The 115,343-nt window shown below is 54.0% G+C and carries 99 protein-coding genes, 1 tRNA gene and 1 pseudogene (2 of these 101 only partly in view); 42 read left to right on the top strand and 59 right to left on the bottom strand.

Annotation, left to right across the window (positions count from 1 at the left end; translation table 11 throughout):
* The 4 genes and pseudogenes from H5P30_RS17875 to H5P30_RS17860 form a co-directional block, all read right to left on the bottom strand.
* Positions 1-127 carry the 5' end (the start) of a sugar-binding domain-containing protein gene (locus tag H5P30_RS17875; RefSeq protein WP_185694278.1) on the bottom strand. Its footprint begins 797 nt before the window's first position, so 127 of the gene's 924 nt are visible here — the first part of the coding sequence; its start codon is at positions 125-127; the stop codon falls past the left edge of the window.
* Positions 128-659: 532 nt separating this feature from the next.
* A pseudogene (locus tag H5P30_RS17870) lies at positions 660-935 on the bottom strand (sulfatase-like hydrolase/transferase); the annotation flags it as partial.
* 113 nt (positions 936-1,048) lie between these two features.
* Complete coding sequence (locus tag H5P30_RS17865) at positions 1,049-1,711, bottom strand: alpha/beta hydrolase (RefSeq protein ID WP_185694276.1); 663 nt, start codon at positions 1,709-1,711, stop codon at positions 1,049-1,051.
* A gap of 107 nt (positions 1,712-1,818) precedes the next feature.
* A complete protein-coding gene (locus H5P30_RS17860; protein WP_185694275.1) occupies positions 1,819-3,861 on the bottom strand; it encodes a hypothetical protein in 2,043 nt (680 codons plus the stop codon).
* A gap of 219 nt (positions 3,862-4,080) precedes the next feature.
* On the opposite strand from H5P30_RS17860, the gene H5P30_RS17855 reads away from it, so the two are divergent.
* The 6 genes from H5P30_RS17855 (at position 4,081) to H5P30_RS17830 (ending at position 11,843) form a co-directional block, all read left to right on the top strand.
* The gene (locus H5P30_RS17855; protein ID WP_185694274.1) at positions 4,081-4,962 is read left to right on the top strand and encodes a hypothetical protein; all 882 of its coding nucleotides are present in this window, start codon (positions 4,081-4,083) and stop codon (positions 4,960-4,962) included.
* 90 nt (positions 4,963-5,052) lie between these two features.
* Positions 5,053-5,691 (top strand): hypothetical protein, encoded by a 639-nt coding sequence (locus H5P30_RS17850; RefSeq protein WP_185694273.1) that lies wholly within the window; start codon positions 5,053-5,055, stop codon positions 5,689-5,691.
* Between the two features lies 1 nt (position 5,692).
* Positions 5,693-6,859 (top strand): substrate-binding domain-containing protein, encoded by a 1,167-nt coding sequence (locus H5P30_RS17845; RefSeq protein WP_185694272.1) that lies wholly within the window; start codon positions 5,693-5,695, stop codon positions 6,857-6,859.
* 59 nt (positions 6,860-6,918) lie between these two features.
* The gene (locus H5P30_RS17840; protein WP_185694271.1) at positions 6,919-10,347 is read left to right on the top strand and encodes a LamG-like jellyroll fold domain-containing protein; all 3,429 of its coding nucleotides are present in this window, start codon (positions 6,919-6,921) and stop codon (positions 10,345-10,347) included.
* Between the two features lie 31 nt (positions 10,348-10,378).
* Entirely contained in the window at positions 10,379-10,984 is a 606-nt protein-coding gene (locus H5P30_RS17835) for a type II secretion system protein (RefSeq protein WP_185694270.1), read from the top strand.
* Positions 10,985-11,105: 121 nt separating this feature from the next.
* Positions 11,106-11,843, top strand: coding sequence for a DUF1961 family protein (locus H5P30_RS17830; protein ID WP_185694269.1), 738 nt, complete (start codon positions 11,106-11,108; stop codon positions 11,841-11,843).
* A 38-nt stretch (positions 11,844-11,881) separates the two neighbouring features.
* On the opposite strand, the gene H5P30_RS17825 is transcribed toward H5P30_RS17830, so the two are convergent.
* From H5P30_RS17825 to H5P30_RS17810, 4 genes are all read right to left on the bottom strand, one after another.
* Entirely contained in the window at positions 11,882-12,640 is a 759-nt protein-coding gene (locus H5P30_RS17825) for an HpcH/HpaI aldolase family protein (RefSeq protein WP_185694268.1), read from the bottom strand.
* Positions 12,641-12,799: 159 nt separating this feature from the next.
* A complete protein-coding gene (locus tag H5P30_RS17820; RefSeq protein WP_185694267.1) occupies positions 12,800-14,020 on the bottom strand; it encodes a methyltransferase domain-containing protein in 1,221 nt (406 codons plus the stop codon).
* Positions 14,021-14,171: 151 nt separating this feature from the next.
* Positions 14,172-15,029: a polyphosphate kinase 2 gene (gene ppk2 / locus H5P30_RS17815; RefSeq protein ID WP_185694266.1), complete on the bottom strand. Its 858-nt coding sequence runs from the start codon at positions 15,027-15,029 to the stop codon at positions 14,172-14,174.
* Positions 15,004-16,536: an O-antigen ligase family protein gene (locus H5P30_RS17810; protein WP_185694265.1), complete on the bottom strand. Its 1,533-nt coding sequence runs from the start codon at positions 16,534-16,536 to the stop codon at positions 15,004-15,006. The genes ppk2 and H5P30_RS17810 overlap by 26 nt, the downstream gene beginning before the upstream one ends.
* A 108-nt stretch (positions 16,537-16,644) precedes the next feature.
* Between H5P30_RS17810 and H5P30_RS17805 the strand changes: the two genes are divergently transcribed.
* The 3 genes from H5P30_RS17805 (at position 16,645) to H5P30_RS17795 (ending at position 20,819) form a co-directional block, all read left to right on the top strand.
* Positions 16,645-17,985, top strand: a complete 1,341-nt coding sequence (locus H5P30_RS17805; protein WP_185694264.1) for a response regulator — start codon at positions 16,645-16,647, stop codon at positions 17,983-17,985.
* A gap of 34 nt (positions 17,986-18,019) precedes the next feature.
* The gene (locus H5P30_RS17800) at positions 18,020-19,768 is read left to right on the top strand and encodes a GspE/PulE family protein (RefSeq protein ID WP_185694263.1); all 1,749 of its coding nucleotides are present in this window, start codon (positions 18,020-18,022) and stop codon (positions 19,766-19,768) included.
* Positions 19,769-19,868: 100 nt separating this feature from the next.
* Positions 19,869-20,819, top strand: a complete 951-nt coding sequence (locus H5P30_RS17795; protein ID WP_185694262.1) for a transposase — start codon at positions 19,869-19,871, stop codon at positions 20,817-20,819.
* Between the two features lie 7 nt (positions 20,820-20,826).
* Here the strand turns inward: H5P30_RS17795 and H5P30_RS17790 are convergent, their stop codons facing one another.
* From H5P30_RS17790 to H5P30_RS17735, 12 genes are all read right to left on the bottom strand, one after another.
* Positions 20,827-22,230: a tetratricopeptide repeat protein gene (locus tag H5P30_RS17790; protein ID WP_185694261.1), complete on the bottom strand. Its 1,404-nt coding sequence runs from the start codon at positions 22,228-22,230 to the stop codon at positions 20,827-20,829.
* Positions 22,197-22,856 carry an energy transducer TonB gene (locus H5P30_RS17785; protein WP_185694260.1) on the bottom strand — a complete coding sequence of 220 codons (660 nt, stop codon included), beginning with the start codon at positions 22,854-22,856 and terminating at the stop codon, positions 22,197-22,199. Before H5P30_RS17785 ends, H5P30_RS17790 begins: the two co-directional genes overlap by 34 nt.
* Positions 22,849-23,271: an ExbD/TolR family protein gene (locus H5P30_RS17780; protein WP_185694259.1), complete on the bottom strand. Its 423-nt coding sequence runs from the start codon at positions 23,269-23,271 to the stop codon at positions 22,849-22,851. Before H5P30_RS17780 ends, H5P30_RS17785 begins: the two co-directional genes overlap by 8 nt.
* A complete protein-coding gene (locus H5P30_RS17775; RefSeq protein ID WP_185694258.1) occupies positions 23,268-23,843 on the bottom strand; it encodes a MotA/TolQ/ExbB proton channel family protein in 576 nt (191 codons plus the stop codon). Before H5P30_RS17775 ends, H5P30_RS17780 begins: the two co-directional genes overlap by 4 nt.
* Complete coding sequence (locus H5P30_RS17770) at positions 23,840-25,144, bottom strand: MotA/TolQ/ExbB proton channel family protein (RefSeq protein WP_185694257.1); 1,305 nt, start codon at positions 25,142-25,144, stop codon at positions 23,840-23,842. The genes H5P30_RS17775 and H5P30_RS17770 overlap by 4 nt, the downstream gene beginning before the upstream one ends.
* 77 nt (positions 25,145-25,221) lie before the next feature.
* Complete coding sequence (locus H5P30_RS17765) at positions 25,222-25,983, bottom strand: DUF3450 family protein (RefSeq protein ID WP_185694256.1); 762 nt, start codon at positions 25,981-25,983, stop codon at positions 25,222-25,224.
* Positions 25,976-26,470, bottom strand: a complete 495-nt coding sequence (locus H5P30_RS17760; RefSeq protein ID WP_185694255.1) for a hypothetical protein — start codon at positions 26,468-26,470, stop codon at positions 25,976-25,978. Before H5P30_RS17760 ends, H5P30_RS17765 begins: the two co-directional genes overlap by 8 nt.
* Positions 26,467-27,498, bottom strand: coding sequence for a DcrB/PsbP domain-containing protein (locus tag H5P30_RS17755; RefSeq protein WP_185694254.1), 1,032 nt, complete (start codon positions 27,496-27,498; stop codon positions 26,467-26,469). The genes H5P30_RS17760 and H5P30_RS17755 overlap by 4 nt, the downstream gene beginning before the upstream one ends.
* 5 nt (positions 27,499-27,503) lie before the next feature.
* Complete coding sequence (gene mnmM, locus H5P30_RS17750; RefSeq protein WP_185694253.1) at positions 27,504-28,112, bottom strand: tRNA 5-(aminomethyl)-2-thiouridylate-methyltransferase MnmM; 609 nt, start codon at positions 28,110-28,112, stop codon at positions 27,504-27,506.
* 173 nt (positions 28,113-28,285) lie between these two features.
* Positions 28,286-28,993, bottom strand: a complete 708-nt coding sequence (locus H5P30_RS17745) for a Bax inhibitor-1/YccA family protein (protein ID WP_185694252.1) — start codon at positions 28,991-28,993, stop codon at positions 28,286-28,288.
* Positions 28,994-29,074: 81 nt separating this feature from the next.
* The gene (locus H5P30_RS17740) at positions 29,075-30,082 is read right to left on the bottom strand and encodes an ABC transporter ATP-binding protein (RefSeq protein ID WP_185694251.1); all 1,008 of its coding nucleotides are present in this window, start codon (positions 30,080-30,082) and stop codon (positions 29,075-29,077) included.
* Positions 30,082-31,071 (bottom strand): ABC transporter ATP-binding protein, encoded by a 990-nt coding sequence (locus tag H5P30_RS17735; RefSeq protein WP_185694250.1) that lies wholly within the window; start codon positions 31,069-31,071, stop codon positions 30,082-30,084. The genes H5P30_RS17740 and H5P30_RS17735 overlap by 1 nt, the downstream gene beginning before the upstream one ends.
* Before the next feature lie 262 nt (positions 31,072-31,333).
* On the opposite strand from H5P30_RS17735, the gene H5P30_RS17730 reads away from it, so the two are divergent.
* From H5P30_RS17730 to H5P30_RS17710, 5 genes are read left to right on the top strand one after another with little or no spacing between them, the layout of a single operon-like run.
* Positions 31,334-32,179, top strand: a complete 846-nt coding sequence (locus H5P30_RS17730) for a tetratricopeptide repeat protein (RefSeq protein WP_185694249.1) — start codon at positions 31,334-31,336, stop codon at positions 32,177-32,179.
* Positions 32,180-32,192: 13 nt separating this feature from the next.
* Positions 32,193-34,028, top strand: coding sequence for an extracellular solute-binding protein (locus tag H5P30_RS17725; protein ID WP_185694248.1), 1,836 nt, complete (start codon positions 32,193-32,195; stop codon positions 34,026-34,028).
* Between the two features lie 10 nt (positions 34,029-34,038).
* Positions 34,039-35,526: a carbohydrate ABC transporter permease gene (locus H5P30_RS17720; protein WP_185694247.1), complete on the top strand. Its 1,488-nt coding sequence runs from the start codon at positions 34,039-34,041 to the stop codon at positions 35,524-35,526.
* 28 nt (positions 35,527-35,554) lie between these two features.
* Positions 35,555-36,391: a carbohydrate ABC transporter permease gene (locus H5P30_RS17715; protein ID WP_185694246.1), complete on the top strand. Its 837-nt coding sequence runs from the start codon at positions 35,555-35,557 to the stop codon at positions 36,389-36,391.
* A gap of 30 nt (positions 36,392-36,421) precedes the next feature.
* The gene (locus tag H5P30_RS17710) at positions 36,422-37,537 is read left to right on the top strand and encodes an ABC transporter ATP-binding protein (RefSeq protein ID WP_185694245.1); all 1,116 of its coding nucleotides are present in this window, start codon (positions 36,422-36,424) and stop codon (positions 37,535-37,537) included.
* Positions 37,538-37,904: 367 nt separating this feature from the next.
* Here H5P30_RS17710 and purN read toward each other — a convergent pair whose 3' ends face one another.
* From purN to H5P30_RS17695, 3 genes are all read right to left on the bottom strand, one after another.
* A complete protein-coding gene (purN, locus tag H5P30_RS17705; RefSeq protein WP_185694244.1) occupies positions 37,905-38,507 on the bottom strand; it encodes a phosphoribosylglycinamide formyltransferase in 603 nt (200 codons plus the stop codon).
* 35 nt (positions 38,508-38,542) lie between these two features.
* Complete coding sequence (purD, locus tag H5P30_RS17700) at positions 38,543-39,856, bottom strand: phosphoribosylamine--glycine ligase (protein ID WP_185694243.1); 1,314 nt, start codon at positions 39,854-39,856, stop codon at positions 38,543-38,545.
* Positions 39,857-39,930: 74 nt separating this feature from the next.
* Positions 39,931-40,680 carry a sulfotransferase family protein gene (locus H5P30_RS17695; protein WP_185694242.1) on the bottom strand — a complete coding sequence of 250 codons (750 nt, stop codon included), beginning with the start codon at positions 40,678-40,680 and terminating at the stop codon, positions 39,931-39,933.
* A 211-nt stretch (positions 40,681-40,891) separates the two neighbouring features.
* Between H5P30_RS17695 and H5P30_RS17690 the strand changes: the two genes are divergently transcribed.
* The 3 genes from H5P30_RS17690 (at position 40,892) to H5P30_RS17680 (ending at position 45,982) form a co-directional block, all read left to right on the top strand.
* Positions 40,892-43,636 carry a 2-oxoglutarate dehydrogenase E1 component gene (locus H5P30_RS17690; protein WP_185694241.1) on the top strand — a complete coding sequence of 915 codons (2,745 nt, stop codon included), beginning with the start codon at positions 40,892-40,894 and terminating at the stop codon, positions 43,634-43,636.
* A 45-nt stretch (positions 43,637-43,681) separates the two neighbouring features.
* The gene (gene odhB / locus H5P30_RS17685; RefSeq protein WP_185694240.1) at positions 43,682-44,899 is read left to right on the top strand and encodes a 2-oxoglutarate dehydrogenase complex dihydrolipoyllysine-residue succinyltransferase; all 1,218 of its coding nucleotides are present in this window, start codon (positions 43,682-43,684) and stop codon (positions 44,897-44,899) included.
* A gap of 189 nt (positions 44,900-45,088) precedes the next feature.
* Positions 45,089-45,982 carry a carbon-nitrogen hydrolase gene (locus H5P30_RS17680; protein WP_185694239.1) on the top strand — a complete coding sequence of 298 codons (894 nt, stop codon included), beginning with the start codon at positions 45,089-45,091 and terminating at the stop codon, positions 45,980-45,982.
* A gap of 57 nt (positions 45,983-46,039) precedes the next feature.
* Here H5P30_RS17680 and H5P30_RS17675 read toward each other — a convergent pair whose 3' ends face one another.
* Positions 46,040-46,240 carry a hypothetical protein gene (locus H5P30_RS17675; protein WP_185694238.1) on the bottom strand — a complete coding sequence of 67 codons (201 nt, stop codon included), beginning with the start codon at positions 46,238-46,240 and terminating at the stop codon, positions 46,040-46,042.
* 22 nt (positions 46,241-46,262) lie between these two features.
* The gene (locus H5P30_RS17670; protein ID WP_185694237.1) at positions 46,263-46,478 is read right to left on the bottom strand and encodes an OsmC family protein; all 216 of its coding nucleotides are present in this window, start codon (positions 46,476-46,478) and stop codon (positions 46,263-46,265) included.
* 220 nt (positions 46,479-46,698) lie between these two features.
* Here H5P30_RS17670 and H5P30_RS17665 point away from each other — a divergent pair, with 220 nt between their 5' ends.
* From H5P30_RS17665 to H5P30_RS17635, 7 genes are all read left to right on the top strand, one after another.
* The gene (locus H5P30_RS17665; RefSeq protein ID WP_185694236.1) at positions 46,699-48,102 is read left to right on the top strand and encodes a PQQ-dependent sugar dehydrogenase; all 1,404 of its coding nucleotides are present in this window, start codon (positions 46,699-46,701) and stop codon (positions 48,100-48,102) included.
* A 183-nt stretch (positions 48,103-48,285) separates the two neighbouring features.
* Positions 48,286-48,486, top strand: coding sequence for a 30S ribosomal protein S21 (gene rpsU, locus H5P30_RS17660; protein ID WP_185694235.1), 201 nt, complete (start codon positions 48,286-48,288; stop codon positions 48,484-48,486).
* A gap of 18 nt (positions 48,487-48,504) precedes the next feature.
* A tRNA-Val gene (locus H5P30_RS17655) sits at positions 48,505-48,581 on the top strand.
* A 707-nt stretch (positions 48,582-49,288) separates the two neighbouring features.
* Positions 49,289-49,798 (top strand): 5-(carboxyamino)imidazole ribonucleotide mutase, encoded by a 510-nt coding sequence (purE, locus tag H5P30_RS17650; protein ID WP_185694234.1) that lies wholly within the window; start codon positions 49,289-49,291, stop codon positions 49,796-49,798.
* Positions 49,799-49,804: 6 nt separating this feature from the next.
* Positions 49,805-50,971, top strand: a complete 1,167-nt coding sequence (gene purK, locus H5P30_RS17645; protein WP_185694233.1) for a 5-(carboxyamino)imidazole ribonucleotide synthase — start codon at positions 49,805-49,807, stop codon at positions 50,969-50,971.
* Positions 50,972-51,024: 53 nt separating this feature from the next.
* The gene (hemG, locus tag H5P30_RS17640; RefSeq protein ID WP_343075451.1) at positions 51,025-52,419 is read left to right on the top strand and encodes a protoporphyrinogen oxidase; all 1,395 of its coding nucleotides are present in this window, start codon (positions 51,025-51,027) and stop codon (positions 52,417-52,419) included.
* Between the two features lie 143 nt (positions 52,420-52,562).
* Positions 52,563-53,465, top strand: coding sequence for a glutathione S-transferase family protein (locus tag H5P30_RS17635; RefSeq protein ID WP_185694231.1), 903 nt, complete (start codon positions 52,563-52,565; stop codon positions 53,463-53,465).
* A gap of 16 nt (positions 53,466-53,481) precedes the next feature.
* Here the strand turns inward: H5P30_RS17635 and H5P30_RS17630 are convergent, their stop codons facing one another.
* Positions 53,482-54,213 carry a class I SAM-dependent methyltransferase gene (locus H5P30_RS17630; protein WP_185694230.1) on the bottom strand — a complete coding sequence of 244 codons (732 nt, stop codon included), beginning with the start codon at positions 54,211-54,213 and terminating at the stop codon, positions 53,482-53,484.
* A 155-nt stretch (positions 54,214-54,368) separates the two neighbouring features.
* On the opposite strand from H5P30_RS17630, the gene H5P30_RS17625 reads away from it, so the two are divergent.
* A complete protein-coding gene (locus H5P30_RS17625) occupies positions 54,369-55,274 on the top strand; it encodes a transposase (RefSeq protein WP_246459921.1) in 906 nt (301 codons plus the stop codon).
* Between the two features lie 149 nt (positions 55,275-55,423).
* Positions 55,424-56,599 (top strand): tyrosine--tRNA ligase, encoded by a 1,176-nt coding sequence (gene tyrS, locus H5P30_RS17620; protein WP_185694228.1) that lies wholly within the window; start codon positions 55,424-55,426, stop codon positions 56,597-56,599.
* Positions 56,600-56,618: 19 nt separating this feature from the next.
* Here tyrS and H5P30_RS17615 read toward each other — a convergent pair whose 3' ends face one another.
* The 9 genes from H5P30_RS17615 to H5P30_RS17575 form a co-directional block, all read right to left on the bottom strand.
* Positions 56,619-58,622, bottom strand: coding sequence for a glycosyltransferase (locus H5P30_RS17615; RefSeq protein WP_185694227.1), 2,004 nt, complete (start codon positions 58,620-58,622; stop codon positions 56,619-56,621).
* Positions 58,619-60,169 carry a glycosyltransferase gene (locus H5P30_RS17610; protein WP_185694226.1) on the bottom strand — a complete coding sequence of 517 codons (1,551 nt, stop codon included), beginning with the start codon at positions 60,167-60,169 and terminating at the stop codon, positions 58,619-58,621. Before H5P30_RS17610 ends, H5P30_RS17615 begins: the two co-directional genes overlap by 4 nt.
* A 136-nt stretch (positions 60,170-60,305) precedes the next feature.
* Positions 60,306-61,400, bottom strand: a complete 1,095-nt coding sequence (gene aroB / locus H5P30_RS17605; protein ID WP_185694225.1) for a 3-dehydroquinate synthase — start codon at positions 61,398-61,400, stop codon at positions 60,306-60,308.
* 193 nt (positions 61,401-61,593) lie between these two features.
* Positions 61,594-62,529, bottom strand: coding sequence for a signal recognition particle-docking protein FtsY (ftsY, locus tag H5P30_RS17600; protein WP_185694224.1), 936 nt, complete (start codon positions 62,527-62,529; stop codon positions 61,594-61,596).
* An 18-nt stretch (positions 62,530-62,547) separates the two neighbouring features.
* Entirely contained in the window at positions 62,548-63,024 is a 477-nt protein-coding gene (gene nusB / locus H5P30_RS17595; protein ID WP_185694223.1) for a transcription antitermination factor NusB, read from the bottom strand.
* Between the two features lie 4 nt (positions 63,025-63,028).
* A complete protein-coding gene (ribH, locus tag H5P30_RS17590) occupies positions 63,029-63,493 on the bottom strand; it encodes a 6,7-dimethyl-8-ribityllumazine synthase (RefSeq protein ID WP_185694222.1) in 465 nt (154 codons plus the stop codon).
* On the bottom strand, positions 63,490-64,635 hold the full coding sequence (ribB, locus tag H5P30_RS17585; RefSeq protein WP_343075450.1) for a 3,4-dihydroxy-2-butanone-4-phosphate synthase: 1,146 nt from the start codon (positions 64,633-64,635) through the stop codon (positions 63,490-63,492). The genes ribH and ribB overlap by 4 nt, the downstream gene beginning before the upstream one ends.
* Before the next feature lie 5 nt (positions 64,636-64,640).
* Positions 64,641-65,060 (bottom strand): nucleoside-diphosphate kinase, encoded by a 420-nt coding sequence (gene ndk / locus H5P30_RS17580; protein WP_185694221.1) that lies wholly within the window; start codon positions 65,058-65,060, stop codon positions 64,641-64,643.
* Between the two features lie 76 nt (positions 65,061-65,136).
* Entirely contained in the window at positions 65,137-67,929 is a 2,793-nt protein-coding gene (locus H5P30_RS17575; RefSeq protein ID WP_185694220.1) for a M16 family metallopeptidase, read from the bottom strand.
* 205 nt (positions 67,930-68,134) lie between these two features.
* Between H5P30_RS17575 and H5P30_RS17570 the strand changes: the two genes are divergently transcribed.
* A complete protein-coding gene (locus H5P30_RS17570) occupies positions 68,135-69,040 on the top strand; it encodes a transposase (RefSeq protein ID WP_246459919.1) in 906 nt (301 codons plus the stop codon).
* Positions 69,041-69,050: 10 nt separating this feature from the next.
* On the opposite strand, the gene H5P30_RS17565 is transcribed toward H5P30_RS17570, so the two are convergent.
* From H5P30_RS17565 to H5P30_RS17530, 8 genes are all read right to left on the bottom strand, one after another.
* Entirely contained in the window at positions 69,051-70,289 is a 1,239-nt protein-coding gene (locus H5P30_RS17565) for a cytosine deaminase (protein ID WP_185694218.1), read from the bottom strand.
* 59 nt (positions 70,290-70,348) lie between these two features.
* Positions 70,349-70,987, bottom strand: a complete 639-nt coding sequence (locus H5P30_RS17560) for a TIGR04282 family arsenosugar biosynthesis glycosyltransferase (protein WP_185694217.1) — start codon at positions 70,985-70,987, stop codon at positions 70,349-70,351.
* Complete coding sequence (locus H5P30_RS17555; protein WP_185694216.1) at positions 70,984-71,754, bottom strand: phosphorylase family protein; 771 nt, start codon at positions 71,752-71,754, stop codon at positions 70,984-70,986. Before H5P30_RS17555 ends, H5P30_RS17560 begins: the two co-directional genes overlap by 4 nt.
* A 15-nt stretch (positions 71,755-71,769) precedes the next feature.
* Positions 71,770-74,055 (bottom strand): NAD(P)-binding domain-containing protein, encoded by a 2,286-nt coding sequence (locus H5P30_RS17550; RefSeq protein WP_185694215.1) that lies wholly within the window; start codon positions 74,053-74,055, stop codon positions 71,770-71,772.
* A gap of 37 nt (positions 74,056-74,092) precedes the next feature.
* Positions 74,093-75,139 carry a methyltransferase domain-containing protein gene (locus H5P30_RS17545; protein ID WP_185694214.1) on the bottom strand — a complete coding sequence of 349 codons (1,047 nt, stop codon included), beginning with the start codon at positions 75,137-75,139 and terminating at the stop codon, positions 74,093-74,095.
* 38 nt (positions 75,140-75,177) lie between these two features.
* The gene (gene arsS, locus H5P30_RS17540) at positions 75,178-76,179 is read right to left on the bottom strand and encodes an arsenosugar biosynthesis radical SAM (seleno)protein ArsS (RefSeq protein ID WP_185694213.1); all 1,002 of its coding nucleotides are present in this window, start codon (positions 76,177-76,179) and stop codon (positions 75,178-75,180) included.
* 108 nt (positions 76,180-76,287) lie between these two features.
* Positions 76,288-77,028 carry a DUF547 domain-containing protein gene (locus H5P30_RS17535; protein ID WP_185694212.1) on the bottom strand — a complete coding sequence of 247 codons (741 nt, stop codon included), beginning with the start codon at positions 77,026-77,028 and terminating at the stop codon, positions 76,288-76,290.
* Positions 77,029-77,048: 20 nt separating this feature from the next.
* Positions 77,049-77,657: a TetR/AcrR family transcriptional regulator gene (locus tag H5P30_RS17530; RefSeq protein ID WP_185694211.1), complete on the bottom strand. Its 609-nt coding sequence runs from the start codon at positions 77,655-77,657 to the stop codon at positions 77,049-77,051.
* 138 nt (positions 77,658-77,795) lie between these two features.
* Here H5P30_RS17530 and secG point away from each other — a divergent pair, with 138 nt between their 5' ends.
* The 5 genes from secG (at position 77,796) to H5P30_RS17505 (ending at position 81,849) form a co-directional block, all read left to right on the top strand.
* Positions 77,796-78,338 carry a preprotein translocase subunit SecG gene (gene secG, locus H5P30_RS17525; protein WP_185694210.1) on the top strand — a complete coding sequence of 181 codons (543 nt, stop codon included), beginning with the start codon at positions 77,796-77,798 and terminating at the stop codon, positions 78,336-78,338.
* A 74-nt stretch (positions 78,339-78,412) separates the two neighbouring features.
* The gene (locus H5P30_RS17520; RefSeq protein WP_185694209.1) at positions 78,413-79,252 is read left to right on the top strand and encodes an outer membrane lipoprotein-sorting protein; all 840 of its coding nucleotides are present in this window, start codon (positions 78,413-78,415) and stop codon (positions 79,250-79,252) included.
* Between the two features lie 64 nt (positions 79,253-79,316).
* Positions 79,317-80,033, top strand: coding sequence for a CopG family transcriptional regulator (locus H5P30_RS22770; protein WP_185694208.1), 717 nt, complete (start codon positions 79,317-79,319; stop codon positions 80,031-80,033).
* Positions 80,034-80,192: 159 nt separating this feature from the next.
* Positions 80,193-81,392, top strand: coding sequence for a pyridoxal phosphate-dependent aminotransferase (locus H5P30_RS17510; RefSeq protein ID WP_185694207.1), 1,200 nt, complete (start codon positions 80,193-80,195; stop codon positions 81,390-81,392).
* Positions 81,393-81,420: 28 nt separating this feature from the next.
* On the top strand, positions 81,421-81,849 hold the full coding sequence (locus H5P30_RS17505; protein ID WP_185694206.1) for a diacylglycerol kinase: 429 nt from the start codon (positions 81,421-81,423) through the stop codon (positions 81,847-81,849).
* Between the two features lie 185 nt (positions 81,850-82,034).
* Here the strand turns inward: H5P30_RS17505 and H5P30_RS17500 are convergent, their stop codons facing one another.
* From H5P30_RS17500 to H5P30_RS17475, 6 genes are all read right to left on the bottom strand, one after another.
* Positions 82,035-83,102, bottom strand: coding sequence for an aldose epimerase family protein (locus H5P30_RS17500; protein ID WP_185694205.1), 1,068 nt, complete (start codon positions 83,100-83,102; stop codon positions 82,035-82,037).
* 34 nt (positions 83,103-83,136) lie between these two features.
* The gene (gene cydB / locus H5P30_RS17495) at positions 83,137-84,162 is read right to left on the bottom strand and encodes a cytochrome d ubiquinol oxidase subunit II (protein ID WP_185694204.1); all 1,026 of its coding nucleotides are present in this window, start codon (positions 84,160-84,162) and stop codon (positions 83,137-83,139) included.
* Entirely contained in the window at positions 84,162-85,793 is a 1,632-nt protein-coding gene (locus tag H5P30_RS17490; RefSeq protein ID WP_185694203.1) for a cytochrome ubiquinol oxidase subunit I, read from the bottom strand. Before H5P30_RS17490 ends, cydB begins: the two co-directional genes overlap by 1 nt.
* Before the next feature lie 130 nt (positions 85,794-85,923).
* On the bottom strand, positions 85,924-86,139 hold the full coding sequence (locus tag H5P30_RS17485) for a hypothetical protein (RefSeq protein ID WP_185694202.1): 216 nt from the start codon (positions 86,137-86,139) through the stop codon (positions 85,924-85,926).
* A 137-nt stretch (positions 86,140-86,276) separates the two neighbouring features.
* Positions 86,277-87,635: a chloride channel protein gene (locus H5P30_RS17480; protein WP_185694201.1), complete on the bottom strand. Its 1,359-nt coding sequence runs from the start codon at positions 87,633-87,635 to the stop codon at positions 86,277-86,279.
* A complete protein-coding gene (locus H5P30_RS17475) occupies positions 87,632-88,201 on the bottom strand; it encodes an RsmD family RNA methyltransferase (RefSeq protein WP_185694200.1) in 570 nt (189 codons plus the stop codon). The genes H5P30_RS17480 and H5P30_RS17475 overlap by 4 nt, the downstream gene beginning before the upstream one ends.
* A 436-nt stretch (positions 88,202-88,637) precedes the next feature.
* Between H5P30_RS17475 and H5P30_RS17470 the strand changes: the two genes are divergently transcribed.
* From H5P30_RS17470 to H5P30_RS17460, 3 genes are all read left to right on the top strand, one after another.
* Positions 88,638-89,765 carry a glycosyltransferase gene (locus H5P30_RS17470; RefSeq protein ID WP_185694199.1) on the top strand — a complete coding sequence of 376 codons (1,128 nt, stop codon included), beginning with the start codon at positions 88,638-88,640 and terminating at the stop codon, positions 89,763-89,765.
* A gap of 114 nt (positions 89,766-89,879) precedes the next feature.
* Positions 89,880-90,668: a class I SAM-dependent methyltransferase gene (locus H5P30_RS22765; protein WP_185694198.1), complete on the top strand. Its 789-nt coding sequence runs from the start codon at positions 89,880-89,882 to the stop codon at positions 90,666-90,668.
* Positions 90,665-91,624, top strand: a complete 960-nt coding sequence (locus tag H5P30_RS17460) for a lysylphosphatidylglycerol synthase domain-containing protein (protein ID WP_185694197.1) — start codon at positions 90,665-90,667, stop codon at positions 91,622-91,624. The genes H5P30_RS22765 and H5P30_RS17460 overlap by 4 nt, the downstream gene beginning before the upstream one ends.
* A gap of 10 nt (positions 91,625-91,634) precedes the next feature.
* Here the strand turns inward: H5P30_RS17460 and H5P30_RS17455 are convergent, their stop codons facing one another.
* From H5P30_RS17455 to H5P30_RS17435, 5 genes are all read right to left on the bottom strand, one after another.
* Entirely contained in the window at positions 91,635-93,248 is a 1,614-nt protein-coding gene (locus H5P30_RS17455; protein ID WP_185694196.1) for an ArnT family glycosyltransferase, read from the bottom strand.
* On the bottom strand, positions 93,245-94,216 hold the full coding sequence (locus tag H5P30_RS17450; protein ID WP_185694195.1) for a glycosyltransferase family 2 protein: 972 nt from the start codon (positions 94,214-94,216) through the stop codon (positions 93,245-93,247). The genes H5P30_RS17455 and H5P30_RS17450 overlap by 4 nt, the downstream gene beginning before the upstream one ends.
* A 57-nt stretch (positions 94,217-94,273) precedes the next feature.
* On the bottom strand, positions 94,274-96,154 hold the full coding sequence (locus H5P30_RS17445; RefSeq protein ID WP_185694194.1) for a hypothetical protein: 1,881 nt from the start codon (positions 96,152-96,154) through the stop codon (positions 94,274-94,276).
* A 126-nt stretch (positions 96,155-96,280) separates the two neighbouring features.
* The gene (locus H5P30_RS22310) at positions 96,281-96,619 is read right to left on the bottom strand and encodes a prepilin-type N-terminal cleavage/methylation domain-containing protein (protein WP_185694193.1); all 339 of its coding nucleotides are present in this window, start codon (positions 96,617-96,619) and stop codon (positions 96,281-96,283) included.
* Between the two features lie 160 nt (positions 96,620-96,779).
* The gene (locus H5P30_RS17435) at positions 96,780-97,775 is read right to left on the bottom strand and encodes a formylglycine-generating enzyme family protein (protein WP_185694192.1); all 996 of its coding nucleotides are present in this window, start codon (positions 97,773-97,775) and stop codon (positions 96,780-96,782) included.
* A 212-nt stretch (positions 97,776-97,987) separates the two neighbouring features.
* Here H5P30_RS17435 and H5P30_RS17430 point away from each other — a divergent pair, with 212 nt between their 5' ends.
* From H5P30_RS17430 to H5P30_RS17420, 3 genes are all read left to right on the top strand, one after another.
* Positions 97,988-101,689 (top strand): hydantoinase B/oxoprolinase family protein, encoded by a 3,702-nt coding sequence (locus H5P30_RS17430; RefSeq protein WP_185694191.1) that lies wholly within the window; start codon positions 97,988-97,990, stop codon positions 101,687-101,689.
* A gap of 74 nt (positions 101,690-101,763) precedes the next feature.
* Entirely contained in the window at positions 101,764-102,759 is a 996-nt protein-coding gene (gene mgrA / locus H5P30_RS17425; RefSeq protein WP_185694190.1) for an L-glyceraldehyde 3-phosphate reductase, read from the top strand.
* Between the two features lie 111 nt (positions 102,760-102,870).
* A complete protein-coding gene (locus tag H5P30_RS17420) occupies positions 102,871-103,827 on the top strand; it encodes a transposase (RefSeq protein ID WP_185694189.1) in 957 nt (318 codons plus the stop codon).
* A 66-nt stretch (positions 103,828-103,893) separates the two neighbouring features.
* Here the strand turns inward: H5P30_RS17420 and H5P30_RS17415 are convergent, their stop codons facing one another.
* The 3 genes from H5P30_RS17415 to panD are packed head-to-tail and all read right to left on the bottom strand — an operon-like array spanning position 103,894 to position 107,867.
* Entirely contained in the window at positions 103,894-106,407 is a 2,514-nt protein-coding gene (locus H5P30_RS17415) for a DNA topoisomerase III (protein ID WP_185694188.1), read from the bottom strand.
* A gap of 21 nt (positions 106,408-106,428) precedes the next feature.
* Entirely contained in the window at positions 106,429-107,505 is a 1,077-nt protein-coding gene (locus H5P30_RS17410) for a pyridoxal-phosphate-dependent aminotransferase family protein (protein ID WP_185694187.1), read from the bottom strand.
* Positions 107,502-107,867 carry an aspartate 1-decarboxylase gene (panD, locus tag H5P30_RS17405; protein WP_185694186.1) on the bottom strand — a complete coding sequence of 122 codons (366 nt, stop codon included), beginning with the start codon at positions 107,865-107,867 and terminating at the stop codon, positions 107,502-107,504. Before panD ends, H5P30_RS17410 begins: the two co-directional genes overlap by 4 nt.
* Positions 107,868-107,932: 65 nt before the next feature.
* Between panD and H5P30_RS17400 the strand changes: the two genes are divergently transcribed.
* On the top strand, positions 107,933-108,922 hold the full coding sequence (locus tag H5P30_RS17400) for a metallophosphoesterase (protein WP_185694185.1): 990 nt from the start codon (positions 107,933-107,935) through the stop codon (positions 108,920-108,922).
* Positions 108,923-109,091: 169 nt separating this feature from the next.
* On the opposite strand, the gene H5P30_RS17395 is transcribed toward H5P30_RS17400, so the two are convergent.
* Both H5P30_RS17395 and H5P30_RS17390 read right to left on the bottom strand, forming a co-directional pair.
* Positions 109,092-109,856: a hypothetical protein gene (locus H5P30_RS17395; protein WP_185694184.1), complete on the bottom strand. Its 765-nt coding sequence runs from the start codon at positions 109,854-109,856 to the stop codon at positions 109,092-109,094.
* 8 nt (positions 109,857-109,864) lie between these two features.
* Positions 109,865-110,146, bottom strand: a complete 282-nt coding sequence (locus tag H5P30_RS17390; RefSeq protein WP_185694183.1) for a glutaredoxin family protein — start codon at positions 110,144-110,146, stop codon at positions 109,865-109,867.
* A gap of 190 nt (positions 110,147-110,336) precedes the next feature.
* Here H5P30_RS17390 and uvrA point away from each other — a divergent pair, with 190 nt between their 5' ends.
* The 3 genes from uvrA to H5P30_RS17375 all read left to right on the top strand — a co-directional run.
* Positions 110,337-113,177, top strand: coding sequence for an excinuclease ABC subunit UvrA (gene uvrA, locus H5P30_RS17385; RefSeq protein WP_185694182.1), 2,841 nt, complete (start codon positions 110,337-110,339; stop codon positions 113,175-113,177).
* A gap of 377 nt (positions 113,178-113,554) precedes the next feature.
* Positions 113,555-114,733, top strand: a complete 1,179-nt coding sequence (locus H5P30_RS17380; protein ID WP_185694181.1) for an efflux RND transporter periplasmic adaptor subunit — start codon at positions 113,555-113,557, stop codon at positions 114,731-114,733.
* On the top strand, positions 114,730-115,343 hold the beginning of the coding sequence (locus H5P30_RS17375) for an efflux RND transporter permease subunit (protein WP_185694180.1). 2,446 nt of this gene lie beyond the right edge of the window; the window shows 614 of its 3,060 coding nt (coding positions 1-614); its start codon is at positions 114,730-114,732; its stop codon lies beyond the right edge, outside the window. Before H5P30_RS17380 ends, H5P30_RS17375 begins: the two co-directional genes overlap by 4 nt.

Raw genomic sequence — 115,343 nt, 5'->3', positions numbered from 1 at the left:
GAACGGCGACTTGTTTCTCTGGAGTGAAGCCCGACGTGTAGACTGTCTCCTCCTTTTCGTGAGGGAAGTTCCAGATCCCGTGGAGGTCGAAAAATTCGCGGGGGAAGTTTCGTTGAGGATAGAGCATGGGGATTCGGTGGTGATGCTTGATTGGAAGAGAAAAACGCCCGGGAGAATTTTTCCCGATCTTTAGCAGAAAAAAGCTAAAGGCAGCCCCAAGGCTCTCGATTCATACATTGAGTATTGGAAAGTTTAGAAAATCATAAAGTTGAAAAAGTCCGGAGGGAATGGCGAATTGATAGACCGCTTCGGAGTATCGGTGATACTTAGTCGATTCTCTGAAAAAAAGAAGAGCCCGTTGAAGTGGTTACTGTAACAGTGATCCCTAACCCGAGTTTTAAGACGGGATTTCCTGGATCCGTGCGAAATGGAGAGTCGTAGAAGCGGGCTATATCTTGTCTCACGGCCGGGGATCGGGCAGGTAGGCTGGACAAATAGAAGGAGGGTCGACCTTGTGATCGGGCCGGAGAAGGTGTGGCCATTCGCTCTTTGTTGTGACCACCAAAACGGGTTTCCTCAGAACCCCACATCTTGCTTCCGTGGGTGACCGTAAAGTTGTGATAGAGGAAAAAGGGCTGGTCGGGCAGGGACCCTTTCTCTTAATCCTCGGCGCACTCTTTTCTTTCGTCGGCAATGTCTTCGGAGGGCTCGAAGTTGAAATCCAGTTTGTTCGCCCAATTGACGTAGTAACCGGCATCTCTCAGTTCATGGGTGAACATTCGTGGAGGTTTCTTGAGGTTGGAGCGGTGATGATGGGTGCCGATACTCCAGGCATACCGTCCGGAGACCATGGTCGAACGACTCGGGGAGCAAACCGGGGCGGTGCTGAAAGCATTGTCGAAGCGGCAGCCGGAGGCAGCGAGGCGGTCCATATTCGGGGTTTTCGCGTGGGGTCACCGTAGCAACCCAGGGCACGGCCGACATCTTCTCCGACGAGGAGGATGCAATTGGGAGAGGTTTTCATAGGAACAGGGTCGGGGTGCGTCAGTCACAATGGCGCGCCTAAGAAGGGAAGATAGCCTAGGGAGGCAAGGAATGCATGCATCTTTTGCACGGTGTCGGTATAATCTTCTCCCCCGTTGAAGAATCCGTGTTTCCGATTGGCGTAGAGATAAAGCTCGGAGCGAACTCCACAGGCTTCCATCTTGGCTTTCCAATAGCATGCGGTCTCGACGGGCATGACTTGATCCTCGGTTCCGAGAAAGACGATGTTCGGTGGAGCCTCTTCGTCGATGTGGTGAAGGGGAGAAATTTCTTCCCAGCGATCTTTCATCCGATCATGGCCGTATCCACCGGGGCCGTTATCGTAAACCGGGTTGAAGAGGATCAGGGCGTTGGGTTTACAGCTCACTGGCGGATCGGAGGGATCGTTCAGGGTCGGCAGGAGTGCACATGCGGCCGCGAGGTGCCCTCCGGCAGAGCCTCCTCCATAGAAAAAGACGATTCCCGCTGTCTTTGGGTCAGACTCGGCTTCAACTGGTGCCTTGTGCCAGATCTTCAGGTCGATCACGTCGACGCTTTTGAACGTTTCGGCGGTCCAGCCGTTTTTCTCCAAATGGGATTCAGTGCCATGGACGAGTGAGGGATTCATAAGGGAGAGGAGGAAGAGTATCCCTATCTGGGAAGGGGTGAAGGGGAATACGAATTTCATGGAGGGGGATTGGTGGGGTGCCCGTGAGGGAAGTGGAAACGTCTTCACGCAGGTATGGTCTCGCAGGAAACCGTGATCACGTTTTTCGGATGGCCTGCGTGAGCTCTCTAGGGGTGGTGCTTTCTCCATCCCGATCCCGAAGAGATGCTTTTTTGGGAGCTGAGATCGGAATGAATGGTCCAGGGTGCTTCCGGTGCGAAGGGGACCTTGAGGTGTCGGTAGGGGAAGCGTAGCGGTTGTTGCGGCGGGGGAGTTCCGAGGAATGGAAGATCCTGGACGGGGAGTCCGTCGGCCTTCCAAACGGGATTCGGACGGATGCGACCTTTGATGCTGGCGTATCGAACGTGATTGCCTCCCGGAGAGTAGCAGATCTCCAGTTCGGTTTCGGTACTGTGGTAGCGAACGGTGCGGGAATCGAAGTACCAACTGTCGAGGCAGTGGGAGTCGGTGACTCTTTCGTGAAAGCTTTCGAATGTCTCTTCGTCGCAGCGGCCGACACTGAAGACGAATCCATTGAGGGTCTGCTTGAGTTCCTCCTCCGTGAACTGCCGGGGAAGACCGTTATAATTCTCGAGGGAAAGGAGGAGGTAGTTTTCGATGCGATTCATTTTGATTCTCGCAGTTCCTTCCCAGTCCGAGGGATTCAGCGGGCGCACTGCGTAGCGAATCGGGCCGTCTTCTAGAAAGAGATGGGTCTCGGTTTCGATGATCCGGTCAATCGTGCCGAAATGTTCGGGAATGATGAGGCAGAAACGGAGTCTGCGGAGCGGGGTGGCGGAGAGGTTGAGGGTCGGCCGAGCGAGGACCAGGGCTTCGCGTTTGTCCTGTAAGGTATGAACGATCCCGTGGGTTTTCAGGCTTTCTCCGGGATCCTTGGGGTCCTCGTCATCGATAAGATAACGAGTGTAGGCCACGCGGACATCCTCCCGACGGGTGGCCGGTTGTTTCTTGCGATAGGTGAAATAGAAGACCTCGGACTGCAGCTGTGACCAGCACTCTCCCTCGGCGGTGCCAAGAGAAAAGTCTTTCTCCTGGTATTGGGTGATGTTGACTTCGCTACAATATTTCTCGCCATCGCCGCCTCGCTCGGCGGTCGCGTGAAACTGGAATGGATATTGGCGATCACGGGACCACCTCAATAGTTCTTTGGGAGGAGTGAGCTGGCAGGACGATACCCAGGCGAGGCGCCCGAGGGATTCAGGGGCGAACCCATGGGCGTGGAGTAGCTCAATCGGATCCTTCTGAAATTCCTCGATGGGGTTGGGCAGGACCATCTCGTCGAGAGCCAGCCAGAGGAGGAAACTCTGAGTGGAGAGGTGTGCCGTTGAATCAAAGTGGTAAGCGCGGGAGTAGGGGCCGCCCATGAGGCCGGTGGGACGATGGAAGGCCGCGAGGATCTCCGCCCAGATTCGCTCGCAGCACTGGGACGCCAATGTGCGGGCCTCTTCCGATTTTGCGTATTGGGAAATTACCGTCAGGTTGACCAGGGTGAATGGAGTGTAGGTCGGGCTGTTGTATTCGCTGATCAGGCCGCGTCTGGACAACATGCGGGCCAGTTGGTGCAGATTCCAGAGTCCGTGCTCAAATGCGTCGGAGTCCTCGAAGTATTCTCCTCCCAAGATCAGTCCGAGTGTCGCCTTGGCGGGCATGTTGTCGTTGAAACCGTGAAACTGAAGGTCGGCCGAGCGGTTTCCCATGTAGTCGCGGAGCCCGGCGGTGGCCCAGAATTCGATTTGTTGCTTCACCGATTCGTCGAGCTTCTTCCCGTGCACCGCCAGCATTTGCATCGAGTGGTTGGTCACAAATATGTCGAAGGGAGGGATCTTCTCCGGGTCGACCCCGGGCTGATCGGGGATGTTGTGGGAATGAAATCGGGTCTTTTCGAGAATCGCATTGCCCAGTCTAACGTCCTCCTCCGATCCGCAGAGGAGGCCCATCGTCATCCAGAATACGAACCGGGTGTAAGTCTTGGGGATTGGCTGGGGAGGATGGATCCACGCTCCCTCCGCGGAGACTCCGACGGGATGAATCCAGTTCCCTTCTGAATCGAACCACTTCCGACACGTCTCGCTGATGAGTCTATGGGTCGCGTCATAGCGTTCTGCACGGGTTTCGTAAGGGGCGGGGGAGAGTAGATCAGGAGGATTCATCGTTGTTGGGACTGGGAGACCGGATCCTTTTCAGCTGCTTTGAGCGCAGTGGGGGATCTTGCGCGGTCTCCGGGGAGTAAAGAAATTGTTTCGATTTCATAATTGACTTCCAGTTTAAAAGTCAATTGTAATTGACTTAGTTAATGGCTTGCGGGGTTTTCCCTTAGACTCCGTGGACTATTTTTTCTCACTCGATCCCCCCCTAGAAAAAGGTTACCCATGAAAAAGAAATTGTCTCTGGTTCGTTGTCTGGTCGTGGCTCCGGTTCTGCCAACGCTTACTGCTTCATCTCTACTTGCCGGAACGGTGTTCTCGGACGACTTTACCGGAGTGGATCCGGGGGCCCCGTCCGAGAAACAATCGACGGGCCTGAACGACTACGGCTATTTCTTCTACAATGGAAATGAAGGGGGTTACCCATGGACAGTGGGAACGGATAATAATTCACCTCTGAGTGGTGATGTCTTGAGAAATCAGGGGGCACAGGCAACCAATACTTACACATACAGGCAGTTCGGAGAAGTTTCGCTCACGAATGTCGGCGATTCGATTTCATTAACTCTGGATTATAATCCGAACGGTGCGACGAGCGGAAATCTTACCATCGCCTTGCTGAATAGCGAAACGACGATTACAGCGAACAGTTTTGGTGGAAGCTCACTGACACCAGATGGTGACGGCTATATGTTTCATCAGGTCATATCGGGATCAGACACGAGTCCGAATTATTACGATGTGGTGAATGACAGCTCGTATTTCAATGCGGCAAACATTATTCATACTCCTAGTGAGACGGCGACGATTGGTGGTCCTGCGGATGGAAAGACGTTTTCCCTCACGCTGACTAAGACAGTGTTGGGTGTCCAGATCGACGCTTCCATCGCAGGAACTACCTTCTCCAGCTTCGAAGATACCACCGGTGATATCTATACAAGTTTCAATACAATGCGCATCCGCAGTGCCAGCGGATTCAATTTTGATAACATTACCCTGTCTTCAGTTCCTGAACCTGCCGCCGGAGCTATGATTCTAGCGATGCTGGCGGGAGTGTTCTGTCTTCGACGTCGCAATTTTCTTCGTTCAAATAGAGTGACGGGGTAGTCGCTCCGTCCGGTCTATTTTTCTAACTCTCGTTGGTCGATTCCATCCTAGGAATTGCCCACTCTGAAAGGTCATGCGTGGATGTTTAAAATGGAAATAAAAAAGCAGCTTTTGATTTTCTTTCTTGCAGGTCTATTCCTTCAACTCTCTTCCGTTTTTGCGGAGAATTTTGAACTGAACACCAGCGCTCCGGCTGACGGAGAGCTTTCGGATCAGAGTGATCCCTGGGATGGAGAGCCGGACGAAGTAGACGCGTTAGGGAAGGTCGCGAAGGTTGGATCCATGTGGGGAAATGAGTACGTGGGCATTTTTGAGTTTTCGATTCCTTCCACCGATGCGGGGATGGGTGAATTGAAGTCAGCGAAACTCGTGCTCTACTCCCATTCGAAAGGTCCGTCTCCAGCGACTGTGGAACTCTTTGCCTATTGGACGGATTCCGCTGACGGAGTCGTGTCGGATGAGGACTGGAATGGAGGCGTTTCTCTGGGCGAAGTAATTGTCGAGGGGGAAACGGAGATTTCGGTTTTGAACCGAGTGCCGGCGATCGATGTGACCGATGCGGTTCGTCAGGGAATCGAGTCCGATCAGCGGTTTATTGGGTTTCGGCTGCGCAGCCCGGATAGCGTGAAGGGGGACAATCCTTCGGACAACAAGGGCATCATTTTCCGGACCGCAGAATTTGCAGAGAATTTTCCGGCCTACGCGCCTCAATTGATCCTACAGTTTTAGAATGAAATCTTCAGGAAATAAGCATGTCCAACTCGTGCAGCAACTGAGAGAGTTGGTGTACCATCGAAGCCCGGGAGACCGCTTGGAAAACGACCGTGAACTGGCCGCTCGTTTCGGTGTCAGCAACGTTACCCTGAGAACTGCCATGTTGGAGTTGGTGAGTGAGGGGATGATTTACAGGAAGGTGGGCTCGGGGACCTACGTGGCCCGTCAGCAGATTCAGCAACATATCGCGATCGTGGTATCACAGGAGCTCCTTCAATGCATGAGGACGCCCTATGCTCACCTGAGCACAATGTCGATATTGGATGAGCTGAATCATCATTCCACCCCCTACAAGCTCTACTTGATTCCGCGCACCTCCGACAGTGAAGACTGTCCGCTTTGGCCCCAGAAGGAGCATATCGACCAAAGTGGTTTGGGAGCGGCCATCGACGCCAATGAAGTAAAGGCTCTGGTGAGCATTTCGATTGGACGCCAGAACGGTTGGATGTCTCAGCTCGAAGAGCGGGGGGTTCCTGTGATTGGTTTGAGTGGCGACAATTCGTTCAAGCACCGCATTCATCCGACCAATGGACCGAGTCTGCGTGAGGCAGTTCGTTACCTGTCCCGGTTCGGGAGAAAGCGCATCGGATTGATCTATTGGTATAATTCCGACGATCCATATGAACCCAAGGAAGACCACACTCAAAAGGCATTTCTCGAGGAAATGGATATTGTCGGCCTTCCCGTCTATCCGGAATGGATCAAGAATGATGCGGATCCACAGCATTCGGCCTCTGGGTGGCAACTCTTCCGGGAAATTTGGTTCGCGGATCCAGAGAAGCAACCTGACGCCTTAATTTTCGGGGATGACCGTCTCTTCTGCAGTGCCTCGTCGGCGATTCTGGAGATGGGAGTTCAAGTGCCGAGGGATCTCCAGATTGTCACTCATTGGAACAAGGGGTCAGGATTGCTTTGCCCGTTTCCGGTGGCCCGGTATGTCTTTGATCCATCAAGGGTCGGAGCGATTGTCACGAGTCTCATTCAAAAGTGCCTCGAGAATCCGGATCTGCCAGCCCAGGACCGGGTCCTCTCCGCAGACTGGTTTACGGAGGGTCAGTATGACGAGTCCATGCGCAACAGCTTTATCGATCCGCATTTAGGTCTGAATCGACAGCGAGTGTAGTCCTCGTTTTACGACGCTTTTTCTTTCTCCCTGAACCCCACAACCCCTTCCCCACACTTATGTTCCGTTCCTTCCCTTTCTTGTTCTCTCTGCTCACGTTGACTCTGTCATCGCACCTCATTTTGAGGGCCGAAGTGGAGAATGGCTCTGATTCCTGGCTACAGGATCCTGCGTTGGTCCGCTATTATCCGTTTGAGGCTGGTTCAGGAGGTCGGGCCGAGCAGTTGGCCGGGGATGGGGTAGGAAGCTTGATGCTGGTGGGCAACTCGCCCTACGGAGAACCGGAAGACATTTATGTCCAGAAGTGGAAGGGACCGATTGTCGGGACCGAATGGCGCCCCGGCCGGAAGCCCGGAACGTTTTCCATTCGTCCCGGAGAACCTCGGGAGAGCGTCATTCACAGTTTGTTCTACGAGACGGATTCCGGGACAATGACTCTCGAGGCTTGGCTGCGCCCAGAGTCGAAAGGGACGGGTCCTTATGTCTGGGCTGGCGGAGCTTTTCACTCAGGTTATGTCTTGGGGCAATCCAGCGGAAACTTTTCCTGGCGCATAGCGACGACAGACGAGCCGAAGACCGTTTACGCGCCGATGCAGCCCAATCTCTGGTACCATTTGGTCGCCTCTTGGGATGCGGAACACCAGAAGCTTCTCCTCTACGTCAACGGTGAGTTGGCGGCCGAAGAGAAAATGGAGGCTGACTTTATTCCTCCGGAATTTGTGGCCGACCGTTTCAACGCCCCGGAGAGAGATAAAGGGGGACTGAGGATCGGCGGATTCCAGTCATCTCAGGTGGGCGCTGTTCCTTTCAATCTCGACGAGCTCGCGGTGTATTCCCGTCTCCTCTCTCCGGAAGAAGTGAGGGAGCGGTATGAAGCTGGAAAGCCGCAAGGATCGGTCGAAGAGCAATTGGCGGCTTTTGAAGTCGAACAGGCGAAGCAGGCGCTTCTCGAGGAGATTCAGATGGAGATTCCTGCGGATACCTACGGATACTTTCCCCGTGGTTCGGAAATTCCGGTGACTCTTGCGGTTCCGGCCAATCCATTTTGGACCGGTTCCCTGGAGGCTTCCTGGAGAATCGAGGACCTGATGGGGAACACCGTGAGTGAGGGGCAGCGCGAGTTGTCGATCCGTGAGGATGAAGGGGCGACCGACGACTTTATGGTAACTCTGCCCGAATGTGGTCTCTATTTCTTGCAGATCGTCCTGAACGACGAAACGGGCGAGGAGATCGATTCGGTCGAGTATCCGCTCGGAGCGATTGTTGAGCTTCCTCCTTTGGAAGAGCAGCCGGAGAGTTCTCCCTTGGCCTCTCATGAAATCGTAACGCGCGGTCCGGAGGCACCGGTCTTGGGCTTCGGGGCTTTGGAACGAATCATCCGTGGCCCCCGGCGGGTCGCCCCCGGGGAATATGATTTTTCCTCGATGGATGAGATTGTTGGGGAGATTCGCGGACGGGGGTTGGACCTGATGCTCTGCATTAACTCCGTGCCGAAGACCCTGGATGAAGATCCTGATTCCGAAGTCTTCAACCTCGTTGAATACAAGGACCTCATGACCCAATTGGTTCGTCGCTACAAGGATGACGTCCAATATTGGGAGATTGTGAACGAACCCAACTCGGGGCACCACGGCAAGACGTTGGGGACCAATAATCAGGACCGCGCGCAGAAGTATGTGGCGGTGCTGAAAGCGGCTTACGAGGTGGTGAAGCGGGAGGATCCGGAAGCTCAAGTCGTGGGCATCAGTGGGTGTCCGGGATTCGTCCCGTGGCTCGACGCCGTGATGGCTGCCGGTGGGGGGCCTTACTTCGATATCGTTACGATTCATAACTACCGGACTTCTCCGATTCAGAACAGTGCCCGAAAGCAGGAGGTCCTGAAGGTCCGTGAGATCCTCAACCAGTATGGCAAGGATGCGCCAATCTGGAATGGAGAGTTCGGAATCAAGCAGCCGGCTCCCGTCGACGGTCGCCCGATGACGGACGAGGATTTTTACGAAACCTATGAGGGTCGCTTGAATTCGACCTATGGCCACCAGTTTCTTTCCGGATTTATGCCAGTGGTGCCTCCGGAAGTCTCTGCGGCGTGGACGGTTCAGACGATCCTGCTCGATCTGGCGGATGGTTGTGAACGGGTGTTCCAATTGGCCGGCGCGGGCAATGTCTACCCGTTCCCAGTAGGGTATGGACGTCCAAGTGAGAAGGGGGTTGCCATGGCAGCTCTGGCGGAGGTTCTTCTTCCGATGGCTTCGGTGGAGCGAATCCCGACAGCCTCGATTCGGGACGCCGCCGTTCTCGTTACGACGCTCGACGGACGCCGAATTGCCGCGGTGTTCTCGGATGACGAACCAGAGCTCATGTTTCGGGCGAAGGGAGTGAAGGTCCTCAAAGGGATGGACATCCAGGGAAATCCCAAGGAGTGGCCAGTCGATGACGAAGGCGTCGTCCACATTGAAACGGGAATGAGCGCCCAATACATTTTTGATGTCCCCGAGGGATTTGCTCAGATCCCCATCGCTGAGGTTCTCGCCGATGGGGTCATGGAAGCGGGACGATTAGACGGGGTGGTCGCTCTCTACAATCCTGGGGAGAAGGAAAAAGTATATCGCCTGGATGTGGAACTGCCGGGTGGAGTCTCTCTCGAGTGTGAGGAGGAGGCCCGCGTGTCGGCGGGAGAGACGGTAGAGGTGCCGTTTATCTTGACGGCTGAGCAATTGAAACGGGGGATCCACGAGCTGTCGTTTGATGTGCTGGATGCGAAGGGAAGATTGTTGGCCAAAACCCAATACATGCTGACCGCAACGGATGCGACGATTACGATTCCAGCCTTCCGCGTTCCGGTTCCCCTGGTGGCGGATCCTGCGAATTGGAAGGACGTTCCAGCGGTTGTGGTCAATCAGGTCGACTACGTGCTCAGTGGGAAACCCGTTCCCGGCGTGCCTTGGGCCCCTCAGTGGAAAGGCGAGTGGGATCTTTCCTTCCAGTATCGTCTGGCCTGGAATGAAGAAGAAGGTTTGTGTCTGCTTCTGGAGGTAAGGGACGACCAACTACGCCCGGCTCCGGAGGAAGACGTTAAGAGGGCATTCCTCTACGACAATCTGGAACTGTTTGTCGATATCCGTCCTCCTTCGATGCGTCGTTCCGGATACTCTTCCGGCGTTGAGCAGATTATGGTTCAACCTGTGGTGGAGGAATCTGCCGGCGAAGCCACTGCCTTTTCGATGGTGGGCGATTCGTCCGCTCTGGAGATTCGTTTTGTTGGACGACTGACGGAAGAAGGCTACATCGTTGAGGGCCGAATCAAGCCGAAGGAGGATTCTCCCTGGACCCTCGAAGAGGGTAGCACCATCGCCCTCGACATTCTCATGGATGACGCCGATAAGGACCTTCGTAAGACCATTATGGGGATCGGTTACGGAGGCCTCGAAAACGCAAAAAATACCTCCAATTGGGGGTGGTTTGAGTTAGGTCCGCCCCCATCTCGATAGCCGTTCGTGATGCAACCCCCATACCCCGACAATGAAAACCCCCACCTCAAATTCGTATCGAGCGTTTACCCTGGTTGAACTGCTGACCGTTATGGCCATTCTGGGGGTGCTGGCCGCGATCCTTGTGCCTGTGGTCTCCAAGATCCGAGTCAATGCCGAGCGGACCGAATGTGCCTCCAATATTAGACAGATCGGGTTGGCGATCCATCAGTTTGCCTCGGAGAATGAGGGAAGGCTTCCTTACGTGTATGGAGGGAGTTTTGGGCCGAGCGAAATTGATGGTCAGGGCACCGGGGATCGAGGAAGGATCGCCCGCTTTCTCAAACCTTATGTGGGGGATGAGGTATTTGTTTGTGCGGACCCCGCCAATATTGAACATGCTCGCTTACCTTACCCGGCGTTTGGAACCGTTTTTACAATGCCTGAAAGTTCCAAGATCTTGAAGACGAGCTATCGAGACCCGCAGGCTGAGCGCATCAATAAATATGATCCGGTAAAGGAAAGACTCTTCTATTGTGCCTTCAGTCCACTAGACGAAAATACTGGAAGAGATGATTGGCCGCACGAGGCGAAAGTGAACGCTCTCTATCTCGATGGTCACATCGAAATTTATGAACCAACATACACGGGGAGATAGTGTTGGGAACTCAATCCGGAGTGTTCGATTTAAGGAGAGGATTCCGATAGGATTGATTTGAAAGCTCGTGCGGATCTCTTCACCCTTGGAGGGGTCAGTCCACGTCTTTATTTTTATGCCCATGAAGAATAACTCCGAAGAATTACAAAAGTGTTTCGACGAACTGGATCGAGCTGAATGGAATGAGCTCTTTCACGATAGTGGAAAGGAGAATTGGGAGGATAAATGGTTTCTCGACGGCGAAGTTGCGGGTGTCGAGAACACTCCCTATGGGATGAGTTTCTCGGCTGGGCCAAGGTTTGCCAACAATGCGCATCATGCGGTGCTTTGGACCCGGGAGCAATTTGAGGGTGACGTAAAAATTGAATACAATTTCACCCGAACGGATTTTGCCGAACGATGCGTGGCGATTCTCTACGTGCAGGCGACCGGCCCCGGTGAGAAAGAGGACATTGTCGGATGGAATGACCAGCGCAAGGTTCCGAACATGTCGATTTACTTCAACGGCATGCATACCTATCACATTAGCTATGCGGCCTTCGGGAATTCCTTTGAGACCGATGTGCAGTATATCCGCGCGCGCCGGTACATGCCTGGGTCGGAGTCTTTGGAGGGAACGGCTCTCCCGGGTGACTATGATTCAACCCACCTTTTCCAGCCCGGAGTTCCCCATCAGATCTCTGTCATCAAGCGGGGTGGAAGGGAATTGTTCATGAGAATCAGGAATCCGGAAACCACGGTCCACTTACGTTGGTATAACGAAGACTTGCCTGCGATCGAATCGGGGCGGATCGGAATCCGGCATATGGCGACCCGTTCCGGGCTCTATTCGGATTTTCGGGTTTGCGGACTCGCCTGAGAGCGGACTCGCCTGAGAGCGGCCTCGCCTACGCGAGGCTAGGCTTTCACGCCTTGGCTCAGCGATTGGCAGGCACTCATGAGAATGCCGACGTCGACCGCATAGCAGAGATAGTGGATGCCCATGTCCCGGTATTTGCGGGCAGTTTCGACGGACTCGACGAAAGTTCCCACGGGAATGTTCTTCGCGGCACACTTCTCGGCGACAGTTTGGAGCGCTGCGAGAACTTCGGGCGATTCCGTTTTTCCCGTCATCCCTAAGGACTGCGAGAGGTCGTAGACGCCGACGAAGATCATGTCGACTCCGGGAACCTCAAGAATCTCGTCGAGGTTGCTAAGCCCTTCGGTTCCTTCGACTTGAGCGATGACAGTGATGTCGGCTGCGTTTGCGAAATACTCCTGTTTCTCGGTCGAGCTGTGCCCGGCGGCTCGGACGTATCGGCAGACACCGCGGTGTCCGGAGGGCGCGAAGCGAGCGGCTTCCACGGCGGTCCGTGCATCGGCTGCGCAGTTTACGTGGGGGATTTGAACGACGCGGGCGCCGAGGTCGAGGCTTTGCCCGATCTGATCCGGACGTAGGCACCGGACCACTGCCGTCGTCTCCGAGCATTCACAGGCCCTAATGAGGTTTCCGAGGGTGGTGACGTCATTGGGGCCGTGTTCGAGGTCGAGAATGATGAAATCCATTCCGCCTACGCCCATGGCTTCGATCATGTTTGGATCGCTCGTTTTCGAAAAGGGGCCGAGGACGGCTTCGCTCTGCAGTCTCTGATGGAAGGGAATGGCGGGGGTTTTCATAAGGAAAAGAATAGATTGCCGGGCAGACGATTTGTCGGGCCGGTCAGTTGATATACATAAGTACTCTAGCCGAATCAGGCCGGAGAATCAAGCATCGGTCACGCAGTAAGCGGTTAGGAAATACTAGCGCCTTGGCAGGCGGTTGGGAATAGATCCCCCTTACTGACGCTGCAAGGTAACGACGTTCTCGATGTGGCGTGTTTGAGGGAAGAGGTCGAAGGGCTGAATTTCCAGGATCTCGTAGCCTGATTCTTCCAGGATCTTCAAATCGCGGGCCTGGGTCGAGGGATCACAGGAAACGTAGACAATCCGGGATGGGGCGAAATCAGACAATTGCCTTAGGAACGCTTCGTCGCAGCCGCGGCGGGGTGGATCGATGACGACACTGGTTTCGGCCCCGGGGAATTCGGCGACTTCGGCGAAAATCGCTTCGGCCTCACCGTTGCGGAATTCGGCGTTGCGGATGCTGTTGAGGGCAGCGTTGGAGTCTGCGAGGGTGACGGCCGCTGCTGAAACCTCAATTCCGATGACTTTCTCAAAGCGGTCCGCCGCTGTAAGGGAGAAAAGGCCGGCGCCGCAATAGGCGTCAATTAAGTAGCGTGAGCCGTCCGAAGCCTGCTCGGTGACGTAGTTGGCAAAGGTGGGAAGAATGAAGGGGTTGTTCTGAAAAAACTCTCCCGCTTTGAACTGGAACACGCGGTTCCCCACGCGCTCGGTAACGAGGGCTTTGGCGTCGGTGATGACACCTTCCATGGTTTCTCGGAGGAGGAGGGTCGCACCCTTCTTCTTTTTCCCTTTGGGGGGCGTCTTCTTTACCTGAGCTCGCAGCTCGGGAAGGGTCTCGTTGATCGCGGGAGTGGCGATCGGGCATTGGGGGACGTCGATGATGCGTTGCCTTTGGGCCACGCGCAGGAAACCGATAGGGAAATCCCCATCGTCCCTCCAGCGCTGATAGTGTGGGGTGATTTTGGAGCGGTAGCCGTATTCCTTGGGAGATCCGATCGGCATGAGAACTTCGTTCTCGATGCCTCCAATGCGTTCGAGGGCGTCCCGGACTTGTGCCTGCTTCCATTCCAATTGGGCGGGGTAGGAGAGTTGTTGGTACTGGCAGCCGCCACAGCTTCCGAAGAGAGGGCACTTGGGATCGACCCGATTGGGCGATGCCTCGAGGACTTCAATCAAATCGGCTTCGGAAAAATTGGGTCGATTTCGAAAGACGCGGGCCCGGATTTTCTCACCGGGCAGGGAAAAGGGAATCATGATCACCCAGCCATCCTGGCGGGCAACGCCCACACCTAAGTTCGTCAGGCTCTCGACGGAGAGTTCCAGCTCCTGATGGTACTCGAAGGGTTCGGGAATGAAGTTTTTTGGCGCGTCCACAACCGCCAATGATCGATGGGTTTTGGCGCGGGGGACAAGAGAATTCGAAGGGTGGGAATTTTCAACTGGCGAGAGTCTGTTCCAATAGTAGCACAGGCTGCCAGTCTGTGAAGGCGAATCCAATGCGCGCCCGGCATCCAGCCTGTGATACCTAGATCTGCGGAAGTTCGTCCGGATCTTCGGGGTGATGGAAAAAGTCGGCAGCGTTGCTGACAATCATCGGATCCGGGCGATGAGCGACTTCTTCGTTTTTCTGAGTGTAATCGATGCGGGAAAGAAGATCGTGGAAGCAGTTGATCCGGGCGCGCTTTTTGTCGTCAGATTTGATCACTGTCCAAGGCGCGATTGGCGTATCCGTATAGCGGAACATGTCTTCCTTGGCAGCGGTGTAGTCGCCCCATTTATCCTGGGACGCCCGATCAATCGGGCTCAATTTCCATTGCTTGAGAGGGTCGGTTTCTCGAGCTTGGAATCGAATTCGTTGCTCCTCGGGAGAGACGGAGAACCAATATTTGATGAGGATGATCCCGGAGCGAACGAGCATTTCCTCAAACTGAGGCACCGAGCGCATGAACTCGCGATACTCCGCTTCTGTGCAGAATCCCATCACGCGCTCTACTCCGGCGCGATTGTACCAAGAGCGGTCGAATAGAGTAATCTCTCCTGTGGTCGGCAGGTTCTGCACGTAGCGTTGGAAATACCATTGTCCGCGCTCCTGTTCGTTGGGTTTTTCCAAGGCGACGACCCGGGCACCGCGAGGATTCAGGTGCTCCATGAAGCGGCGAATGGTTCCCCCTTTGCCTGCGGCATCGCGTCCTTCAAAGATAATGACGATCTTCTTGCCATTGTCTTTGACCCATCGCTGCATCTTGAGGAGTTCGACTTGGAGAACCCGTTTGCGCGTCTCGTAGGCCTTGCGACCCATGCGCTCGGAGTAGGGAAAGGTCGAGTTTACAAAATGTTCCTTGGAGGAGGGGATTTCCTTACGGTGTCTCTTCGAGTCGCTCATGGTGTTTTTGGAAGTTTAGGCTTCTTTCCACTGCTAGCAGTAGGAAAGCGAAGAGAGCCAGCAAAACAGTACTCTGAAAGAGAAGATCGACAAAAGAATGTGCGAAAAGAAACAAGACCGTAACAAACATGAGGATCGATTCCTCCCGGAAGTGCAAAAAGCGCACGAGGAAGACACAGAGAAAGAAAAGGGGAGAAAGGGCGAGGATCGAGGCCCCCACAATTCCGAGCTCGACGGCCATTTGCAGCGGGTCGTTGTGGGCTTGCACCCAGTTGGTGCGGATGCGGCCCGATTTGCGGTGCTTGCGAACCAAAGCCGGGTATTTATCGATGTAGAGGCTGAAAGCGTGGCCGTAGGAATCGGCTCCATAGCCAAAAACTTTGACGTCTTCCAGCATACGCCATGAGGCTTCGTTCCCGATCGTGCGTCCGGACCGTTCCAATTCGTTGGGAATCCGCATAAACCGGCGGAAGTGATGTTCGAGATAGTCGGTGTTCTGGGCCGCGACGACGGAGCCCACCAGGACCGCGACGCATCCAGCGACAATGAGCCCGCCGACCCAGCTTCCTCGCCATTGGCCCCGGCGTAGCCAGATGCTTGACGCAAGAATGAAGTAAGTGCAGAGGACAGCCGTCCCAAAGATCCAGCCCGCCCGCGAGCCCGAGGCGACCGTCGCCCCGGTGTTCATCAGACCGAGAATGATGAATACCGGTCCGGGCGAACTCTTGGTACTGATGAGGTTTCGGTTTCGCTGGAAATAGAGCGCGAGACCGAAGCAAATGGCCATCGAAGTATAGAAAAAAGCCCCTCCGTGATTTCGGTAGAAAAAGGGCCCTGAAAAATCGCTGCCCTTCCAAGGATAAATCCAGAGCACTTTGTCCGGTTCCTGCATCTCCTGGATCAGGGCGACCACGGCGATGATGAAGGAGTTGACCGCAAAGGTAATGAGGATCGGCAGAAGGTCTCGCCGGTGGCGGAGAAGAATCCAACCGGAACAGATGATCAGCCATACCCCTCCGAAGCGAAGGAGGAAACTGGCCGGGTTGCCTCGTGCGGCGGAAGCGTAGATCGAAGAGGGCCAGTTGGGGATGGGATTTATGCCGACATTGGAGATCCACCACTTATTTCCCATGACGGTCATCGTCCACGCCGGATTTCCCCATTGCAGGCAGACGTAGCCAAAAAGGAGGAGACCGAACCAGAAGGGCGGGAACTTGAAAAGGCGAACAAGCGCTTTGCCCGTTGCTCCCCCTGCAGAGGTGCGCTCGCTTCGATTGGGAACCGGGGCGATCGCGACCAGAAAGGTGAGGGCGGCAATGCCAAAAAGGATGACTCGAGTCCAGAGGAGGACCCCACCGAACAGCCAGGAGGCGGCGACGAAATAGAATGCGATCAGAACGATCCCAGAAGTTCGGATCCAAGTCCGGGATGGGAGATTCTCATCGTTCCCCTCTAAAGGGGCACGGGCGTCTCCCCGTGGAGTGAATCTGGGCCGGAGGTTGGTCATTTCCTGATGCGAAACGAAAGAAGTTGTTCGCGCAAGGCCGTTTACACGTTTCCGGCAATAGAGGGTCGCGGATTGACGAGAGAGCGATTCGATGAAAAGTTAGCGGTAATGGACGCGAAAATCCTCATTCTCGAAGATGATCAGGCCTTTGCGGAGATGCTGGTTGAGACTTTGGAAGCTAATGACTTAGTGGCTGAGGTCTCTCTGGATCCCACGGAGGCGATCGATCGTGTGCGTGAAGGCGATTTTGACATCCTCGTTTCAGATTACTTGATGCCAAAGCTCGAGGGCACCGCTTTTATCCGTCGGGTCCGGGAGTTTAACAAAACGATTCCAGTGGTCATGATCTCTGCGTACATGGGGGAAGTCGAAATGAGGCAGGCGGCTCAAGTCGGGGTCACCCGGATTCTGAAAAAACCTTTCGAGATGGCTGAGCTGATCGGTGAGGTGCGGGCTCTATTGCAGGAAGGGCAGGGAGACTCGTCTTCAGGGGCTGAACGAGGCTCTCGGGCGAACGCAGAGATGGATTATCCGCAGCCCTTGCGATTTCTCCCGGCGGGAACGTTGGAGTCCCGGCGCTGGGTGCAGAATCTCTGGGAAGCTTTTGCGACGGGATCCCCCATCTTCATCTCTGGAGACCGGGGATTCGAGGTCGATCCGTTGGTGGCTGAGGTGGCGGGTTGGAATGACTCGGAGGGCGGTGTCGTTTCTTTTGATTTTGAGGCATCGGAGCTTCTGAGTTCTAAAGCTCGCTCGATCATCACCCGTTTCGCCGGGAAGGAGCCTTATTCCCGGGTGATTGTTGGGAAGGGCTTGGACGAATTGGACCGTTCGCAGCAGCGAATGTTGAATGAACTTCTGGGGAGGGAAGATAGTTATCTTCGGCAGGGAGGGAAGATTACCTTCATCTTCCCGGTTGATTCGGAACGCCTTTCACTCGCTGAAATGTCAATGGACGAGGGACTTCTTGAGACGATCTTTGGAAATCTGGTCCGGGTTCCGACTCTGCAGGGGCGCTATCGGGATATCGCTTCTTACTTAATCGGGCCTCTGGCGGATCCGGAGGCTCCTGTTCTCAATCTGTCCCCCAGGGCGGTGGCTTTCCTGCTGCGATATGATTGGCCTGGCAATTATGACGAGCTGGTTGAAGTTCGGTATCGTCTCGGGAAGCGATGGAAGAGTTCCACTTTGAGCGAGGAGCATGTGCGATCGGCATTAGAGAAACGTCTTACTGAACCTCTGGAGACGGTTCCGGCTCCTTCTTTGCAGGAAGTTCTGCGGGCTCGACAGAACGAGGTCCTCGACGGAATTTTGCAATCTGAGAAAAAAACACCGGGAGAGGTTCTTCGTTCCGTTGGCTGTTCTTCCGATGTAGTTCCCGCCAGTCAATTTCCTGCCGAACAGGATCTCTTATTCCCCGAGCTCCTCGATACGGTTGACGCCAGTTGAGAAGGATGGTTATTCTCACCTAAATCTTTGATTTATGGTTCTCGCTCGCACTCAGCTTCAAATCGTCCATAAGCTCCGTGAACTCGGGCACCTCGATGATATCCAAGTCGAGAGAATTGAATCGACCGACCAAAATCTCTCCGGGGAAGAAGTAGAGAGGCAGCTGATGGAGGAGTTTGCGGTTTCGCAGTTCAATCTCCTTCTCGCAAAGAGCCGTTGCTTTCACTATAATCCCTTCAACGCGAAACGCTTCGCGAAGGACGAGTATACATTCGAGAAACTGGATAAGGACTACTGCCAGGAGAAAGGCGTTCTTCCTCTTGGTATGATTGGCGATTTTTTTGCCGTTGTTCTCGATAATCCGTTTCAAGTTCAGCTGATTCAGGAAATCGAGCGGAAGACTCGATCGAAGGTTCATGTCCTTCTCGGCCTGACCGACGATATCAACGCGGCTCTGGAAGACGAGGGGACCGCTCAGGTGGCTGTCGGATTTGGCGACGTAGTCGACCAGCTCGGGATGGAATATGGCGCCGAGGAGGAGATCAACGAAGAGAGCCTCAGTGACGAGGAATCCGGTCCGATCATCCAGCTTGCCAGTCGGTTAATTGAGGACGCCTATTATTCAGGAGGCAGCGATATCCACGTCGAGCCCTTCGAGAATGAAACGCGTGTCCGCGTACGCGTGGACGGTATCTGCCAGACAAAACTAAACCTACCGCGGAAAGTTTCAGCAGCTCTGCTGGCGCGGATTAAGGTTATGGCTAACCTCGATATCGCTGAAAAGCGAGTCCCTCAGGACGGACGAATCGTCTACAAGCAGTTCAATAAGAAGGGGATAGATATCGATCTCCGCGTAGCAACCTGCCCGTTGAATCACGGAGAAGGCTGTGTCATGCGTATTCTCGACAAACAGAAGAGTACCTTACCTCTTACGGCCCTCGGGTTTTCCGAAGAGAATTTGGGAGAATACCGAGAACTCATCCGCCGTCCCTACGGAATGATTCTCCACTGTGGCCCTACGGGTTCCGGGAAATCCATGACGCTTTACTCCGCTCTCAACGAAATCAACGACCCGACGGTCAATATCCGTACAGCAGAGGATCCGATCGAGTACACGCTCCCAGGCCTGTGCCAGGTACAGATGAACCGAAAAATCGGGCTGACCTTCGCGGCCGCCCTCCGAGCCTTTTTGCGTCAGGATCCAGATATCATCCTAGTGGGGGAGATCCGAGATCAGGAAACTGCCAACATTGCCGTCGAAGCTGCACTCACGGGGCACATGCTCTTCAGCACCCTTCACACGAACGACGCTCCCAGCACAGTTGCACGACTCACCGAAATGGGAATTGAGCCCTTCATGATCTCAGCCTCCTTGGTCTGTGTCTGCGCTCAACGCCTTATGCGGCGGGTCTGTAAGAACTGCCGCCAGCCCTACGAACCGGAAGGAAATGAGAGAACCATCATTGAGGAGGCGATCAAATGGTCAGGCTCAATTTATCGAGCCAGTCCAAACGGATGCCCCGCTTGTGGAGGCTCAGGATACAAGGGCCGTATCGGTATTCACGAATTGATGTCCATCAGCGACGAGCTCGTAAAGGGAATCAACGAAGAACTCGAAACCGCGAGATTGAAGGATATTGCGGTCCGCAATGGAATGCGAACCTTGCACCAAGATAGCATGATCAAAGTTCGTGACGGAATTACATCGATGGAAGAAGCTCTCGCGACGGTCCCGCCAGACATGAAAGCTCTTCAGATCGATAGCAAAGCCCCTATTGCTTAATCTGGTCTCCAAAATTATAGCTCAGATTTGTTGGTAGTCATATTTGATATAACTGTTTTAAAAAGATTGACAAGGATGGCTGGATCTTCAGGGTGGGGGCATGGGTAAGCGCAAGGTGTCGAATCAATTGGCTTATTATCATCTGATGAGTCGGACCGTGAATGGGGAGGCTCTCTTCGGTGACCGGGAGAGGGAGGTTTTGCGGAAGATGATCTGGCAGGTGGCCGAGTTTTCCGGGGTTCGGGTGGTTACTTATGCGGTGATGAAGAACCATTTCCATATTTTGGTGGAGGTGCCACCGGCAGGGACTGAGGTTTCGGATGCGGAGTTGGTTCGTCGTTATCGGAAGTTGTATCCTAAGCCTACTCCTTGGAATCCGATGCCTGCGGAGGTGCTGGAGGGGCATTTGAAGGATAATTTTCTTGATGGGAGGGAGTTGCGGAAGGCTCTTATTCGGCGAATGCATGACGTTTCGGAGTTTATGCGGACTCTGAAGCTTCGGTTTACGCTTTGGTTCAACCGCTCACGTGATCGGTTTGGGCCGCTTTGGTCGGCTCGTTTTAAGAGTGTGCTGGTCGAAGGGGATCGGTGGGCTTTGCGGACGGTGGCGGCCTATATTGACCTGAACGCGGTTCGGGCCGGGCTGGTTTCGGATCCTAAGGATTATCGGTTTTGTGGGTATGCGGAGGCTCTTGGAGGCGGCCGACTGGCTCGGGCTGGGCTTTCTGTTGTAGATAAGGATCTGGCTGGGTATCGGCAGACTTTGTATGGGGCTGGCGATGGTGAGAAAGATGGGAAAGCCTCCATTTCTCACGAAGAAGCGGTGCGGGTTTTGCAGGAGGAGAAGGGGAAGTTGCCCCTTTCCGTGGTATTGCGGTGCCGGGTTCGCTATTTTTCGGACGGGATGGTGCTGGGATCGGAGGACTTTGTTAGAAAGGCCTTGGAAGATGAACCGGATGGAACGCGAAGGCGAAGGCCTCATCCTATGCAAGGGAGTGACTGGAAGGGGCTCTCCGTGGGAACTGGATTGCGGAAGGGGTTGTTTGGTTAAGAGTTCTTTAGCTTCCGCTGGAGAGTTGAAGTTCCTCGAGTCTCGCGAGGAAGGTTGCTACCCGGTTGTTGTATTGGATTTCCTGAAGCTCTCGAAGAAGTCGAATCGCTTCGTCATATCGTTCTTCGGTGACGAGAAGATTGGCTAGTCGGAGTTTCGCCTCATATTGAAATTCTTCGGTAGCGGCGGAGCGTCGATAGGCGAGAAGGGCTTCCTCGATTTGATCATTTTTTGAGAGATAGTCTCCCAATGCTAAGTGCAAGAGGCCATCCAGGGGAAATACTTCCGTGTAGGCTTGTGCGGTTTCGGCTATTTGGGGTGTCGGATTGACGTAGAGTCGCGAGGTCGCGATGGCTGCGTTGATGCGGTTCGATTGTTCGGAATTGAGGTCGCGGCCATAGTGGCTGCGGAGAAGACCGGAATAACGAATCGCTTCCTCCCAAAGTCGTTGCTGAAGGAGGATTTCGACGGGGCGAAAGGCTTCTTCGAAATCGATGTTGTTCGATGGTAGCTGGAGGACCCGTTCATAGGCCGAGAGGGCTTTCTGTGGGAGTCCCAAGCTCGTATAGACGCCTCCGAGAAGAAAGAGAGTGTCTGGAGTCGGTTCGGCGATGCGGACGGCCACTTCAAGTGCTGCAGCTGTCTGGGGGAGGTTCTCTTCCTCTAGATAGAAATTCGCCAGTAGACGCCAAAGCTGGGGATCTTCCGGATCCTCATCGAGGAGTTTTTGAACCATCTCTGCAGCTTCTTCTGACTGGTTGGATTGGATTAGGGAATGGACGAGGCCACGGCGGAGATCCCGGCTTTCCGGGCGGTATAAAATCGCATTTTCAAAGGCGCGAGCGGCGGGTGTCCAGTCGCCTTCCTGGAGATAGGCATATCCGAGAAGGCCGTAGCTCTGATCGTCGCCGCCCCCGAGTTGAATCACTTTGATCCAGTGAGGAATCGATTGGGAATAGTTGTTGGCCCTGACTTCCAATAGGGCCATGGAGCGATGAGCCCGGCGAAAATCCGGGAAGAGGGATAGCGCTCTTTGCAGGTTCTGACGGGCGGGATCAATTTGGTTCTGCTCCAGGAGGATGTTTCCGAGAATGAAGTACAGAGCGGGAGAAGTGGATTCGCTGAGTTTGGCGGCGACGATACTCCCGGCTTCCTGGGGATTCTCCTGAAGCAATGGCAGAACGGTTTCCCGGAGAAATGTTTGTTCCTCCGAGGTGAGTCGCGGTTCGACATCGCTAAGCACCCCATAGGATCCGACAAACCGTTCGCGAAATTCCGGGTTGTCCCAGGAGTATTCTTCCGGCTGGAGGTTCTGGGCCAGGCTCTTTCCGGTCAGGATGCAGAGCAGGAGAAGGGTGATTGTGGAGAAGTAGAATTTCATCGCGGTGAGGCGTCGATCAATAAGGGCCATTTTCCTTCGACCTCAACGGGTTGTCCATTGATTTCGGGTGGTTCAAATCGTGCGCGGGAAGCTGAGCGGCGGGCAGCGTCAATTAGTTCAGGATGGGTACTTTCGAGGACGTCTAGAATCTCGACGGATCCGTCCGTTAGGATTCGGATTGAAAAGACGACGCGGCCTCGGCCGAATCCACGCCGGGCCAAGCGGAGGGGAATGGAAACCGGAGGTACGCTGAGAACGCGAGGGCCTCCGTCGAGATCGGCAAAGGTAAACCGGCGAATCTCGTCTCCAGCGTTGAATCCCCCCGCGAGAGAGGAAATTGCAGGAGAGGCGATGAGATCAGCGTCGGGATTGACGGAAAGAGTAATGGGAAGTGCCTTTAGGGAAAGTTGCTCTGGGGCGGGTCGGAGGTCCGGTGCAGCGGCGGATGCCAGGGAAGACTGCTGGGACTCGACTGGCTCGGGAGGAGGCGGGGGAGGCACTTGAGCGGGAGTGATCTCCCGAACGTTCCACCGTTCCTCATCTGAATCCGGCGAGAGCATCCGGGATAGAGGGAGGAGGAGAAACAGCAAGAAGGTCAGAACTCCGGCCACGAGTGCCGGAATCAACCGGTCGCCTCGTTTGAGAGATTTACCCATCGGAGGCGCGCGTTGCGATATTGACCGATTCGGCACCGGCGAGGCTGATCTCGTCGATCACGGCGACGAGGTCCTCCGTGGAGGTCCTTCTGTCAGCCTGAATGATCACCGGCCGTGGGTCTCCCTGCAGGAGTCTCTTCACCGTAGATCGTAGAGCCCGGATGTCGAGAGGGGAGCCTCCATAGAAAACGGCGCCTTCGGCATCGACTGCGATGAGAAGCGCCTCGCGGGAAAGTTCTGAAGAACTCGCGGCCCGTGGGCGTTCGACGTCGATTCCGGTTTCGCGGACAAAGACGGTCGTGACGATGAAAAAGATGAGCAGAATGAAAACCACATCGATGAGTGGAGACACATTGATCGTTTCTTCGGCAAGGGCCCCTTCCGGTTCCTCGCTAATGGAGCGGCGGCGTCTCATGGCGTAGAAAACCGGGGTTGGGGTTTATTGGCGTCGGAGTTGCTTGGCCCGGTTGAGATCGATAGTGAGCCTTGCTCCAAGGCTTTGGCTTCCAGACCGAAATATCGAAGGGCGATACGGTCACGGCCTCTCCGAAGAAAGGAGAGGAGAACCATGCCGGGGATTGCGACGAGAAGGCCTGCCTGAGTGGTCACCAGTGCTTCCGAAACACCTCCGGCGACTTCGAAAGAGAGATTGGAGGCACCGGGTTCAGCCATGCCGGTGAAAGTGGTGGTCATCCCGGCCACAGTTCCAAGGAGTCCGAGAAGTGGACATACTCCGACAAGGATGGCGTAGAACCGAATTTTTCGATCGATGGGCTGGAGAATTCGTTCCCGGAGCGATTCGAATATGTACGGAATCGAGCGGTTTGTCTGGGAAAGGGAGGCAGGCACTCCCGGAACGTGCCTTCGAATTTGGAGGAAGAGGCGGGTCTCGGCGTAAAAGAGGCCAAAGGCCAAAAGCGCGAGCGGAAGCATCAGCGGTCCGCCGGCTTGCCAAATTTCCCAGGATTCCTCTATGAGTCGGTTCATCGTTCGCTCGAAGAGTCGGGAGCTGGTGCTCCTTCGAATTGGCGAGAGAATGCTTCGAGGTTGGCGACGGTTCCCTGCGAGCGGCGGGAGAGGTAGGCGTAGAGCAGAAAGGTCGGGATGGCGACAATGAGGCCAAATTTCGTGGTCAGGAGAGCTTCGGAGATTCCTCCAGAGAGGCTTTGAGGGTCGCCAGTGCCAAAGAGAGTAATCCGTTGGAAGGTCGTGATCATTCCGGTGACGGTGCCGAGAAGTCCGAGCAGAGGAGCCGTGGCGGCTATGACGGAGAGCGCGGCGAGGCCGCGAGTCAGGCGAAGGCGGATGGCGATGAGGCGGGCGTAGAGGAGATCCTCTCGCGATTCTGGGTCGGAATTCCGGGTGTTCCAGAGAGTTTCCCAGAAAGGACGAAGCAGGGGCGATTGGTGCTGGAGAAATTTCTCTTGCTGCGCTTCGTTCTTGGAGGACCAGACTTCGGGAAACTGTGAGCGCGCCCGGCGAATCGAGCTGCGGACTCTGCCCACGGAAATCCATTTCGTGATGGCGACGATCACGGTGATCAAGGCGGCCAGGAGAATGGGATAGATCCAGATCCCGGCCCGAAGGATTTCACCGAGGAGGTCGGGCGAATTTTGACGGAGCGCAAGTGCGGCTCCACCAGTTGCATCAATGGGAACCGTGCCAGAACCGCTTTCGATCACGGTGCGAATTCTTTGGGCCTCGTCTGCAGGAGAGGGGCTCAGCTTGGGAAATGTTGGGTCAGATGTATCGACGATGCCCGAAGCTTCCGGGCTGTAAAAATAGGTGAGCGGGCCGATGGACAATCCGGTGCCCGAGATTTTCTGGCCATCCGGAGAATAGATTGTGGTCGGAGCAGTTCCTCCACCGATCGATTGGTGGAGAGATTCGGTAAGTCTGATCAGAAGGTCCGTGGAGAGCTTTAATTTCTCAGGACCGGGGGCGCTATCTTTCCACTTTTCGTATTGGGTGTTGTGCTCCGGATCGAGTCGATTGTCGGGAGTGAGGGCCTGCTCTTCGATGAGTTCTTCGATTAGAGACTCAGCCGCGCTGCGGGTGGACGCGAGCTGATTGACCTGGCGTTCGAGATCGGCCAAGGCGACGTCATTGGAGTCCGCAGCTTCGCGAAGTTTTCGCAATTTCTGTTGAGACTCCTCTAGTTGCGAGCGTAGTTGGCGAATCTCTTGCTCGAGGGGGATTTGTTCTTCCTGAACTTTGAGCCGGAAGTTGCGCAGTTCGGAGAGTGCTTGTCGGGCCTCAGCGCGTCCCTGCGCGGAGATTTCGGCCAAGGATTCTGCCCCTTGTATTGTAGGAGCGGCAGCCAACAGAAGCGGTAGAATGAAGAATCGGAAAAAACGCCTTTTCATCATTGTCCGCTGAGAGAAATGGGAAGGTTGAGGAGGCTCGGCTCGGCGGTGCCTTTTTCCTGAAGGATGGCTCTGCGAATGGCTCCTGAATATTCCGGTGAGATTTGAGGGGTCCATTCTCCTCGATTGTCAATGAAATGGCCTCCGAATTGACCGTTCTCCGAAGCAAATAGAGCGGCTCCCAAGCCCACCGTAAGGAGATCGACGCGGTAGGCTTCGCCGGATTCAGGGTCGGTGACTTCCAGGGAACGAACATTGATTTGCGAATTTTCGGCTTGGACCTCTTGCAAGAAACGGAGGAGCCCAATAGGCGATGAGGTTTCCTCGATGGCTTGCTCTTCTTCTTTCCAGACAACAGACCAATTCGGGAGGTTCTCGATCAGAGTTAGGCTGGGGGCTGATAGTTTGTCGGCGATTCGCCGGAGGCCGCTGGAGAGTTCCTGCTCCTCCTCCAGCCGCTGCAGAAGTTCTTCCCTACGCTCCCGAGCCTCGGTTTTCTCCGACTGGATGGACTCGATGCGCCGCTGAGTTTCTTCCAATTCGGTTTGGAGGACCTGAATTTCGTTCTCCAGAATGCGCTTCTGTCGATCCCACTGTCTCGATTCGTTGGAAAGCTGCTCTTCGAGCTGAATGGCTTCGGTGAAACCGCTCATGCTTTCACTGCTGAGGCTGACGGGGGTGGCCTCCGACAGGTTTACGACGATCAACGCTGCGATCGTCCAGTGCTTAAAAAAACTCCGGAAAATCGGACGTTTATCCATGGTTCTCTTGAGTCTCTTCCTTGAGGTAGACGTTCAATCGGGAGGGATTGCCGTCGGGTTGATAAACGGTGTCCTCGTAAAGAATTACGTGGACTTTGTCCTCCCCGGTGGTCGGTTTCAGGAGAAAGCGGAAATTTGAGGCGTAGGAGACATCGGTGCGCGGTTCTGGAGTGAGGGTCCACGTTCCCGAACTGAGAAGAGAAGCTTCGATTAAGGTGAGCTCAGGGACAGAGTCTGTGACGACTTCGGCGAGGATGACTCCTTGAACGGATAATTCCGAAGGCAGCTCAAGCCGACCTGTTTCTCCCTCTTTCAAATAGGTTTCTGCTGTCGACCGGATTGCGCTGAGCACGTCCGCATGATCCTCGCCGAATATTTGCCTTTGTTCAGCAGGAGAGGGCTGCTGGCCTCTCCATGTATGATATACAAAGAGGCCAGCGAAAATGGGGAGGAAAAAGAAGAGAGATGTGCGGAGCAGTCCGGTCATGGATTGGTCGCAACATTACTAGGAGGCGTGGGGGATGCAAAGCTATTTAGGATCTTGTCGAAGGTCGGTCTAAAATTCTCGTAATCGGGGTTCATGCCGGCGCAGAACAAGGTGAAGATCCGTCCTGATTTCTCTACCATGACGATACGGAGGAAGGTCTTCTGGCCTCCAGCGCGATGAAATAGTTCGAGCTCCCGAGCTTCGACTCCTGCCACGGTTCGGGTACCTTCGTTAATTTTCTGAGCTCCCGGAAGCTGTGACAGCAATGTATCGAAGTTTTTGTCGACATATTTGTCGTAGGTCATCCCCTCTTTCAACGGTTGGGATCCCACGGTGAATCGGTCTCGGAAGGGATCTTTCGGATCTGTCTGGGGACTAATGCCTGCCACGTGGGTGCCGGGAAGTCCTTCTTTAACGGACCAGTCCTGGGGAAACTGAATAACGAAGAGATTGTTGTAGTAGGACTGCCCCACAAGTGTCTCGTACGGGTGTATGCCCGCGAGGATTTGATCCATTAACGGCTCCATCCCGTCCATATCTTTACGATTGCTGCGGAATTGAGAGACGTAGATGCGATTCTCTTGCTGGGTCAGGAAAATTCGCAGGTAGATCTTTTCCCCGTCGATCTCGGCGGTCGCATCAATTTTTAAACCGGAATTATCTCCAAATTCGGAGGGTTCTCGCTGGGTCTGCTGAAAGTCTTCCACATTTTCGGATAACTCGTCGATGAAGCTATCGGCGAATTGGTTTAACGACTCATCGCTTTCGACGGTGTCGACCTGGACCAGAAGGAACTCTTGAAAATCGTCCTGCTCACCAGTTAAAGGGCTAGTCGCTTCGATGTCGCTGCTATCGGGAGTTGTCTGAATCTCCCAACCCGAAGGAATAAACAGCAACATTTGGGGGTGGCTGACTGATTGCCATTCAACCTCCTGAGAGTAAAGGCCTTCCACAGGTAAGAGGAGAAGCGAAAGAAGGAAAATGCAGGAGAATTTTCGGCGAGACTTTGTGTGGTTTGAGTGATTCATAGGTCTTAATTGGTTGGATTGCTTTCATGAGGGCCGATACCGAGGAAAATGGGACCGGTTTCGTGGTTTTGCCCCTCCTTTTGCACGAAGGTGAATCGGTCACTGGGCAGATTTCTCAAAAAATTCCGGATTTGGCTGGCTTCTTCGAGACCTCCGGGATGGCCACGATAGGCCACGATTGATAGGCGAAAGTGAGATGTTGCGCGGCTGAGGATGGCTTGAATCGCTAGAAGAGTAGACGGGGGCTGGGTCGTGAGCGAATGGTCTCCCCCGGGAAGATAACCCAGATTAAAGATTGCGGCTTGAATAGATCCGATTGAGTTGCGATCTAGCGCCTCCTCGAGCTGCGAATGATTCTCTCGCAGCAGGATCGGGTGAAAATGGTGTTTCCGAAGGCGCTCTCGGGTGCTCTCAATGGCTTCTGATTGGAGATCAAAGCCAATAACGGACTGGTCGCTTCCGAGGGCGTTGCAGAGGAAAAGAGTATCGTGCCCGTTGCCGCATGTGGCATCGACCGCGTAGGCCGCACCGGGCTGAAGTGCCGGAAGGAGCCATTCCTGCGCCTGCCGATAGAGGGGGATCGCGGGTGAGGCGATTGTCTCGGATGCGCTCATTGATCTGATTTCTTCGGAAGGAGGTCCAGAGGGATGGAGTGTTCCAATATCGGACAGCTTCGAAGAAATTTCAATAACTCGGCGTAGGTAATTGTCCGGGCCAGAAGAGAAAATCGGAGTCGTCCGCGATTTTTCCGTCCGGCTTCTGGCAAAAATATCCCGTTCGGGTGGTTTTAGTCGCTTGAGAGAGAAAGTAGAAGCTGGAGGACGTACCAGAAGAGCAGGGCGACTGAAGCAAACAACTCGAGCGAGGCTCCCACATATTGTTCTTCGTGGTAATGATGGAGGATGTTGGAGGTGTCGTAGAGGATAGCAGCTCCGGCGAACAGGATCATGCCCACCGAAAACCAGAGGCCTAGACTGAATCCGAATAGCGTCGCACAGACGATCAGCCCAATAGCGACAAACCCACCAATCGTCAGAATGCTCCCGAGAAAGGAAAAGTCCTTACGGGTGATGAAGACGGTAGCGGTCAGTCCTGCGAAAAGGAGTCCGGTCATGATTGCCGCCTGAAGAATGACGCCTCCACCGGCGTATGCGTTGGCCAAAAGCAGGAGGGGGGCGAAAATGATTGCTTCGGCAACAATGTAGAGACCGAGGCCCGCGTATTGCATCTGGCGGGACTGGGAGGAAGCGAGTCGGCGGCCCATGAATCCTACAATCATGAATCCTCCGAGGACGAGGAGCCATCCCATGGGCGCTTGGAGAACTTTGGCGGACAGCGTGCGGGTAATTTCCAGCTGCAGGATAAAGGCCTCGATCAGGGCGAATGCGACGATTGCCGCTGCGAGGTGCCCGTAGACGCGCCGGATGAACCGGGCTCGGACGTTGCCGTCAGCTCGGTCCATCGAATAGGAAGAGTATTCTTTTGAAAATGCCATTGGTAGATTGGTTTATTTTTGCTCCGTTTTATTGATGGAGCAAGTCGGGTCCAAGTTTAATTAAGTGTTGAATGGAAAAGGTCAGGTGCGTGCGGTGCCGAAACGAGTGGAGAAATCTTCGATCGTGCCCGGATGAGCCTCTACCCAGTGGTCGGGTTCCGCCTCGATGAACTTCCCCGGCTGTCGGGCCTGCTCTTCTGTGCAGGGCAGATAGGTCCTCCAGGCAAAGGCGCATCCTGGCGGTGGATCGATGGGAGAGGGCACATCACCTTCCAGAATGATTCTTTGGCGCTGAGCAGTTGGATCGGCTTGGGGAATCGCGGAGATGAGGGCCTTCGTGTAGGCGTGGAGTGGCGAGGCGAAAAGCTTTTCGCGGGGGGCTTCCTCGACGACTTTACCCAAATACATAACTGCAATTCGGTCGGCAACATGGCGAACCACGGCAAGGTCATGCGAGATAAAGAGATAGGCGAAACCGTGATCCTTCTGCAAATCGAGGAGCAGGTTGAGAATCTGGCTCTGGACGGAAACATCGAGTGCGGAGACGGCCTCGTCGCAGATAATCAGGGAAGGGCGGAGTACTAACGCGCGGGCAATCCCGATCCGCTGACGTTGTCCTCCGGAGAACTCGAAGGGATAGCGATCGACGGCCGAGGCGGGCAGGCCGACCTCATCGAGGATCTTACGGACTTGGCCTTTTCGTTCACTGCTCTTGCCCAGCTTGTGGATGACCAGAGGCTCCTCGAGGATCTGCCCCACGGTTTGCCGGGGATTCAGGGATTCGGCGGGATCTTGGAAGATCATCTGAACCTGCCGACGATAGCGAAGGAGGTCTTTTCGCCGGAGGGAAAGAACATCTTCTCCGTCGAGGAGGACCTGTCCTCCAGTCGGACGAACGAGGCGGCAGACGGCTTTGCCCAGCGTGGTTTTTCCGCATCCGGACTCTCCAACGATTCCAAGAGTCTGGCCAGGACGGATTTCGAGCGAAAGGCCATCAACGGCCCGGCAAACCTTTTGGACGCGGGGAATTAGCCCACCGCGGAGAGGGAAGTGGACCTGCAGGTCGCGGATCTGAATACCGGTTTTCATCAGTCTGTCCTCACGTAATCGCAATCCTCGACCCAGTGGCCCGGAGCGGCCTCGATCAGATCGGGTCGCTTGGAGTGGAAGTCTTCGGATTGGAGATAGTCGTCAATCTGCGGGTGATCGGAACGCGGGGCAAATCGGGCGCCGACCGGAAGTTCTGCGAGCCCGGGGACTCGGCCCGGGATGGTAGAGAGTCGTGTCTTGGGAACCGTTTCCAGGGAGGGAATTGAGCGAAGTAGCCCTGCGGTATAGCGGTGAAGTGGATTGGCAAAGATCTCCCGAACCGGAGCGGACTCGACCACCCGCCCCGCGTACATGACGACCACCCGGTCGCAGGTTTCGGCAATCACGCCAAGGTCGTGGGTGATCAGGATCAAGGCCATGGAAAGGGATTCCTTAAGCTCGGCAAGCAGCTCGAGAATCTGGGCCTGGGTGGTTACGTCGAGGGCTGTGGTTGGTTCGTCTGCGATCAGGAGGTGAGGATGGCAGGCCAGAGCCATTGCGATGACGATCCGTTGGCGCATCCCTCCCGATAGTTGATGAGGATATTCTTTCAGGCGTTGTTCGGGGGAGGGGATCCCCACTTTCTGTAAAAGTTCCAGAGCTCGATCACGGTTTTGCCGTTTTTTGCCCATTCCATGAGTCCGCAGGCATTCGGCGATCTGGCGTCCAATGGGATGGACAGGATTTAACGCTGTCATCGGTTCCTGAAAGATCATGCCGACCTCCCGCCCGCGGATTTCTCGCAGTTTTTTCTCTCCGAGCGTGGCAAGCTCTTTGCCGTTGAGGCTGATCGTCCCTCCGGTGATTTTTCCGGAAGGCTGGGGGAGGAGGCCGAGAATGCTGTGAGCGGTAACACTCTTCCCGCACCCGGATTCGCCGACAATTCCCAGTGATTCTTTGTCGTCGACGCGAAATGACACCCGATCGACGGCTTCAAGAAACCCCGTCTCGGTCTCGAAACCAGCGGACAAATCGGACACTTTCAACATATGTATTAAACTTTTTGTCAGAAAACCCTTGTTTCGTTCAAAGATTTTCGAATCTTTCTGTGGACATGTGGTTAGCAGTTCCTAATCTTAACCTTTTATCCTTTTCACATTAACGAATCTAATGATCCCCCTCCCCCCGCCGCCTTCCTCTTGTAGAGACTTGGGCTCCGTTCTTCTTGAAAAATCGAAGGGCAGTTTAAAGTCCAAGCTGTCTTTGCCTGTGCTCCGTGGATGTTTTCTCTCGTCGCTGGGCTTGCTCTCCTTGTCACTCGTTTCCGGATGTGGAAACGAGAGTTCGTCGGAATCGGCGGCAGAACAAGGGCTTCAGGCTCTTTCGATCTTCGACTTCGAAGAGGCTTATGATGATTTAACTACCGCTGTTGAAGGAATGAGTCCGTCTGACCCCGAGTGGGTCGAGCTCGCCTATGCTCTTGGGATTTCGGCCTGGCATCGTAGCCCTTCGACTCCAGAGTTCGTTCAGGAGGCTAGTGATCTCTTCGAGGAAGTAGCGATTACGACCGAGGATGAAGCGGTACGGAATCGCTGTTATTTGAATCTGGGCCGGATCGCGGAGGTGAAGGATTTTGCCGATGACCCGAAGAATGCTGAAGTGGCACGGGAGTATTATTTGAAAGTGGCGGAAGCGGTGCCCGGAACCGATCTGGGTAGTCGTGCCATTCTTCGTCTCGCGCAGACTTATATAGATGATTTGAATCAAGAGGGTTATCAAGAGGCAGTGAACATCGTTCGTTCTTACTTTGAGGAGGATCCCGATGCTCCTTATGCGAATGTGGGCTGGCAGTTTGTCGGAGATATCGAGAGATTCTATCTGGGTGATGAGGAAGCTGCCTTGGAGGCGATGCAATTAGCCTACGCAAAGGGCTTTGCGGTGGAATCGAAAGAGGACGTCTATATCTGGCAAATGAGTCAGTTGGCGACTCACTTGGGTCTAACTGAGGATGCGGTCACTTATTATACAACGATTGTTACCAAATATCCTCGTAGCCGGTACCGTTGGATAGCGCGCGAAGAACTGATAAAGCTGGCAGAGCAGAATCCGGAACTCGAAATCGAGATCCCGGAGTTGACGGCTTACGGTGAGGTATAAGGGGAGTTCTGAAATGAAAGGAAAATTCAAATTATCGTACATTTCGGTCATCGTTTTGGTGGTCGCCTATATCTTCAGTGCCGGTCGTTTTCTGCTTCTTCCGAAAGGGGAAGGAGAGGGAGGTTCCGGCAAACGGCAGGTTCTCGTCGCTCACTGGCAGCTTGAGCCGGGGTTTCGGGAAGGATTGCAGTGGGCTATCGACCAATACAATGAACTTCCTCACGTTCGGGAGGCAGGGATTCAAGTGGAACAAACGGGGATAACGGAGAAAGTCTATTCTCAGTTTATGAATGTCCACTTGATCAGTGGAACCGCCCCGGATATCGCAGCCAAAGGGAAAACCGAGTTGATCAAGGGGAATGCGGTGGCCAAGTTTTTTGCGGCCTTGGGTTCATATGTGACCGAACCGAATCCCTACAATAATATTCAAAACCTCAGTAGTGATCTGGACCCTCAGCTTGCAGAGTATCTCGCGAAAGCTCCGTGGAAGGACACTTTTGTCGATGGTATGGCTGGTGGATATGACGAGCAGCTTGATGACTATTATGCGGTGCCGATCGCTTCATTTGGTTCCATGAGGATCTTTTACAACATGACGTTTGTCAAGGCAGCCAAGGAAATGATCCTAGAGGGGCTGGCCAGTGATCCTCAACCGGAATGGCTTCAGAATTGTTGGATTCGGGAAGAAAACGGCGAAGTTCGTGGTTTTCTACCTGAGAATGATCGCCTTTATTCTTGGTTGGATTCGGAGGAACCACCAGAGACCTTGGGGCAATTGATTCTCTTTTGCGAAGCCGTGAATGCGTATTCGAGAAAAATGGGAATTGATACATTAGTCCCGGTTTCAGGGAGTAAGTACAACGCGACCGACTTGACTAATTACTATCAAAATGTGTTCTTTTCCCATTTTGCAGACCGAGTCAAAATGGTGCCTTCCTCCGTGAATTTGTCCACTCTGGAAAGTGTCGCCGGATGGTATGAAGGGAATGTCTGGAATTTTGATGAACCCGCAATCTATCAGGCGTTCGAGCTCGGCAAGATTTTTACCAAATACTACCCCACGGGTTACGTCGGACTCGACCGCGAGCAAGCGCAACGGAGATTTGTTCTCGGAAATGCGGCGGCGATTTCATCCGGTGGATGGGATGCGGCGGGGATTCTGTTTGGTGCCGCGAATCGAGATAAGCCGGAGGATCGCTTCAATGTCGTAATTCGGCCGGCTCCATTTCCCAGCGAAGGCGAGCGTTGGGAGGATTATTTGCCTAACAGGTTTTCTGCGGCGGATGCAAATGCCGGGGTCCCTTTAGCAATCAACAAGGCGAGTAAGAATTTCGATTGGGCCTTGGATTTCTTGAAATTCATCACCTCTCAGCCGATCAACGAAGAGATGACTTTGCGAGCTCGCTGGTTGCCCGCGATTATCGGTTCGAAGGCTACGGAAACTATGGCACCGTTTACCCCGATTATCGAAGGCCGCCCGAAAGATTGGGTCTTGGGGATGAAGCTGTCTGGTGGGTTTGAGTCGGTCTATACCGGACAGCGAAAGCTCTATTTAGACGGGAGTATCACCTACGACGAGTTCGTCCAACGGTTGAGAGATTTCCTGGATATTCCCGAAGTGGGCATGAAGCGCTCGTGGTTCCGTTTGCACCAGCAAGAGGCGGATACGATGAGAGCGAATGACCGAAGCATGAGCGTAGAAGACTTTGAGTCCTTCTTTTTTGATGACCAGAGAGCTCGTGAACGAACCGAGTCGATCCTCTATCAATCATTAACGAACGATGAGGGAGTCAGCTCGGAAATCCTATGGAAACATTACAACCCCGGAAAAGAATTCCCGAAATTCTGATTAAGCTAAAATGGAAAACAATCTAACTTCCGAGCAGCTAAACAGCGCGCGAAAGCGAGCGAAGTTCTTTCAAAAGAGCAAACTCTACCTTTCCCTCTACCTGCTAGTCCTTCCGACAACGCTCTCCCTTCTTGTCTTCAGTTATTACCCGAAAATCGATGTGGTTATCATGTCGTTTTTCCGGTGGGAGCCACCATCCGTCCAGGAATACATCGGCTTTGACAATTTTGCCCGAGCCTTCAAGGACCCACAATTTTGGCAGTCCTTTAAGTTGGTCGGGATTTTGTTGGTGGCCAATCTTTTGAAGTTATGGCCGGGGATTCTGGCCGCCATTGCTCTTCACCGGATTGCCAGCGACCGTTTGCGTTACTTCTTCCAAGTATGTTTCGTTGTTCCGATGATCATTCCGGCGATGGTCTTTCTTCTGATTTGGAAGAGTTTCTACGAACCGGAATTTGGGCTGGTGAACCGATTTTTAAATGCCACGGGATTGATGAGCGTCCTGAATTGGCTGGATGGAGTGATGCCCTCGATCGCGAACCAGTTGGAACCTGTCTCAAATCATTTCATCAATCCGATTTTTGGGAGCGTTGGCGGAATCGTCTTACTCGGCGCCATTATTATTACCTTTTCGTTTCGAAAGGAGCGAACCCCATCGAGGATCGGGGATTACCTTTGGATTCTCGTGGGTAGCTGCCTTTTTCCGATTTCTAGTTCTGCCGGTCTACTTGTCTCGGCATCAGGCTGGTTGTCGCTCTTCGGTGCGTTTGTCATTTGGATGTTTTTCGGATCCCGTCGGATGAGTGGGAGCTGGATCATTTGGCCTTTTATCATCCTTGCCGGCGTCCTTGTTTTCTGGGGCGGAATTATGTGGCGGCTTTCAGCGCTCCTCTTGGTGGGGATGGCGGTCTACGAGCTGGTTCGTTCCAAACGCGACTATTTCACGGGTCGTCCGCTGATCATCTACATCGGTTTGGCAGTTATTACCGTAGGTTCTCTACTTATCCTCTTTGGCTCGATTTGGACCTCTCCAATTGATCAGTTTGCCAATGGGAAACCCGCTTGGCTCGGGAATAAGGATTTGGTCATCCCAGCGATTCTCTTCTGGGGCTTCCCTTGGGTGGGGACTGTTGGGGTTCTGATTTACCTTTCGGGGCTTCAGAATATCTCGGAAGACGTCTATGAGGCTGCACGCCTTGATGGTGTAACTCCTCTCGGGATGATCTTCCGGATCGAACTGCCACTCATCATGACGCAGGTCCGCATCAACATCATTTTCATGACGATCAATACCTTGGTCGCCTATGAGATCTTCTTCATCCTTCTCGGGGTGGACGGGGGTCCGGGGAACAAAGGCCTGGTTCCAGGTCTGTTCATGTTCCAAGCCGCGTTCGTCGATGGTCAGTTTGGCTATGCGTGTGCTCTAGGGATGGTTCTCTTCGTGATCATTCTACTTCTGACCGTCATCAATCAGAAGTTTGTGAAGGTGGATAAATAATCCCTGTTGCAGAACTGGAAATTTTATTATGGCTGAGAAAATCAACAAGGTCGCCGAAGGCGTTAAAATCGGGTACGTCGCTTTCGTTCTCTTCTTTGCGTTCGTCCCGCTGTTCATCATGATCGTGGTGAGCTTTAAATCGAACGACCAATTCCTCCAGAACCCTTGGTTTTTTGATAATCCCTTGGACTGGAAATGGGGCAACTGGAAGGTCGCCTGGGAAACGGTTAATGGATATATTGCGAATTCGATTTTTGTATCATTCACCGGCACGTTCGTAACTCTGGTGATCGTGTTGATGTGTTCCTACGCAATCGCCCGTTTCGATTTTCCGGGGAAGAATGTGATTTTTTATCTGGTGATGGCCACTATGTTCCTCCCCGGAACGGTTGCCGCCCTCGTAACGCTCTTCGACCTCCTGATGAACTTGGGATTGGTGAACAGCTTGTGGGCTCTGGTCGTGATGGCCTCTGTTGGGGGCCAAGTGGCAGGGGTCTTTATCCTTCGCAACTTTATTGAGGACATTCCGAAAGAGCTTTTCGAATCGACCCAGATTGATGGGGGAGGGCATTTCGCACAGATTCGCCATATCGTCTTGCCGCTTTCGGCATCGATTATTTCCGTGACTTGTATCATGGACTTCCTCGCTTCTTGGAACAACGTGATCCTTCCGTTGCTTCTCTTGCGTGATGATGCCTTGCTGACCATTCCCGTTGGTCTGTTCCGCTTGGATGGCGAGTATGTGAAGCAATACGGTGAATTGATGGCCGGTTACACCATTAGCTCCATTCCTCTTCTGATTATTTTCCTTTTCTCGATGAAATTCTTCGTCAAGGGCCTCGCCGCCGGTGCGGTGAAGGGATAACATTTACGACTCAACCCTACCTTATAAGACATGTCCTCAGTAACAATTGATAAGCTCGACAAGACCTACAGCCCCGGAAAAAAGGATTCTTTCCGCGCCGTTAAGGGGATCGACCTCGAGATTCATGATAAAGAATTTATGGTCCTCGTAGGGCCCTCTGGTTGTGGGAAATCGACAACCTTACGGATGATTGCCGGCCTCGAAGAAATTACTGGAGGAACGTTGAAAATTGGAGATCGGATCGTCAATGATGTGGCTCCCAAGGACCGCGGGATCGCGATGGTTTTCCAAAACTACGCCCTCTATCCTCACATGACCGTCTTTGACAACATGGCCTTCGGTTTGAAGTTGCAGAGGATGCCGCGGGAGGAGATCAAGCGACGGGTCGACAACGCCGCTGACATTCTCGGGTTGGAGTCTATGCTGGACCGTAAGCCGAAGGCCCTCTCCGGTGGTCAGCGTCAACGCGTTGCCGTGGGGCGCGCGATTGTCCGTCAACCGGAAGTGTTCCTCTTCGATGAGCCGCTGTCCAATCTCGATGCGAAGATGCGCGTTCAGATGCGTACGGAGATCTCGAAGCTTCACGCCCGCTTGGACGCGACCATGATTTACGTGACGCACGACCAAGTTGAGGCCATGACGATGGGAGACCGAATTTGCGTCATGAAGGATGGAAACATCATGCAGGTAGACGGGCCACTCAACCTCTACAACAAGCCGCAGAATATGTTCGTCGCCGGGTTCATCGGTAGCCCTCCCATGAACTTTTTCAAGGGACAAGTCGTGGATGGTGATGGAGGAAAGAAGTTCGTGGAGACCCCAGCCAGTGGAAAAGGTTTCGAACTTTTATTGGATAACCGCCTTGCCTCCTCGGCGCAAAAAGGTGGAAAAGAAATCGTTTTTGGTATCCGTCCAGAGGACATCGAGACGGTATCTGCCACAGATGCTGAAGGCATCGAAGCGATCATCGATGTTGCCGAGCCCATGGGGGCGGAGACGTTCCTTTATCTGACGACTCCTGGGGGGCATAATTTTATCGGTAAGGTACAGGCGGATCACTCATTCAGCTTGGGCGAAAAAATCCATGTACGTTTTGATCTGGCGCGCTGCCACCTGTTTGACGCCGAGACGGAGAACGTTCTTTAGTTTTCTATTCTGGAAAGGTTAGCGTTTTTATTCATCTCAATAGGGTGACGGCTTTTCAGCCTCATTCGTGAGGAGAGTGGACGCTGCTTCGGGATTCTGAATGCCTTCTGCGGAGGCGTTAGTTCGTCTGATACTATCTGCCGTCTTATTTGTGGCGTGTGCGCGGATGTTAAAGTGTCTCTTTCTTTTTCTAGGAGAGAGATGTCCGGTTATTCTCCAGCCTTCGATATTTCAGCTCGTTCTGGGAGGATCTGTCGGAGGTCGCAATTTCTTGGTCCTGTAGATTTCGTCCGAGACGAATCCTTGAGCGTGGCTACCCGTGAATCCGTTGCCGGAGTCCGGCATGGGCCGGACCTGCGGCGTTAATTTATTCGGCGATGTCGAGGAACTCGCGTGGATTTCTCAGCAGTTCCAGAAATGACTCGGCTTCCAGTTCTTGGACTTTTGCTTTGAGTGATTCGGGAGTCTCTCCGGGCACAACAGGGCAGGTCTTTTGAAGAACAATGCGGCCTGCATCGACTTCTTCCTCGGCGAGATGGAGTGTGCATCCGGATTCCGCATCTCCAGCCTCTAAAACAGAGCGGTGGACGTCCAGATCCATCAGGCCGCCATGCCGAGGCAGGAGTGAAGGATGGATGTTGAGAAGTCGGCCGCGCCATTCCTCGACGAAGGGTGGCGATACGATCCTCATATAGCCGATCATCAGAACAATCTGCACCCCGTGCTGGCGGAGTTGATTGCTAACCTCCCGGTCAAACTCCTCGCGGTCGCGGTCTTTGGCCGATACACGGATCGCCGGGATACCTTGCTCGCGGGCGTACTCGAGGATGCCCGCAGACTTGCGGTTGGAGATGACTACCGAAAGGTCCACTCCCAATTCGCCCTGTTGCCATGCGTCTACAATGGGCCGGAGGGCGCTTCCTCGAGTTGACCCGAGAATGCCGACAGAAATCTTTTTGCTTTCACTCATGCCGATGGGCAGGCTGTTGGTCAGCGGTTCCTCGCTTACCCGCGAAGACTTTGAATGAGATCGATCCGCTTCTGGACGAGGGCCTCTGTGCCGATATCCGGACGGTGGAATAGGGGACCAGGAACCTTGTTGGCCAATGCTTCGGCTGCGGCTTCTGCCTCAGCGAGAGTGGAGCCGGTTCCGACGAAGGCCAATGTCCGAGAGCCCGCTGCCAGGAGTTGACCATCCACTTCATCGACCGAGCCGAGGTAAAGATCCTTGCAGTCAGGTACTTCGGATAGATCGATCGGGAAGAGTTTCTTGGGTTTGTCTGGGTAACCTTCCGGGACGAGGTACTTGCAGACACTGGCGACCTTGCGGAATCCGATTGTCGACGGATCCAGGGTTCCCGTGGCCATTCCTTTGACGGCTTCGAGGAAGTTGCCTTCGAAGAGCGTGAGCAGGTTCATGCATTCGGGGTCTCCGAAACGAGCATTGTACTCGATGAGTCGAATTCCGTCGGCGGTTGCCATAAATCCGCCGTATAAGATGCCTCGATAGGGAGAGCCGGTTTCAGTGGCCAGGGCCGCGAGGGTTTTTTCATTCATCTCCACCGCGGCTTGCACATCCGACTCTTCGACAAAAGGTAGGCGATGGTCAGCCATGGAATAGCTACCCATGCCTCCTGTGTTCGGGCCCTCATCCCCAACGTAGGCGCGCTTGTGGTCTTGCACCAGAGGCGAGTGGACGAAGGTTTTACCATCGGTGAAGGTGAACATGGAAAACTCGGGGCCGACGCACTTTTCCTCGATCACGAATTCTGAGCCGGAATCAACAATTTCGCGGCACCATGACAGGGCTTCCTTCTCGTTTTCCAAATGCTCGCCGGAAACTTTGACTCCCTTTCCTCCCATGAGGCCATCGGCTTTGACGACGAAATTTCCACCTAACTCGGTCAGGAAAGCTTCCACTCCCGCAAGGGAGGAAAAACGTTGGTAGGCAGGTGACCCCGGGATGCCGTGTTTCAAGAGGAGATCGCGGGCAAATCCTTTGCTCGATTCGATCTTGGCGAGTTCTTTTTGGGGGCCAACGGTGGGAATCCCGGCTTCGACGAGAGCGTCCGCCACACCCGATTCGAGAGGCGCTTCGGGCCCTATGATTGCAATTTCCGAATGGGTCTCTTGGGCAAAATGCAGAACTGCGTCCGGATCGGTCATCGGACCGCTACGGTAGGCAGCAGCCTGGGCGGAAAGGCCCGGATTGACCGTGCTGCCAAATACGTTGATTTGAGGGTTTTCGCCCGAGCGCTGGAGGGCCTTGAAAATGGCGTGTTCACGGGCACCGGAACCGATGAGAAGGATTTTTGTCATAGGCGAAGAAATGTTCCCGTGTTTCCTGCTGTGGGGCAAGACTGGTTTCCACTTTTGCCTAAATGTGCGAAAACTCAGTTTTGGTAGCCTGCGGCGATCCGTACTTTCTGAATGCTTGGGAGTCCGCAGATGATCTCTTTGCGGGCTTGATCGGTAGGACTCAGGTCTCGTGGAGGGAGGACTTCCTTGCTTTTTATCCGAGGGCTTCCATCGTCCGATCCCCATTTCCACCGGAAGTTCTCTGGCATGGAGTAGGAGCGCACTCCCTCGGTTTGCTCAGATCCGAGAAACCGGAAAATGGTCAGGGTCTCTTTCTCCGGTTCACGGAGGATGTCCTCATATCGCACGGTGAGGGATTGGTCGGGGACGCTTTGGCCGTGCTGGAGGAGGTTCTTTGTGATCGGAGTCCAATAGCGCTTGGCAATCAGTTTCTGTCCCCAGAGTCCCGGGAAGCGATCAAAGGTCTTGCCCATCATCATTCGACCCACGGATCGAACTGTCTCGTATACGTCGCGGATGAGGATGATTCGCTGGACCGGGAAATCTCCGGGAACAATGGGGTAGCGCTTCGTTTCATGGAACCAGGCAGGGCGTTTGAGGAGAAGAGTCTTTTCATTCGGGTGCGCCGCCTCCAGCTCAGACCGTTTTTTCGAAGATTGTAGGACCGTCTGGAAGTTTACTTCCGGCATATGGGCAATGTCGGAGGTGGAAGCAATTAGTGCTTTCAACAATGTCGAGCCACTGCGCATCGTGCTGAGCAGGACCGCGTATTGATGATTTCGCTGATCTTTGAGGGGACTGTCGGCTTGGATCTGGGCGTCCATTCCTCCAACGCTCAGTTCTCGAATCGGGTCTGGCGATGCAAAACTTTGCCCTCACCATGATCGATGTTGCTTATCGTAACGGTTCCGTAACAGAAGCTGCGCTAAATTTATTCCTTGATGTCAAGGTAATTAGGGGCTGTTTTCTTGACTGTCCATTGGGGGAGGGGCAATGTTATCGGCTTTTATTCACACACTCGCTCGCTCCCCACGCATGAATCATCTTTCTTTCGCAAACCGCTCGAACAGCGATATTATCGACGAGCGCTTTCAGCAATGGCGTGAATCTCCCGATTCTCTAGACCCGGAGTGGCGGGCCTTTTTTGAGGGATTTGAACTGGCCCTCCAGTATTCGAAGGGCGATACGAGTCCGACGAAGGAAGTCGGAGGGGACGAGAAATCAGCCGGTGTTCAATCCCGGGTGATCGGTGCGATTTACGCTTACCGTTCGATGGGGCACACCGAAGGCGCTTTCAATCCATTGGTGAAAGAGATCATTCCGAATCCACGCTTGTCATTGGAACGGCTCGGACTGGCGGATGCAGATCTGGACGTTGTCATGGATACGGGGAACTTCCAGTGCCCAGCTGGGATATCGGTGAAGGATCTTCTGGATCGTCTCCGTAAAACTTACTGTGGGAAGATCGGGATCGAATATCTCCACGTTCAGGAGACCCCGAAGCGACGTTGGATTCAGTCGCGGATCGAGCCGAACTGCTTCGAGCCCGAGTTTTCGACCGAAGAAAAGGAACGCATCTACCGCAAGATCGCCTCAGCAGAAGATTTTGAGAGAATGCTGCATTCTCGTTTTGTCGGGCAGAAGCGTTTCTCCCTGGAAGGGGGAGAATCATTGATCACCGCTTTGGATCAGATTTTGCAGCGGATGCCGGCTCTGGGGATGAAAGAGATCGTTATGGGGATGGCCCACCGCGGTCGTTTGAATGTGCTCGGCAACATCGTTGGTAAGGAACATTCCTTCATCTTCCGCGAGTTTGCTCCTGATTTTCAGCCGGATAAAGAGGGGTCTCCGTCCGGCGACGTAAAATACCACCTCGGTTACGATAACAGCGTGAAGACCGAGAGCGGTGAAACGATTGATATCCGTCTCGCTGCGAACCCTAGCCACCTGGAAGCCGTCAACTCTGTGGTCGAGGGGAAGGCTCGTGCCCGCCAAAGGATCATCGGTGATTTGGAGCGTAAGCAGGTCGTCCCCATTCTCATTCACGGGGATGCCGCTATCGCCGGGCAGGGGGTAGTCGCTGAAGTCTGTAATTTCTCGAAGCTCAAGGGCTATCGCACTGGGGGAACGATTCATATCGTGGTAAACAATCAGATCGGATTCACCACAGATCCATCCGATGCCCGCTCGAGTCGTTATTGCACGGATGTCGCCAAGATGATCGAGGCACCGATTCTTCATGTAAACGGTAATGATCCGTTAGCCGTCGCCCATGCTGCAGAGCTCGCGATTGAGTACCGCGAAGCTTTCCAAGAGGATATTTTCCTCGATATTAACTGCTATCGGAAACACGGCCACAACGAGTCGGACGAGCCCGCTTTCACTCAACCGCTTCTCTATAAGGCCATCAGCGAAATGCAATCTCCGCGCGAAGAACTCCGAGCGCGGTTGATCGAGTCCGGCGATATTTCTGAGGAACGGATTCAGGAGATCGAAAAAGAGATTCATGAAGGTTTTGAGACGGCCTTCGAACAGGCAAAATCCGGGAAAAGACCCGAATCTCACAAGGAAGTTTTCGCGGAATCGAACGCTGTTTTTCAGCCTGGGTATAACTTCGACACGATTGAGACAAAGGTTTCCGAAAAGGAACTGGAGTCCGTGGCCCACGTGCTGACGCACATCCCCGATGACTTTGATATGAATCGGAAGATCGAGCGCCAGTTGAAGACGAAACGGAAGGCGTTCGATGAGGACAAGGGGGTCGATTGGGCTTTTGGAGAAGGTTTAGCCTTCGGAACTCTCCTCCGGGAGGGAACTCCGGTGCGTCTCTCCGGTCAAGACAGTGAGCGGGGGACCTTCAGCCAACGTCACGCGGCTTTCTATGATATGGAAACCCGTGAACGCTACGTCCCGTTTAGCCACATCAGTGAGGACCAGGCACAGTTCTGTGTTCACAACTCCCTGCTTTCGGAAGCGGCTGTTCTCGGTTTTGACTATGGCTATTCGCTCGAGTATCCCGAGATGCTGAGTCTTTGGGAGGCCCAATTCGGTGATTTTGTGAATGGTGCGCAGGTCGTCATTGACCAGTTTATCTTCGCCAGCGAATCCAAGTGGCAGCGGATCAGTGGCATCGTTCTCTTGTTGCCTCACGGTTATGAAGGGCAGGGGCCTGAGCATTCCTCAGCACGTCCGGAACGGTTCCTCCAGAATTGTGCCGAGAATAATATTCAGGTCTGTAATTTGACGACTCCGGCTCAATATTTCCATGTGCTGCGGCGACAGATGAAGCGGAAATTCAGCAAGCCGTTGATCATTCTGACGCCGAAGAGCCTATTGCGCCACAAGCGAGCCGTATCGTATCGAGAAGATTTTACCGATACTTGTTTCAATTCGATTCTGGACGACAAGAATGCGCCGAAGAAGGCGAAGACTTTGGTTCTCTGCTCGGGGAAGGTTTATTACGATATTCTCGAGGCGAAGGAAGAGCAGGGGATTGATAATGTCGCCATCATTCGGGTGGAGCAGTATTTCCCATTCAACACGAAGCTCATGAAGGAGATCGTTTCGAACTATCCGAACTTCAAACGGGTGGTATGGTGCCAGGAAGAACCTCAGAACATGGGGGCATGGACTTTCTTGACGACTCGCTTGGAAGAGGTCTTTGGCTTCGTCCCGGAATATGCGGGGCGCCCGGCCAGTGCGAGCCCGGCAACCGGTTTTCTTGCCCGTCACAAGGAAGAGCAAGCTGCACTGGTCAATAAGGCACTGACCGGAAAATAGAATATCGAAAACGTCGAATAGTAATCAAAATTTAAGGACAAAGTTATGGCAATTGAAGTAAAGGTTCCAGCATTGGGAGAGTCGATCTCCTCGGGTATTCTCGCAGGGTGGCAAGTCAAAGACGGTGACATCGTCGAAAAGGATCAGGTCCTTTACGAGTTGGAGACCGACAAGATTACTTCCGAAGGCACGGCCGAGGCGGCAGGGAAGATTTCCTTGAAAGCCGACGAAGGAGACGAAGTTGAAATCGGCCAGGTGATTGCTGAAATTGACGAATCCGCTGCGGGAGACTCCGGCTCCAGTGAAGCCAGCGAAAAGGAAACTGCAGAAAAAGATTCAGAGCCGGCTCCCGAAAAGGAGACGACGGATTCACCTGCGGTCCGCCGGATTTCGGAAGAATCCGGTTTGGATTCGGCTGAAGTGGAAGGAACCGGTAAAGGCGGGCGAGTGACCAAAGGAGACATGCTCTCGGCTTTGGAGAAAAAGGAGTCTGCTCCCGAAAAGTCCGCCCCCTCGAAGGCAAGTGCTCCCGCTGCGAAGTCTGAGCCCAAGCCGACTGGCGACCGTCCGGAAACCCGCAAGAAGATGAGCCCATTGCGCCGGAGCATCGCTCAGCGCTTGGTCTCGGTTCAAAATGAATCGGCGATTTTGACTACCTTCAACGAGGTAGATATGAGCGCGGTCATGGGCTTGCGGAAGAAGTATCAAGACGATTTTGTCAAAAAGCACGGCATCAAGTTGGGCTTCATGTCGTTCTTCGTGAAGGCGGTTGTAGAGGCCCTCAAGAATGTGCCGGGTCTGAACGCCCGCCTCGAGGGAGAAGAACTCGTCCAGAATCATTACTACGACATCGGCGTCGCGGTCAGCACGGAGAAGGGCTTGATGGTTCCGGTCTTGCGCGATTGCGACCAGAAGTCTTTCTCCGAAATTGAGCAAGATCTTGGTGATTACGCCAAGAAGGCTCGTGAAGGTAAGATCCAGATCGACGATCTCCAAGGCGGAGTTTTCTCCATTACCAACGGTGGTGTCTTTGGTTCACTTCTCTCCACGCCGATCATTAATCCTCCGCAGAGCGGGATCTTGGGAATGCACTCCATCCAGCAGCGTCCGATCGCGGTGGATGGGCAGGTGGTGATCCGTCCGATGATGTATCTGGCGGTTTCCTACGATCACCGGATTGTCGATGGCAAGGAGGCAGTTTCGTTCCTCGTTTCGATCAAAAACTCGATCGAGGATCCGGCTCGCATGCTCTTCGGAGCCTAGTCGTTCCTTTTCTTTATCCGCTGGGGGGCGGAGTTTTCTTCGCGCCCCAGGTCGGGCTTTGTTTGGCCTGTGACTCCCTTCTGCGGCAGGAATTGGCTTTTTCTTGGCCGATCCAGTAAGTCGTTCTATCGATAAGGACGATTTGTTTTCCTCTCGTCTGGTGGATGGGCAATTTATAAGGGTACTACCATGTCTACTAAGAATACGTTGGCTCTGGGCGTAGTTCAGCTTGCCCACTCTGGTTCGCAATCGGGAAATCTGGCACGAACGGAGGAATTGGTTCGGGAGGCCCATTCTCAGGGCGCTCAGATCATTTTGAGCCCGGAGTTGATTGACGGACCGTATTTTTGCCAACGGGAAGATCCGGAGTGGTTTGACCAAGCTGTTACGGCAGGTGAAGGTCCGGGATTCCAGATGTTCGACCGACTGAGCCGCGAGCTGGATGTCGTGCTGCCGTATAGCTTTTTCGAAAGGGCGAACCAGAGTTACTTTAACAGCCTAGCGGTTTTCGATGGGGATCGAGGTTGTCTCGGCGTTTACCGCAAAAGCCACATTCCAGATGGGCCGGGGTATGAGGAAAAGTTTTATTTCAATGGCGGAGATACCGGCTTTCGCGTATTCGATACTTCGAAAGGGCGCGTTGGCGCGGCGGTTTGCTGGGATCAGTGGTTCCCGGAAACGGCCCGCATCCTCGCTCTCAAAGGAGCGGAATGCCTGCTTTATCCCACGGCGATTGGCTCGGAGCCTGAGGAGCCGGAAATGGACTCACGCGACCACTGGCAGAGAGTGATGCAGGGCCATTCCGGTGCCAACCTGATGCCCGTTGTCGCGAGCAATCGCTTTGGGCATGAGGAAGGCCCCGGGGGGGGCATCACCTTCTACGGATCCTCTTTCATCACGGATTCATGGGGTGCCGTCGCAAAACAGCTTCCCAGGGATCAGGACGGGGTCCGGGTTGCTGAGTTTGATCGGGCCCAGATGCAGCGGGATCGCGCGAACTGGGGATTTTTCCGTGATCGCCGCGTGGATCTCTACCGCGGCCTTCTCGGCCTCGATGGCAGCGAAGATTCACGTTCCTCCTAGAGGGGCGGGGGAGAGATTCGAAGTTTCCTCCGATTTTTTCCTCTAATCGTTGGTCGGTTAGACGAGCGAACTTGTGATTTCGAGTTCCTCGAGCCCCGGCTTGAGAAGTTGGACGAGGGGGCAGCCGCCGGCCGTTTCTTCGACGATCTTGGTGAACTCTTCTTCTTTTAAATCAGGGATCAATCCCTCGACGACGAGGCTCAGCTTGGTCACCTTCGGGCCGGATTCACGGAGACTAATCGTGGTCTCTCCGCGCACTCGGAGTTTTTCCGCAGTGTGATCATGGTCTGAGGGTTTTACTCAAGGCCATCGCAAAGCAAGATGCGGCGGAGGCAGAAATGAGTTCCTCTGGATTGGTCTCTTTGCTGCCACTGGAGGTGCGGCCTCCAAATGAGTATTTGTCCTCCGAAAGGACGTGACTGTGAGAGGACACGAGGCCGTGTCCGCTCTCTAGACTTCCTTTCCAATTAGCGTCGGCAGTTCTGATGATTTCCATGGGTGAATCTCCTGGGTTGGTGATTTCGGTTTAGGGCGGTAGATGAACGCTTGGGGTAAATCACGCTTATGCGGATTATCCAAAGTGATCGGAGAGGGTAAGCTCCGGCAGAGGAAGCATTCTGTCAAATGGCAGCTTCGGTCTGTTTGGCGAATGGAACGGTCGCTGGGTTTTTGAGGGATCCTTTTGCATTCTGGAGAGTTTCCCGTAGGACAAAGCTATGCTTTCTTGCCGTTTTCTCGGACTCGCCCCTCTTTTTGTTTTCTTGGTTTCTGCTGCTTGGGGCGCAGGAACTGACATTCGCCAGCTCTACCAGAATCAATGCGCTGGCTGCCATGGCGAAGAAATGGAGGGAGGGGGAGCGCCGACGATGCTCGATAGCGAGTGGCGTTTTGGCTCGGAGCGCGAGGCCATTACCTCGGTGATACGCGACGGAAGGCCTGCGGTTGGAATGCCTTCATTTGGGGAGACTCTGAGCGAGGAAGAGATTCGCGGTCTTGTCATTCTCATTCGGGAAATGAATGCCGATGCATCCCCGGATCCCGGAGCGAAGGCGATCCGTGATGGAGTCTTTGAATCCGATCTGCATCAGTTCCGGATGGATGTCGTGGCGGAAGACCTTGAGCTGCCTTGGTCCATGGCATTCCTGCCGGATGGAAGATGGTTGATCGCAGAGAGAGGCGGAGTGTTGATGGTGATGGACCCGAGCTCTGGCGAGCGACTCGAAATCGAGGGAATTCCTGAAGTTTATGCCCGCGGGCAGGGTGGTTTGTTGGATATTCAGACCCATCCCGATTACGTCGAAAACCGCTGGATCTACCTCTCTTTCAGTGATCCATCGGAGGATGGGGAGCGCGGGATGACTGCGATTGTTCGCGGACGCATTCAGGATGGAAAATGGATCGATGAGGAAGAGATTTTTCGCGCTCCTCCTGAATTCTATTTATCCGGTGGGGTTCACTTTGGATGCCGACTGGTTTTTCAGGATGGCTACCTTTTTTTCACCATCGGAGAGCGTGGCCGTCAGGATCAAGCTCAGGATCTTTCGCGGCCCAATGGGAAAGTTCATCGTATTTATGATGATGGACGGATTCCGGAAGATAATCCCTTTGTTGGAGAAAAGGGGGCTTTCCCCTCCATATGGACCTACGGAAACCGCAATCCGCAAGGACTCGCGCTGGACCGGAAGACTGGGATTCTGTGGGAGACCGAGCACGGCCCGCGCGGTGGTGATGAGCTGAACATCATTGAAAAAGGTCTGAACTACGGTTGGCCCGTTGTCACTTACGGGATGAATTATAACGGGACTCCGATTACTGGTCGAACTTCGGCTCCGGGGATGAAGAATCCGGTGACTTACTGGACCCCGTCGTTAGCGGTTTGCGGACTGGCGGTCTACCGCGGGGATGCCTTCCCCGAGTGGGATGGTTCTCTCCTTTCTAGCTCTTTGTCAGGCGAGGAATTACGTCTTCTCGTTTTGGACGGAAGGGAAGTAGCCGGGCAAGAGGTGCTGGTTAATAGCCTCGGGCGATTGCGGGATGTGGTTGTCGGCCCAGACGGAGCCGTGTATCTCGTTTGCAATAATCCTGGAAGGATCGTCAAAATGAGCCCCGTCCAAGATTAGAGGAGATCTTGGGAGCGAGAGAGGTGGGCTGGTTGCTCTCTACGATCGACATCGACGGATCTACGTATGGTGCGGCGAGCCGAAGATGAAGTTTCTTGAAAAATTTTGGTGTAAAAACTTGACGGAGTCCGCTGCCAGATGTTTTCTCCTTCTTTTCCCTGAATACAACTATTTAAGAATTTTATGCCAGTTGATGTTAACATCCGTAAAGGCGAGTCCGTTGAACGGGCTCTTCGCCGCCTGAAAAAGCGCCTCGACCGTGAAGGTGTCATCCGCGATGCCCGCGCGAAGCGCTACTTCGAAAAGCCTTCCGAAATCAAGCGCCGGAAGAAGAAGGTTGCTGCATTCAGCAACATGCTGCGCGTTCGGAACGAAAACCGATAAGTCACTTTCCCACTCTGAGGGGGATTAGCTCAGTTGGTTAGAGCGCTTGCATGACACGCAAGAGGTCACCGGTTCAAATCCAGTATCTCCCACCAGTTTTGAAAAGCTTCGAGTTTAGGCTCGGAGCTTTTTTTATGCCCTCCAACAAGGTGATTCGCTCCGCATCCGAACGATTTGGCAAGGCGTATGCTATTCACTACTCCGAATCGACTGATAATTCTCAACGTGGGGGGTGGAGATGAATATGAATACAGGTGATGAGATCGTCTTGGGGAGGAGGCGGGATGATTCCCGTTCGGGAACCCGGGACTCTATAGAAGAGGCAGAAGCGGCGGTGACGCGTTCTGTGCGTCTTCATAAATCGGTTCGCCGTTCCTTGAGCGGAGGCCATTGGAAGTCTCGCCCGTGATTACGATCCGGGAGAGCTTTAACTTCGGTTGGGGGCGACAGCCTAGCGCTTGGGTTTTTCCACAGCCATGAAGATTTGATTACGAGGGCGAGGAAGGGGATTACCTGAGCGTTAAGACGGAGGATCGGGACTGCCGTTTGGGGCATTACGCTTCTTGCTGCATTTCCTTGGAGAACCTTCGGGATTCTCTCCGGGGCGATGTGAGGACCGGATGAACGATTGCTGGTAGCTTTTCTCTCTCTCTCTCGGGAGAAGGCCGACCAAGATTCCGCTCATTGGAAGAATCACGTCGATCGTCCGATCAAAAGATCAATTCGATGATCAATGGATCATCTACGGTTTGGTAGGCGAATCTCCCTTGCCAAATGAGCGGTCACTGGAAAGGATTTTGCCATGACGAAAGCGGATCAATCTACATCCCCGCTCGTAGGGATTATCATGGGAAGCCAGTCGGACTGGGAAACCATGGAGCATGCGGCGAAGACTCTGGAGAATCTCGGAATTCCGTTCGAGGCCAGGGTCGTCAGCGCCCACCGCACACCGGATCGACTTTTTGAATACGCAAAGGCTGCAGAAGGCCGGGGCCTTCAGGCCATTATCGCTGGAGCCGGTGGCGCAGCCCACCTTCCGGGGATGGTGGCGTCGATGACCTTGGTCCCGGTTTTAGGGGTGCCGGTCCAGTCAAAAGCTTTGAACGGAATGGATTCTCTTCTGTCGATTGTCCAAATGCCGGCGGGAATTCCCGTTTCCACCCTCGCCATCGGTCGATCGGGTTCCATCAATGCCGCTTTGAGCGCCGCGGCCATCATCGGGCTCACCAACCAGCAGGTCCGGGAGAATCTAAGGCAGTTTCGCGAGACCCAGACCGAAAAGGTGGTCTCCAACGATATTCCGGGTCAGTAGATCGCAATGTCAGCAGCATCGAGTCAACGGATCGCGCCGCCAGCGGTCGTCGGGATTATTGGTGGTGGACAGCTGGGACGCATGTCGGCTCTGGCTGCCCGTGCTATGGGGTATCGGGTCGTGGTTCTGGAACCAAATAATCCCTGCGCTTGCACTCCCGTCGTCGATGAGCAAATCGAGGCGGAGTACGATGATCCAAAGGGGTTGGAGCGACTTTTTTCGCTCGCCGATGTGGTCACCTTCGAATTCGAGAATGTGCGCAAAGAGCCTCTTGAATCGTTCACCCTTCGGAAGCCCGTGCGGCCTTCACCTCATTTGCTGTCGATCGCTCAGAATCGGGAACGGGAGAAAAATTTCCTTTCCGGACACGGTTTTCCCGTCGCTCCATTCCGGGTAATTGAATCCGACGAAGATGCCAAGCAAGTGGTTGCGGACGGATTTGTCTTTCCCGCGATCCTCAAGACCGCTGATTTTGGCTATGATGGAAAAGGGCAGGTCGCCGTTGATACCGGAGAGGACTTGCTCGAGGCTTGGAAAACATTTGAAGGGGCCAGAGCCGTTCTAGAAGAGAAGATTCGCTTTCAGGCAGAGTATTCCGTGATCGTGGTTCGTAGCCCGTCGGGGGAAACGGTGACCTATCCCCTTTGTCGGAATATTCATCGGGACCATATCCTGGATGTGACCTTCTCTCCGGCAGAAACGACAGGTTTTGACGCGTCGATGGCCGATGAGGTCTGTCGAAAAGTCGCACACTCTTTGGACTTGGAGGGGGTTCTGGTCGTCGAACTGTTTCTCACCGAAAAGGGGGATTGGATCATCAATGAGATGGCGCCTCGCCCCCATAATTCAGGCCACTTCAGTATTGATGGTTCTGTGACTTCCCAGTTTGAAAATCACATTCGTGCCGTCTGCAATCAGCCTTTGGGGAGCACCAGCGGGCATGGCCATTCAGCGATGGTCAATTTACTGGGAGAAACACTTTTGGAAGCTGGCGATGATTTGGCCGAAACCGTTCTCTCTGTAGAAGGGGCGCACCTGCACCTATACGATAAAGGGAAGTCCAAGGTCGGAAGAAAAATGGGGCACATCAATTTATGCTGCCATGACTCGGAAAAGCTCTCGAAACAGGTGGATGAAATACGAAGTCGACTTTCTCTGCCTCCTTTGTCGTAGCCTTCAAGTTTGATTTACTTGCTTTCTCGCCAGCGGGTGAGAAACTGCCCCACGTGGATACGGCAGAGGAAAATAGGGCCGATTTCGTTGTGATTGGCGGCGGAATATCGGGTTTGGCAGCAGCTTGGACAGCTGGGGCTGCAGGTGCGAAGACAGTTCTGCTGGAACGTTCGGATCGGTTTGGGGGTAGCTTAGTGACGCATCGAGATGCTGGATACTGTGTCGAAGGCGGGCCTCATACTCTCCTCGTCAATGATCCTGATCTGGAAGACTTTCTTCGAAAGTGTGACCTTTGGGACCGGGCAATAGAATCGGGTGATTCTGCGGAGAAACGTTTTGTCGTCAGAGACGGGGAGCCGGTGGCTCTGCCGAGCTCTCCGGCGGGGTTTTTCACGAGCTCCTTTCTCTCTGTTCCGGGGAAACTGCGAATGATGATGGAGCCTTTTTGGCACGGAAAAGCACCCGATGGAGAAGAAGCGATAGGGCCGTGGGTGGAGCGTCATTTTGGGCGCGAAGTTCGTGAGGGATTAGCGGATCCTTTTATCTCCGGGATTTATGCGGGAGATCCGGAGAAAATCAGTGTGCAGGCCGCTTTTCCCGCCTTGGCAGAGATTGCGGCAAAGCATCCCTCTCTGGTCCGTGCGCTATTCAAAAAGCGTAAGGAAAGCAAAGAGAGTGGGGCGGAGCGATATCCGCGGCGGATGATGTCCTTCCCCGAAGGCCTTGGTGAAATGGTGGGGCATTTGGTTCGCAAAGGGAATTTTGATGGACTCTCCGGTGTGAGGATTCGGTCGATCGACCGCGAGAAACAGGGGTGGCGGATTCGCTATCGCATGGGGGCGGGAACCGAAGTGGATACGCTTCGTACGGCCTCTCTTCTGGTTGCTGTCCCTCCAGCAATTCTGAGCGAGCTACCGTTTGAGGAAGAGGCACGGCAAGTCCTCTCGGCCTTTGCCGAAGTTGAGTCGCCTCCGGTGACCACATTTTCAATCGCGTTTAAGAGGGAGGATGTTGCACATCCTCTGGATGGTTTCGGGATGCTCTGTCCCGACCGGGAAAAACGAAAAATACTGGGAATTCTCTTCGATAGCTCCCTCTTTCCCAATCGGGCTCCGGATGATGAGGTGCTGTTGTCTGCCTTCCTCGGTGGAGCGAGATCGCCTGAGCGTGCAAGGCACGATACGGAAAGCTTCTTGAAAATCGTGAAGAAGGAATGCCGTGAGCTCCTCGGGGCGACTGGCGAGCCGACCTTTTGGAAATCGACCTTTTGGCCGAGGGCCATTCCTCAATACAATTTGGGCTTTCGGGATCTGGTGAAGAGTCTCGATGATTTAGAGGCGAGATCTGAGGGCCTGACGTTTGCGGGAAACGCCCGTGATGGAGTCGCGCTGGGAGCTTGCATCCTCTCCGGGGTAAACCGGGCAAAAGACTTGCTGAAGAAGTCTTGAGCTGTCCGCGGGGGGCTTTCGGGAGATCCCCTTAGAGTTCGAGAAAGCCCTTGGTTGTGTGGGGAGCCATTTGACCAAAGGTCGTTTTATACCATGTTTCGATGCATGGATAATCTCGATTTAATCGTCGCAAGGAGGAATTCATGAGTCAGGCGCAGTTCCCAGAGGAAAGTGATGGCCAAGGAGGTTCCTTTGAGAGGCAGGAAGATGCGTTTCGGAGTACTGAGGTTCATCCCGAGCCGGGTCGTTATCACCTCTACATTTGCAAAGCCTGTCCATGGGCGCATCGGACTTGGATCGTCCTCCGGGAAATGGGATTGGAGCCGGTGATCGGGGTATCATTCGCGGATCCGATTCGGGATGAAAAAGGTTGGGCTTTCCGAGAAGGAAAGGGGCATGGCAAGGACGATGCCGAGGGCTTTTCCTATCTGGCCGAGGCGTATAAAGCGTCAGATCCCAATTTTTCCGGGAGAGTCACCGTTCCCGTTCTCTGGGACAAAAAAGAAAAGCGGATCGTGAACAACTCTGAGGATGATATCTGCCGATTGCTGGCAAAAGATTTCCGCGATCTTGCCTCCTCCCCGGTCGATCTGTTTCCCGAAGACCTTGACAAAGAGCAAGCCGCACTGAGCCAGACCATCTACGAGAAAATCAATAATGGGGTCTATCGAGCGGGATTTGCGACTCAGCAAGATGCTTACGAAGAGGCTTTTGAATCCCTGTTCCAAGCACTCGGAACGGTTGAAGAAATCCTGTCCGAGGGAGGACCTTACCTTTTTCGGGATCGCCTAGTGGAAACAGATTGGCGCCTCTTCTGCACGCTCGTCCGTTTTGATGCAGTCTATCACGGCCATTTTAAATGCAATCGGCGAAAGATTTCCGAGTATCCCTATTTACAGATGCATTTGGAACAACTGTATCACAGGCCGGGAATCGCGGAGACGGTCGATTTCACGCAAATCAAAAACCACTACTATCGAACTCATAACGAAATCAATCCTACGGGAATCGTTCCCCTCGGCCCCGAATTAATTTGGGCGCAGTAGCGATTGATGGACGCTCTTAGGAGCGGATTCCGCCAAAAGCGGCAAAGCATGAGTTCTTATGAAGAACTTCGACATTTTGGAATCCCACCTTTTTCAGCAGGTCAAGTTGCCAGAGTAGCGGGCGAGGGGAGTCTTCTTTTTCAATGTAGGCAAACACCTTCTGCCGATATTCGGGTCCACCGAGGGATTCGAGGTATTCTCCGTATCGTTCCCACATCAGGTTCTGCACAGTGGGAATGCTATGATGGACCAGATCGACAATCCAAATCCCGCCTCCAGGTCGGAGAAGCCGGTAAAGTTTCTGAAAGGCATTCTCCCAATCGGATGAGTCTCGCAGGTGATGGAGGACCGCAGCCGCCAAGATCACATCATAAGAGCCTTCGGGAAAATCGAGAGTCCGAAAATCGCCTGCGAACATCTGAACGGGTCCTCTCCCAAGAGCAGAAACCCTTTCTCGAGCTCGATCCAGCATCGGTTGACTTAAATCAGAGAGATGGCAGGAAATCGGTCCCTCAGTTTCCTCCATCAACTGTAAAGAGTAGTTCCCAGCTCCACACCCAATATCCAAGATCTGACTGATTTCGGGAGTCGCGGACGCGGCAACCTTGCAGGTAACCTCCATTGCAAGCTTCGCATCAATAGTGGCAGTCTGCCCAGTCTCCAGCCGAGAAAACCGATCAACATCGGAATCGAAACGTTCGCGTATCTCTGCAAGAGAGGATTTCTCACTGATTTTTACTCGGTTCATTCTTCTCACTATGCTTCTTAAATTTGGTTCCTACAATAAACTTACGAGTTGTTTTATATAACTGTTTTAAAATCATTGACTAGTTTCTATAGTTCTGAAAAGTAGGAGTTATGGCTAGGCGCAAGGCATCGGATCAATTGTCGTACCATCATCTGATGAGTCGGACCGTGAATGGGGAGGCGCTTTTCGGCGATCGGGAGAGGGAGGTTTTGCGGAAAATGATTTGGCAGGTGGCCGAGTTTTCTGGGGTTCGGGTGGTTACTTATGCGGTGATGAAGAACCATTTCCATATTCTGGCGGAGGTGCCGCCGGAGAATACGGAAGTTTCGGATGCGGAGTTGGTTCGTCGGTATCGGAAGTTGTATCCTAAGCCTACTCCCTGGAATCCGATGCCCGCTGAGGTTTTGGAGGGACATTTGAAGGATAACTTTCTTGATGGGAGGGAGTTGCGTAAGGAGCTTACCCGTCGGATGCATGATGTTTCGGAGTTTATGCGGACCTTGAAGCTTCGTTTTACGCTTTGGTTTAACCGGTCGCGGGATCGGTTTGGTCCGCTTTGGTCCGCTCGTTTTAAGAGTGTTTTGGTGGAAGGGGATCGTTGGGCACTCAGAACGGTAGCGGCCTATATTGACTTAAATGCAGTTCGAGCCGGGTTGGTTTCGGATCCTAAGGATTATCGGTTTTGTGGGTATGCGGAGGCGCTTGGGGGCGGGCGCTTGGCTCGAGCCGGGCTCTCGGTTGTGGATAAGGACCTGGCGGGGTATCGGCAGACTTTGTATGGGGCTGGCGGTGGTGAGAAAGAAGGGAAAGCGTCCATTTCTCACGAAGAAGCGGTGCGGGTTTTGCAAGAGGAGAAGGGGAAGTTGCCTCTTTCCGTGGTATTGCGGTGCCGGGTTCGCTATTTTTCGGATGGGATGGTGCTGGGATCGGAGGACTTTGTGCGTCGGACCTTGAAGGATGAACCGGATGGGAAGCGGGCGCGAAGGCCTCATCCTCTGCGTGGGAGTGACTGGAAGGGGCTTGCCGTGGGGACTGGATTGCGGAAGGGGTTGTTTGGTTAGATTCGCATGGGCAGCATTCTGATTTCTGCTGGATGCTTTTAACGGTGTTCTTAGGCCGAAATTCGTATTTCTGATTTGTTGGCAGACATTCTGAGTTCCAGAGATTCCTTGCCAACATTATACCCTCATGGATACCTTTCACGGTTTCCATGAAGGCTTTTGATTTTGAAATTAACACCGAGAACGCAATCGGGGTGGACGAGTTGGAGGAGCGGATTGCTCAGGGCAAACGCTTGAAGGTTAAGCTGGGGGTCGATCCTACGCGTCCCGATCTCACTTTTGGGCACTTGGTGGTTTTCAACAAGCTCCGCGAATTTCAGGACCAAGGCCACGAGGCGATTTTAATCATCGGAGACTACACGGCGATGATTGGTGACCCGAGTGGACGGTCTTCGACCCGTCCGGTTCTGACTGCGGAGGATGTGAAAATTAATTCGCAGACCTATCTCGATCAGGCTTTCCGTGTTCTGGACAAAGAAAAGACCACTGTTCGCTACAACAGTGAATGGTTCGGGAAAATGGGATTTGCCGATTGTCTCGAGCTTTCGCGCAAGATGACCGTTGCCCGAATGTTGGAGCGCGACGATTTCTCCAAGCGGTACGCTTCGAACACACCTATCAGTATCGTTGAGTTCCTCTATCCGCTGATTCAGGGCTATGATTCTCTGATCCTGGATGCAGATGTTGAGCTTGGGGGGAGTGATCAGCTCTTCAATATGTTGGTCGGTCGCGCCTTGCAAAAGGACGCGGGCAAACCCGAACAAGCCGTCCTAACCCTTCCTCTCTTAGTCGGACTGGATGGATATCGCAAGATGTCGAAGTCTTACGATAACTACGTCTCTTTCAATGATTCACCTCAGGATATGTTCGGCAAGGTGATGTCGATTCCGGACGATACGATGTGGGAATATTATCGGCTCTTGCTGCTAACCGATGCTGAGGAAATCGCTCGTCGTAAGCAGGGCCACCCGATGGATGCGAAGAAGAATCTAGCTCAAGAGCTCGTCAGTCGTTTTCACTCTCCGGAATCGGGCGAGGAAGCTCTCCGTGGTTTTGAGCAGGTTTTCTCCCGGGGAGAGAATCCGGAGGATATGACTGAGGTTTCGATGAAGGAGCATTCGCTTTCCAGCGACTCGAAGTTGGTCGAGGCTATGGATGCTTCGGGCCTTTTTCCCAGTAAGAAGGAAATTATCCGTTTGATTGGGCAGGGGGCTGTGAAGCGTGATGGAGAGCGAATCGATGATCGGAATGAGCTGATCGGAGAGGTCGGTGAAGGTCAGGTCATTCAGGCGGGGAAGAGGAAGTTCTTCCGACTGGTTCCGTGACCTTCCCGTGGGGGGCGACTCATCCGTTGTAGTAGCGACGGTATAGGTTTCCGGCGATTGTCGCATGCCTGCCGAAGAGGGCGGCAATCCGAAAGCGAATTACGAGGCTGAAGACGAGTACGAGCCGGGAGAATTTATTACCCCGGCTCCACTTGTTCGATTCGGAACGGGTTTCGAGACCTAGGTAACAGGTCTCTCCAGCTCGCCGGATGAGCCGGCTTAGTTCGACATCCTCCATCAATGGGAATTGATGAAGGGTGGACCAGACACTTTTGAACTTACGCCGTAGGAACATTCCCTGATCACCCCAGTAGGATTCTCCCAAGACCGCTCGGCCTTCATTTAAGAATTCGACAAGTGTCAGAGCGCAATTGCCGGGTGAGAATCGCTGGCCACATCCGCCTCCTGCAATCTCAGGTTCTAGATTGGAAATAGATTCGATTGCTTGAGGATGTAGTTCGCAATCCGCATGGAGGATTAGAATCCAGTCCGTATTGGAGGCAATGATGCCGGCTTGAACCTGTTGGCCGCGCCCTAGTTCAGACTGAAGGACCGGTACTCGATGGCGATCCGCAATCGCGATAGTCTCATCGGATGATCCACCATCGACAACGATGCATTGATGGGGCTGTTGAGAACTTTTTTTGATCGATTGGAGGCATCTTTCGAGAGACTGGCCCGCATTATAGGTGGGGATTACGATTCCTAAGCTCGTCTCAGTGAGAGAATCTGCTGCGGGGGAGACTCGGCAACGGCTACGTATCCGGTTGAACTCCCAAATTCCGATGAGCAAAAAAGGAAGCCAGATAACGGTTTCTGCTATAGGAGGAAGTTCCCAGTATCCCGTCTTGGCGTATTGGGGCCACACCAGGAAATAGAGCGCCTGAGACGCGCAAAGCCAGAGCCAGCTGAGCGAGGGTCGCAGGGCTACGAAAGGGAGGATCCAGGCCAAATACCAAAAGTGAATGACAGGGCTGCAGAGAATCAGGGCACAGAAGGATCTGCGGGCGATGCTGGCAGCGGCCCCTCCTTTATAGAAAGTCCATCCGAGGATGCTGAGGAAGAGAATGCCACCGATCGGCGGAGCTAAGTTCTCTGACAAATTTAGGGCCCTGAGGAGAAAGGGGATCAGGCCTTGAAAGGTTCCGCTGCCGCCAAATTCGGCAACAGAGCGGGTCCAGGCAGGAATTCCTCCTAGAAATGGAATCCATGGGATCAGGAGAACGCCGATTCCCAATGCAATGCCGCGGAATTGGCGTCGTAGGATCCAAATGGGTAGAATTATGAGGCTGATCAATTTGAACTGAATCGATACCGCCAAGAGCACCCAAGAGAGGCGAGAGCGTCCTGATTCCAGTGCGACGATCGATCCGACCAAAGGAAGAATGAATAACGAATCGTAGTGCGCCTCCCCAGCGAAAGAGAGGAGAGTAATTGGGTTTACCGCATAGAATAGCGAATAGGACAGGGGCAACCGACGTTTACGCAACAGAACGAGAACTAGGAAAATGGTCCCGAGATCGGCTAGAGAGAATATTACTTTCTCTGCGATTGGGGTTGTCTCGGGAGATGATATCAGGGCTAGACTACCGAATGTGAGTTGAGCCAAGGGGGGATAGATTGTGCCCTTGTCCTTATGATTCATCCTCTCCCAATCGGCATCTCGGAAGTTTGCGAGTGATGGATCATCAGCCGGTTGAGCAAATGGAATTTCTCCCGAGATCGTCAGTTTGCCTTCCCAGCGGTAGCGGTGAAGGTCGTCGCTGGCAGGGGCGGGAAAGAGAAGGAGGCGCAGGGCTACGCTGAGGCCCAGAATGAGGAGGATGCTTTGTTTCGGCTTAGTGGTCGCAAGAGGGAAGAAACCCCAGCAGAGGGTAAGTCCGATCCCCTGAAGCGCATATCCATAGACACGCCCGAGGGAGGGCGCTTCAACAGATTCGAGAAGAGAGAAGGGAAGGCAACCAACTGCCAAACAGATGGCTCCCGCTAGAAAGAGGATCCAGCGGAAAGATACGGAGTTCATCCCGTTGCGCCTGCGGACTGAGAGTTAGGTTGGGCCAATCCGTTTGAATCTGGCTGCGCGCGGAGAGGATTGGATTGGCGAATTTCGATAAGGGAACGGAACCCTACGAAAGAATATCCCAGAGTGTAGAGGAGAAGGAAGGGCGCGATCCCCCAAACACCGAGAATAATGTGAAGGAGGAGGGAGATCCCGCAGTAAATGGCGAGGAAGATTTCCGCCCAGATCACCCAAGAGGCTTTCGCTTGATACCTGATTTTATTGTTTGAGCCCTTTTTCGGGGTGCGGACAAATTCGCTTTGAATTCCTGCGAGGCCTTCGATGACGCCCCGGCAGTTCGATACGGAGATCCCCAAGCCGATCACGGTCAGGATCGGGAGGAAGAGAATCCGCTTAGGCCAATCTTTGGGGTAAAGGTGCCGTTGACTCACCACGTAGAGTGAATTGGGGCCTACTGCGGCGACAAAGATCGAAGCCACTCCAAAAATCCGTACGAGAATGCCGATCTGATCGGGTACGATGAACATCATCGGCAAGCTCATGAGGGCGATCAGGATAATGACAGGATGAATGCCGTAGTGGGTGAGGTGAAACAGGGCTTGGAGCCGAGCAACGAAACTGCGGCCAGATTTCCAAACTCGCGGATACAATTTCCGGGCAGTTTGGATGGAACCCTTAGCCCAGCGAAATTGCTGATTTTTGAAGGCAATGAAAGTGGAAGGCAGCTCTGCTGGGACCACCGCTTCTGATCGGAACGTAAGCCGCCAGCCCGCAAGTTGGGCGCGGTAGCTCAAATCCATATCCTCGGTGAGGGTATCGCCTTCCCAATTACCGCAGTCGTAGATGGCTTTCTTGCGCCAGAGCCCCGCCGTTCCATTGAAATTGAGGAAAAGGTCGTTGGATGCTCGGGCGGCCTGCTCGATGGAGAAGTGTCCGTCGATCCCGACAGACTGGGCACGGCATAGAAGGTTCTCTTTCGGGTTGAGGTGCGTCCATCTTCCCTGAACGAGAGCGAGATCCTTTTCATGGATGAGCAGAGGTAGCGTCTGCCGCATGAACTGGGGAGTCGGCACGAAGTCTCCGTCAAAGATTGCGACGTAGTCGCCCTGAGCTTCCTCCAGTGCAGCTTTCAGTGCGCCGGCTTTAAAGCCTTCCCGATTGTCTCGTCGAAACACTTCGACCCAATGACCTTTTTCTTTCAGAGTCGCAGATATCTGGTCGATCAGACTACAGGTCTCGTCGTTGGAATCATCGAGAACCTGAATCTGATGTCGGTCTTTGGGATAGTCGATTCCCGCGACGGCTTCCATGATCCGCGCGGCTACATTGAATTCATTGTAGAGAGGAATCTGGGTTGTGACGATGGGTAGGGAATCCGGGTGTGCCCACATCTCTTCGGCGAGACGATCGGCCTTCTCCGATTGCTTCTTGAGAAAGCGCTGTCCGCGAACAAAGAAGAAAACTTGCCAGTAGCAATTGAGACCATAGAGGAAGAGCACAGTTCCACATCCAATGTAGAAAGTGATCAGGAGCCATTCGATAAACTTCATAGAAAAGGGATTTAGAGCGAGCTTGCTCGGAGGAGCAGATCCCCTTCAAAGCAAATTCCGCGGCAAGGTCCGAGGTTGTGAAAAACGTTTAGAAAATAGATAGCTGGAAAATGGAGCTTTGACGGAAAAAGCTCCGTCAGCCTTGGGCGCCGAACTCGTGCCAGAGTTCACGAAGTAGGAATGAGTCAGCTGCCTCGACGACTCGGGATGTTCCGATCGACTCGAGGACAATCAGACGAAGTTTGCCTTCGCGCACCTTTTTGTCGCGAGCCATCGCGGTGAGAAGGCTCTCCGTATCGAGGGGCGACCGCAACTGGTCCGGAAGACCGTTGGTAATGATCAGTTTCTTGACCCGCTCGAAATTTCCTTTGGACAGGATACCAGTTTCTTCGGAATAGCGTACGGCCATGAGGAGGCCGATCGCCACGGCTTCACCATGGAGATATTCTCCGTATCCGGCAATGGCCTCGATTGCATGGCCGAAAGTGTGGCCTAGGTTGAGGAGGGCGCGACCACCCTCTGATGCTTGCTCGCGTTCGTCATCGGCAACGATATCGGCTTTGATTTGGCAGCAGCGGGCGACGAGATTCTCCAATACCGGAGAATCTGCGGTGATGGTGCCGCTCTTCTCCAGCAGATGGAAGAGATCTTCATCGGCAAGGAGGCCGTATTTGATGACCTCCGCCATTCCCGCGGAAAACTCGCGGATAGAAAGGGTTCGAAGAAATGGCAGCCAAGCGGAAACTCCCAGTGGTTGCTGGAAGGCCCCCGCCAGATTCTTGCCGGCGGGGAGATTTACCCCCGTTTTGCCGCCGACGGAGCTGTCCACCATCGAGAGGAGAGTTGTGGGGATCTGATAAAATTCGATCCCGCGAAGATAGATCGATGCGCAAAACCCAGCCAAGTCGCCCAATACGCCCCCTCCAATAGCGATCAGGAAGGAGGAACGATCCATCCCTTGGGTTGCCAGGAATTGAAGGAGATCTTCGGCCGTTTTCAGGGATTTTGACCTCTCCCCGACGGGCATGATCCAGCGGGGAATTTCCTCAAAAGCCTCATCCAGCATCGGCTGATGGTGTTCGAGAACTCCTGCGTCGACTGCGATAGCGCATTTGCGTCCGCTCCGGCGGTCACGGTTGAGGTGGGTTGATTCGAGGAGGCTTTCGAAGAGTTCGAAGCCAATACGAATCGGATAAGAGCGGTCGCCGAGTTTGACGGTCAGGGATTCCATTTGTTCCGTTCTAGCACGAAGCTGATTTTTGGCAATAGAGGTTTTGGCGGCACTTCCTACGGAGAATTGAGGTCAGGCTGTATTCGTCGACCGCTTCCTTAGGGGAGTTTACGAGCGTTGAAACTCCCGATTCGGGAAATTTTCGGTGATCTGACACAGCCTTTGGATGCAGCGATTCGCAGGGATCCGACAATCATTCCTCGCCGCTGGCGAAAATGGCTTCGCAGTATTCCTTGACGGAAAATGGCTGAAGATCTTCCGGTTGTTCACCGAGGCCTACGTAATAGATCGGAAGGTTCATCTCACGATAGATGCCGACGAGAGCTCCACCCCGACTGGTGCCGTCCAATTTCGTGATGACGAGGCCGGTGAGGTCAAAAGCTTCGTGGAAAATCCGGGCTTGCTGGATCGAGTTCGTACCATGGCTACCGTCGACGACGAGCCAGCGCTCTTCGGGCGTGCCTTCACGCTGTTTGCCGAGAACACGGCGAACCTTCTTCAACTCCTCCATGAGATTACTCTTCGTGTGGAGACGACCGGCTGTGTCGAGGACGAGAAGGTCTTTGTTGCGTTTTTGAGCGGCCGCAAAACTGTCGAAGGCTACGGCTGCGGGATCCGCCCCTTGATGACTGCCGATTATCTCAATATCGAGTCGATCGCTCCAGACCTTGAGCTGCTCATTGGCGGCCGCACGGAAGGTGTCGCAGGCACCTACGAGGACAGTGGAACCGGTCTCCTTGAAGCGCCAAGCGATTTTGGCGGAGGTGGTCGTCTTGCCGGATCCATTGACGCCGACGAGGGCAATGACAGAGGGGTGATTGGTGCCGGGTACGAAATTCCCCTCGGCCCCTTCAAGAATACCTTCGAGGACTCGGGCTCCGATCTCTGCCGCTTCCTTTCCGCGCAGGTCTCGGTTCTTTCGATATTCCTTGCGGATCGCTTCCATTACCTCTTCTGCGGTTTCAACACCGAAATCCGCGCCGAATAGAGCTTCCTCAATTGCATTCAGGGAGTCCTCATCCAGTTTGCCACGACTGAATACGCCGCCAACAGCGCTGGTAAAACCGCGGGTGCTCTTTTTGAGGCCTTCACGGAAACGACGGAAAAATCCTTTTTTCTCTTCGCTCATCGGAATCCAGGGGCTGGGTTATTCGGCCTCTCGCAGTGGGCGTCCGAGCTCGCTGGACATCCGGTCGAGGACTCCATTGAGGAACCGTCGGCTCTCCTGATTCGAGTATTCTTTCCCGAGATCGATCGCCTCATTGATCGTCACCACCGGGGGGATATCGGACCGATGAAGGAGTTCGAAGCAGGCCATGCGCAGGATGGCCAAGTCCACACGGGCGATCCGGTCAAACTTCCAGTTGCTCGCGAGAGATTGGATTTTGGCGTCGATTTCTTCGAGGTTGCCTATCGTTCCGTGAATGAGTTCTTCCGCAAATTGGTAGTAGTCGCGTTCCTTCTCCTGAGTATCCATGAACCCCAATAGGAGCTCGGTGAGCGTATCGCCCCGATTGGATTCGTACAGGTAGAGGAATTGCATGGCCGCCACTCGGTTCTGACGTCGTCGCGAGGGCTTGCGCGCAGGCACGGAGGCTCCTTCTGGTTGTTTCTCGTTCGGCATGAAATTAAAGATCCAAGTTGGCCAAGGCAATGGCAGCCCGGGCGAATTCTGCTCCTCGGTCGACTTTGTCGCCCAAGCGATCAGAGGCTTGCTGTTCTGTCTCAACGACCAGGATTCCGTTAACCACGGGGACTCCGGTCGCGATGGAAATCTGTTGGAGGGATGACGCGGTGGTGTATCCGATCACATCGTGATGATTCGTGTCGCCGGCGATTACGACTCCGAGTCCAATCAGCGCATGGTAATCGGAGGATTGGGAGAGTCGGGAAGCGGCGAAGGGGATCTCCATCGCTCCAGGAACTCTCTCCACTCGAATCTCCGTTTGATCCACCCCGAGCTTCTCAAGCTCCTGAACGACTAGGTTGAGTAGCTTGTTTACGCGCTCACCATTATAGCACGCGGCGACGATACCGATACGGAGACCTTTGCCTTCCAGCTTTTGGTCGGAAATTGCTTGGTCAAAGCTCATTCAGATTCTTCTTGGTCAAAGTTATGATCGACGACTTGGACCTGCTCCACGATTTGCAGATCGTATCCCTCGAGAGCGATTGCCTTGCGCGGGCGGGAGGTGAGCAAACGGATTTTGCAAAGGCCGAGTTCAGAAAGGATCTGAGCTCCCATGCCATAGTCGCGGAAGTCCATCGGTGCACCTCCGAGGCCGTCTTGGTCGGAGAGTTGACCGGTCTTGGGATCAAGGCGAAATCCTCCGTTCGACTGTTCGATATATACGACGGCCCCTTTCCCTTCCTCAGCAATCCGCTTCATCGCAGGCCGGACCAGATTTTCGCGGAAGCTGGCTCCGAAGACGTCCGAGAGTAGGTTTTCCCCTTGGACGCGGACGAGCGTGGGATCTCCGTCGAGTTCTCCCATCGTAAGAGCGAGGTGGACACGGTTGTCGAGAATGCTTCGGAACAAATGGAGGTCGAAGGTTCCAAAGTCTGTTTCCACCTTCTTCAATCCGATCGGCTCCACCAATTTTTCCCGCTTGTGCCGATATTCGATCAGCTGGGCGATGGAGACCATCTTCAAGCTGTGTTTCTTCTTGAAGGCGAGGAGCTCCGGAAGCCGTGCCATCGTCCCATCCTTGTTCAGGATCTCGCAGATCACTCCGCTCGGGTGGAGTCCGGCGAGGGTCGCTAGATCCACTGCCGCTTCGGTGTGACCGGCGCGCTGGAGAACCCCGCCCGGACGGGAGCGAAGAGGGAAGATATGACCAGGCTGCACCAGCATGTCCGGAGTCGCATCCGGATTCGCCAGGATCCGGATGGTCTGGGCCCGATCATAGGCACTGATACCCGTGGAGATCCCCTCAGCGGCGTCTACAGACACCGAGAAATCCGTGCGATGGCTTTCCCGGTTGTCGACGACCATCTGGTTGATGCCCAATCGCGTAAGCTGATGGCTCAGGGTAGGGGCGCAGATTAGGCCGCCTGCCTCTTGGATCATCTGGTTGATGGCCTCGGGCGACACCTTAGAGGCCGCCAATACCAAATCACCTTCATTCTCGCGGTTCTCGTCATCGGTGACGATCACCATGCGCCCGGCAGCGATTTCCGCTATGGCTTCTTCGATGGAATCGAAGACATCCTCTGTGCTGGGATCTTCAGTCACTGCGCTCAGTCCGCGCAGAGTTCTTCCGAGCGGAAGAAACGATCGATTTCGATCGAGGCGTTTTCAACACTGTCGGATGCGTGGACCACATTTTTCATTTTGTCCGTACCCAAGTCGCCGCGAATGGTTCCCGCAGGAGCCTCAGCGGAATCAGTGGGTCCGAGAAGATCGCGGACTTTTTGGACGACTCCTTCACCCTCGAGAACGAGGAAAATCACGGGTCGTGAGCTCATGAAGGACTCAATTTCCGGAAAGAAAGGCTTGTCCGCAACGTGGGCATAGTGCTCGCGCAGGATGGAAGAATCGAGCCGAGCCATCTTCGCGGCCACGATTGTGAAGCCAGCATTCTCGAATCGCGAGATTACTTCGCCGGCATTGTTGGCTGCCATACAATCGGGTTTCAGAATGATAAGGGATTTTTCCATAAGCGGTGTTTTCTAGGGCGGTGAACGTCGTGTTACGAGTAGAAAGTTTACCTTCTCGACTTGCTCCGCAGCCGTTCTATTGACTCTCGACGGGAATCGGGGAGGCGATTTCCACCCATGCGGCTTTCTCGGGGACGAGATAGGTCTCGGCGGTTTTTTGCAGATCCTCGACGGTGATCGCTTGGTACCCTTCCAGAAGTGTCCGCGACCACTCGATCTGCTCGGGCTCAACTTGCGAGCCATTCAGGACTCGGAGCCAGTATCGGTTGTTGCGCCGCATGTCCTCAAGCTGTTTGAGGTTCGGGGCCAGGGCGCGTAGTCGCTCGTCCTCGGTGATGGGCTCTGTGCCTAGCGACTCGACGACCTCCATGATTTGCTGGGCGACAGGAGATACCTTTTCGGGCGAAAGAATTGCGATGCCGAAAAAGATGCCGAAATCGTAGGTGTCACTAGGTCGGTTCGAGGCCGTGTAGGAATACGCTTGGCCGGATTCTTCGCGGATCTTGAGGCGGAGACGGTCGTCAAGAACAGAAGAGAGCAGGGAGAGCCGACGGCTTTCTTCCACCGGGGCCAATCCGGCGGAGGGGAACGCTACCATCGCTGAGCCCTGTGGGATATCGGATTTGACTGCAAATTCACGTTGCTCGCCTTCAGGGAATACGGGCCCATCCTCTCCGACGGTGTATTGTGGAGAGCTGGGACGTTTGCCGGGAAGGGTGCCAAAGACTCGGTCCAATGAGGCGACCAATGAGTCTTCTTCAAAATCGCCGACGACCGAGACCTCCAAGTAGCCATTCTGGAACTGGGGAACGAGCCATTCCCGGAGTTCTTCGAAATTCCGTTCTTTCAGCTCATCCTTGCTCGGGAAGTTTTGCAGGCCGTAGTTCCCATAGAGGAAAGGCCAAGCCTCGCTTTGGAGAATGCCCTGCCAAGTGGATTCGATCTCGCGGTATTGGGAGTCGATCGAACGGCGGAACAGGCTGAGACCTTCGGAGCGAAAACCAGGATCGAGGAGGAAAGCGCGGAGGATGTCGAGTTGGAGGTCCAGATCTTCGGGACGTGTTTGTCCTTGGAGTTGGAAAGAATCTTCTGAGACGGAAAACCGGGTGCTGACTGTGCGGCCGGCAGTTACGGTTTGAAGATCGTCAAAGGAGATTTCGGCCAGTCCACCTTGGAGGAACGCACCCTCGGCCAGACGGGCAATCCCCGGTTGATCATCCGGTAGAGAAAGACCTCCTCCTCCGATTCGAATGGTGATGAGGATGGACTCTTCTTCAAATGGAGTCTTTTTCCAATTGGCTCGAACGCCGTTGGCGTACTGGGCTTGAGCCAGCTCAGGATCCTCGTGACGAGTGACCTCCGTAGGCTCGGACGCACCGGTGGCAGCATAGGGGAAAGTGAGGTCGGAGAGCATCTCGGTAGCCGCAACTTCAGTGGAGGAGGAAGTTTCGTAAACCGCAATGAGGTCTTCGGCCTCGACTCCTTCGGGAACCGGTCCCGTCAGGAAAAGACGACGGCCATTATCCGACCAGATACCTTGAAGCAGCTGCTGCAAGGTAGCCGGGGTGGACAAAGACGCTGCTTCTTCCGCAATACTCAATTCCTGCTCGGGTGAGAGCGGCACCCGCGCTGAATTAACGAGAAAGGCGTATTCGTCAGCCCAAGAAGAGGATTTGCGGGTTTCCTGTCCGTCAACCTTTTCTCGGGCAGCCCTGAGAAGATTCGCTTCCGCCTCTAAAATCTCCGCTTCGGCGAAGCCATGCTCAAGGGCTTTGCGTAATTCTTGCTCGACGATACCGACGCCATCGGCCCATTCGTCGGGACGGACCGTGGCCGAAATTCCCGAAAGTTCCACAAATTCGTAGAGTGGATAGCTGTAGGCATAGCTAGAGAGGATAGGGGAGTCCTCGTCACGGGCCAGCCTCTCCATGCGTCGCGAAAGTATCGCATTGAGAATCTGTAGTTGTCCCTCCCGGATACGACGAGCTTCGGTGTCAGGAAGATCGTCGATCGCTTGACCCGTAGAAACCTCAAAGCGCACTGCCTTTCCTTCGGGTTCGCGATGCACGAGAGCTTCAATCCCTTCAAAGGAAACCTCACCTAGAATAGGATCCTCTGGAGCAGGGCCCTTATCATCACCGAAGGATGAAAACGCTTCGCGGATTGCCGACTCCCATGCGTCCGGATCGATATCGCCGGTGGCGACCAAGAAGGTTCGTTCGGGATGGTACCAACTTTCGTAGAAGCTGACAAACTGCTCGCGGGGGACATTGGTAATCACCTCTTCGAGTCCGATCGGCATACGGTTGGCGAACTTGGTCCCAGGAAGAAGAAATCCGATTTCAGTCTGAAACGTCCGAAAATCGACGGTATCCCGGCTGTTTTTCTCCGAAAGAATAATACCGCGTTCTTTTTCAATCTCTTCCGATGCAAGCAGGACCCCATCGGCATAGTCGCGAAGAAGCCGAAGACTCTCCGTCCGAAGGTCCGGATCCCCGTTGGGGAGTTCTAGTTTGTACTGGGTGCGATCAAACCCTGTGCTGGCATTGGTGTCGGCCCCAAAAGCCATTCCCAATCGCTGAAAATACTCGACCATTTCGCCTGAGGCAAAATTCCGAGTCCCGTTGAAAGCCATATGCTCCAGAAAGTGGGCTAGGCCCCGCTGCTCCTCAGTTTCCATGAGGGAACCGGCCTGCACCACAAGTCGAAGGCTCACCCGCTCTGGAGGCTCGGAAGAGGTCCGGATCAAATAGCCCATACCGTTCGGCAGACTGCCAAAACGGATTTCGGGATCAGGACTAAGATCCGAGGTTTCCTGAGGCCAAGGAAATGAGTCTTCAGCGGAGAGTTTTGCGTGGGTGAGGAACATGAAAGTGATAATAGCGAAAATGCGGAATAGATACATTACCTCCCATCAAAAGGTTTTTTTTCAGGTGAGGTCAACTGGTTCAGTTTGTTTGGATTTTAATATAACTGTTTTATTTAGTTTGACTAACCTATCTGCAGGGTAGAGAGTGGCCATCATGGGCAGGCGCAGACTTCATGTATTGGACCAATTGTCTTATCATCATCTGATGAGTCGGACGGTGAATGGGGAGGCTCTCTTTGGAGATCGGGAGAGGGAGGTTTTGCGGAAGATGATCTGGCAGGTTGCTGAGTTCTCTGGGGTGCGGGTGGTTACTTATGCGGTGATGAAGAACCACTTCCATATTTTGGTGGAGGTGCCACCGGCAGGGACTGAGGTTTCGGATGAGGAGTTGGTTCGTCGTTATCGGAAGTTGTATCCTAAGCCTACTCCTTGGAATCCGATGCCCGCGGAGGTTTTGGAGGGGCATTTGAAGGATAACTTCCTTGATGGGAGGGAATTGAGGAAGGAGCTTACTCGTCGGATGCATGATGTTTCAGAGTTTATGCGGACTTTGAAGCTTCGGTTTACGCTTTGGTTTAACCGGTCACGGGATCGGTTTGGTCCGCTTTGGTCGGCTCGCTTTAAGAGTGTTTTGGTCGAAGGGGATCGGTGGGCTTTGCGGACTGTGGCGGCCTATATTGACCTGAACGCGGTTCGTGCTGGGTTGGTTTCGGATCCTAAGGATTATCGGTTTTGCGGGTATGCGGAGGCTCTTGGGGGCGGGCGGTTGGCCCGGGCTGGGCTCTCTGTGGTGGATAAGGATCTGGCTGGGTATCGGCAGACTTTGTATGGGGCTGGCGATGGAGAGAAAGAAGGGAAAGAGTCTATCTCTCACGAAGAAGCGGTGCGAGTTTTGCAGGAGGAGAAGGGGAAGTTGCCCCTTTCGGTGGTTTTGCGGTGCCGGGTGCGGTATTTTTCGGACGGGATGGTGCTGGGATCAGAGGATTTTGTGCGGAAGTTCCTGGAAGATGAACCGGATGGGAAGCGGGCTCGAAGGCCTCATTCTCTACGAGGGAGCGACTGGAAAGGGCTCTCTGTGGGAACTGGGCTTCGGAAGGGCCTTTTCGGATAATCTAAAAAGATTATTGGGATCTGATTTCGATCTCTTCCCCTGTCCTAATGATCGTTGTGGGACGGGGGCGCTTTCTCAATAGTTCGATGAAACTGGACTCCTGGAAAATCAGAAGGTGGGCGGGTTCGTTCTCTTTGAGAGAATATCCTTTCAGGCCCATGGCAGTAGCTCCGTTGGATGAGATCATGGGGAGGAGGCGGTTCATTTGGTCAATCCCGGTCATCTGGCTGCCGTGAACGGTCATGTGGGCTACGTCTAGGAGGTTGCCTGTGCCGAGAGGATACCATGGGTCGCGGACGCAGTCTTGGCCTAGGGCTACGGGAATTCCGGTGCTGTCGAGTTCAGGAATACGGGTGATTCCCCGCCGTTTGGGATAATGGTCGAATCTTCCTTGCAGCGTGAGGTTGATCAGAGGATTGGGGATGATGGTGATGCCCGCTTCGCCGAGGAGAGGAAGAAGTTTTGCAAACCAAGCGTCATCGGCAGAATGGAGAGAGGTGGTGTGTGACGCTGCCGTTCGTCCGGTGAGACCGTATTGGATGGTCTTGGCTGCAAGAGTTTCGACGTGGTGAGAGGCTCCGTCGTCAGTTTCATCGCAGTGAAGGTCGACGCGGATTCCTCGGTCGGCTGCGATTTGGCAGATTCGGTCTACGGATCGGCTTCCTTCGTCGTAGGTTCTTTCAAAATGAGGAATACCTCCGATTACATCAATGCCGGTGTCGAGGGCTTTTAATAGGAGAGCCTCACCTTGAGGATTGCGGTAGAATCCGTCTTGGGGAAAGGCAACCAGTTGGATGTCGATTTTTCCGGCGAATTCGTCCCGTAGTTGGATCAGAGCCTCGACTCCCGCTAGACTCTCGTAGGACACATCAACATGGCTGCGGATTGCCTGTAGCCCCAGCGCCTGAACTTCTTGGCAATAGGTGCGGGCTCGTTCGAGAATCTGATCCGGGCGAAGGTTGGTTTTGTATTTTTTCCAGAGTGCGATCCCTTCGAGGAGGGTGCCGCTGACATTCTCTCCGGTTTCGTCAATGCTATGGACTGAGTCGAGGTGGAAGTGGGGATCGACGAATGGCGGGGTGACGAGGCCACCTTTTGCGTCGATCCAACCCTCGCTGGGGCTGCTCGAAGATTCCGGCGAAATCGATGTGAGCAGCCCATCGGAAAAAGATAGTCGAAATCGGCCCTCGCGTTGAGGAAGGCGCGCATTGAAAACTCCGGCGAGAGACGAATTGGATTCAGCAGCCATGGCCCCTAGCTTGATTCGGTTGCACCGATTGGCAAGATCGGGGATCGAATTGGGGAGAGCTATTTTGCGAGGGCAAAGAGGTGCTTTGCCTTTTCCCAATCATCCAGATCGTCGACGTCTACTTTGGTCTCGAGCAAGGTGAAGGATCGCCCAAATCTTTTGGCATGGAGGAGTGAGGCGGTCAGGGTTTTGGAAGAGCTCCAGGGAATGGATTCAAATACCTCGTCACATGGTTTGGACAGACCCATCAGGTAGTAGCCTCCGTCGAAGGTGGGGCCGAAGACTAGATCGTTGCCTTGGTGCAACTTCTCTTCCGATTCCCGCAGTTCCTTCTCTCCGAGGTCGGGGCAGTCGCCCCCGATGCAAATGACTTTCTCCGCACCGTCGGCAAAAGCGCTTTTCACGGCATTGTGCATTCGCTCCCCCAAATCTCTTCCGGTTTGGGGGATGTAACTGAACTCGCTGCCCAGCCATTCACTCATCATTGATTCGGCATCGGGTGGGGCGAAATGGATTTCGACGGGCCAATCGGGCGGGAGGGCCGCAATCTGTCGTTCGACGTGCATGCGGTAGATCCTGGTTGCTTCTTCATTCCCGATTTCCCGCGCGAGTCGGGTTTTAACCGAACCGGAAATCGGCGCCTTCAGAAAGGCGAGAATCCTCGGGGAAGGCTTGTCTGTTTGGGTTGAACGACTCAATCGAAGCGGTAAACGAAGTTCTCGAATTTGTATTTTTCTCCCGATGACGCGATGGCGTAGATGAGCCCGACAAAAGCGGTTTTTGCACGCCCCATATTGACTTGGAGAACCTGAATCGGAGTCGGCTTCTCTTTCACTCCGTTGGCGAAATCGACTCCGAAACCGGCGAGTGCGAAGGGAATCTCAAGCTCGTTGGCCATGATGGCCTCGGGACCACATGTCTGGGAAATGAAGTCTGCCCCGGCTGCCTGAATCCCCCGGATCTCGGCTCGAGAGTTGAATCGAGGTCCGTTGCCATGAGCATAGCAACCGGAGAAACACTTGCCTCCTTGGCACTCGAAGTAGTCACGGATCGATTGGGAAAGAGCCGTATGAAAGAAAGATCCAGCGAGGAGGTGTCCACGGCCGGATTCTCCCGGTTCCGTAAAGACGGTGCAGGCCGAACCATCCCCGAGTCGATTGTCCGGGAACCAAAGATCGTTGGCGACGATGGGGGAGCCGAGCTCCCATGTGCCGTTGGTCACCCCACAGACAGTGCAGGAGACGATGGCAGTGGCGCCGGCCTCCTTGAGAGCGGTAAGATTGGCACGATGTGTGATCTGGTGCGGGAGGTTTCGATGACCTGATCCGTGTCGGGGGAGTATGAGAACGGGATTTCCTTGGACATCACCACGGAGGAGACGAACGGTGCCGAAGCGGGTGTCGTGTTCTTCGGGAGCGAAGCCCTCTAACTCGTAAAAACCGGAACCGGTGATAAAAGCGATCATAGGAAAAGGAAGGTTCTAAGATTTATCGTTTTCGTTCTTTTGAACGGGACTCGCATTGAGGAGATCGTAAACGGGGCGCATCTCTTTATCGTAACGACCAAACGAGAGAACTCCCGTGGGACAGGATTGGACGCAGGCCGAGCAGCGGACGCATTCAGGATCTTCCATGGGGAGACCTTTATTGGCAAAATTCATAATGTCGATCCCTTGATGGCAGACAGAGGTGCACACATTGCACGAAATGCACTTTTTTTTCTCGGCGAAAATTCGGAACCGCGAAAAACGGGCGTATATGTGCATCAGGGCGGCGAGAGGGCAGGCGAAGCGACACCACATACGGCCACTGAACCAAAAATAGAGCCCGTAGCCCAGCACCCCGGCCAGAAAGAGATCAACAAACCACCCGTAGTTGAGGAGGGGAAGCTTGGAGGCCCCTTCGGTGAAAATCCAGGAAGCCAGAGAGTCGGGGCCAGCGATCCAGCCTACAATCCGAACGATCATGAGAAGGATTGCGAATGCGAGAATTCCCTGCCCGAGAAGATTGAGACGGTTCCACTTCGGCCCGTGAGGCATTTTGTGTCGGTGCCGATCGCCGAGGGTTTCGGCCAAAGCTCCGCAGGAGCAAATCCATCCGCAATAAGCACCTTTGCCCCAGCGACGGATTATCAGCGGGAGGATGACGAAAGTCTGAATGGATCCCACGATGAGCCAGCCCCAGAGAGGTTGAGCGGTGAACCAGTTCCAAGCCATCAAAGGCCAGGCTAGAATGAATCCGTAGGCCCGCCAGTATTCCCGTCCATTGGGGTCATAGTTGACAGACGGGAAAAAGGTATCGGCAAACCATTTTCCCAAGCCGGAATCGTAGGCTCCATTGTGTCCGAGCCAAGGCAGGATGATTTCAGGGAGAATGAAAAGAGGGAGGACCTGAACCGCCATCAGGGTATAGGTTTGGACGGTGATGTAAGGGGTCTTGCGATAGCGGATACGCCGAATCCCGAAGATCACGACGACTGCAGAATAGGCGAGGGTGTAGTAAAACGATGGTGTGGAAGCCGAGCGGGAGACTGTGCCCAGAAGAGTGGCAGGATCCCGAAACCAAGACCCGATAGTGCCGCTCAGGTTTTGAAGCCAATTGGAGAGTGCTCCGGGATTTGGTGAGAGCCAGTTCGGGAGGTATCCGTAGAACGGGACCGGCTTGCCTCCTTTCCAGTGATAGAGCCAAAAGCAGAAAAGGACGAAGGCTCCCATGCCCAACCAAAAGGACAGGCTTCGATCCCCCAGTACCTTCAGTTTTGATCGTCTAAAAAACTCGAGAGGCGGCTCCCGACCGATGAGGGCGAAGACCACATCATTCTCGATTGTCTCCTCCTGATCGGACTGACGCGACCGAAGGACGACGGCATCGTCATGGATCGCGGTGGGCTCCGTCTCCAGTTTCAGGGCGAGCTTCTCGTCGGAGCTCGAGGAAAGGGATTTGATCTTTTCGACGTTTTCCGGTTTGGGGCGCGTGAGTTCCGCTTTGCGATAGCTGAGCGTGACCTCCACTCCCGCCTCTACGAGGGCGATTGCGGCTTCGGCGGCGCTGTCCCCGCCGCCGACGATGAGCACCTTTTGGCCGGTGAATTCCTTTGGGTCGTGGAGTCGGTTGAAGACCTTGTCTTTTTCCTCTCCAGGGATCTCTAGTTTACGATGATTCCCGCTGCGGCCAATCGCCACCACAACCGCGCGGGCGACAACGGGCTCACCTTCGTCTTTATTGAGGAAGAGATGATCACCCTGACGGGTAATCGATTCGATTTTGGCAGAGACTGGCTCGATCTGCGCGTCTTGCTGTTGCGCTTCCAGCTCTTCGACGAGGTCTTCCTTTACCTCAGAGCGAAAGTGCATTCCTCCGGTTGGCTCCATGTCCGTGGGGTAAGTGAAGATCGGCTTGCCCTTGGGGAAATTACGAATGGTCGAAAACGATTCCTTCGACTCAAATACCGCGAAATGGAGCTTTTTTTGACGGGCCTCCCGGGCGGCGGCGATGCCGGAAACGCCGCCGCCGATGATTGCCACGTCGAGTATTTTGTCCTCGGGATCACGGGACGGTTCAAACCGCGATTCTTCGAGAAAGGCACGCACCGCTTTCGCGCCGGTATCGGCACTGAACTTGAGGAGAGGGATTCCGGTGAGGTCGCCAACAACCCGAATGCCCTCCACGTTGGTTTCACCGTCCTCTCCGGCCAGGGGGAGTTTTTCGACCTTCCCGGCGGGCCACTGTAGGTGGAGCCAATTTGCGTAGCGTTTCAGGAAGTTCATGAGAAAATCGGTGCGGTATCGGATTACGGGCTGGATCCTAGCAACAACTTCCGGGTTCGGTCCCTTGATCGCCGGGGCCACAGGGGAAGAGTCCAAAATGTCGGGAACGATCGCCAGTGACGGAAAAATGGCGGGAGAAACGGGTTTCCTCGATCATCGCAGCTGAGTTGCCGCAGACCCGTTCGGGTTTACCCAGTTCGAAGTTGTGACCGGGATCGAGAGGAAAAGTTCGGGGGTGCTGAGGAATCGTCCCGAGATAGGTCACGGATTGGCCATAATCTTCGCAGCGATCTTCCAAATTCGAAAGTTTGAAGCAGCGGACCGTGGCGGAATCGAAGGTAATCCCCTGTGAGATCGCAGCCATCCTCGGATCTTCGAGGTTCAGGGTCGAGCGGGAGATCACCCGATAGTCAGGGCAGCCTGAGAGAGCGAGAAGGCGCCGAAAGTCCTCCCAATACCACGCGCCTCCGAGGCATTCGCCGTGGAAGTCTCGGTCATTCGCCAATTCCGGCGGGAGTCTTCGAGAAGCGAATACGTCGGAGAAGTAGAGTTCACCGCCTGGCTTTAGGACTCGGAAGATCTCTCGGATGACGGAGGCCTTATCCGGGCAAAGGTTGAGAACGCAGTTCGAGATGACCACATCGATGGATTGATCGGCGATGCCCAGTGCGGAGAGGTCTTCTAGTGGGCCGTGGCGGAATTCGACGTTCGCCTGCGCGAAACCAAATCGCTCCATCTGGGAAGGGAGATTTCGTCGGGCGACCTCGAGTTGTTCCTCGGTGAAATCGACACCGATCACTTTTCCCTCGGGGCCGGTGAGTTGCGCAGCGAGGTAGACATCGCGACCGGTACCACATCCGAGATCGAGGACTGTGCAACCTTTGAGTTCGACCGGAATCGGTGAACCACAACCGTAGCTTTTTTCGATGATTTCGGAGTTGAGATGACTGTAGAGTGGCTTCAGCCAAGCAGGCGGCGATGAGTTTTCGCAGCAAGCCGAAGTCTTGAGGTCTTTGCTCGAGCCGAGAACTCGTCCGTAGTAATCCTGTGAATTGGTGTGGTAGTCGAGAGGCTGAATGCTCATGGAAGTGCTGCTGGTTCTTGTTTCAGAGGGAGATCGGCTCAGTCGACCAGTGATCCGCCGCAGGAAGAGCCGGCTCCGGCGGTGCAGCCGTAGCAGTGCTCTCCTGTGGCGATGGCGCGTCCTTCGAGTTGGTCGGGAGTAATGTCCCAAAGGGAGAGTTTACGATCACGATCTCCTGTCATCTGCAGTCCCAGCATTTGATTGAAGTCACAGTCGTAGATCTCGCCCTGCCAGCCCACGCTGATGGTGTCGCGGCACATGAGATGATCAACAGTTGCCGGGTTAAAGGCGTCAATAAGAGTCTTTAGATAGTCTTCATAGAGGCCCTCACGGTGGAGGTATCTTGCGAAGCGAGCGATGGGGAGGTTGGTGATGGTAATCAGACGGTCGAAGGTGATGCCGAAATGTTTGAGGAGCTCTTCCTTGTAGTCTTTTTCCAGTTCCATCTGCGAGGGGGGGAGTTTGGCTCCGTTGGGGTTGTAGACGAGGTCGAGGGTTTTGCGGGGATGGCCGGTTCCGAACCCCCGCTGGTTTAATTCCTGCAGAGCCAAAATGCTGCGGTCGAAGACGCCGTGTCCCCGTTGGGCTTCGACGTTTTCGGGGGAGTAGCAAGGCATTGAGGCGACGATGGACACTTGGTTTTGTTCGAGAAATGATCCGACCCATTCGAATCCGGGCTCGTTGAGAATGACGAGATTGCAACGGTCGATGATGCGAGCGTCGGGGCGGATTTCGCGGATCGTCCGAACGATCCGGCGAAACTCGGGAGCCATCTCGGGCGCTCCGCCGGTGAGATCAACGGTCCCAAGTGGATGCTTTCGGTACCAATCCAAAATCTTCCCGGCCGTCTCGGGAGTGATGATTTCTTTACGCCGCGGTCCGGCACTCACGTGGCAATGAACGCAGGTGAGGTTGCATAGTTTGCCTAGGTTAAGCTGGAGGATGTCGGCTTCCGTGCGCCGAAGATCTTTTTGGTGATCCGCTAAGGTTTCCAAGAATGGCGGAGAGAGTTGGAGAGAAGCGGAAGTCGAAGGGATCATAGAAGGATTAGGCAAAAGGTTGAATGCGCTTATTTTACCCTTGAAGGAAAGCTGACGAACGCAAATGGAGGGGCCAATCTGAGGGTAGGGAGCCGAGGATTGTCTCGCTCAAGAAGCGTCATTGAGATCCCAGTTGTATTCGATCCAACGAATCTCGTTCTCGGTGGGAAGGGGGTCGCTCCGGAAAGAGTTGAGGTAGCTTGCAGGATTGGTCCCGGGAAAATCGGCATCGTACCATTCGAAGATTTTTGAGAACGCGGTTACCGCCTCTCCTTCGAGCACATCGGCTGCCTCGGGACTGTTGGCAAAACGAATCGTCTGTTCTTGAAGTTGGTCCTCTAAACGATCTCCTCGAAAGGATTCCTCCCGCAGAGGCGGGCAGCTGATGCTCGCGCAGTTGATCGCAAAATGGATGCGAGGATCTCCGTATTCGGGGAGGAGGATTTTCTTTTCGAGAGTATCCAGGCTGATGAACTCTCCATTGAGAGAAATCGCCGGTAGTCGAAAAATTGAGAACGGGAGCAATCCCAGATATCGGATCGATTCGAATGGGTAGTGGGTGAGAACTTCCCGGATCACTGCCGCATTGTATAGATTGATGAGGAAGGCGGTGGCCTCTGCATCCTCAAGCTCGCGATAGTCGACGGAGCTAAATCCCGCGAGGATTTCATCGAGTTCTTCAACATCCGCCTCGTTTGCCTTCCATTCGGCATAATCGACTCCACTTTCCGAAACATATCGGGAGAGGAGCTCGTCGTAACGGTCATAGAGCGCCGATTCCGATGCGAAGACCAGCTCAGGAATCGCCGAGTTGAGAGCGAAAATGAGCGCTTTGAGTGGAAATCTCATCGATCGGCCAGATTGGTGAATTATACGGCAAGAAGCTCTCGCTTGCGCCGTTGGTCTTTCTCGCTTTCGGGGGACGGCATGGTGACGAGCCTTTCAGCCAGCGCCGCGGCCGTTCGAATTGGCCACTCAGTTCGAAGATTTTGCGCCTCGGTGGCGGCCCCTGAATAAAGTAGGAATAGATGGTTTCCGACCTCTTCTGCCGATTCCTCGGAAAATTCACATTGGCCGGCGAGATCCACAAAAAACTCTCGAATGAAGATCTTGTGACTCTCCACCTCGGTGTGAATTCGGTCGATCGAGGCATCGACGACAGAAGCGGTGTTGCTGAACGGGCACCCGCGGAATTCCCGGCAGATCATGAAGTCAGAAAGAGCCGCAAAGTAGTTTCGCACCTTTTCTTTCGGAGCGCGGTCTTCTTCCAAAATGTCCTGATGTCTCATTTCGGATTGGCGGTGGGTTTCCTTTAGCCATTCAACGCAGAGATTCTCTTTGCTTTCGAAATTCTGATAAAAGCCCGCTTTGGAGACTCCGGACTTCTCGATGATCTCGTTAATTCCAACGCAGGTATAGCCTCGCTTTTGAAATAGGTGCCCAGCCGTTTCGAGAATTTGCTCACGAATTCGTTTCATAATTTAAAAACAGACAAGTCTGTATGGTTTTTGCAAGTGCATTCTTTTCAGAGCCAAAACTGGGATTGGAAATGGGTTAATTTGAGGGTTGAAAGACGTCCGAGGCGTTATCATTCTTTCCGGTTTTCCAACTTTTCTATGGCTACATTCCTCATCGCTTTGTTTTCGGTCGTCCTCGTTCTGGTCTGCCTATTTGTGACGTTGCTCGTGCTCATGCAGAAGCCGAGCGCCAATTCCGGTATGGGGGCCGCTCTGGGGGGAGGCGCCGCCGAGCAGGCATTCGGAGGTGAGGCCACGAACGTTTTGACGCGCGGTACTATCTACTCGATCATCGCATTCTTCATCCTGTGCTTCGGTCTTTATCTAGGAACTTTGGCTGCGAACACCGATACGGGTCCCGCTTCCGAGGGAGCATCGATTTCGAAGCTGGCGGAAGAGGAGATCGCTGCGGGTGAATCCGGCACTCCTGACGATTCGGAGTTGGTTCCGTCCGCAGCAGCCAATGAAGACAATGCTGCCAGCGAATCGAACAAAGTAGACCCAGAAGCCATTCTTGAAGAGGTCAAGGGTTCGGCCGCCGAGGCTCAGGACCAATCGGAGTCGGCGACTGAAAAGGCTAAGGAAGAATCGCCGATTCAACTCGAAAACCTAGACGGTTCGGAGTCGAACAGCGGTTCTTAATCGAGGTCACAGGGAAGGGGCGGCTTCTGCTTAAGGCCCAGCATTGTATGCGGCGCGCAGGCCGTGGATCTCGGGTGGTCATTTTCCTCCTGTTGGGAGTTCTCGCGCAGATCTCCTTGCAGGGCCAGGTTCGGAGGGAAATGGGGCGGACTACGCGAGAGGTTGACCCCCTGGATCAGTCCGAATCGCAGCAGTTTTTGCAGAATTTCCGCTCTTCGCGGGGAGGTCTGGATTCGATTTTTGAAGGTCGATTGATTCATTACCCCCGTCGCGGGAAGAAAGTGACGATGCCGGTTCGCATCTATTCCGGTTGGTCGGGCCGTGCTTTGAAAATGAGGATCGATCTGGACCCGGAAGGGTTTCAGCCGACTCAGCGGTTTTTATTTGTTGGTGGATCGGACCCGCAAGGGTGGGCTTGGACCTTTGAGGGAGAGGTGATTTCATTGCCCCCTGAGGATCTATTCCAACCCTTGTTTCCCGATCTGGATTTGACGGCATTTGACCTAACTGCACCCTATTTGGATTGGCCCAACGCCCTCTATGACGGATCTGAGCGGGTGGCAGACAGCCCGGCGCATTGGTTCCGATTCGAACCTCCTACTAGCTGGGTTCCAGTCCTGCAGGAGGAAGGCATTGTCGCGGTCAGGGTTGCTTTGGACGCTCGTTTCGACGCCCCGGTCCGCGTAGAGTATCTAGATTCGGAGGACAACCCGGTGCGTTCTCTGGAGGTCAGGAGTTTTAAGAAAATCGACGATACTTGGATTGTTCGACGGCTCGAAGGTTTTGACGAGCGCACCCGTAATCGCACGGAGCTACGAATTGATGACGCTGAAGTTGAATTAGAGTTACAACCTCAGATCTTTCTGCCTTCCTCTTTATCGATTCCAGCGGGGTCAATTTTGTCCGGAAATTGACCTGTTAAATCAGTATTGACTCGCGGGTTACAAAAGGATTAGGTAGGTAAACTAATTCTTTGTTATGGCATCTAACTTCTCATCACCTCTCACGTTTGAAGTGGACGAACAGTCCTTCAAACAACTTGAAACGCTTGTCAGTAAGACTGACGCGAAAAACCTGAGCCAAATTATTCGGATCGCTCTGAAGCTCTACGATTACAGTAAGTTTAAGGCGGATGTTTCCGAGACCAGGCAATTGTCGGTTCGTTTAGATCAGGATCTCAGGGACGAAGTCGCTAGAGTTTCCAAGCAAAACAATGCAAGCTTTGGAGAAGTGTTGCGCGCCGCCCTTGACGCGCTCTCCAAAAAGCCACTTCGAGAAGTGGTTCGGGAAACTAAGAAAACTGAAATGGCGAAGAAAACTGCAAAGAAAACAGCGAAAAAGGCGGCCAAGAAAGTGTCTCGCAAGGCGGCCAAGAAGACCACGGCCAAAAAAGCTGTCCGCAAGGCTTCGAAAAAGGTCGTGAAAAAAGCCGCAAAGAAAGCTACTAAGAAGGTAGCGAAGAAGGCGGCGAAGAAAACGACCAAGAAAGCTGTCAAGAGAGCTGCGAAAAAGACCACCAAGAAGGCTGCCAAAAAGGCCACCAAAAAAGCGGCTAAGAAAGTAGCAAAGAAAGCTTCGAAAAAAGCCGCTAAAAAGGCTACAGCCAAAAAGGTAGCGAAGAAAGCGACCAAGAAGGCTACGAAAAAGACAGCGAAGAAAGCGGCCCGCAAGACCGCCCGTAAGCGCAAGTCTTAAGTCTGATCAGGCTATTTAGGATTTACGGATTCAACGGGGACCGGGTGGAATTTTTTCACCCGGTCCTTCTTGCCTTCGGAGGTCTGGACTGAGAAAATTCTTTTCAGTCGGGCCTCATCTGGCTTGTCTCTCACCACTTCTCATATTCTTTAAAAACGGATGGACGGTTCTCCCAGATTTCTCTCCGCACGAGCGGCTGCAATTCAACCCTCACCGACTTTGGCCGTTGATGCAAAAGCGAAGGCCCTGAAAGCGGAAGGGCGGGACGTTTGCGGCTTCGGAGCCGGAGAACCGGATTTCGATACTCCGGAATTTATCAAGGAGGCCTGCATACAGGCCATCCATGATGGGAAGACCAAGTACGCACCCGCAGCCGGCTTGGCAGACCTACGGGCGGCCCTCGCCGAAAAATATTTTCAGGATAATGGTCTCGCCTCGTGCGATCCCTCTCAGGTGGTCGTCAGTCCGGGCGGGAAGTTTAGTTGCTACTTGGCAATCCAAGCAGTCTGCAACCCAGGGGATGAGGTTTTGATTCCGGCGCCTTTCTGGGTCAGCTATCCTGAAATGGTTCAGTTGGCCGGGGCGGTTCCGAAGATCTTGGAGACCGGTCCGGAAAACGGGTTTCGGCTTGATCCAGAAGCGCTTCGTGGAGCTCTGACTGAGAAGACGAAGCTACTCATCCTGAATAGTCCGTCGAATCCGACCGGGGCAGTTTATCCCCCCGAGCTGATCCGCCAGCTTGTGGAGATTTGCTTAGAGCACGGTATCTTGATCTTGTCGGATGAGATCTACGAATATCTCCTTTACGACAACAGTGAACACCTCTCTCCGGCTTCGATTTCGGAAGAGGCGGCGAAGATGGTCATCACGGTCAGCGGCTTCAGCAAAACCTTCTCGATGACGGGGTGGCGTCTTGGAACTTTGGTCGCGGATGCGCCGATTGCCAAGGCTGTGGCCAGCCTACAGAGTCAGACGACTTCCAATGCGACGACTTTTGCCCAATACGGAGCTTTGGCCGCAATGCGTAATTGGGAGCAGGCGATGCGTGAGGTGAAAGATATGCTTCAGGTCTTTGATCGTCGCCGTCTGAAGCTTTTGGATGGTTTGAATAGCATTCCGGGGGTAAATTGCGTCCGTTCTACCGGAGCATTTTACCTGTTTCCAGATATCCGGGATCTCGGCGTTGCGCCGGTGGAATTTGCTGATCGGCTTCTCGAGAAAAAGCTCGTCGCTGTAGTCGCAGGGGAAGGATTCGGTTCCCAAACCGGAATCCGACTCAGTTATGCGACGTCGGACGATGTTCTCGATAAAGGACTCGCTCGGATAAAAGAGTTTGTTGAAGAAGAATACGCTTCCTAAAATTAATCGGAAAAAGGGAGAGCAGATCATGAGTGTTTCAGGAGAGAGTTCTTCCGCTAAGGAAAAGATTAAACCGTTTCAGGCCGATGGCCTGCGAAGGGTTGGACTGGCTTTTTTCCATTCGCTTGAAGGGATCGGCGCGGCCCTGAAGCATGAGGCGGCGTTCCGTCAGGAATGCGTTGCTGCTTGTGTATTGATTCCCGCGGCTCTACTTTTAGAGATTCCGGTTGTGGAGAAGGTTCTCCTGATCGGAGTGGTGTTTTTGGTTTTGATTACTGAGTTGCTCAATTCGGCGATCGAATGCTGCGTCGATTATATTTCGACCGACCTCCATCCGTTTGCCAAAAGGGCGAAGGATATCGGAAGTGGAGCGGTGTTTCTCAGCCTCTTTTTTGCCGTTGGGTCTTGGGCCCTTATTCTGGGGGCCAATTGGCCCTTAAATCTCATCCCTTTTTAGGCCCGTCGGGAGAGCCTGCCGTAGGCGGCCCAAATCCGACGGCGGATTTCCTGGATATCTCGGGTTCACCGATACGAGATATTTGCGGACATGGTTATCCGCGACAGAGGCCGTAGCTTCCGTTAACTCGGGAAGATTCTCGTTACCAGCAGTGCGGCTGCCAGCGACAACATCAATGGATCAGATTATAAGACCCCAAACCGATAGGTCGTGAAGCTCCGGAACGTTTCTTCCGGCTCCAGACGGGTCGAGGGGAAATACGGTATATTCGGGGAGTCTGGAAGGTGCTGAGTCTCCAGACAGAGAGCCTGATGCTTTACCGGTGTCTTTCCATTTTTGCCCGCTACCTCGGTTTCGCCGAGTGAATTGCCTGTATAAAGCTGGACACAGGGTTCGCTGGTGAGAACCTCCATCGTCCTCCCTGTTGGTTGGTGGACGACTCGACAGTCCCAAGGGCGATCAGAGTGCCTCTTGCCGAACACAAATGAGTGGTCGAAACCTCCGGTTTTTACGAGTTGCGGATGGTTTCCTTTCATTTTCGTGTCGAGGAGAGCGGACTCCTGAAAATCAAAATCCGTTCCCTCGACTGAGAGGATCTCGCCGGTGGGGATATCGGCCTCATCGGTCGGAGCAAAGTAGGGTGCCTTGATGCAAACCTCGTGATCGCGAGCAGACAGGTTTTCCTGACCACCGAGATTGAAGTAAGAATGATTGGTGAGGTTGATGATCGTGGTCCGGTTCGAGTGGGCGGCGTAGTCGATCCGGAGCTCGTTGTTCTCGGTCAGTCGATAGCTGACCACCGTTTCCAATTCACCGGGAAAGCCTTCCTCTTCGTGGGGGCTGGTATAGGAGAGGTGAACGACCGAGTCGCCTCCATCCGTCATTGTATCGGCCGACCAGAGCCTTTTGTCGAATCCCTTCGCGCCACCGTGGAGGCAATGGAGTCCATCTTTATTTTTAGGCAGCTGATATTGGTGCCCATTGAGAACAAATTGCCCGTTGCGGATTCGGTTGGCAAATCGTCCTGTGATGGCTCCGTAGTGGGGGTGATGGTCGAGATAGCCGGCCAGATCCGGTTCGCCGAGAACGACATCAGCGAGGTTGCCGTCGCGGTCGGGGACCAAAATCTGCTGGATGATTCCGCCGTAGTTGATGACGCGGACAATCATGCCGTTGGCATTGGTCAGGGTAAAGCGGGTAACTTCGCGGCCATCGGGAAGTTGGCCGAAAGGTTCAGTTTGGATTTCGTGCATGGATAGGATCTAAAGGAATGAGCAAAGGGAGAAATCAATAGCTCTCTTCGGTAATCTCAACTTTGCCGCGAAAGATGTAATAGACCGAGGCCGTATAGGTCAGGACAATGGGAACTCCGATGAGAGCGACAATTGCCATGAACCTGAGGGTTTGTTCGGTCGAGGAGCCATTGTAGATCGTCAGGGAGTTTTCGAGATTAGGAGTCGAAGACACCATGAAAGGATAGACGCTGCATCCGAATAGGGTCATCAGGGCGAGCATCGTCCCACAGGAGCTCAAGAAAGCGACAAGTTCGCGACCCTTGTAAATCTCCCGGGGAATGTTGAAGGCCAAAAGAAGTGCCAATGTGAAGAGCAGGAGAAGGATCATGGGCCGTTGATCGAATGCTCTTTGGACGTGAGGACAGGTAAATGGAGTGATGAGTCCAACGACTAGGAAGAGAATCATGAAAATGGGAATCGTGATCTTTACCCATCTGCGAAGCTTTTCCTGAAGTTCTCCTTCGGTTTTCAGGATGAGGTAGATGTTTCCATGCATCGTGAACAGGGCCACGGTCGTGATCCCGAGCAGGAGGGCATAAGGATGGAGAAGGGTGAGGATATTTCCGGTGAACTCGTGATTCTCGTCGAGAGGAATTCCCCAGACCACATTCCCCATGGCCGCGCCGATCAATAGAGAGGAGAGCAGGCTCCCGCTCGCGAAGCCGATATCCCAGCCGCGACGCCAAATGCGGCCCGGGTGTTTACTGCGAAACTCGATTGCGACAGCTCGAAAGATCAGCGCGAAAAGAAGCAGCATGAAGGCGTCGTAGAAGCCGGAGAAGACGGTGGCGTAGACCTCGGGGAAAGCCGCAAATAATGCACCTCCGCCAGTGACGAGCCATACCTCGTTCCCATCCCAGACGGGTCCGATCGAGTTTATGAGGATTCTCCGCTCTTCATCCTTTTTGGTAAAAAGGTGAAGAGCCCCGACGCCGAGGTCGAAACCGTCGAGCATTGCGTAGCCAGTGAACAGGACTCCAACGAGGATGAACCAGAAGGTGGGTAGGTCGAATTCCATTACTCTGATTTGTCGTGTCTCATTTTTTCCAGAACGGCGACCGATCGCCATTTTTCCGGAAGTTGATTTCCCGAGTGGTCGTCGCTGGGACCGTGCTTGATCTTACTGTTCAAGGTGTAGGCAAAGACCATGAAGAGGAGAATATAGATCAAAGTGAACATAATCAGGGAGAAAAGCACCTGCTCGGCCTTTACGGCTTTCGAGAGTGCCTCACTGGTCTGAAGGATTTCGTATACGATCCATGGTTGTCTTCCCATTTCCGCGGTGAACCAACCCGCCTGACTGGCTAGTTGCGGGAGGAATACCGAGAAAACGCAAACGATGAGGAAGAGCCGGGTGAACTTCTTGTCGGTTGCCCAGAGACGTCCGGTTTTCCAGAGGAAAAGACCAAGCCAGGCGATGACAAATAGAGCCACGCCACAGAAGATCATAATGTGGTAGGTTTGGAAAACGACCGGCACGTTGGGCCAGTATTCCGGTCGGATCTTTTCTATCTCTTCAGGAGTGGCATCGGGATGGCGAGATTTGATGAACTCGTCACTCGGCAAATCGTTGAGGCCTTTGATCTCCACCCCGGCAGCTTTGGAAGGGTGGAGGAAGTCGCCGGAAACCAGGATGCTGAGGAGGGCTGGAATCTTGACTGAATTTTCGTTGATTCCGGTGACATTGCCTTCTGCATCTCGTTCCCAAGATACGGTTCCGATGACTGCGATAGGTGCTTCAGTGGTCGAGTCTGCCAAGCCTTCGATTGCAGCCAATTTCACGGGTTGGTTCTCCGCGACTCCACGAGCCGTGGAATCTGCGCTCCAGAACTGCAGAACGGTGGTGATTGCCGCCACGACGAGACCAATCCGCATGCTGGCCTTGGCGAATGCGATGTGGCGCTTTTTTAGTAGATAGTAGGCGCTAATGCTGATGACCAAAAAGGTGCCCGCCAACCAGCAAGCGAGGATGGTGTGAATGAGTCGATCCATCGAAGATGGACTGAAGACCATATCCCAGAAATCGGTGATCACGGCCCGGATGCTGTCCAAGTCCGATTGTTGGAGAATGTAGTCTTTGGGAAGAGGAATCTCTTTGATCGAGAATGTTCCTGCAGGAAGGTCTGCGGAGAGTGGGTATTGGGTGCCGTCCGCAGCGATCTTTACCTTCTTGGCGAGGTGGAAACCTGCTGGCGTCTGCATCCAGGAATTGGCCACAAGAATCCATATCGCACTGAAGTGGGCTCCGAGAGCGACCATGCAGGTTGCAAAGAAATGGAGTTTGGGGCCAACTTTGTCCCATCCGAATAGCAGGATCGCAAGGAACCCGGATTCGAGGAAGAAGGCATAGATCCCCTCAATCGCGAGGGGAGAGCCAAACACGTCTCCCACGAATCGAGAGTAAGTGGCCCAGTTCGTGCCGAACTGGAACTCCATTACGATCCCAGTCGCAACTCCAATTGCGAAGATGAGCCCGAAGACCTTGGTCCAAAACCGTCCCATGTTGTGATAGATCGGGTTCCGGGTCTTGAGCCAGAATGCCGACATGATCACGAGGTTGAGTCCGACTCCGATCGTGAGCGGAGGGAAGAGGTAGTGAAATCCAATCGTAAAGGCGAATTGGATGCGGGAAAGAATTTCTATATCCACGACCGATCGAGTATTGGGTCTGCGCTCAGAATTTAGGCTTTAGTTCTCAATCTTGGGGATCTCTCTTCCCCAAACGATTCTCCGATTGGTTTACTGGAGAACGTTCAACGTGACGAGAATAAAACTTAAATTAGCGCAAAATCCAGGGAATCACGATCAGACATCCGTAGAGGATACTCCCGAGGAGAACAATCCAGCCAACTTTCTGGGTGAAGGCCTCGGGATTGCGCTCATTCCATTCGGGGCGGCGATACTTGCGCTTGAAAAATGATTCGAAATTGGGCGGAGAGGCCGGGCGTGCGATAGCGTGAACCCCGAGGAAGAACCCGGCGAACAGCGGAATCAAAATTAATATCTCCAGAAAAAGCACCTTATCAAGTTGACCATCTACTCAAGAGTAGAAAAGCCGAAATGTTCCAATAGCGGAATATTTACGCGACTTTCACCGTATCTCCGGCGGTCTCCCAAGCAAATTGGGCGATTCTATAAGTTTCTCCGATCGATAAAGTTCTCTGCGAGCGATTCGTAGAGTGCATCGCGGCAGATCCATTTGGAAACGGAGTATCCGATAATCGCAGCGGTCGCGAGAGGGAGAGAGAATAGAAGCACCCCGGTCATTTCCAACAAAATGATAAAGGAGGTCATCGGGCTCTGGACCACTCCGGAAAAGTAGGAGGCAATGAAGAGGAGAAGAACCGCCTGCAGCTCGATGCCAGTCCATGATAAGAACGGGTAGGTCGTCGCCCCGAGGCCAGCTCCCACCGAGAAAGAAGGGTCGAAAAGCCCGCCGGGAATCGCAGTCAGGAGAACCAGGAAGGAGGCAGAGGCTCGATAGGCCGGATAGAGGGGGGTAATCCCTTCGCGCAGATGGAGGAGCTCTTCTTGGATCTCGCTCGGGAGCGACTCAAAAAAGACCGGGCTACCTTCGGAGACGAGAGCTTTTGCTTGAGCATAGCCACTGCCGTAGGATTGTCCGTCGGAGGCGATCCCGATGGCTGCGATCGCCGCTCCGATTCCTAGGGCGGTGAGGAGTTTGTGTTTGCGAATCAGAGCCGACACGACCGGCATTGTCAGCAGGAGCAACTTTGAGAAGGCTCCTCCGAGGAATCCTCCGACTACCCCGATAATCAATACGGCAATCCACGGCTTCCACCCCTCAATCAGCATCGGAGACCGTCCCTGATCGAGATCGCCGTAGAAATATCCATTGCCCATTCCGATGGCGCAGAGTACGCAGGCGATGATCACTGTGCGGACGATTACGCCCATGTTCCGTTTGTCGAATGAACGGCCGATCTCCTCCATTGCGAAGACGATCCCCGCGATTGGCGCGTTAAAAGCGGCAGCAATGCCCGCGGCTCCTCCAGCGAGGATGAGGCCCCGGTCAACCAAATGTTGAGGAACCCCACGCAGCCGCGAAAGAGAGTGCATGCAGCAGGCCCCAAGTTGAACGGATGGACCCTCGCGCCCGATGGAGAGGAAAGATATCAGGCCCAATGCGGTCAGGAGAATCTTTCCGCCAGCGACTCGGATTGATAGGAGTCGGTCGCGATCCTCCCCCGGTCCGATGCGGAGGGCAGCGATAGTTTGAGGAATCCCCGTCCCATCCGTTCCGATAAAATATCGGTCTCGCAGCCATAGGATCAGAAAGAGCATGGCTGGAATGATCAGCGGGGGGAGCCAAGGATAGGTTTCGTGGATCACCCGGAGAGGAGTGTCGGCAGCTCGTTCAATGAGGGCGAAGAGGAGGGCACCGATGCCGGCACCCACCGCTCCGGCAAGAGTCAGGAAAAGTGCATTACTCCGTGTGATCGGATTGGTTGGTTTGGGCGGTGTATTCACTCGGATGTTCGGACAAAAACGCGTAGAGACGGGCCAGACTTATCGCCACCAAATCGGCGGGTCTCCTCCCAGCCACTTTCTTCTACGGTAAGTCGCCCCGGAACTTCGAGCAGAAACTTGGAATCGGCGGACTCGGCAAGATGTTGACCCGCAATCAGAAAGATTTCGGAAAGCAAGCGGTCGGCCAACTCATACGGGGGATCCGCAAAAATGTAATCAAACCGCTCTCCCGCCCGTAGCCCATGCTTGCGAATATCGCGGATGAGAACTCGACTGCTGGAACGCTGCCCCATGGACTTCTCGACCTCCTGACGGTTCAGTTCCAGCAAAGAGGCGGTTTTTCGAGCGGACTCTACCCAGATCACCTCGCGTGCCCCCCGGCTCAAAGCCTCAAGGCCATAGGCGCCTGTGCCGGCGAAAAGATCAAGAATGCGAGTATTTCCGATATCCGGCCCCAGACTGGAGAAAACAGACTCCCTCATCCGGTCGGTCGCCGGACGCACCTCGGGTCCTTTCTTGGGCACTTGCAGACGAACGCCTGCAGCTTTTCCTCCTGTGATCCGCATGCGAACATCTCATAAGTGTCGAGCATCCGCAGAGGCAAGCCTATCCCTTTCGAGGATTGGATGAGTATTCATAAATCCAGCTATAAAAAAGTCTCGGGATGCAGTTTTTACGGCAGCCCCACCGTCCAGCGGTGTAATGCAAAAAGAGAGTCTTTTGATTTACTCACTTCTTTCTCGATGTCGGTGTTTTCTCTGAATGTGAACACTTGCGATTGTTACGGGGCGCAGTTGGGAGAACATGAAGGCTGGCCCATTGCGAAGCAGATCAAGGTGAAGGTGAGGGTCGAACCTATTGAATGGTCTCGTGCGGTATCCGATTTGGTCGATTTTCTCCGTTGGTATTCTTTGTCGAATGAACTGCTTTTGAATTGGTCTATTCGGAAAGCTGAGTAATAAATCAGATGCTACTTGATCATCAATCTCTCTAAGGGCAGGAATGCGAATCACGTACATCGGAAGCTTTGAATCAGATTACCCCAGGAACCGAACGATCGCCAATGGGTTGAGATTGAGTGGGATCGAGGTAACTGAGCTTCGAATTGATCTTTGGAAAGGGGTTCCCCACAAATTTAAGATCGGCTTTGGTCTCCTCTTATGGCTCTCGGTCAAGTATTTCTTTGGGTGCCTTTGGTTGTTTTTTAGAGGACTTTTTCATCAAACGGATTGCTATTTGGTCGGGTATCCGGGGCATTGGGACATGTTCACCTGTAGACTGTTGGCGTTTTGCAAAAGAAAGCCGATTGTCTTCGATGCTTTCGTTTCGCTATGGGATAGCTTGGTGATGGATCGGGAGACCTTGAAAGAGGACGGGTTGAAGGCAAAAGCGTTCTTTTGGTTGGATCGCTCTTCATGCTCCTTGGCTGATCATATTCTTGTAGATACCCCCGAGCACGCCGATTTTTTCGCAGAAACCTTTGGAATTGCGCGGAAAAAGATCACCCCGATTCCAGTGGGATGTGATCAGGCTGTTTATCATGTCTATTCGGAGATTGAGAAACGGGAGAAATTCACGGTGGTTTTTCATGGGAAATCGATCCCTTTGCAGGGGCTGGAGTATATCGTAAGTGCCGCTGAGATCCTTCTGGAAGAGGGGGTGCAATTTGTGATCACAGCGGATGGGCAAACGGCCGAGCGTTCAAAGCGCGAAGCGATTCGGCGGAAGATCACTAACATTGAATGGCATGGCTGGACTCCCTCAGTCGAACTTGCGAGAAGGGATTCGGCATGTCATGTGGGGCTTGGGATTTTCGGAACGACACCTAAGGCCCGACGGGTTATTCCAAATAAAGTCTTTGAAATGATTCGTTTGGGATTACCTCTGATTACTGGAGATACGCCTGCGGTTCGCTCGATCCTCTCCGATGGTCGGGATTGCATAATGGTCCCAGTAGGGGATCCGGAGGCAATTGCGCGGGCAATTCTAAAGCTGAGGGATTCCGAGGACCTCAGGACTCGGATTGCGGTGGAGGCCCAGGAGGTTTATGAGGAAACTTGGACGTTGGATAAGATTGGTGAACAAGTCTGCCAGGTTTTCCGCGAGGTCGTGCCTGAAACGAGGGGATGAGTGGTTAGGATCCGCCAAAGTTTTCTTTGAGGACCTATGTTCTGCTCACCGAATCCCATGCTCCTCACATGTTGATTTGCTTTACGTTTGAGGAGATCCCTGAAAATCTAAATTATGTACTATGATCGAGATTTTGGCGTCGTGGTTCTCGAGAAATCTTGGGTTCCGGCACCTAGGTATCTCATGCGAAGAGCGCGGTTGCTCTCCTGGATGAAGGCTGAGAAACCAGGGCGGATTTTGGAAATAGGCCCTGGGAGCGGTGCCTTATTGAAGGATTTCGCGCGCGCTGGCTGGGAATGTGTCGGGTTGGACACTTCAAGTGATGCCCTCGCCTTGGCCGATTATATTAGAGATCGAGATCAGAGGATTGAATTGTGCTCGGATCAACGACGACTGGCAGGACAAACATTCGATTATGTAATTGCCTGCGAGGTTCTTGAGCACATTGAAGACGACTCTTCGGCTTTTGAAGAGTGGGCTTCCTTCCTTAAGCCGAGAGGAGGATTGATTCTATCGGTTCCAGCCCACCAGAAACGTTGGGATGCTACGGATGAATGGGCCGGGCATTTCCGGCGGTACGAAAATGAGGACTTGGTTCGTATCGCCGGCGAAAATGGAATGCTCGTCGAGAAGCTCGAATGCTATGGGTTTCCTCTTGCTCTCATCACGACAGCCTTGCGTGCCCGGAGGATTTCAAATGATTCGAGGCAGGGGCCCTTGCATGAGAGTATGGACTCGAAGACCGCTCACAGCGGAATTTCTCGAAGTTTTGAATCTCGATATTTTGGGTTGCAGCAATCGCTTCCCGGGAGAATTTCAATCAAGGTGTTTATATTTCTTCAGCGGTTGTTCTTAAAAACCCAATTGGGAAATGGATATATTATGCTGGCTAGAAAACCATGAAATTCTGGTTGAGAGTCCTCGGAAGCCTCTTGGCCTTGGGAGCTACAATCTATTTTGGATGGAAGTTTTATGAGTCCACGAGAGAGTTTCCTCCTGGCACCTTGGGTGGCAGGGAAATCGTCCAGTTGGGATGGATTCTTCTTTTTGTCCCCTTTCAGGTTGCGATTGGGGCTCTTGCCTGGCGACGGATTCTGTGGCTTTTAGGCTCGATCGTAAGTCGGACTAGTGCGATTCGAATCGTCTTTATCTCTCAGATCGCGCGGTATATCCCCGGTAATGTCGGACATTTGATCGGGAAAGTCGTGATGGTGAGGGGTATGGGGATTTCTCTGCCTGTTGCGACCACTTCCATTATCATCGAGTCGATTATTCTTCTTCTCTGTGGGGGGATCGTCGCAGGAATCATTCTCCCATCCTCGTTGATCGATTATGTTCAGGCTGAGAAAGGTCGATTGTATTGGCTTATCCTGGCTGTCCTTCTGGGGGTGGTGCTTGCAGGAGGAGTTCTTGTTCTTTTCCGAAGGGCCTTGAGATCGTGGTTGTTGGAGCTGAGGAGCAGGTTTACCCGAGAAAGCTGGTTCGGACTTCGGTCATTTGTATTTCTTGGAAGTTGTTATTTTCTCAACTTCGTATTTTTAGGCGTTACAGCGTGGTGGATCGGGTGGGTCCTGTTCCCCGAAGGAGGCTTATCGATACTCTTCTGTACAGGCGTGATGTCTCTTGCATGGACAGTTGGATTCTTTACGCCGGGAGCTCCTGCTGGCATCGGAGTGCGGGAGGTTGTCGCACTCGCTTTCCTTGGACCATTTATTGGCGAACCTGAGGCAATTCTCTTACTTTCCTCTCACAGGATCATTCTTAGTCTCGGAGATGTTGTCACTTTCGTCCTCGGGTGGTGTGTGCCTAAGCAATCGTTTTCGAAAGGTGCCGACTGCCCGCAAGTTCCAAAAACCTAGGAGCGGGATTCTAATCGTTTCCAATCTCTTCTTTCCCGGGGCGTATAGGCATGATCGCGGATGAGAATGGAACACCATCCCGGCCAATACTGAGAACCTCCTCTCCAGAGTATCTCTGGCTGGAAGGGATTCGGTAGGTGATGAAGATTAAATCTGCTTTGTTTGGATTCGATACGATTTGCCAGTTCGGGTCTCCAAAGAGAAGTAGATTAGAAGGAAGGTAACGACTATAGACCCGTAGCCCATTGGTTTCCGAGGGAGGTATACTTTCGCGAATTTTGAGAATGTTTTCGCGGTGACTGAGAGCCCAATAATCGGTTTCGAACTTTCCTTCTGCTCCCTTTAATCCTCCAATAAAGGAATTGAAGTATGTGTATTGATAAGGATGAAGCCGGATAAGTGAAACAATGATAGGGATTGTTGTGGCAATAAGGATGACCGAGAGTGCGAAATTGACACGTTTTCCAAAACGGCTGAGGCGTCGAAGCAACTGATCGAATGTAAGGCCACAGAGAACGGCGATTAATGGTAGTAGGAAGAGGAAATGCCGTAAACCATCATAGATGGTTGAGCCCTTCAGTGTGGCGGCTGTGGGAGGGGCGAGGATAATTAAAATAAGGAGTAAGGTCCTCCCGCTTCTTATGTTCATTATCCTTCTTTTTGCCAAAGCGAAGAGGGCTAGAATCAATCCAAGAATGAGTAATGCCCAGTGGGTGAGAGGTGTCGTTATGGCGAGCCATACCGGGAGGTAGTGCCAAGGAAGGTTCTTTGCGGGGACATACTCACCGCAATACAGAACAAGCCCATTCCAATCGTAGTGAGCTGTCGCCTCTGCTGCACCGAGGAGCGCCTCGACCGGGAACTGTTGGGCGTAGGGCCAAAACGGTAACATGGTCAGGAGCGAGGCCAGACAAAGGGTGAGACCGCGCGAGACGAGCCTGATCAATGAAATTCCTCGCTTCCCTTTTGGAATCGTGCCGTCCCGGATCTGAAGACCCAGAGCGATGAGAGCGACTATTGCCGAAACTCCGATGAGAAAAACTCCGGCGAAACGGATGGAGATACAGAGACCGATAAGAACTCCGAGTCCGATGCTCTTCTTGTAAGAGGGAAGTGGGAGAGAGGGAAATATGCGGATCAATCCGTAGGTTGCCCATGCCCAAGCTGCTGCGAATGGTATATCTTTCGGGTTAAAGAACAGATGTCCGTAATAGCGGGGAAAAAGAACAATCAGCAGGAGAGCCCAAAAACCAGCTCGGGGGCCGCCCATGAGGTGAGCGATCCTCCAAACCGCAATGATTCCAAGAATACCGAAAACTGAGCTCAAGATGTGCCCGGAAAGAAACAGGCCTAATCCCGTAGCCTCATTTAACAGCGCAACACTTAGATCGAAGAGACCGGGGTAGCGGTCGGGAGTCTGCACGAACACGCTGGGATCCTCACCGCTGAATAATGCATGATAGTATAGCAGTTTTTGTTGGCCTCCCTGCCAACGGGCGGGCTCGTCCCAGCTCATTCCAAAGTCGGGAAGAGTGATCAGAACAATGCAGACAAATCCCGTTAGCAAAATCAGCGAAAGACGATCATAGAGATTCGCTGATGAGATTTTGGCGGGAGGCTTCATACCTTTGCGGATGATTTCGACCTCGATTCGGTAGGATCCGTACTTTCTGCAATGTGATTGCGGACTTCTTGTCGATTGTGGAAATTTACGAGCTCGGCAAGGATTCCAATGGAGATCAGCTGAACTCCGAGGAGAAGGAGGAGAATTCCGAGAAAGAAGAGCGGCCGCTGCTCAATATTGATTCCGAGGACAATCTTCCGAAAGGAGAGATAGAAAAGGACGCAGAATCCTACTACTAGGGAGCCCGCTCCGACCCCTCCGAATACGTGTGCAGGGCGCCGTAAGTATCGGGTCATCACTGTAACAGTCGCCAAGTCCAGGAATCCTTTGATGAAGCGACGCGCACCATATTTGGAATTCCCGAATTTTCGGGGATGGTGAGGTACCTCGATTTCTCCGATCCGAAAGCCTTCGGCGTCCGCTAGAATGGGGGTGAACCGGTGCATTTCGCCATAAAGACGAATCTGGTCAACGACTTCTCGGCGGTATGCTTTGAATCCACAGTTGAAATCGTGGAGCCGGATTCCGCTGGAAGCCCGGGCGAGGAAGTTGAAAACCCTTGAAGGAAGAACTTTGCCTTGGGGGTCATGACGTTTTCGTTTCCATCCTGAAACGAGGTCAAAGCCTTCTTCCATCTTCTCCAAAAAAACCGTGATCGCTGAGGGATCATCCTGTAGATCTGCATCCATTGTGATGACGATCGGACCGGTGGACGCATCGAATCCAACTTGCAACGCTTCGGCTTTTCCAAAGTTGCGACGTAGGCGGATCGCGCTCACATGGTCGGGATCCATCGTGCATAGTGATTGGATCTCCTCCCATGACCCATCAGAACTGCCATCGTCGACTAGATGAACCTTCCAGGAAAGATCTGGAAGTTGTTCCATCGCCCTTGCTATTGATTGATGCAGTGGGCGAAGGCTTTGCTTTTCGTTGTAGGCCGGGATAACAAAACTTAAGTCGCTCATGAAGCTATAATCTAAGGGGGCTGAATTCTAGAGGTTGTGAATAAGATAATTCATATTTCAGCCATTGTCATTCTCCGAGATGACATTCGTGGCGGCTTCCAATTCAGATGAATAAATCGCGGTTTCACTTAGAGTAAGCGATCCCTTCTCTGCTTGGGATGAGTCCTCTTCGTCCTTGTTTGGAACGGGAGACGCATCGATGTCCACAATCTTGAGAATCCTTGCTCCATAGGCTTCATCAGCTTGGAACTCCCAAATTAAATCGGTAGTAAGCCGGTCTACGATCGGAAGTGGCTCCATAGGAACAAAGGATTTGGAATCGGAATCGATGCGGGTTGGCTCGAAGAGGTACAGGCCATCGTAGGCTTTACTGTTCCGAATCTGCTTCAACAGCGACAGGGAATCATCAGTTTTTGCGGGGGCGTAGGACGGCATCCCCATGTTGATCCAAAAGGGTGCAGTTCGAGTCAGTATCATGCTTCGGGAGGTCAGGTTCTCATTGGCCCACGCTGAAGTGCGATTGTAGATTTCGGGAGGTGCGTGCCGAAGACTGAATGCATGTGTGGAGTAGTTCGGTATCGAGAATAAGATGAAAGTCCCAATCGAAATGGATAGCAGGATTTTTCCAATGTTGGGGCGGGTCAGCCAAGTTCGGAAGCAATAAAGTGCGCTAATCCAAAACCATATCCAAATGGGAAAGGATAGTCGGTAGATTATGGGCTGGTCGAGTTGCCCCCAAAAGTAAGTTAGAATGAGGAAAGCCTGCAAAAGAAGGGCGCACCAGAAAATCGCCATGGCCTGTTTCTTTGCCTCTCTATCCAATAGCCATCGGCGGAGATGGATTGCGACAAATATGACTCCAATACTTCCCAGTAGAAATAAAAGGAGAGAGGTTGGGACGTAGTTTTCGCCGGATAGAAAATAGTTCAGTGCGTGGCCTAGATTGTCTGGAGCGTATTGAAGAGAGAAAACGGAACTCGCCCCTTCAACGTCATCAAGCTGCCAGAATTTTTCGTTGCCCTCAAACACCTGTTGCTGGAGTGGGAGAATGATTAAGAGAAAAGGGGCAAGTAACAATGAAGCTGGGATTCGGATATGGCCCAACTTTTTCCAAGCAAATAAGATCGTAATTCCAGCGAAAAGAACGAAAAGGGCAGACTCATAGCGGAGGTGGGCCAAGAGAATGGTTGCGAAAATCAGGAAGGAAATGGAATCGGTTCCAGGTTTCTCGAGACATGCCCAGACCGACAGAAAAAAGATGACCGTGAATAGAGTGTTTGCGATTTCGAACCCGCCGCCTGAGCCCATCATTGGAATCAATGGGAGCGTTGCCAGAATGACGGTTGAAAAAATCCCTCCGGGCAGACCGGCAATTGCAAAACCAATTCCCCATGCCAACAGGAGGAGGGCGAAAGAGAACGCAACGTTCAGGTAGAAGGCGTTCTCGATTCGGTACCCGGTTGTGTCGTGGAGGATGGAAACAAAGAAGGGATAGAGGAGGGGGCGCTTGTCCAGAAAGGCCCGGTCAACTTTCAGCTCTCCTCGTTCAATAAACGCGCTGCGGGGAACCAGAGGTTCTCTTTCGAGGTGGAATTGGCGAGAGGTGCTTGAGAGAATAATCTCATCCATGACCGTCCGGTAGCCGAGAGGCTGATTGGCGAACATTAGCCATCCCGTCCCAGCTATGACGATCCAAGCGACTGGGTGCCGGTAGGCCTTGCATATTTCTGACCTATGAGCCTTGAAAATCCGGAGGCCGAACCAGACAAATCCTCCAACCGAGAACAGGAGAACTACATAGGCCGATCCACGGACAACATTGACGGCTGTGCCGATTCCAAAGGCGAAAAAACCAAGGTAAAAAGAGAGGGCTGCAACAAGCAGAAATAGTCCCAACCGGAGTAAAGGAATGCGAGAATCTTGAAGAGCTGGATTCATTTTTGGAGTCTATTTTACCTCTTTAGAGCATGGGACCTTTTGTTTGTCGAACGTCCTCAGTTGCAAGAAAAAAGCCGCTCCTTTCAAATGAAAGGAGCGGCTGACAAAGGAAATTAATTCTACTGATTAGTAGGTATAGACGATCGTCTTACCTGCGACGTCAATTGAGAGCGATCCTGAATCAGAAGACACGGTTAGGCCAGAATAGTCTTCGCCTGCAACGGTTTTGATTGTAGGAAAATAGACTCCTTCCAGAGCTGAGAAGCTAGCGTTGTCAGTGCCTTTCTCAAGGATGTATTGCTGACCTCCAGAAGCGATCTGACGCAAGTTGTTCAAAACGGTCTTCTGTTGTGAGTTCTCACGAACTTTTTGGAACGCGGGAATCGCCATAGCGGCGAGGAGGCCGATGATGACGACCACGATCATGATTTCCACGAGGGTGAAACCTTTTTTGGATTTATTCATTATGATACTCCTTTTGGATTACGATGTATATGTATATTGAGAAACTAGGGTAGTTTCACATCCTTTACTGTGTCTGCTTATACGGGGGAATCAACCATAAAACCGTGATAATCACGGCCCTTCGAAGATTTACAGATCTTTTAACGGAAGGCTTTGGGGCTTATTCGGCGACGTCTCGAGCACATCGAAAGCCGCAGTTTGAGGTCGAGCTATCGGGAGTATTCCCGGTGCGGGCTCCGAGGCGGTAGCGATTGCAGTAAGATTTGTGACAGAGGAAGGATCCGCCGCGCATAGACCGCTGCTCGCCGGTTTCGGGACCCTTTGGATCCGCCGATGGACCCGATAGGTGCCAGGATGGGCTAAACCAGTCACGGCACCATTCCCAGACGTTACCGCAGACATTATAGAGCCCGAACCCGTTGGGGCGGTAACAGCGGGCCGGGGCGGTGCCGATGTAGCCGTCGTCGGCGGTATTTTCCAGGGGAAAGTTCCCTTGCCAGATGTTACACCGGTGCTTCCCTTTCGGAGTGAGTTCGTTTCCCCACGGGTAGCGTGTCTGGTCTTCGCCACCACGAGCCGCAAATTCCCATTCAGCTTCGGTCAGGAGGCGTTTATTCGCCCATTTGCAGTAGGCCTGGGCATCATGCCAGGAAACGTGGACGACGGGATGGTCCATGCGTTTTTTGATGTTCGAGCCGGGCCCCTCGGGCTTGAGCCAGGACGCTCCCTCAATCGCATACCACCAGTTGAGCCCCTGAACGGTCTGGGAATTGCGTAGCTTCCGTTGCTTCGATTTTGGAAGGAGAACCGCAAAAACATAGGACCAGCCAAATCGTTCGGCTTCGGTGCGATATCCGGTTTCGTCGACGAATTTTTGAAACTCTTCGTTGGTGACCGTCGTCGGATCGACATAAAAGGGGGAGAGAGTAATTTCCCGGATCGGGCCCTCGCCATCGGCGGGCCAACCGTCTTCATCCTCCGTCCCCATCCGGAAGGTGCCTCCCTCGAGCCGAATCATGCCGCAGTTGCAATCCGAGACTGCATGGGTAACTGGATCCGTCTCCAAGGGGATTTCCTCGCTCCGAGAGGGTGTTTGGCATCCTTTCGGGCTTTCGAATCGCGGTGCGCAGCATTGGCCGGGAGTAGATTTGCTCATGAAGGTTAGAAGTTACGAAAAAATGGAGGTTTCGACAACCGCTTAGACCTCGAAGTTGTATTTCGGGAACAAAAGTATGATTTCAGGCGACTAGAGTTTACTGGATGAGGTCATCTTTTTAGGAAGGCGGGCACCGGGTAGGTCTTGCGGATTGACCCGAAGGCGTTTGTCCAAAATCTGCAGAGGAGAAGGTAACAATGGAACCGAACCGTATGACAGGAATTTGGAAAATCTCGGCCGATACCGGAGGGACTTTTACGGATATTGTCGCCTGGAGCCCATCCGGCAAGAGGATGGAATCGAAGGTGTTGTCGACCGGGAATCTTCGGATTCGCTGTCTCGAATTTTTCGAAAATGGCCGAATTTCGGTCGATGCGCGGGATTTGCCGGACGGATTCCTTGATGGATTTGACTTGGGCGAAGGGCGCATCGTGCGGGAATTGCGGGAAGGAGTTTTATCCCATTCGGGAAAAGCGATCCCCCAAGGGGCTTACTTGGAGGTCGAGACCGGTCTTTCCGCACCGGTTTTAGGAGCTCATCGGGTGACTGAGACTCCGCTTCAGAAATCGCTCCCTCCGATGTTGTTGCGGGTTGCTACGACTCGAGGGACGAATGCTCTTCTTGAGGGCAAAGGGGCCAAGGTAGCGCTGGTCGTCAGTGACGGGTGGAAGGATCTTCTCCGAATTGGGGATCAGACTCGCCCAGACCTTTTTCTCCGACCGATTCCGGAAAGGCGTGTTCTTTTCCACTCGGTCGAGTCGGTCGCCGTCCGCTTCGACCGGCAGGGGAATGGTCCCGAGCTTTCTCAGATCTCGGAGGTTGGGCTTAGCGATGCGGAGGTTGCGGTGGTATCGCTCTGCAATGGATATCTGAATTCGAAGTCCGAAGTAGAAATCGCGGAGGAATTGGAGGCCCGGACGGGCGTGCGGGCGATCGCGGCTTCGTCCATCAGTTCGCTTCCCGGATATTTGCGGCGGACAGAGACGGCTGTGGTGGAGGGATATTTGTCTCCCATCATGGATCGTTATCTCGACGGGATCGCTCGTTCGGAGGGTGTGGATGGTCTCGAGGTGATGACAAGTTCAGGAGGAATTGTCCCGCGAGAGCAATTCCGTGCGGTCGATTCGCTCCTGAGCGGACCGGCGGGAGGAATGGTCGGAGCGGTTGCGGCAGCGCAACGTGCCGAAATCGGGCCGTTTTTGGCCTTCGACATGGGAGGGACGAGTACCGATGTATCCCGTTTCGATGGTGACCTTGCCTATCGTTCGGAGTTAACCGTAGGCGATGCCCGGATTTATTCCGAAGCTCTCCGGATTGATACGGTCGCAGCAGGAGGAGGCTCGATCTGCGATTTTGATGGCTTTGGTTTTACTGTGGGGCCAGACAGTGCAGGAGCCGAACCCGGACCTGCTTGCTATGGGAGAGGTGGACCGTTGACACTCACTGATGTCCATTTGCTGCTGGGGCGGATCGATCCGGATCGTTTTCGTTTTCCTTTGGATTCCAACGCCGCTGAGGAGGCCTTTACCGCACTTCTCGAAAAGGTCGGGAGGGCCGAGGCAGAGAGCGATGAAAGGTTACGAATTTTGGAGGGATTCCGGTCGATTGCCAATGAAAGGATGGCCGGCGCCCTGCGGGGGATTTCGATTCGGGATGGTATGGATCCGGAAAACTTTGCCCTGCTATCCTTTGGAGGCGGTGGCGGGTTGCACGCCTGCGCCTTGGCGGACCGTTTAGGGATGAATCGCATACTGCAGCCGGGAAGTGCGGGGATTCTTAGCGCGGAGGGGCTATCACTGGCCAGGCCTGAGCGGATGGAGCGGCGTCCGGTAATGCGGCCTTTGAAGGATTTTGAGGAGGATGCATCGGATTGTTTTTCTGACTTGGATCGACTTGCGCTGGATACGTTCGAGGTCGATCCCCATGAAGCGCTAGAGTGGAAACGGGAAGCATTCATTCGATTAACCGGGCAGGAATCGACGCTTGTCTGCGAGTGGGAAGAAGGAGTGGACCTGGAAGAAAGTTTTCACCGTCAGTTTGAAGAAATATTTGGATTCCGGCAGAGTGATGTCCCCTTGGAGGTCGCCTCCATTCGCGTTCGTGTCCGAGTGGAGGAAGAGAATTCGTCCGTGGAAAATTTTCCCGAAGGAGAGTCCTTGGAAAGGAATGACGGGGCATTTCTGGATGGAGACGCGTTGGAGGTCGGAACCCACGGTGTTGGTCCTTGCGTGATCTCCCAGCGGTTTGGAACTCTGGTTGTGGAAAAGGGCTGGCGATTCAGAGTTGGAGAGGCTGGGTCGATTCGCCTCGACCGAGACCTTTCCCAGGAACTATCGAGAGTCGATGAATCGAGCGTGGAGGAGGTGGAGCACGAACTGTTTCGCAATCGCTTTGCGGCCGTAGTCGATTCCATGGGGGAGATGCTCCGCAGGACCGCTCTCAGCGTCAACATTCGGGAACGGCTCGATTTCTCCTGTGCTCTTCTCGATGGGGAAGGATATCTAGCTGTGAACGCACCTCATATTCCCGTTCATCTCGGGGCGATGGGGCATTGCGTTCGCTCGGTTTCGGCCGCTTTGGATTGGAGGTCCGACGACATTGCAGTAACCAATCACCCAGGCTTTGGAGGTTCCCATCTGCCGGACGTAACCGTTCTGGCTCCTGTTTTTGCTGGATCAGATCATCCGGTTGCCTTCCTGGCGGTGCGAGCACACCATGCGGAAATCGGAGGGATCCGAGCCGGATCGATGCCCGCGGATGCCCATTCGTTGGCCGAGGAAGGAGTCGTTCTCGAGCCGTTTCACTTGATCCGGAAGGGAGAAGATCACTTTGGGAAGCTTCGAGACATTCTCTCGGGAAAGACCGGTCAGCCATTCCCTTCGCGTTCTCCCGAAATTAATCATGCGGATATCCTGAGCCAAGTTGCCGCGATCCGGGAGGGAACTCGAATGGTGGAGGAATTGGTGGAGGAAGTCGGGGCGCAGAAAGTGACGCATTTCCTTGCCCGAATTTTGCAGCAGTCGGAGGCCTGGATGCGGGAAACTCTGTCGGCATTGTCGCAGGAAGTTTTCCGATCAAAAGCAGAGGTCTTCCTGGATGGCGGCGAGTGCATTCAGGTTGCAGCCCGGCGGGATTCGGAGGGACGAGTCGTGGTGGATGCGGCTGGGACTGATTCTGGAAAAGGATCGTTCCAATGTCCCATCGGAGTTTCCCTGAGTGCGGTTCTGTATGTCTGCCGGTTACTTGTCGATCGGGACGTGCCTTTGAATGAAGGGCTCTTGAGGGCGATTGAGATTCAGATTCCAGAAGGTTGTTTACTCTCCGCCTCATTTGGAGAGAAAGATCCCGATAACATGCCGCCCGTAGTCGCTGGCAATGTGGAAGTGAGTCAGCGCTTTGTGGAAGCATTGATTCGACTCTTCCAGATCGAAGCGGACAGCCAAGGAACGATGAATAATGTCATCTTCGGCAATCAACAGTTTTCCCATTACGAAACGATTGCCGGGGGGAGTGGCGCCTCTATGCGAGGACCGGGAAGATCGGCGGTCCAGGTTCACATGACGAATACTGCCATCACCGATCCGGAGATTCTCGAGCATCGTTTCCCGGTACGCGTAGAGAGCTTTCGGATTCGTCCGAGTTCTGGAGGTGAAGGAGCAAATCGAGGAGGGTGCGGGGTCATTCGAGAGTATTTCTTTGAAGAAACGGTGGAGTTGTCTCTCCTTACCCAACATCGAACCCATGGCCCGGAAGGCGTGGATGGAGGCGGTTCTGGAGCTATTGGGAGGCAGGTATTGATTCATCCGGATGGCAAAGAGGAAATTCTTCCCTATGGCTGCACCGTCGAAGCAATAGCTGGCAGTTCTCTACGAGTAGAGACTCCGGGAGGAGGAGGTTGGGGGAAGCAGGGTTAAAGGCTTTGTGATTCCATCTGAGTTTCCGATGAAATGATCTGGAACTCTCATTCGACTCAATATATTGCACTTGTATGTCTTATACCCCGAAAAAAGACCGTTACGAATCGGTTCCTTACGAACGCTGTGGACGAAGTGGCCTGAAGCTTCCGAAAATTTCTCTTGGACTCTGGCACAACTTTGGAGATGTCGACAATTTCGAAAACGCCCGGAGTATGATCCAGTGTGCGTTTGATCACGGAATCACACATTTTGACCTCGCGAACAATTACGGACCGTCCGCTGGTTCGGCTGAGCGGAATTTTGGCAAAATCCTCTCCACCGATCTAGCAGGATATCGCGATGAGCTGATCATCTCCACCAAAGCTGGCTATCACATGTGGGAGGGCCCCTATGGCGATTGGGGCTCTCGCAAGTATTTACTGTCCAGCCTCGATCAAAGTCTCCTGCGGATGGGAGTCGACTACGTCGATATTTTCTATTCCCATCGCCCCGACCCAGAAACCCCCATGGAGGAGACGATGGGAGCTCTAGACCAAGCGGTTCGCTCCGGGAAAGCCCTCTACGCGGGGATTTCATCCTACAACCCGGAGCAGACTCGATTGGCTGCCAGAATACTGAGAGATTTGGGGACACCCTGCATCATCCATCAGCCCTCTTACAGCATTCTCAATCGATGGGTTGAGGACGGTTTGCTGGACGCTTTAGAGGAAGAGGGAATTGGGGGAATCGCGTTTTGCCCCCTCGCGCAAGGCATGTTGACCGACCGCTATCTCGAAGGGGTTCCTGAAGATTCCCGAGCTGCAAATCCGAACGGATTTTTAAAGTCAGGAGCTGTTAAGGAAAATATAGAAACGATTCGAAAGCTGGCTAAAATAGCAGAAAGGAGAGGGCAGTCTCTTGCGCAAATGGCTCTTTCTTGGGTATTGCGGCAGCCGGGAATTACTTCTGCTTTAATTGGCGCCAGTAGGACAGATCAAATCCTCGACAACCTTGGAGCCGCGAAAGCGCCTCCGTTTTCTGAAGACGAGCTCCATGACATCGATGAAGCTTGTGGAGTGAAGCGTTAGGGCTTTTGAGACGAGTAGAATAAACACGGTTCTCCATGCATTCTGAAATAGATTATATAACAGTTCTAAATTTGTTTGACCGGTTTTCTTAGATGGTAGAGGATAGTTTTTATGGGCAGGCGTAGGCATCGTATTTCGGATCAATTGGCATATTACCATCTGATGAGTCGGACGGTGAATGGGGAGGCTCTCTTTGGTGACCGGGAGAGGGAGGTGTTGCGGAAGATGATCTGGCAGGTTGCTGAGTTTTCTGGGGTTCGGGTGGTTACTTATGCGGTCATGAAGAACCATTTCCATATTTTGGTGGAGGTGCCACCGGCAGGGACTGAGGTTTCGGATGCGGAGTTGGTTCGTCGGTATCGGAAATTGTATCCTAAGCCTACGCCTTGGAATCCGATGCCCGCGGAGGTTTTGGAGGGGCATTTGAAGGATAACTTTCTTGATGGGAGGGAGTTGCGGAAGGAACTTACACGTCGGATGCATGATGTTTCGGAGTTTATGCGGACTCTGAAGCTTCGGTATACGCTTTGGTTCAACCGCTCACGAGATCGGTTTGGGCCGCTTTGGTCGGCTCGATTTAAGAGTGTTTTGGTAGAAGGTGACCGTTGGGCACTTAGAACGGTAGCGGCCTATATTGACTTAAATGCGGTTCGAGCGGGGTTGGTATCAGATCCTAAGGATTATCGGTTTTGCGGGTATGCCGAGGCTCTTGGGGGTGGGCGACTGGCTCGGGCTGGGCTCTCTGTTGTGGATAAGGACCTGGCTGGTTATCGGCAGACTTTGTATGGGGCTGGCGATGGTGAGAAAGAGGGGAAAGCGTCTATTTCTCACGAAGATGCGGTTCGGGTTTTGCGGGAGGAGAAGGGGAAGTTGCCCCTTTCTGTGGTGTTGCGGTGCCGGGTGCGTTATTTTTCGGACGGGATGGTGCTGGGATCAGAGGATTTTGTGCGGGAGTTCCTGAAGGATGAGCCGGATGGGAAGCGGGCGCGAAGACCTCATCCGCTGCGGGGAAGTGACTGGCAGGGGCTATCGGTCGGCACTGGACTTCGGAAAAGTATATTTGGGTAGGCAGAAAGATTTCATTTCCCGGTTTTTGGGGAAATGTTTACCTTTCTGGCCGATTTCTAGGGCTCTTTAAGAGCTCTTCGCCTGCTTCTTGGTCGCTTTTTTGGCGGCTTTCTTGGCCGGGCGGGGCGGGAACTCGAAACCGAGTTTGCCTTTTTCTTTCAGGACCAAAAATGCGTCGAATTTCCGTTTGGTTCGATTGGACCGGAATCCTTCGACCAAATCGGTCTTTCCATCGGTAAGAAGCTTTTGGAAAACCGGGCGTTCGATCGTTTTACCGAGGATATTGCGTCCAAATTGGAAATCACAATTATCCCGGTCTTTTGCACGTTCTGCGCAAATATAGGCGTTGGGTGCCTCGTGAACCGGGGCGCCGCAGATCGGACATTCGCCGACGACCTCGGCGTTGCTGATGTCCACTTCGCCAGCTTCTCCGTCTCCGGAATCCCCGAAATCGAGTTCGACGCGCCAGGAGCCGTTGTCTTTCTGGACCAGCTTCAAGATCGCGGAAAAGGCCTTGCCCATTTTCGAGCGGAAACCGTCGAGAGGGCCGATTTGCTTCTTCTCCAAAAGTTCTGCGACTTCCTCCTCAGTGATCGCCCGGTTTCCGATGACCTTGTTGACCTGTAGGGCCGGAATCTTCCGGTTGTTGACCGAGACGGTGTCGGTGGAAACGTAGGCTTTGAAGGTCTCTTGAAGATTTTCGTCGTTGGTGATCGACTTGAGCGACGATTCGATCGGAGGCGGAGGGTTCTTGAGGGCATCCGTGATCTGACGGGTGATATCCTCGATCCCTTTCATGAACTCCTTGCGATCGAGATGACCTTCTTCGACCTGCTTCAGGCGGTATTCCCATTCGCCGGTGAGGGCGGGGCTGGTCAGGTGCTCGATGTCGAAAGTTCGGAGAAAATCGATGAGTGCTTCGCCCTTGGGAGACGGGAGGAGCTCCTTGCCGTCCTTCTCCAAGTATTTTTGGTGGACTAGGTTGTCGAGGATTCCAGCACGCGTGGCCGGCGTTCCCAAACCGCGTTCACGCATCGCTTCGGCGAGATCGTCGTCTTCGACCTGTTTTCCGGCGTTTTCCATGGCCGAAAGAAGGGTCGCTTCCGAATAGCGGGGCGGCGGACGGGTTTGATCTTCTTTGACCTCCACTGAATCGACTCCGGCAGGAACGGGTTGCTCCTGATCCTTCGGCAAGGCTGGAATGGTGTCTGCAGCTCCGGTGCTCTTTCCGTAAACGGCGAGCCAGCCTGGTTCTGCGAGGACCTTTCCGTCGGTGCGGAAGGTATGTCCAGCGACCACGGATTCCCGAGTGGTAACGTCGTACTCGGCGGGAGGGTGGAAGACGGCTAAAAACCGGCGGACGACCATGTCGTAAATTTTCTGCTCGGCGTCGTTGAGTGAACGGGGCTTCTGGTCGGTGGGAATGATCGCAAAGTGATCGCTGATCTTCTTGTTGTTGAAGACGCGTTTGTCCTTCGGATCGATCCGGTTCTCAGAGAGAATATAGTCAACGTGCGGTTTGTAGGTGTCCGGCAGTTGGGCCATCGCATCGCGGCAAGAACTTCCATAGTCCTCGGGGAGGGCACGGGAGTCCGTTCGCGGATAGGTCAACATCTTGTGGCGCTCGTAGAGTGCCTGGGCGATGGAAAGAGTGTTGGCTGCGGAGAATCCGTAGCGATTGTTCGCTTCCCGCTGAAGGGTCGTCAGGTCGTAGAGGCGAGGAGCGGCCTGTTTCGAACGCTTCTTTTTCTCGGTGACCGATGCTTCGCCGCCGTTGCGGACTTCTTCTGCGATGCGCTCGGCGTCGGGTTTTTCCCAGATGCGGGATACCCGGTCGTGCGGATTGGTCTCGTCCTTTTTGAAACCGGGCCGCTGGTAAGTTCCTTTGTAGGTGCCGGTTTCGAGAGAGAAGTCGGCGATGATTTCCCAGTAGGATCGGGGAACAAAGTTCCGAATCTCCTTCTCGCGGTCGCAGACCATGGCGAGGGTGGGAGTCTGGACTCGCCCGACGTTGGCGGCGGTGCCCCCGCGACGGCCGAAGGTGACGGTAGCTCCCCGGGTCGCATTGAGGCCGACGAGCCAATCGGCTTCCTGTCGGCTTCGCGCCGCGTCCTGCAGGTTCTGCATGCTGTCACCCTCTCGCAATTGCTCGAAGGCTCTGCGGATCGCATCGGGAGTCATGGACATCATCCAGAGGCGCTTGATGTCTTTTTTGACCTTCGCCTGATCCAGGATCAGCGTAAAGATCAACTCCCCCTCGCGACCGGCATCACAAGCGTTGATGATGGTGCCGACGTCCGGCCGCTTCATGAGCTTTTTCAGCTCCTGAAGCTTTTTTTTGGTCTTCTCAACGGGTTTGGTGCCGAAGGTCTTCGGAATGATGGGCAGGTTGTCCAAGGTCCACTTACTGTAGGCCTTGTCGATTTCCTGCGGCATCTTCAGCTCGACCAAGTGGCCGAGCGCCGAACTGATGACCCATTCGTCGTTTTCGTAAAAGTCCCCAGTCTTTGGGACGCGTCCGAGGACCTTGGCCAGGTCTCCGGCTACGGAAGGTTTCTCTGCAATTACAAGTTTCTTCATGCCGGAGGAGGGGCCTATCCCTTAGGAAAGGCTGGAAAGAATGGTGTCGAGGTTGTCGAGGAGCTCGCGCATGGTTTCTTCCGTTTCATCCCCCATGTTGGAGATGCGGAAGGTCTTGCCCTTGAGCTTTCCGTAACCGATGTCGATCACCATCTTGAACTCCTCCTTGAGTCGCTTGTTGATGGCGGCGAGATCAAGGTCGCGGGTGTTGCGAACGCAGCTGAGAGATTTGGAAGCGTATTCGGGCTTCGGCAGGAGCTCGAAGCCGTTTTTCTCAACCCATTGGTGAACCATGGCGTTGAGATCGGCATGACGCTGGTAGCGGTTTTCCAGTCCTTCATTCTCGATGTCTTCGATCTTCGAACGAAGAGCGTAGATCAGCGGAATCACTGGAGTGCTCGGAGTCATTCCTTTTTCGTGGTTCTTCAGGAATTCCTCGAAGTCAAAGTAGTAGCCGCGGGTGTCCACTGTCTTGGACCGCTCGATGGCGCGTTCAGAAACGGAGAGAAGGGCGAGGCCGGGGGGCATTGCCAGCGCTTTCTGGGAGCCCGTGAGGAGAACGTCGATGCCGAGCTCATCTTTGTGCATCGGGACGGCCGTAAAGGAGGAAACGGTGTCGACGATCGAGAAGACCTCCGGAAAATCGCGAAGGACCGCCATGATCTCGGGGAGAGGGTTCATGACGCCGGTCGAAGTCTCATTGTGGACGAGGGTGACGACATCATATTCGCCGGTGGAGAGCTCCTTGCGGAGAGCTTCCGGATCGATATGCGTGCCCCATTCGACGGAGAGGGCGCCAGCTTCGAGGCCGCAGCGCTTGGAAACGTTGTTCCACTTGTCCGAGAAGGCCCCGCACATGCAGTTGAGGACCTTTTTCTTGGTCAAATTGCGAATCGAGCCTTCCATGACTCCCCAGGCGCTGCTGGTGCTCAAAAACACGGGATCCTTGGTGCCGACCAGCTTTCGCAGGCCCGGCTGAACGGATTCGTACAGGGCGACGAAGTCGGGGCTACGGTGGCCGACGACCGGAGTTGTCATTGCCTGATAGGTCTTGTCGGAGACCTGAATCGGGCCAGGGATGAAAAGTTTATAGCTCATGTGTTCGTAGATTTGATCACGGTGAAGTTGTCTTCGCCCATGGTGATCGTCTTGGGCTTGAATGAGGCGGCCTCATCGGCCTCCACTTCCGCAAAAGAAATGATGACGAGTCGATCACCCAGCTTGCCTTTGTGGGCGGCGGCCCCGTTCAGGGAGATGCGCCCGGATCCGCTCTCGGCGGGAATGGCATAGGTTTCGAATCGCTCTCCGTTGTCAATGTTCCCCACTAGAATCTTCTCATAGCGCAGGAGTCCCACGCGCTCCATGAGAGCTGCATCGATCTCTAGGCTGCCTTCGTAGTGAAGAGCCGAGTCGGTGACCTTGCACCGAAGAATTTTCGATTTCATTAAGTGAATTCGCATCTGACAAATCTAAATCCAGTTGTCCAAACACTTGCCATTGTCCATCATAAAACCGAAAATTCCGTGTGATTCAGTTAAATCCCACCCCTGAGGAACTGGAATCGACGGTGGTTCCGAAGAGCCCGTGGTTTGACCAATTGGTAGAGCGCATGGGCTTTGAGGCCGTGCGTGAGCGTCTGTCGAGGGAGGAAATTTTGCGAGTTCGCATGGCTCCCGATTTTCTGCACCCCGATGGGATGGCAGATCGCCGATTGCCGGTGCGGGGGTTGGACCTGATTATCAAGAGCTCGCTCCTTGCGAACCGGGCGCGGCGCAATTTTGAAGATATTCGGATTTTGGAGCGGAAATGGAGCATTCCGGGACTCTCCCCGGAGATGGACGGTTACCGCCTGCTCCAGGCGTCGGATTTTCACCTCGATTTTGATCCCGGCCTGGTCTCCCGGTTGGAAAAAGTGCTTCGCGGCCTGGAATACGATGTGGCCTGCCTGACCGGAGATTTCTTCGATTTGGTGTTTGAGGAGGAATCTATGGACGTTCCGTTGCTGGAAGAGCTCATCGCTCTCTTCCCGAAGCCGAAATTCGCCGTTCTGGGGAATCACGACATCGTTACAGTGGCACGAGAGCTGGAAAAGTGCGGCGTGCGGGTGCTGATGAATGAATCTGAGCTCATTGGGACGCCGGAGAGCGGCTTTTGGCTCGCAGGGGTGGATGATCCTCGCCAATTCCGTGCGCATTCCTTTGAGCGGGCTCTGATGGGCCGTGAGGAGCCTGGACCGGTGGTCATGTTGGCCCATTCTCCCGAGGTCTACGAGGACGCGGCAGATTGGGACGTGAGCTTGATGATGAGCGGGCACACGCATGGGGGGCAAATTTGCCTGCCGTGGGGATTGCCGATCTCCAATCATTTCAAATGCCCCCGAGCGATGATTTCCGGAGCTTGGGAGCATCGAGGAGTGCAGGGCTACACCGCCAATGGGTGCGGCGGATGTAAATTACCCTATCGGCTGAACGCGCCGGCCGAGATCACGGTTCACACTTTGCGGTGTGGACGGTAGTCGGTTGGCGGTGGACGGTTGTCGGTGGACGGTTGTCGGTTGACGGTTTGTCGGTGGACGGTTTGTCGGTGAGACAGTGATCGGTGAGACAGTGAGACCGTGAGCGGTGGATGGCTGGACCCTTCGATGGTTGGACAGTTACGCCATCTGCCCTTCGCCTTCCGGGCTTTTAGAATTTGATGGTTGCTAGGATGCGGACGGGGACCAGACCTAGATTTCCTTCGGAGTTGATGCCTTCCAGCCCGAGGAGTCCGAGCTGGGAGTTATCGCCATCGGGAGCGGTTTGATATTGGAAGCCGCTATCGATACCCACCTCGAGGAAATCGAAGGGGGTGAAAATGACCGAGACGAAGGCGCCGACGTTGAAAACGGTCGAGGACTTGTAGATCCCAATCTTGGTGGCCCCGGGTAAGTTTGTGGTCTGGGCGCTGACGCTTTCCGTGAAGGTCGCACCAGCCTGAAGTGAGATGAGGGATTTGACCCAACCGGCCTCGCCGAGCCCCCAGCGGAAACCCGCGTAGAGTCCGGTATCCGTGTAGTCGTCAAACGAGGCAATGACCGGATTGCCGTTAAAGGTTCCGATGTTAGCGTTTTTGCCGCTGCCCTCGGTGCGGGAGACTCCGAGGTAGAGGCTTCGGGTGCCATCTTCCCAGAAGTCCAGCTCGATGGCGTAGTTGACAAAGCTGTCGAAGGCTTGGTCCCAATCCAGGGAGTTGATGCTCGCATCGTTCCCCGTCGAGGTCACGTTCCCGTCCTCATCGGTGGTAGTGGTGCTGGCTTCGCCAGCGCTTCCGGTGAACTCGCCAAACACAGGAAAGGCGGGGCCGCCTTTGACGGTGATCGACCACGAGGAAATGTCGGGCCCATTGGCGTGAGCGAATGGGGCGCTGAGAATCGCGAGAACCGAGAAGAGTCGGAGCTTGGTTGAAATCATGGTTCGAATCAGTCTTCGTCGTCTCCGATGCCGAGTTGAATCCGGATTTCCGGGAATTCGTCCAGCTCGGCCATAAACTCGTCGGTGTCGAAATCGGCAACGATGAAGTCGCGGAATTCAAAGGTGGGGGTCTTGGTCTGCCCGCTGATCTCGACCATGCGGTTCATTGCGGACTTATCCCGATTGACATCCAGGATGTCGACATCGACGCCATGCTGATTGAAAAACGTTTGGGCTTCCTGGCACCAAGGGCAACCAGCTTTGATGTAGAGAATGGGCCGTTCTTTCATTTTGCTGATCTAAGGGTGGAACGTTGCGTTTTACGAGAATGATTTTTGCCGACGGGTAATTGCTGAAGCTCCACGGTAAAGTTTGGGGTGGATCTACATTTTTCTTCACGGCTCTAGCTCGAATTCCCCTTTCTCAATGACCAGAAGGGTTGCCGTCTTCCGTCTCCTGGCGTTAGTTCGTTGCTAATCTATGTCTGCCAACGAGTCCATTCGCATCCGGGGTGCACGCCAGCACAATCTACGGAATCTCGATGTTGAGATTCCTCGCAACCGGATGACGGTGGTCACAGGAGTCAGTGGATCGGGCAAATCTTCCCTGGCTTTCGACACTCTTTATGCCGAGGGCTACCGGAAGTACATGGAGAGTCTTTCGCCCAAAGCGCGTCAGCTCCTCGACCAGGTGGATCGCCCTGAGGTAGATTTCATCGAAGGCCTTTCGCCGGTCATCGCCATTGAGCAACTGACGGGGCAGGGGACGAATCCCCGGAGTACCGTCGCCTCGATCTCCGAAGTTGCCGATTTCGCCCGGGTTCTCTGGTCGGTGGCTGGTCAGCCCTTTTGCCCGAAGGATGGGGGGCGCGTCAGCCGCCGCTCGATTGACGACTGTCTCGCCCGGATTTTCGAGGAGCCGGAGGGAAGCCGGATCCAGATCCTTGCTCCCCGCATGGAGGCGAAACCGTCGGCCATTCGCGAGGAGCTGGAAAGCCTCCGGCATAAAGGCTACACACGCGTCCGCATCGATGGACGCATCGCCAGCCTCGATGATGCAGATATTGTCGACCGGGGCCGTAAGCTGCAGCAGCTCGACCTTCTCATCGACCGAGTGGTGCTGCGCCCGGACCAGCGGGGGCGGATCGCCGATTCCCTGGAACTGGCTTTCGGCGAAGGAGGGGATCGGGCCATCATCCTCGTGCAGGAATCGAAGGAGGCTCCGATGCGCGAGGTTCTCCTCAGCCAGGCCCATTCCTGTGAGATCTGTGGAGAGGTCTATCCCGCACCCTCCTCACGGCTGTTTTCCTGGAATAATCCTGACGGCGCCTGTCCGGAGTGCGGTGGAATCGGTGAGATCCTTCGGTTCGATGAAAATCTATTGGTTCCCGATCCCTCCGTCTCCGTGAAAAAGGGGGCGTTGAAGCCTTGGCGGATCGGGTCGAAGCGAATGATCATCCGCCGCAACGCGCTCTTGCGGCAACTCGCGGAACAGCTCCCCTTTGACCCGACCGTGCCTTGGCAGGACTTGGATGAATCGGTGCAGCAATTGATTATCCACGGTTCAGGGGATCAAGAGTTTCTCTTCAAGCTCGGCCCCGGCAACCGCAAGCCGAAGTCGATGCCATTCCCCGGAGTGATTCCGGATCTGGAAGATTCCTTTACGACCTCGACCAGCGATGGTCTACGGGCCCGTTTGATCGCCTACCAGCGCCGCTTGCCTTGTCCCGCTTGTGAGGGCGCGCGGCTCGGTGCCTACCCACGCAGCATTCGGGTGGAAGGCGTTTCCTATCCGGAGTTCCTGGCGATGCCGGTAGATACCGCGTTGAAACAGGCGGAGGGGCCGTTTCGTGCTTCCGCGGGGAAATTGGTTGATGAAGCCGTGGAAGGGTTGGCTCACCGACTTCGTTTCCTGGAGGAAGTGGGGCTCGGATACCTGACGCTGGACCGCTCCTTTCAATCGCTCAGCGGTGGGGAGGCACAGCGGGCTCGGTTGGCCACTCAGCTCGGCATGGGACTCGTCGGCGTGATCTACGTTCTCGATGAGCCAAGCATCGGCCTGCACCCGATCGACATCCGCCGCCTCATCCAGAACCTGCACCGCCTGCGGGATCGGGGGAACACCGTGGTCGTCGTCGAGCATGAGGAAGCCATGATCCGCGCTGCCGATCACCTCGTCGAGATGGGGCCGGGAGCCGGTTCATTGGGGGGCAACTTAGTCTACGCCGGTCAGCCTGGGGATATCGCCGGATCCCCCGCAAGTCGCACCGGGGCCTACCTTTCGGGGAAAGAGAGTCTGCTCGATCGCCGCAAGGTGCGCAGTCCCGGAAAAGATGCACTGGAAGTGTTGAAAGCGGTGGAGCACAATCTTGATGGGTTCGACGTCAGTTTTCCCGTGGGCTGTCTCAGTGTGGTCTGCGGAGTTTCGGGTTCGGGAAAAAGCTCCTTGGTGCACGACATCCTAGCGGCGGCGGCCGCTCGAAAACTAAACCGCGCGAAATCCGTCCCCGGCGCTCACGGAGGGATCCGCGGTCTCGAACATTTTGATACCGTGGTCGAAGTTGACCAATCCGCCATCGGTCGGAGCCCACGTTCCAATCCGGCCACCTTCGCCGGGGTCTTTTCCATCCTTCGTTCGATGTTCGCCAAGACGCCGCTCGCCAAGGTGCGGGGATACGCTCCGGGACGTTTTAGCTTCAACGTTTCGGGTGGTCGCTGCGAACGCTGCAAGGGCGACGGAGTGATCCGGCTCGACATGCAGTTCATGAGCGATGTCTACGTCGAGTGTCCCAGCTGTCAGGGAAGGCGTTACAACCGGGAAACTCTCGAAGTCCGCTACCGCGGGCTCAACATTGCCGAGGTTCTCGACCTGACCATCGAAGAAGCGAGGGATGCCTTGAGCAAGAATCCCGCGGTCCTGGCAAAGCTAGACCTGCTCCGTGAAGTGGGTCTTGGATATCTGCGTCTCGGTCAATCCGCGACAACCCTTTCCGGTGGGGAGGCGCAGCGGCTCAAGCTCGCCACCGAGCTCAGTCGGCGTGAGCAGGGGCGCACGCTCTATCTGTTGGACGAGCCGACGACGGGACTTCATTGGGACGACATCGGCCGCTTGATCGATGTGCTCTACCGTTTGCGGGATGCCGGGAATACCATTCTCATCATCGAGCACGACCTCGATCTCATCCGGATGGCCGATTGGGTGGTCGAACTCGGTCCAGAAGGTGGCGAGGCGGGAGGGCATCTCCTCTTCTCCGGCACGCCGGAGAAATGGAAGTCGGCTGGAAAGACACCGACCCTCGAGGCCTTGCGGGCGCAAGGGTGAAGGGAAGAAGAGTAGGATCGTGCCTTGCTCGATAATTCGGTCGGGTATTTGAAAGCCACTGATCTCTTCTGCTTACGCCGGATGTAGCGACAAGCAAAGGGAATTTCGGGAGTTGATGATCCCATTTCCTCCGGTCTCGGGGAGCGTAGCGCTTTTGCCCACGAGCCTAGGCCCTGGAATATACCGAGAACGCGACCTTCCGGGCGTCCAAGTTTCTGTGGACATGAAAGCGTGCGGTCCGCTGAATCTCTTTGTGATGATCTCGTAAAATGACTTCAGTTGCTCTGTGCTCCGTGTCTTTCGTTGCCCCCCTTTTCACGATATCGAGTGGTGATGGTTGATTTTCGAGAGCGGTTCGGTTTGCATCAAACAATCTCATGAGCTTTGCCCGTCAGCTATCCTTTCTCTCCGGAACATTCCTAGGGTCTCTTTCTTTCCTCTTGCTAGCACTTGGGTGTGGGGCGGATGCGGACTCGACGGGCAAGGAGCGACCTCCGGCACCGGTTGAAGTGGCCGAGATCGAAATCGGCCGGATCGAGCTGAGGCGCGAGTTGAGTGGAAGTCTCTGGCCTTCAGCAGATTTTTATGCGGCCCCTCGAATTGCCGGCCAAGTGAAGGAATTGAAGGTGCGGGTCTCCGATACGGTGAAGAAGGGTGATGTGGTCGCTCTTCTCGACGATGGGGATCTGGTGCAATCCGTTCGTCAGGCGGAGGCCGATTTGATGGTGGCGAAAGCGAATCTTCGGGAAGCCGAAGCGCGGATGGAGATTGCTGGGAAGGAAAGCGAGCGCGCGAGTCAGTTGCGGGATCGAGGGATTTCTTCGGATGCGCAGGTCGACACGACGCGGGCCGAGCGCCTTTCGGCAGAGGCTGGGCTTGCCGTGGCCGAGGCGCAGATCGCTCGAGCGGAAGCGCAGCTGGAGGCCGCGCAGATCGATCTGGGGGAAACCCGCGTTCGGGCGGAGTGGACCGGTGGCGAGGGAGATCGGGTCGTGGCCGAGCGCATGGTCGACGAGGGGGATGCCGTGTCCTCGGGTGAATCGATGTTTCGGGTAGTCGATCTGGATCCGTTGCTGGGCGTCGTTCGAGTGACCGAGCGCGACTATCCAAGCATCAAACGTGGAGACTCAGTGACCCTTCGCACAGATGCCTTCACCGGTGAGTCGTTTATGGGGAAGGTCTCTCGGATCGCTCCGGTTTTTTCCGAAGAGTCGCGTCAGGCTCGAGTGGAGTTCGAAGTCGCGAATCCGGATGGACGCCTGAAGCCTGGGATGTTTGTCCGGGCATCACTCGTTCTCGGCGTGCGGGAGGATGCGACAATCGTCCCAGACCTGGCGATTGTCCGGCGCAACGATGAGAATGGCGTGTTCCGGCTCGGGAACGACCGCGAAACGGTTTATTGGCAGCCAGTGGAGATCGGCATCCGCGAGGGAGATCGTGTCGAGATCATTGCCGATGACATCTCGGGTGAGGTGGTGACCCTGGGACAACAACTGGTGAATGACGGCTCGCGGGTGCGGGTTACGGACCTGGAGGCGGTTGGCGTTTCCCGATGAGTCTTCCCCGCTTTAGCGTCAATCGTCCGGTCTTTACCACGATGGCTTGCCTCATCGTGGTGGTGTTGGGGCTGGTTTCCTTCCGGCAGCTGAAGATCGATCTCCTGCCGAGCATCGAGTTGCCGACGGTCAGTGTCAGAACCAGTTTCGAAGGCGCGAGCCCGGAGGTGATGGAGCGAACGGTGACTCAGATCGTGGAGGAAATCGTGGCGACGACGCCAGGGGTTGAAGAAATCACTTCGACTTCCAGCGAAGGGCAGAGTCGGGTGACGGTGACCTTCGAGTGGGGGACCGACGTCGATCAGGCGGCCCTCGATTTGCAGGCGACCTTGGAGGATGAGGTCAGCGAGTTGCCGGACGACATCGTCCGACCCCGGGTGAACAAATTCGATATCGACTCCTTTCCGGTTGTCTTGATCGGGATCTCCAGTCGTCTCGATCCGGTGGAATTGACGCAACTGGTGGAGGACCAGCTGCGGTATCGATTTACCCGAATTCCCGGCGTCGCTCAGGCCGACCTCTGGGGAGGGTTTGATCGCGAGATCCGAGTCGAAGTCGATCCGGACAGACTCCGGGCCCAGGGGATTTCTCTAAACGCGGTTCTCGATGC

This window comes from Puniceicoccus vermicola, assembly GCF_014230055.1.
Taxonomy (GTDB): domain Bacteria; phylum Verrucomicrobiota; class Verrucomicrobiia; order Opitutales; family Puniceicoccaceae; genus Puniceicoccus; species Puniceicoccus vermicola.
Note: the sequence above shows the minus strand (reverse complement) of the source record. Positions and strands in the feature narration are given on the sequence as shown.

Coding starts and splice junctions, on each gene's coding strand:
- H5P30_RS17865 (WP_185694276.1), bottom strand. CDS start 1,711: ATGAAATTCGTATTCCCCTTCACCCCTTCCCAGATAGGGATACTCTTC.
- H5P30_RS17860 (WP_185694275.1), bottom strand. CDS start 3,861: ATGAATCCTCCTGATCTACTCTCCCCCGCCCCTTACGAAACCCGTGCA.
- H5P30_RS17855 (WP_185694274.1), top strand. CDS start 4,081: ATGAAAAAGAAATTGTCTCTGGTTCGTTGTCTGGTCGTGGCTCCGGTT.
- H5P30_RS17850 (WP_185694273.1), top strand. CDS start 5,053: ATGGAAATAAAAAAGCAGCTTTTGATTTTCTTTCTTGCAGGTCTATTC.
- H5P30_RS17845 (WP_185694272.1), top strand. CDS start 5,693: ATGAAATCTTCAGGAAATAAGCATGTCCAACTCGTGCAGCAACTGAGA.
- H5P30_RS17840 (WP_185694271.1), top strand. CDS start 6,919: ATGTTCCGTTCCTTCCCTTTCTTGTTCTCTCTGCTCACGTTGACTCTG.
- H5P30_RS17835 (WP_185694270.1), top strand. CDS start 10,379: ATGAAAACCCCCACCTCAAATTCGTATCGAGCGTTTACCCTGGTTGAA.
- H5P30_RS17830 (WP_185694269.1), top strand. CDS start 11,106: ATGAAGAATAACTCCGAAGAATTACAAAAGTGTTTCGACGAACTGGAT.
- H5P30_RS17825 (WP_185694268.1), bottom strand. CDS start 12,640: ATGAAAACCCCCGCCATTCCCTTCCATCAGAGACTGCAGAGCGAAGCC.
- ppk2 (WP_185694266.1), bottom strand. CDS start 15,029: ATGAGCGACTCGAAGAGACACCGTAAGGAAATCCCCTCCTCCAAGGAA.
- H5P30_RS17810 (WP_185694265.1), bottom strand. CDS start 16,536: ATGACCAACCTCCGGCCCAGATTCACTCCACGGGGAGACGCCCGTGCC.
- H5P30_RS17805 (WP_185694264.1), top strand. CDS start 16,645: ATGGACGCGAAAATCCTCATTCTCGAAGATGATCAGGCCTTTGCGGAG.
- H5P30_RS17800 (WP_185694263.1), top strand. CDS start 18,020: ATGGTTCTCGCTCGCACTCAGCTTCAAATCGTCCATAAGCTCCGTGAA.
- H5P30_RS17795 (WP_185694262.1), top strand. CDS start 19,869: ATGGGTAAGCGCAAGGTGTCGAATCAATTGGCTTATTATCATCTGATG.
- H5P30_RS17790 (WP_185694261.1), bottom strand. CDS start 22,230: ATGGCCCTTATTGATCGACGCCTCACCGCGATGAAATTCTACTTCTCC.
- H5P30_RS17785 (WP_185694260.1), bottom strand. CDS start 22,856: ATGGGTAAATCTCTCAAACGAGGCGACCGGTTGATTCCGGCACTCGTG.
- H5P30_RS17780 (WP_185694259.1), bottom strand. CDS start 23,271: ATGAGACGCCGCCGCTCCATTAGCGAGGAACCGGAAGGGGCCCTTGCC.
- H5P30_RS17775 (WP_185694258.1), bottom strand. CDS start 23,843: ATGAACCGACTCATAGAGGAATCCTGGGAAATTTGGCAAGCCGGCGGA.
- H5P30_RS17765 (WP_185694256.1), bottom strand. CDS start 25,983: ATGGATAAACGTCCGATTTTCCGGAGTTTTTTTAAGCACTGGACGATC.
- H5P30_RS17760 (WP_185694255.1), bottom strand. CDS start 26,470: ATGACCGGACTGCTCCGCACATCTCTCTTCTTTTTCCTCCCCATTTTC.
- H5P30_RS17755 (WP_185694254.1), bottom strand. CDS start 27,498: ATGAATCACTCAAACCACACAAAGTCTCGCCGAAAATTCTCCTGCATT.
- mnmM (WP_185694253.1), bottom strand. CDS start 28,112: ATGAGCGCATCCGAGACAATCGCCTCACCCGCGATCCCCCTCTATCGG.
- H5P30_RS17745 (WP_185694252.1), bottom strand. CDS start 28,993: ATGGCATTTTCAAAAGAATACTCTTCCTATTCGATGGACCGAGCTGAC.
- H5P30_RS17740 (WP_185694251.1), bottom strand. CDS start 30,082: ATGAAAACCGGTATTCAGATCCGCGACCTGCAGGTCCACTTCCCTCTC.
- H5P30_RS17735 (WP_185694250.1), bottom strand. CDS start 31,071: ATGTTGAAAGTGTCCGATTTGTCCGCTGGTTTCGAGACCGAGACGGGG.
- H5P30_RS17725 (WP_185694248.1), top strand. CDS start 32,193: ATGAAAGGAAAATTCAAATTATCGTACATTTCGGTCATCGTTTTGGTG.
- H5P30_RS17720 (WP_185694247.1), top strand. CDS start 34,039: ATGGAAAACAATCTAACTTCCGAGCAGCTAAACAGCGCGCGAAAGCGA.
- H5P30_RS17715 (WP_185694246.1), top strand. CDS start 35,555: ATGGCTGAGAAAATCAACAAGGTCGCCGAAGGCGTTAAAATCGGGTAC.
- H5P30_RS17710 (WP_185694245.1), top strand. CDS start 36,422: ATGTCCTCAGTAACAATTGATAAGCTCGACAAGACCTACAGCCCCGGA.
- purN (WP_185694244.1), bottom strand. CDS start 38,507: ATGAGTGAAAGCAAAAAGATTTCTGTCGGCATTCTCGGGTCAACTCGA.
- purD (WP_185694243.1), bottom strand. CDS start 39,856: ATGACAAAAATCCTTCTCATCGGTTCCGGTGCCCGTGAACACGCCATT.
- H5P30_RS17695 (WP_185694242.1), bottom strand. CDS start 40,680: ATGGACGCCCAGATCCAAGCCGACAGTCCCCTCAAAGATCAGCGAAAT.
- H5P30_RS17690 (WP_185694241.1), top strand. CDS start 40,892: ATGAATCATCTTTCTTTCGCAAACCGCTCGAACAGCGATATTATCGAC.
- odhB (WP_185694240.1), top strand. CDS start 43,682: ATGGCAATTGAAGTAAAGGTTCCAGCATTGGGAGAGTCGATCTCCTCG.
- H5P30_RS17680 (WP_185694239.1), top strand. CDS start 45,089: ATGTCTACTAAGAATACGTTGGCTCTGGGCGTAGTTCAGCTTGCCCAC.
- H5P30_RS17670 (WP_185694237.1), bottom strand. CDS start 46,478: ATGGAAATCATCAGAACTGCCGACGCTAATTGGAAAGGAAGTCTAGAG.
- H5P30_RS17665 (WP_185694236.1), top strand. CDS start 46,699: ATGCTTTCTTGCCGTTTTCTCGGACTCGCCCCTCTTTTTGTTTTCTTG.
- rpsU (WP_185694235.1), top strand. CDS start 48,286: ATGCCAGTTGATGTTAACATCCGTAAAGGCGAGTCCGTTGAACGGGCT.
- purE (WP_185694234.1), top strand. CDS start 49,289: ATGACGAAAGCGGATCAATCTACATCCCCGCTCGTAGGGATTATCATG.
- purK (WP_185694233.1), top strand. CDS start 49,805: ATGTCAGCAGCATCGAGTCAACGGATCGCGCCGCCAGCGGTCGTCGGG.
- H5P30_RS17635 (WP_185694231.1), top strand. CDS start 52,563: ATGAGTCAGGCGCAGTTCCCAGAGGAAAGTGATGGCCAAGGAGGTTCC.
- H5P30_RS17630 (WP_185694230.1), bottom strand. CDS start 54,213: ATGAACCGAGTAAAAATCAGTGAGAAATCCTCTCTTGCAGAGATACGC.
- H5P30_RS17625 (WP_246459921.1), top strand. CDS start 54,369: ATGAGTCGGACCGTGAATGGGGAGGCGCTTTTCGGCGATCGGGAGAGG.
- tyrS (WP_185694228.1), top strand. CDS start 55,424: ATGAAGGCTTTTGATTTTGAAATTAACACCGAGAACGCAATCGGGGTG.
- H5P30_RS17615 (WP_185694227.1), bottom strand. CDS start 58,622: ATGAACTCCGTATCTTTCCGCTGGATCCTCTTTCTAGCGGGAGCCATC.
- H5P30_RS17610 (WP_185694226.1), bottom strand. CDS start 60,169: ATGAAGTTTATCGAATGGCTCCTGATCACTTTCTACATTGGATGTGGA.
- aroB (WP_185694225.1), bottom strand. CDS start 61,400: ATGGAATCCCTGACCGTCAAACTCGGCGACCGCTCTTATCCGATTCGT.
- ftsY (WP_185694224.1), bottom strand. CDS start 62,529: ATGAGCGAAGAGAAAAAAGGATTTTTCCGTCGTTTCCGTGAAGGCCTC.
- nusB (WP_185694223.1), bottom strand. CDS start 63,024: ATGCCGAACGAGAAACAACCAGAAGGAGCCTCCGTGCCTGCGCGCAAG.
- ribH (WP_185694222.1), bottom strand. CDS start 63,493: ATGAGCTTTGACCAAGCAATTTCCGACCAAAAGCTGGAAGGCAAAGGT.
- ndk (WP_185694221.1), bottom strand. CDS start 65,060: ATGGAAAAATCCCTTATCATTCTGAAACCCGATTGTATGGCAGCCAAC.
- H5P30_RS17575 (WP_185694220.1), bottom strand. CDS start 67,929: ATGTTCCTCACCCACGCAAAACTCTCCGCTGAAGACTCATTTCCTTGG.
- H5P30_RS17570 (WP_246459919.1), top strand. CDS start 68,135: ATGAGTCGGACGGTGAATGGGGAGGCTCTCTTTGGAGATCGGGAGAGG.
- H5P30_RS17565 (WP_185694218.1), bottom strand. CDS start 70,289: ATGGCTGCTGAATCCAATTCGTCTCTCGCCGGAGTTTTCAATGCGCGC.
- H5P30_RS17555 (WP_185694216.1), bottom strand. CDS start 71,754: ATGATCGCTTTTATCACCGGTTCCGGTTTTTACGAGTTAGAGGGCTTC.
- H5P30_RS17550 (WP_185694215.1), bottom strand. CDS start 74,055: ATGAACTTCCTGAAACGCTACGCAAATTGGCTCCACCTACAGTGGCCC.
- H5P30_RS17545 (WP_185694214.1), bottom strand. CDS start 75,139: ATGAGCATTCAGCCTCTCGACTACCACACCAATTCACAGGATTACTAC.
- arsS (WP_185694213.1), bottom strand. CDS start 76,179: ATGATCCCTTCGACTTCCGCTTCTCTCCAACTCTCTCCGCCATTCTTG.
- H5P30_RS17535 (WP_185694212.1), bottom strand. CDS start 77,028: ATGAGATTTCCACTCAAAGCGCTCATTTTCGCTCTCAACTCGGCGATT.
- H5P30_RS17530 (WP_185694211.1), bottom strand. CDS start 77,657: ATGAAACGAATTCGTGAGCAAATTCTCGAAACGGCTGGGCACCTATTT.
- secG (WP_185694210.1), top strand. CDS start 77,796: ATGGCTACATTCCTCATCGCTTTGTTTTCGGTCGTCCTCGTTCTGGTC.
- H5P30_RS22770 (WP_185694208.1), top strand. CDS start 79,317: ATGGCATCTAACTTCTCATCACCTCTCACGTTTGAAGTGGACGAACAG.
- H5P30_RS17510 (WP_185694207.1), top strand. CDS start 80,193: ATGGACGGTTCTCCCAGATTTCTCTCCGCACGAGCGGCTGCAATTCAA.
- H5P30_RS17505 (WP_185694206.1), top strand. CDS start 81,421: ATGAGTGTTTCAGGAGAGAGTTCTTCCGCTAAGGAAAAGATTAAACCG.
- H5P30_RS17500 (WP_185694205.1), bottom strand. CDS start 83,102: ATGCACGAAATCCAAACTGAACCTTTCGGCCAACTTCCCGATGGCCGC.
- cydB (WP_185694204.1), bottom strand. CDS start 84,162: ATGGAATTCGACCTACCCACCTTCTGGTTCATCCTCGTTGGAGTCCTG.
- H5P30_RS17475 (WP_185694200.1), bottom strand. CDS start 88,201: ATGCGGATCACAGGAGGAAAAGCTGCAGGCGTTCGTCTGCAAGTGCCC.
- H5P30_RS17470 (WP_185694199.1), top strand. CDS start 88,638: ATGCGAATCACGTACATCGGAAGCTTTGAATCAGATTACCCCAGGAAC.
- H5P30_RS22765 (WP_185694198.1), top strand. CDS start 89,880: ATGTACTATGATCGAGATTTTGGCGTCGTGGTTCTCGAGAAATCTTGG.
- H5P30_RS17460 (WP_185694197.1), top strand. CDS start 90,665: ATGAAATTCTGGTTGAGAGTCCTCGGAAGCCTCTTGGCCTTGGGAGCT.
- H5P30_RS17455 (WP_185694196.1), bottom strand. CDS start 93,248: ATGAAGCCTCCCGCCAAAATCTCATCAGCGAATCTCTATGATCGTCTT.
- H5P30_RS17450 (WP_185694195.1), bottom strand. CDS start 94,216: ATGAGCGACTTAAGTTTTGTTATCCCGGCCTACAACGAAAAGCAAAGC.
- H5P30_RS17445 (WP_185694194.1), bottom strand. CDS start 96,154: ATGAATCCAGCTCTTCAAGATTCTCGCATTCCTTTACTCCGGTTGGGA.
- H5P30_RS22310 (WP_185694193.1), bottom strand. CDS start 96,619: ATGAATAAATCCAAAAAAGGTTTCACCCTCGTGGAAATCATGATCGTG.
- H5P30_RS17435 (WP_185694192.1), bottom strand. CDS start 97,775: ATGAGCAAATCTACTCCCGGCCAATGCTGCGCACCGCGATTCGAAAGC.
- H5P30_RS17430 (WP_185694191.1), top strand. CDS start 97,988: ATGACAGGAATTTGGAAAATCTCGGCCGATACCGGAGGGACTTTTACG.
- mgrA (WP_185694190.1), top strand. CDS start 101,764: ATGTCTTATACCCCGAAAAAAGACCGTTACGAATCGGTTCCTTACGAA.
- H5P30_RS17420 (WP_185694189.1), top strand. CDS start 102,871: ATGGGCAGGCGTAGGCATCGTATTTCGGATCAATTGGCATATTACCAT.
- H5P30_RS17415 (WP_185694188.1), bottom strand. CDS start 106,407: ATGAAGAAACTTGTAATTGCAGAGAAACCTTCCGTAGCCGGAGACCTG.
- H5P30_RS17410 (WP_185694187.1), bottom strand. CDS start 107,505: ATGAGCTATAAACTTTTCATCCCTGGCCCGATTCAGGTCTCCGACAAG.
- panD (WP_185694186.1), bottom strand. CDS start 107,867: ATGCGAATTCACTTAATGAAATCGAAAATTCTTCGGTGCAAGGTCACC.
- H5P30_RS17395 (WP_185694184.1), bottom strand. CDS start 109,856: ATGATTTCAACCAAGCTCCGACTCTTCTCGGTTCTCGCGATTCTCAGC.
- H5P30_RS17390 (WP_185694183.1), bottom strand. CDS start 110,146: ATGAAAGAACGGCCCATTCTCTACATCAAAGCTGGTTGCCCTTGGTGC.
- uvrA (WP_185694182.1), top strand. CDS start 110,337: ATGTCTGCCAACGAGTCCATTCGCATCCGGGGTGCACGCCAGCACAAT.
- H5P30_RS17380 (WP_185694181.1), top strand. CDS start 113,555: ATGAGCTTTGCCCGTCAGCTATCCTTTCTCTCCGGAACATTCCTAGGG.